111 protein-coding genes, 3 tRNA genes and 1 other RNA gene (1 of these 115 cut by a window edge) are annotated in these 115,343 nt (G+C 54.9%); 77 read left to right on the top strand and 38 right to left on the bottom strand.

Annotation, left to right across the window (positions count from 1 at the left end; all coding sequences use genetic code 11):
* A protein-coding gene (frdA, locus tag HHI26_RS14750) for a fumarate reductase (quinol) flavoprotein subunit (RefSeq protein ID WP_133842568.1) crosses the window boundary here: on the bottom strand, positions 1-66 show its start. 1,725 nt of this gene lie to the left of the window's left edge; only the first 66 of its 1,791 coding nucleotides appear in the window; its start codon is at positions 64-66; its stop codon lies off the left edge, out of view.
* A 314-nt stretch (positions 67-380) separates the two neighbouring features.
* On the opposite strand from frdA, the gene epmA reads away from it, so the two are divergent.
* Positions 381-1,358, top strand: a complete 978-nt coding sequence (gene epmA, locus HHI26_RS14745; RefSeq protein ID WP_133842567.1) for an elongation factor P--(R)-beta-lysine ligase — start codon at positions 381-383, stop codon at positions 1,356-1,358.
* 96 nt (positions 1,359-1,454) lie between these two features.
* On the opposite strand, the gene mscM is transcribed toward epmA, so the two are convergent.
* From mscM to rsgA, 3 genes are all read right to left on the bottom strand, one after another.
* Complete coding sequence (mscM, locus tag HHI26_RS14740) at positions 1,455-4,790, bottom strand: miniconductance mechanosensitive channel MscM (RefSeq protein ID WP_133842566.1); 3,336 nt, start codon at positions 4,788-4,790, stop codon at positions 1,455-1,457.
* Between the two features lie 9 nt (positions 4,791-4,799).
* On the bottom strand, positions 4,800-5,699 hold the full coding sequence (gene asd / locus HHI26_RS14735; RefSeq protein WP_133842565.1) for an archaetidylserine decarboxylase: 900 nt from the start codon (positions 5,697-5,699) through the stop codon (positions 4,800-4,802).
* A 139-nt stretch (positions 5,700-5,838) separates the two neighbouring features.
* Positions 5,839-6,897 (bottom strand): small ribosomal subunit biogenesis GTPase RsgA, encoded by a 1,059-nt coding sequence (gene rsgA, locus HHI26_RS14730; protein ID WP_133842564.1) that lies wholly within the window; start codon positions 6,895-6,897, stop codon positions 5,839-5,841.
* A 119-nt stretch (positions 6,898-7,016) separates the two neighbouring features.
* Here rsgA and orn point away from each other — a divergent pair, with 119 nt between their 5' ends.
* From orn to HHI26_RS14710, 4 genes are all read left to right on the top strand, one after another.
* A complete protein-coding gene (gene orn / locus HHI26_RS14725; protein ID WP_133842744.1) occupies positions 7,017-7,562 on the top strand; it encodes an oligoribonuclease in 546 nt (181 codons plus the stop codon).
* Positions 7,563-7,758: 196 nt separating this feature from the next.
* Positions 7,759-7,834, top strand: a tRNA-Gly gene (locus HHI26_RS14720).
* A 28-nt stretch (positions 7,835-7,862) separates the two neighbouring features.
* Positions 7,863-7,938, top strand: a tRNA-Gly gene (locus tag HHI26_RS14715).
* A 304-nt stretch (positions 7,939-8,242) separates the two neighbouring features.
* A tRNA-Gly gene (locus HHI26_RS14710) sits at positions 8,243-8,318 on the top strand.
* A gap of 314 nt (positions 8,319-8,632) precedes the next feature.
* Here HHI26_RS14710 and queG read toward each other — a convergent pair.
* The gene (queG, locus tag HHI26_RS14705) at positions 8,633-9,772 is read right to left on the bottom strand and encodes a tRNA epoxyqueuosine(34) reductase QueG (protein WP_133842563.1); all 1,140 of its coding nucleotides are present in this window, start codon (positions 9,770-9,772) and stop codon (positions 8,633-8,635) included.
* On the opposite strand from queG, the gene nnr reads away from it, so the two are divergent.
* The 14 genes from nnr to rlmB all read left to right on the top strand — a co-directional run bounded on the left by nnr (position 9,771) and on the right by rlmB (position 26,193).
* Positions 9,771-11,294: a bifunctional ADP-dependent NAD(P)H-hydrate dehydratase/NAD(P)H-hydrate epimerase gene (nnr, locus tag HHI26_RS14700; RefSeq protein ID WP_167864322.1), complete on the top strand. Its 1,524-nt coding sequence runs from the start codon at positions 9,771-9,773 to the stop codon at positions 11,292-11,294. The two genes, queG and nnr, sit on opposite strands and share 2 nt — an antisense overlap.
* A complete protein-coding gene (tsaE, locus tag HHI26_RS14695) occupies positions 11,291-11,767 on the top strand; it encodes a tRNA (adenosine(37)-N6)-threonylcarbamoyltransferase complex ATPase subunit type 1 TsaE (protein ID WP_133842561.1) in 477 nt (158 codons plus the stop codon). The genes nnr and tsaE overlap by 4 nt, the downstream gene beginning before the upstream one ends.
* Positions 11,764-13,440: an N-acetylmuramoyl-L-alanine amidase AmiB gene (amiB, locus tag HHI26_RS14690; RefSeq protein WP_133842560.1), complete on the top strand. Its 1,677-nt coding sequence runs from the start codon at positions 11,764-11,766 to the stop codon at positions 13,438-13,440. Before tsaE ends, amiB begins: the two co-directional genes overlap by 4 nt.
* Before the next feature lie 69 nt (positions 13,441-13,509).
* Complete coding sequence (mutL, locus tag HHI26_RS14685; RefSeq protein ID WP_171149286.1) at positions 13,510-15,357, top strand: DNA mismatch repair endonuclease MutL; 1,848 nt, start codon at positions 13,510-13,512, stop codon at positions 15,355-15,357.
* Complete coding sequence (gene miaA / locus HHI26_RS14680; RefSeq protein WP_133842558.1) at positions 15,350-16,300, top strand: tRNA (adenosine(37)-N6)-dimethylallyltransferase MiaA; 951 nt, start codon at positions 15,350-15,352, stop codon at positions 16,298-16,300. The genes mutL and miaA overlap by 8 nt, the downstream gene beginning before the upstream one ends.
* Before the next feature lie 102 nt (positions 16,301-16,402).
* On the top strand, positions 16,403-16,714 hold the full coding sequence (gene hfq / locus HHI26_RS14675) for an RNA chaperone Hfq (RefSeq protein WP_062745674.1): 312 nt from the start codon (positions 16,403-16,405) through the stop codon (positions 16,712-16,714).
* A 230-nt stretch (positions 16,715-16,944) separates the two neighbouring features.
* On the top strand, positions 16,945-18,225 hold the full coding sequence (hflX, locus tag HHI26_RS14670; protein WP_133842557.1) for a ribosome rescue GTPase HflX: 1,281 nt from the start codon (positions 16,945-16,947) through the stop codon (positions 18,223-18,225).
* 68 nt (positions 18,226-18,293) lie between these two features.
* Positions 18,294-19,544, top strand: coding sequence for an FtsH protease activity modulator HflK (gene hflK / locus HHI26_RS14665; protein WP_133842556.1), 1,251 nt, complete (start codon positions 18,294-18,296; stop codon positions 19,542-19,544).
* Positions 19,545-19,547: 3 nt separating this feature from the next.
* On the top strand, positions 19,548-20,552 hold the full coding sequence (gene hflC, locus HHI26_RS14660) for a protease modulator HflC (protein WP_133842555.1): 1,005 nt from the start codon (positions 19,548-19,550) through the stop codon (positions 20,550-20,552).
* Positions 20,553-20,636: 84 nt separating this feature from the next.
* Positions 20,637-20,837: a DUF2065 domain-containing protein gene (locus HHI26_RS14655; RefSeq protein WP_133842554.1), complete on the top strand. Its 201-nt coding sequence runs from the start codon at positions 20,637-20,639 to the stop codon at positions 20,835-20,837.
* Between the two features lie 133 nt (positions 20,838-20,970).
* Positions 20,971-22,269: an adenylosuccinate synthase gene (locus HHI26_RS14650; protein ID WP_133842553.1), complete on the top strand. Its 1,299-nt coding sequence runs from the start codon at positions 20,971-20,973 to the stop codon at positions 22,267-22,269.
* Between the two features lie 186 nt (positions 22,270-22,455).
* The gene (nsrR, locus tag HHI26_RS14645) at positions 22,456-22,899 is read left to right on the top strand and encodes a nitric oxide-sensing transcriptional repressor NsrR (protein ID WP_133842552.1); all 444 of its coding nucleotides are present in this window, start codon (positions 22,456-22,458) and stop codon (positions 22,897-22,899) included.
* 16 nt (positions 22,900-22,915) lie between these two features.
* Positions 22,916-25,360 carry a ribonuclease R gene (rnr, locus tag HHI26_RS14640; RefSeq protein WP_133842551.1) on the top strand — a complete coding sequence of 815 codons (2,445 nt, stop codon included), beginning with the start codon at positions 22,916-22,918 and terminating at the stop codon, positions 25,358-25,360.
* Between the two features lie 95 nt (positions 25,361-25,455).
* Entirely contained in the window at positions 25,456-26,193 is a 738-nt protein-coding gene (rlmB, locus tag HHI26_RS14635) for a 23S rRNA (guanosine(2251)-2'-O)-methyltransferase RlmB (RefSeq protein WP_062745656.1), read from the top strand.
* Between the two features lie 46 nt (positions 26,194-26,239).
* Here rlmB and bsmA read toward each other — a convergent pair whose 3' ends face one another.
* The gene (gene bsmA, locus HHI26_RS14630; protein WP_133842550.1) at positions 26,240-26,566 is read right to left on the bottom strand and encodes a biofilm peroxide resistance protein BsmA; all 327 of its coding nucleotides are present in this window, start codon (positions 26,564-26,566) and stop codon (positions 26,240-26,242) included.
* A gap of 43 nt (positions 26,567-26,609) precedes the next feature.
* Positions 26,610-28,547 (bottom strand): methyl-accepting chemotaxis protein, encoded by a 1,938-nt coding sequence (locus tag HHI26_RS14625; protein ID WP_133842549.1) that lies wholly within the window; start codon positions 28,545-28,547, stop codon positions 26,610-26,612.
* Between the two features lie 198 nt (positions 28,548-28,745).
* Between HHI26_RS14625 and yjfP the strand changes: the two genes are divergently transcribed.
* The 5 genes from yjfP (at position 28,746) to rplI (ending at position 31,199) form a co-directional block, all read left to right on the top strand.
* Complete coding sequence (gene yjfP / locus HHI26_RS14620) at positions 28,746-29,495, top strand: esterase (protein WP_171149285.1); 750 nt, start codon at positions 28,746-28,748, stop codon at positions 29,493-29,495.
* A gap of 262 nt (positions 29,496-29,757) precedes the next feature.
* On the top strand, positions 29,758-30,153 hold the full coding sequence (gene rpsF / locus HHI26_RS14615; protein WP_034891402.1) for a 30S ribosomal protein S6: 396 nt from the start codon (positions 29,758-29,760) through the stop codon (positions 30,151-30,153).
* Between the two features lie 5 nt (positions 30,154-30,158).
* Positions 30,159-30,476, top strand: coding sequence for a primosomal replication protein N (gene priB, locus HHI26_RS14610; RefSeq protein WP_159336799.1), 318 nt, complete (start codon positions 30,159-30,161; stop codon positions 30,474-30,476).
* Between the two features lie 4 nt (positions 30,477-30,480).
* Positions 30,481-30,708, top strand: a complete 228-nt coding sequence (rpsR, locus tag HHI26_RS14605; protein ID WP_062745644.1) for a 30S ribosomal protein S18 — start codon at positions 30,481-30,483, stop codon at positions 30,706-30,708.
* A 38-nt stretch (positions 30,709-30,746) separates the two neighbouring features.
* Positions 30,747-31,199, top strand: coding sequence for a 50S ribosomal protein L9 (gene rplI / locus HHI26_RS14600; RefSeq protein ID WP_133842546.1), 453 nt, complete (start codon positions 30,747-30,749; stop codon positions 31,197-31,199).
* A gap of 212 nt (positions 31,200-31,411) precedes the next feature.
* Here rplI and HHI26_RS14595 read toward each other — a convergent pair whose 3' ends face one another.
* Positions 31,412-31,954 carry a LysM-like peptidoglycan-binding domain-containing protein gene (locus tag HHI26_RS14595; protein WP_171149284.1) on the bottom strand — a complete coding sequence of 181 codons (543 nt, stop codon included), beginning with the start codon at positions 31,952-31,954 and terminating at the stop codon, positions 31,412-31,414.
* Between the two features lie 340 nt (positions 31,955-32,294).
* Here HHI26_RS14595 and fklB point away from each other — a divergent pair, with 340 nt between their 5' ends.
* Positions 32,295-32,915, top strand: coding sequence for an FKBP-type peptidyl-prolyl cis-trans isomerase (fklB, locus tag HHI26_RS14590; protein ID WP_133842544.1), 621 nt, complete (start codon positions 32,295-32,297; stop codon positions 32,913-32,915).
* Between the two features lie 47 nt (positions 32,916-32,962).
* Here fklB and HHI26_RS14585 read toward each other — a convergent pair whose 3' ends face one another.
* The gene (locus HHI26_RS14585) at positions 32,963-34,897 is read right to left on the bottom strand and encodes a bifunctional 2',3'-cyclic-nucleotide 2'-phosphodiesterase/3'-nucleotidase (RefSeq protein ID WP_171149283.1); all 1,935 of its coding nucleotides are present in this window, start codon (positions 34,895-34,897) and stop codon (positions 32,963-32,965) included.
* 340 nt (positions 34,898-35,237) lie between these two features.
* On the opposite strand from HHI26_RS14585, the gene cysQ reads away from it, so the two are divergent.
* Complete coding sequence (gene cysQ / locus HHI26_RS14580) at positions 35,238-35,984, top strand: 3'(2'),5'-bisphosphate nucleotidase CysQ (RefSeq protein ID WP_133842542.1); 747 nt, start codon at positions 35,238-35,240, stop codon at positions 35,982-35,984.
* A 72-nt stretch (positions 35,985-36,056) separates the two neighbouring features.
* On the opposite strand, the gene HHI26_RS14575 is transcribed toward cysQ, so the two are convergent.
* Positions 36,057-36,614, bottom strand: a complete 558-nt coding sequence (locus HHI26_RS14575; RefSeq protein ID WP_171149282.1) for a YtfJ family protein — start codon at positions 36,612-36,614, stop codon at positions 36,057-36,059.
* 316 nt (positions 36,615-36,930) lie between these two features.
* Between HHI26_RS14575 and HHI26_RS14570 the strand changes: the two genes are divergently transcribed.
* On the top strand, positions 36,931-37,137 hold the full coding sequence (locus tag HHI26_RS14570; protein ID WP_133842540.1) for a DUF1107 domain-containing protein: 207 nt from the start codon (positions 36,931-36,933) through the stop codon (positions 37,135-37,137).
* A gap of 43 nt (positions 37,138-37,180) precedes the next feature.
* Here the strand turns inward: HHI26_RS14570 and HHI26_RS14565 are convergent, their stop codons facing one another.
* Entirely contained in the window at positions 37,181-38,512 is a 1,332-nt protein-coding gene (locus tag HHI26_RS14565) for a hemolysin family protein (RefSeq protein WP_133842539.1), read from the bottom strand.
* A 569-nt stretch (positions 38,513-39,081) separates the two neighbouring features.
* Here HHI26_RS14565 and HHI26_RS14560 point away from each other — a divergent pair.
* The 9 genes from HHI26_RS14560 to HHI26_RS14520 all read left to right on the top strand — a co-directional run bounded on the left by HHI26_RS14560 (position 39,082) and on the right by HHI26_RS14520 (position 51,516).
* Positions 39,082-40,797, top strand: a complete 1,716-nt coding sequence (locus HHI26_RS14560; RefSeq protein ID WP_171149281.1) for an autotransporter assembly complex family protein — start codon at positions 39,082-39,084, stop codon at positions 40,795-40,797.
* Positions 40,794-44,567 (top strand): translocation/assembly module TamB domain-containing protein, encoded by a 3,774-nt coding sequence (locus HHI26_RS14555; RefSeq protein ID WP_133842537.1) that lies wholly within the window; start codon positions 40,794-40,796, stop codon positions 44,565-44,567. The genes HHI26_RS14560 and HHI26_RS14555 overlap by 4 nt, the downstream gene beginning before the upstream one ends.
* Before the next feature lie 2 nt (positions 44,568-44,569).
* On the top strand, positions 44,570-44,914 hold the full coding sequence (locus HHI26_RS14550) for a gamma-glutamylcyclotransferase (RefSeq protein WP_133842536.1): 345 nt from the start codon (positions 44,570-44,572) through the stop codon (positions 44,912-44,914).
* A gap of 595 nt (positions 44,915-45,509) precedes the next feature.
* Positions 45,510-46,196 carry a DUF1120 domain-containing protein gene (locus HHI26_RS14545; protein ID WP_133842535.1) on the top strand — a complete coding sequence of 229 codons (687 nt, stop codon included), beginning with the start codon at positions 45,510-45,512 and terminating at the stop codon, positions 46,194-46,196.
* Between the two features lie 79 nt (positions 46,197-46,275).
* Positions 46,276-46,986 (top strand): fimbria/pilus chaperone family protein, encoded by a 711-nt coding sequence (locus HHI26_RS14540; protein WP_133842534.1) that lies wholly within the window; start codon positions 46,276-46,278, stop codon positions 46,984-46,986.
* 3 nt (positions 46,987-46,989) lie between these two features.
* Positions 46,990-49,476 carry a fimbria/pilus outer membrane usher protein gene (locus HHI26_RS14535; RefSeq protein WP_159336808.1) on the top strand — a complete coding sequence of 829 codons (2,487 nt, stop codon included), beginning with the start codon at positions 46,990-46,992 and terminating at the stop codon, positions 49,474-49,476.
* Between the two features lie 33 nt (positions 49,477-49,509).
* Positions 49,510-50,178, top strand: coding sequence for a DUF1120 domain-containing protein (locus HHI26_RS14530; protein WP_133842532.1), 669 nt, complete (start codon positions 49,510-49,512; stop codon positions 50,176-50,178).
* The gene (locus tag HHI26_RS14525) at positions 50,178-50,909 is read left to right on the top strand and encodes a fimbria/pilus chaperone family protein (protein WP_133842531.1); all 732 of its coding nucleotides are present in this window, start codon (positions 50,178-50,180) and stop codon (positions 50,907-50,909) included. Before HHI26_RS14530 ends, HHI26_RS14525 begins: the two co-directional genes overlap by 1 nt.
* 52 nt (positions 50,910-50,961) lie before the next feature.
* Entirely contained in the window at positions 50,962-51,516 is a 555-nt protein-coding gene (locus HHI26_RS14520) for a hypothetical protein (protein WP_133842530.1), read from the top strand.
* A 91-nt stretch (positions 51,517-51,607) separates the two neighbouring features.
* Here the strand turns inward: HHI26_RS14520 and ppa are convergent, their stop codons facing one another.
* From ppa to HHI26_RS14505, 3 genes are all read right to left on the bottom strand, one after another.
* Positions 51,608-52,138 (bottom strand): inorganic diphosphatase, encoded by a 531-nt coding sequence (gene ppa / locus HHI26_RS14515; RefSeq protein ID WP_133842529.1) that lies wholly within the window; start codon positions 52,136-52,138, stop codon positions 51,608-51,610.
* A 155-nt stretch (positions 52,139-52,293) separates the two neighbouring features.
* Positions 52,294-52,728 (bottom strand): putative T6SS immunity periplasmic lipoprotein, encoded by a 435-nt coding sequence (locus tag HHI26_RS14510; protein ID WP_133842528.1) that lies wholly within the window; start codon positions 52,726-52,728, stop codon positions 52,294-52,296.
* Positions 52,728-53,261, bottom strand: coding sequence for a type IV secretion protein Rhs (locus tag HHI26_RS14505; RefSeq protein WP_133842527.1), 534 nt, complete (start codon positions 53,259-53,261; stop codon positions 52,728-52,730). The genes HHI26_RS14510 and HHI26_RS14505 overlap by 1 nt, the downstream gene beginning before the upstream one ends.
* Before the next feature lie 425 nt (positions 53,262-53,686).
* Between HHI26_RS14505 and HHI26_RS14500 the strand changes: the two genes are divergently transcribed.
* Positions 53,687-55,252, top strand: coding sequence for a methyl-accepting chemotaxis protein (locus HHI26_RS14500; protein WP_133842526.1), 1,566 nt, complete (start codon positions 53,687-53,689; stop codon positions 55,250-55,252).
* 110 nt (positions 55,253-55,362) lie between these two features.
* Here HHI26_RS14500 and fbp read toward each other — a convergent pair whose 3' ends face one another.
* On the bottom strand, positions 55,363-56,361 hold the full coding sequence (fbp, locus tag HHI26_RS14495) for a class 1 fructose-bisphosphatase (protein ID WP_133842525.1): 999 nt from the start codon (positions 56,359-56,361) through the stop codon (positions 55,363-55,365).
* A 167-nt stretch (positions 56,362-56,528) separates the two neighbouring features.
* Between fbp and mpl the strand changes: the two genes are divergently transcribed.
* Entirely contained in the window at positions 56,529-57,881 is a 1,353-nt protein-coding gene (gene mpl / locus HHI26_RS14490) for a UDP-N-acetylmuramate:L-alanyl-gamma-D-glutamyl-meso-diaminopimelate ligase (RefSeq protein ID WP_159336810.1), read from the top strand.
* A gap of 104 nt (positions 57,882-57,985) precedes the next feature.
* Here the strand turns inward: mpl and yjgA are convergent, their stop codons facing one another.
* Positions 57,986-58,531 carry a ribosome biogenesis factor YjgA gene (yjgA, locus tag HHI26_RS14485; protein ID WP_133842523.1) on the bottom strand — a complete coding sequence of 182 codons (546 nt, stop codon included), beginning with the start codon at positions 58,529-58,531 and terminating at the stop codon, positions 57,986-57,988.
* A 163-nt stretch (positions 58,532-58,694) separates the two neighbouring features.
* Here yjgA and pmbA point away from each other — a divergent pair, with 163 nt between their 5' ends.
* The 11 genes from pmbA (at position 58,695) to HHI26_RS14430 (ending at position 68,751) form a co-directional block, all read left to right on the top strand.
* Positions 58,695-60,035, top strand: a complete 1,341-nt coding sequence (pmbA, locus tag HHI26_RS14480; RefSeq protein WP_159336811.1) for a metalloprotease PmbA — start codon at positions 58,695-58,697, stop codon at positions 60,033-60,035.
* A 96-nt stretch (positions 60,036-60,131) separates the two neighbouring features.
* A complete protein-coding gene (gene cybC / locus HHI26_RS14475; RefSeq protein WP_133842521.1) occupies positions 60,132-60,515 on the top strand; it encodes a cytochrome b562 in 384 nt (127 codons plus the stop codon).
* 594 nt (positions 60,516-61,109) lie between these two features.
* Positions 61,110-61,451 (top strand): glycine dehydrogenase, encoded by a 342-nt coding sequence (locus HHI26_RS14470; protein ID WP_133842520.1) that lies wholly within the window; start codon positions 61,110-61,112, stop codon positions 61,449-61,451.
* A gap of 84 nt (positions 61,452-61,535) precedes the next feature.
* Complete coding sequence (locus tag HHI26_RS14465; protein WP_133842519.1) at positions 61,536-61,895, top strand: SFCGS family glycine-rich protein; 360 nt, start codon at positions 61,536-61,538, stop codon at positions 61,893-61,895.
* On the top strand, positions 61,895-62,194 hold the full coding sequence (locus HHI26_RS14460) for a DUF4312 family protein (RefSeq protein ID WP_133842518.1): 300 nt from the start codon (positions 61,895-61,897) through the stop codon (positions 62,192-62,194). Before HHI26_RS14465 ends, HHI26_RS14460 begins: the two co-directional genes overlap by 1 nt.
* Before the next feature lie 92 nt (positions 62,195-62,286).
* Positions 62,287-63,063, top strand: coding sequence for a DUF4311 domain-containing protein (locus HHI26_RS14455; protein WP_171149280.1), 777 nt, complete (start codon positions 62,287-62,289; stop codon positions 63,061-63,063).
* 7 nt (positions 63,064-63,070) lie between these two features.
* Positions 63,071-63,721, top strand: coding sequence for a DUF4310 family protein (locus tag HHI26_RS14450; RefSeq protein ID WP_133842516.1), 651 nt, complete (start codon positions 63,071-63,073; stop codon positions 63,719-63,721).
* Positions 63,722-63,765: 44 nt separating this feature from the next.
* Positions 63,766-64,899, top strand: coding sequence for an amidohydrolase/deacetylase family metallohydrolase (locus HHI26_RS14445; RefSeq protein WP_171149279.1), 1,134 nt, complete (start codon positions 63,766-63,768; stop codon positions 64,897-64,899).
* Positions 64,883-66,004, top strand: coding sequence for a DgaE family pyridoxal phosphate-dependent ammonia lyase (locus HHI26_RS14440; protein ID WP_171149278.1), 1,122 nt, complete (start codon positions 64,883-64,885; stop codon positions 66,002-66,004). The genes HHI26_RS14445 and HHI26_RS14440 overlap by 17 nt, the downstream gene beginning before the upstream one ends.
* Entirely contained in the window at positions 66,001-66,741 is a 741-nt protein-coding gene (locus HHI26_RS14435) for a KDGP aldolase family protein (RefSeq protein ID WP_133842514.1), read from the top strand. Before HHI26_RS14440 ends, HHI26_RS14435 begins: the two co-directional genes overlap by 4 nt.
* Before the next feature lie 99 nt (positions 66,742-66,840).
* Positions 66,841-68,751, top strand: a complete 1,911-nt coding sequence (locus HHI26_RS14430; RefSeq protein WP_171149277.1) for a BglG family transcription antiterminator — start codon at positions 66,841-66,843, stop codon at positions 68,749-68,751.
* 223 nt (positions 68,752-68,974) lie between these two features.
* Here the strand turns inward: HHI26_RS14430 and dolP are convergent, their stop codons facing one another.
* From dolP to HHI26_RS14410, 4 genes are read right to left on the bottom strand one after another with little or no spacing between them, the layout of a single operon-like run.
* A complete protein-coding gene (dolP, locus tag HHI26_RS14425; protein WP_133842512.1) occupies positions 68,975-69,547 on the bottom strand; it encodes a division/outer membrane stress-associated lipid-binding lipoprotein in 573 nt (190 codons plus the stop codon).
* A 10-nt stretch (positions 69,548-69,557) separates the two neighbouring features.
* Complete coding sequence (gene diaA, locus HHI26_RS14420; protein ID WP_133842511.1) at positions 69,558-70,148, bottom strand: DnaA initiator-associating protein DiaA; 591 nt, start codon at positions 70,146-70,148, stop codon at positions 69,558-69,560.
* 39 nt (positions 70,149-70,187) lie between these two features.
* Positions 70,188-70,580: a YraN family protein gene (locus tag HHI26_RS14415; RefSeq protein WP_133842510.1), complete on the bottom strand. Its 393-nt coding sequence runs from the start codon at positions 70,578-70,580 to the stop codon at positions 70,188-70,190.
* The gene (locus HHI26_RS14410; RefSeq protein WP_171149276.1) at positions 70,538-72,550 is read right to left on the bottom strand and encodes a penicillin-binding protein activator; all 2,013 of its coding nucleotides are present in this window, start codon (positions 72,548-72,550) and stop codon (positions 70,538-70,540) included. The genes HHI26_RS14415 and HHI26_RS14410 overlap by 43 nt, the downstream gene beginning before the upstream one ends.
* Positions 72,551-72,612: 62 nt before the next feature.
* Here HHI26_RS14410 and rsmI point away from each other — a divergent pair, with 62 nt between their 5' ends.
* The 3 genes from rsmI to HHI26_RS14395 all read left to right on the top strand — a co-directional run bounded on the left by rsmI (position 72,613) and on the right by HHI26_RS14395 (position 75,410).
* Complete coding sequence (gene rsmI / locus HHI26_RS14405; RefSeq protein ID WP_133842508.1) at positions 72,613-73,476, top strand: 16S rRNA (cytidine(1402)-2'-O)-methyltransferase; 864 nt, start codon at positions 72,613-72,615, stop codon at positions 73,474-73,476.
* Positions 73,477-73,508: 32 nt separating this feature from the next.
* An RNA gene (rnpB, locus tag HHI26_RS14400) (RNase P RNA component class A) lies at positions 73,509-73,888 on the top strand.
* A 400-nt stretch (positions 73,889-74,288) separates the two neighbouring features.
* Positions 74,289-75,410, top strand: coding sequence for a cupin domain-containing protein (locus HHI26_RS14395; protein WP_171149275.1), 1,122 nt, complete (start codon positions 74,289-74,291; stop codon positions 75,408-75,410).
* A gap of 59 nt (positions 75,411-75,469) precedes the next feature.
* Here the strand turns inward: HHI26_RS14395 and HHI26_RS14390 are convergent, their stop codons facing one another.
* Entirely contained in the window at positions 75,470-76,174 is a 705-nt protein-coding gene (locus HHI26_RS14390; protein ID WP_159336814.1) for a pirin family protein, read from the bottom strand.
* A gap of 126 nt (positions 76,175-76,300) precedes the next feature.
* Here HHI26_RS14390 and HHI26_RS14385 point away from each other — a divergent pair, with 126 nt between their 5' ends.
* On the top strand, positions 76,301-77,203 hold the full coding sequence (locus HHI26_RS14385) for a LysR family transcriptional regulator (protein ID WP_133842505.1): 903 nt from the start codon (positions 76,301-76,303) through the stop codon (positions 77,201-77,203).
* Between the two features lie 298 nt (positions 77,204-77,501).
* On the opposite strand, the gene HHI26_RS14380 is transcribed toward HHI26_RS14385, so the two are convergent.
* From HHI26_RS14380 to HHI26_RS14335, 10 genes are all read right to left on the bottom strand, one after another.
* Complete coding sequence (locus HHI26_RS14380) at positions 77,502-78,488, bottom strand: glutathione S-transferase family protein (protein ID WP_133842504.1); 987 nt, start codon at positions 78,486-78,488, stop codon at positions 77,502-77,504.
* 76 nt (positions 78,489-78,564) lie between these two features.
* Entirely contained in the window at positions 78,565-78,954 is a 390-nt protein-coding gene (locus tag HHI26_RS14375) for a DoxX family protein (RefSeq protein WP_133842503.1), read from the bottom strand.
* Between the two features lie 211 nt (positions 78,955-79,165).
* Positions 79,166-79,447, bottom strand: coding sequence for a YqjK-like family protein (locus HHI26_RS14370; protein WP_133842502.1), 282 nt, complete (start codon positions 79,445-79,447; stop codon positions 79,166-79,168).
* Entirely contained in the window at positions 79,448-79,840 is a 393-nt protein-coding gene (locus tag HHI26_RS14365; RefSeq protein ID WP_133842501.1) for a phage holin family protein, read from the bottom strand.
* Position 79,841: 1 nt separating this feature from the next.
* Positions 79,842-80,147, bottom strand: coding sequence for a YqjD family protein (locus tag HHI26_RS14360; RefSeq protein ID WP_133842500.1), 306 nt, complete (start codon positions 80,145-80,147; stop codon positions 79,842-79,844).
* A 47-nt stretch (positions 80,148-80,194) separates the two neighbouring features.
* Positions 80,195-80,566 (bottom strand): DUF1090 domain-containing protein, encoded by a 372-nt coding sequence (locus HHI26_RS14355; RefSeq protein WP_171149274.1) that lies wholly within the window; start codon positions 80,564-80,566, stop codon positions 80,195-80,197.
* 171 nt (positions 80,567-80,737) lie between these two features.
* Positions 80,738-81,127 carry an EnvZ/OmpR regulon moderator MzrA gene (mzrA, locus tag HHI26_RS14350; RefSeq protein ID WP_133842740.1) on the bottom strand — a complete coding sequence of 130 codons (390 nt, stop codon included), beginning with the start codon at positions 81,125-81,127 and terminating at the stop codon, positions 80,738-80,740.
* Positions 81,127-81,801, bottom strand: coding sequence for a DedA family protein (locus HHI26_RS14345; RefSeq protein WP_133842498.1), 675 nt, complete (start codon positions 81,799-81,801; stop codon positions 81,127-81,129). The genes mzrA and HHI26_RS14345 overlap by 1 nt, the downstream gene beginning before the upstream one ends.
* A gap of 317 nt (positions 81,802-82,118) precedes the next feature.
* Positions 82,119-82,895: a transcriptional regulator ExuR gene (gene exuR, locus HHI26_RS14340; protein ID WP_133842497.1), complete on the bottom strand. Its 777-nt coding sequence runs from the start codon at positions 82,893-82,895 to the stop codon at positions 82,119-82,121.
* A gap of 163 nt (positions 82,896-83,058) precedes the next feature.
* A complete protein-coding gene (locus tag HHI26_RS14335) occupies positions 83,059-84,366 on the bottom strand; it encodes an MFS transporter (RefSeq protein ID WP_133842496.1) in 1,308 nt (435 codons plus the stop codon).
* A gap of 369 nt (positions 84,367-84,735) precedes the next feature.
* Here HHI26_RS14335 and uxaC point away from each other — a divergent pair, with 369 nt between their 5' ends.
* The 3 genes from uxaC to HHI26_RS14320 are packed head-to-tail and all read left to right on the top strand — an operon-like array spanning position 84,736 to position 89,106.
* A complete protein-coding gene (gene uxaC / locus HHI26_RS14330) occupies positions 84,736-86,145 on the top strand; it encodes a glucuronate isomerase (RefSeq protein WP_171149273.1) in 1,410 nt (469 codons plus the stop codon).
* 11 nt (positions 86,146-86,156) lie between these two features.
* Positions 86,157-87,632 carry a tagaturonate reductase gene (locus HHI26_RS14325; protein ID WP_171149272.1) on the top strand — a complete coding sequence of 492 codons (1,476 nt, stop codon included), beginning with the start codon at positions 86,157-86,159 and terminating at the stop codon, positions 87,630-87,632.
* Positions 87,616-89,106, top strand: coding sequence for an altronate dehydratase family protein (locus tag HHI26_RS14320; RefSeq protein ID WP_133842493.1), 1,491 nt, complete (start codon positions 87,616-87,618; stop codon positions 89,104-89,106). The genes HHI26_RS14325 and HHI26_RS14320 overlap by 17 nt, the downstream gene beginning before the upstream one ends.
* 298 nt (positions 89,107-89,404) lie before the next feature.
* On the opposite strand, the gene sstT is transcribed toward HHI26_RS14320, so the two are convergent.
* The 3 genes from sstT to HHI26_RS14305 form a co-directional block, all read right to left on the bottom strand.
* Entirely contained in the window at positions 89,405-90,643 is a 1,239-nt protein-coding gene (gene sstT, locus HHI26_RS14315) for a serine/threonine transporter SstT (RefSeq protein ID WP_133842492.1), read from the bottom strand.
* Between the two features lie 164 nt (positions 90,644-90,807).
* Positions 90,808-91,770 (bottom strand): TerC family protein, encoded by a 963-nt coding sequence (locus tag HHI26_RS14310; protein ID WP_133842491.1) that lies wholly within the window; start codon positions 91,768-91,770, stop codon positions 90,808-90,810.
* Positions 91,771-92,142: 372 nt separating this feature from the next.
* A complete protein-coding gene (locus tag HHI26_RS14305) occupies positions 92,143-93,126 on the bottom strand; it encodes a Gfo/Idh/MocA family oxidoreductase (protein WP_133842490.1) in 984 nt (327 codons plus the stop codon).
* A 133-nt stretch (positions 93,127-93,259) separates the two neighbouring features.
* On the opposite strand from HHI26_RS14305, the gene HHI26_RS14300 reads away from it, so the two are divergent.
* The 3 genes from HHI26_RS14300 to HHI26_RS14290 all read left to right on the top strand — a co-directional run bounded on the left by HHI26_RS14300 (position 93,260) and on the right by HHI26_RS14290 (position 96,589).
* Entirely contained in the window at positions 93,260-94,960 is a 1,701-nt protein-coding gene (locus HHI26_RS14300; protein ID WP_133842489.1) for a chloride channel protein, read from the top strand.
* A gap of 72 nt (positions 94,961-95,032) precedes the next feature.
* A complete protein-coding gene (locus HHI26_RS14295; RefSeq protein ID WP_159336818.1) occupies positions 95,033-95,647 on the top strand; it encodes a LemA family protein in 615 nt (204 codons plus the stop codon).
* Positions 95,648-95,656: 9 nt separating this feature from the next.
* Entirely contained in the window at positions 95,657-96,589 is a 933-nt protein-coding gene (locus tag HHI26_RS14290; protein WP_159336819.1) for a YgcG family protein, read from the top strand.
* A 19-nt stretch (positions 96,590-96,608) separates the two neighbouring features.
* On the opposite strand, the gene HHI26_RS14285 is transcribed toward HHI26_RS14290, so the two are convergent.
* Positions 96,609-97,112, bottom strand: coding sequence for a M48 family metallopeptidase (locus tag HHI26_RS14285; protein WP_171149271.1), 504 nt, complete (start codon positions 97,110-97,112; stop codon positions 96,609-96,611).
* Positions 97,113-97,194: 82 nt separating this feature from the next.
* On the opposite strand from HHI26_RS14285, the gene rlmG reads away from it, so the two are divergent.
* Positions 97,195-98,322 carry a 23S rRNA (guanine(1835)-N(2))-methyltransferase RlmG gene (gene rlmG / locus HHI26_RS14280; protein ID WP_171149270.1) on the top strand — a complete coding sequence of 376 codons (1,128 nt, stop codon included), beginning with the start codon at positions 97,195-97,197 and terminating at the stop codon, positions 98,320-98,322.
* A 95-nt stretch (positions 98,323-98,417) separates the two neighbouring features.
* Here the strand turns inward: rlmG and HHI26_RS14275 are convergent, their stop codons facing one another.
* Complete coding sequence (locus HHI26_RS14275) at positions 98,418-99,131, bottom strand: polyphenol oxidase family protein (RefSeq protein WP_171149269.1); 714 nt, start codon at positions 99,129-99,131, stop codon at positions 98,418-98,420.
* Between the two features lie 115 nt (positions 99,132-99,246).
* Entirely contained in the window at positions 99,247-101,244 is a 1,998-nt protein-coding gene (locus HHI26_RS14270; protein ID WP_171149268.1) for an NADPH-dependent 2,4-dienoyl-CoA reductase, read from the bottom strand.
* 240 nt (positions 101,245-101,484) lie between these two features.
* On the opposite strand from HHI26_RS14270, the gene idnD reads away from it, so the two are divergent.
* From idnD to HHI26_RS14240, 6 genes are all read left to right on the top strand, one after another.
* Entirely contained in the window at positions 101,485-102,516 is a 1,032-nt protein-coding gene (gene idnD, locus HHI26_RS14265; RefSeq protein ID WP_133842482.1) for an L-idonate 5-dehydrogenase, read from the top strand.
* A 9-nt stretch (positions 102,517-102,525) separates the two neighbouring features.
* Positions 102,526-103,290, top strand: coding sequence for a gluconate 5-dehydrogenase (gene idnO / locus HHI26_RS14260; protein WP_171149267.1), 765 nt, complete (start codon positions 102,526-102,528; stop codon positions 103,288-103,290).
* Between the two features lie 60 nt (positions 103,291-103,350).
* Positions 103,351-104,670 carry a gluconate:H+ symporter gene (locus HHI26_RS14255; RefSeq protein ID WP_171149266.1) on the top strand — a complete coding sequence of 440 codons (1,320 nt, stop codon included), beginning with the start codon at positions 103,351-103,353 and terminating at the stop codon, positions 104,668-104,670.
* 87 nt (positions 104,671-104,757) lie between these two features.
* Positions 104,758-105,753 carry a LacI family DNA-binding transcriptional regulator gene (locus HHI26_RS14250; RefSeq protein ID WP_171149265.1) on the top strand — a complete coding sequence of 332 codons (996 nt, stop codon included), beginning with the start codon at positions 104,758-104,760 and terminating at the stop codon, positions 105,751-105,753.
* 441 nt (positions 105,754-106,194) lie between these two features.
* Positions 106,195-106,818 carry a carbonic anhydrase gene (locus HHI26_RS14245; protein WP_241008284.1) on the top strand — a complete coding sequence of 208 codons (624 nt, stop codon included), beginning with the start codon at positions 106,195-106,197 and terminating at the stop codon, positions 106,816-106,818.
* Positions 106,815-108,293, top strand: a complete 1,479-nt coding sequence (locus tag HHI26_RS14240) for a SulP family inorganic anion transporter (protein ID WP_159336826.1) — start codon at positions 106,815-106,817, stop codon at positions 108,291-108,293. Before HHI26_RS14245 ends, HHI26_RS14240 begins: the two co-directional genes overlap by 4 nt.
* A gap of 57 nt (positions 108,294-108,350) precedes the next feature.
* On the opposite strand, the gene HHI26_RS14235 is transcribed toward HHI26_RS14240, so the two are convergent.
* Positions 108,351-108,959 (bottom strand): phage repressor protein CI, encoded by a 609-nt coding sequence (locus HHI26_RS14235; RefSeq protein ID WP_159336827.1) that lies wholly within the window; start codon positions 108,957-108,959, stop codon positions 108,351-108,353.
* Between the two features lie 467 nt (positions 108,960-109,426).
* On the opposite strand from HHI26_RS14235, the gene HHI26_RS14230 reads away from it, so the two are divergent.
* The 11 genes from HHI26_RS14230 to HHI26_RS25515 all read left to right on the top strand — a co-directional run bounded on the left by HHI26_RS14230 (position 109,427) and on the right by HHI26_RS25515 (position 115,301).
* Positions 109,427-109,615: a hypothetical protein gene (locus HHI26_RS14230; RefSeq protein WP_133842475.1), complete on the top strand. Its 189-nt coding sequence runs from the start codon at positions 109,427-109,429 to the stop codon at positions 109,613-109,615.
* A gap of 334 nt (positions 109,616-109,949) precedes the next feature.
* A complete protein-coding gene (locus HHI26_RS14225) occupies positions 109,950-110,153 on the top strand; it encodes a tail protein X (protein WP_133842474.1) in 204 nt (67 codons plus the stop codon).
* Between the two features lie 3 nt (positions 110,154-110,156).
* The gene (locus HHI26_RS14220; RefSeq protein ID WP_167863316.1) at positions 110,157-110,384 is read left to right on the top strand and encodes a hypothetical protein; all 228 of its coding nucleotides are present in this window, start codon (positions 110,157-110,159) and stop codon (positions 110,382-110,384) included.
* The gene (locus tag HHI26_RS14215; protein ID WP_133842472.1) at positions 110,368-110,877 is read left to right on the top strand and encodes a lysozyme; all 510 of its coding nucleotides are present in this window, start codon (positions 110,368-110,370) and stop codon (positions 110,875-110,877) included. Before HHI26_RS14220 ends, HHI26_RS14215 begins: the two co-directional genes overlap by 17 nt.
* Before the next feature lie 273 nt (positions 110,878-111,150).
* Complete coding sequence (gene lysC / locus HHI26_RS25520; RefSeq protein WP_133842471.1) at positions 111,151-111,465, top strand: Rz1-like lysis system protein LysC; 315 nt, start codon at positions 111,151-111,153, stop codon at positions 111,463-111,465.
* The gene (locus HHI26_RS14205) at positions 111,398-111,856 is read left to right on the top strand and encodes a phage tail protein (protein WP_133842739.1); all 459 of its coding nucleotides are present in this window, start codon (positions 111,398-111,400) and stop codon (positions 111,854-111,856) included. The genes lysC and HHI26_RS14205 overlap by 68 nt, the downstream gene beginning before the upstream one ends.
* Positions 111,857-111,875: 19 nt before the next feature.
* Positions 111,876-112,466: a phage baseplate assembly protein V gene (locus tag HHI26_RS14200; protein WP_171149264.1), complete on the top strand. Its 591-nt coding sequence runs from the start codon at positions 111,876-111,878 to the stop codon at positions 112,464-112,466.
* On the top strand, positions 112,463-112,810 hold the full coding sequence (locus tag HHI26_RS14195) for a GPW/gp25 family protein (RefSeq protein ID WP_133842469.1): 348 nt from the start codon (positions 112,463-112,465) through the stop codon (positions 112,808-112,810). The genes HHI26_RS14200 and HHI26_RS14195 overlap by 4 nt, the downstream gene beginning before the upstream one ends.
* 2 nt (positions 112,811-112,812) lie before the next feature.
* Complete coding sequence (locus tag HHI26_RS14190; protein WP_133842468.1) at positions 112,813-113,721, top strand: baseplate J/gp47 family protein; 909 nt, start codon at positions 112,813-112,815, stop codon at positions 113,719-113,721.
* On the top strand, positions 113,714-114,241 hold the full coding sequence (locus tag HHI26_RS14185) for a phage tail protein I (RefSeq protein ID WP_171149263.1): 528 nt from the start codon (positions 113,714-113,716) through the stop codon (positions 114,239-114,241). The genes HHI26_RS14190 and HHI26_RS14185 overlap by 8 nt, the downstream gene beginning before the upstream one ends.
* Before the next feature lie 10 nt (positions 114,242-114,251).
* Entirely contained in the window at positions 114,252-115,301 is a 1,050-nt protein-coding gene (locus tag HHI26_RS25515; protein WP_241008283.1) for a phage tail protein, read from the top strand.
* Positions 115,302-115,343: the final 42 nt, after the last annotated feature.

Below are 115,343 nucleotides of genomic sequence, written 5' to 3'. Positions count from 1 at the left end.
AATCGCAGCACGCAGCCCGGCTCCACCAGCACCAACAATGACTAAATCGGCATTCAGGGTTTGCACAATTTTCTCCCTTATACCCTGCATACGTCGCGCAACATGTGTGTTGCCTGTTTTTCTGCCACGCGAACCATGGTGGGTATTTTGTGTTTGAGATTTTTCCAGAGGCAAAGCGGGTGGCTCTACCCGACAGTCGCGGCCCAGTATAAGGGGGTTAAAATGGCGCCAATTTGATGTGTTCGGGCATTTCGGCGGGTAAGTGATAAAAACCCTTCACTTTCTGTGGAAAGCGTGTTGCTGGTTTTTTCGACGTAGAATTGTGTGTTGCGGCCCGGACAGGTAGACTTCTTGCCCCTACTGACTTTGGAGTAAAAAAGATGAGCGATTCGGCTAGCTGGCAGCCAAGTGCATCTATCGCCAATTTATTAAAGCGTGCGGCGATCATGGCTGAAATCCGGCGTTTCTTTGCCGATCGTGGCGTACTGGAAGTGGAAACCCCGGCCATGAGCCAGGCGACGGTGACCGATGTGCATCTGTTCCCATTCCAGACCCGGTTTGTTGGCCCAGGTGCCGCTGCCGGTATCGATCTTTATCTGATGACCAGCCCTGAATACCATATGAAGCGTCTGCTGGCCGCAGGCAGCGGGCCGATTTTCCAGCTGTGTCGCAGTTTCCGTAATGAAGAGATGGGGCGCCACCATAATCCCGAATTTACTATGCTGGAATGGTATCGCCCGCACTACGATATGTACCGCCTGATGAACGAGGTGGACGATCTGCTGCAACAGGTGCTGGAGTGTGCTCCGGCCGAGACGCTTTCCTACCAGCAGGCGTTTATTCGTCATCTGGAGATTGACCCGCTGTCTGCTGACAAAGCGCAGTTGCGCGAAGCTGCTGAAAAACTGGGCGCTGGCGATCTCGCCCATCGTGAAGAAGATCGCGATACGCTGCTTCAACTGTTGTTTATGCTGGGTGTGGAACCTGAAATCGGTAAAGAGAAACCGGCGTTCGTCTATCACTTTCCGGCCAGTCAGGCGGCGCTGGCAGAGATCAGTACGGAAGATCATCGCGTGGCCGAGCGTTTCGAGGTCTATTTCAAAGGTATTGAGCTGGCGAATGGTTTCCGTGAACTGACCGACAGCCGTGAACAGCGTCTGCGTTTTGAGCAGGATAACCGTAAGCGTGCGGCTGCGGGTCTGCCCGTGCAGCCGATTGATACCCACCTGTTGGATGCGCTGGCGCACGGTATGCCGGAGTGTTCCGGTGTGGCATTAGGGGTTGATCGTATTGTGATGCTGGCACTGAAAGCAGAGCAGCTCAGTGATGTGATCGCGTTCACCGTCGACCGTTGTTAATTCCTCGGCGGGGTGAAACGGGCTGACCGAAAAACGAGGTCAGCCCTTGGGTGTCGGGGGCGATTATTTTTTCCGATCGCCCCGTGGTTCAGATTCTTATAACCCGCCCGATTTGTAGTTTCTTGCCGCTGGTGCGCCGTTGCTGGCCGGGGTTTTACGCCCAATAGTTTCCATACGAACCTGGAACGGTGGGAACGGCATTTCCAGCCCGTGTTCCTGATAGCCACGCAGGATCAACTGATGCAGCTCATGGCGCAGCGGCATACGGTGCCCCATTTCTGCCGCGTGAATGCGCAGCTCAAACAGCTGAATACCCTGCTGTAAATCCACCAGGAACGCTTCCGGCTGCGGTGTATCCAGCACGTAGCTGCAACGCTGTGCAGCCGTCAGCAGGACGTTGGTCACTTCTTCGCTGTTGGCTTCAGCCGGTGCCGGGATCGTCAGCACTACGCGGGTGACGGAGTCCGACAGCGACCAGTTGATAAACTGTTCAGTGATAAAGGCCTTATTCGGCACGATAATTTCTTTGCGATCCCAGTCCGTAATCGTCGTGGCACGGGTGTTAATCCGCGTGATGCTGCCGGTGAGTTCGCGGATCGTGACGGTATCCCCGATGCGGATCGGTTTCTCAAACAGGATGATCAGACCAGAGATAAAATTGGCGAAGATCTCCTGCAGCCCAAAGCCCAGCCCCACGGTTAAACCGGCGACCAGCCACTGTAATTTCGACCAGTCGATACCAATCAGCGAGAACCCCGCCAGGCCGCCAATCAGAATCAGCAGATATTTCGTCAGGGTGGTGATCGCATAACCGGTCCCTGGCGTCAGGCTAAGGTGTTGCAGCAGCGCCAGCTCCAGCAGGGCAGGCATATTGCGCACCAACTGGGTGGTAATGATCAGCACCAGGACTGCGATCATCACCGATCCGAGCGTGATCGGTTGCAGGCTTTCGACGCCCTGAACGGTGGTGCTGACATCCCACAAGCGGATATTTTCCAGGAAACCAAAGGCGGAGTGAATCTCTGACCAGAGCACAATCACGGAGACCAGCGCAATCAGCGTCAGGATTGAGCGTACCAGGCGTAATGACTGTGCGCTGATGGCATCAAGGTCAATGACCGGCTCTTCCACATCCACGCTATCGACGGCGGTCTGTTGTGCCGCCACTTCTTCTTCGCCGCGTGCACGCTGAGCAAGGATTTCAGCACGGCGCTGACGGGCGCGATCAAAAGCGATGCGTCGCCGCTGGATCAGCATCCAGCGGCGGATAATATGGTAAATCACCAGCAGCAGGAACCAGATGGCCACCGAGGTTTCCAGACGTGCCAGCAGAGCCTGCGCGGTGGCCAGATAGCCGATGCAGGAAGCCAGTGCCGCCACCATCGGAATGGCGATCATCGCATTCCACAGCACGTTATTAATAAAGTTCTCACCGTTGCCCTCCTTGTCGAGGTGCAGCGGGATACCGGCACGCTTCAGGCTGACGGTCACCATGCTGAGCGCACCACAAATCAGGATAAAACACAGACGCCCGAGGGTGGCTGAGAATTGACGATCTTCGAGATTATCGAAGGCGATCAGCATCATCATCAGCGGCACGACCAGGCCGATGCACAGCGTGTAGAAACGCATAGCGCGTGCCACGCGGGTTTGTGGCCAGCGGAAATGGACGATAAACAGACCCTGCGGGCGGGCAAACGTATTACTGACCATAAAGGCCCACAGCAGCGGTACGCTGGCGGTCACGCCGTCACCGATGGCGATGGCGATAGGATAGGGCCAGGCATGCTGTAAACCGTAACCCAGTGCCGCCCACAGCACCGGCAGCGGTAACGCCACCAGAATCGACCAGAACACGGTACGCAGTGTCAGGCTGAAATGATCCTGGGTGACTTTGCCGACCTTGCTGGAGGCGCGTTCAAGGAATTTACGGAAATGGCGGCGCGAGCTGATACTGAAGCCGACCAGCAGCATCGCGCCCAGCAGAGGCAGCACGGTTTCGCGGCTGGTGACCATCATCACCATTGCGCCACCCAGCTGGCCCAGGGTATCCAGCGACAGCAGACGGTGCAGGTCGCGCGCCAGATCAAGCGGGTAGCTGAAGTCCACCGGGCTGACATCGGCCGTCCAGAACAGATAGCGGTGCGTGGCTTCTTTCACTTCATTTAGCGCATCCACCAGCTGGCTGTTACCGACTTTTAGCTTGGTCACGCCAAGGATCAGGTTATCGCAGCCGGAGAGCAGGGAGGTGAGCAGTTCGCGTTGGGTTTTCAGCTGCGCATCCAGAATGCGTCGCTGTTCTGCGGTCAGATTGCTGTTGTCATCCTGGCGCAGCTGAAGCAGCGATTTCTGACGTTCCAGCAGGTCTTCATAATAGAGACGCTGGACGCGCAGCTGGGCCATTTCGTTATCCAGCTGCTGAGGTTTTGGCATATCTGGCAGACGAGCCACCTGCGCACGCAGCGCTTCGCCCAGCACATTGGATACGCCCAGCCATTGCGACTGTTCACGGATGGTGCTCAGTGCCTGACGAACCTGGATGGTCTGATTGGCGGCGGTGCGCTGCTGCGACGCCACCAGATCCATACGCTGCGCCTGCTGATTCAGTGCGCTGGACAGTTCACGGTTAACGCGGAACTGTTCGGTGATGCCTTTGGGCATATCACCGCTGTTTTCCGCCAACTGTTCTGTGCGGGCCAGCGCCATTTCAGCTTCACGCTGGCGCAGGCTGTTCAGCTGGTTACGTAAATCCTGTAGGTAGGCATCCAGGCTGGCGGCTTTACGCTGGTGTACTTCGGCACGCATACGCGCCAGTTCCTGGCGATTGTTAGCCGACAACTGTGCCAGTTCGAGTTCATCGACCCGGGCTTTTTGTGCCGCAGACTCAGCCTGACGCTGTGCCAGCTGTGCCTGACCCAGCGGTGTGGTCGGGGCGGGTTGCCCCTGTAAACGGCGTTCGATCTCATTCAGCGCCCGGCGGGCTTCTGTTTGTTGCTGCGGTAACTGGGAAAGTGAATCACTGATTTCGCGTGCGCGATCCTGCTCCTGCTGAACCTGGCGGCTCTCTTCCAGCAACTGGCTGCTGACCTGTAAGATCTCCTGATCAAGGTCAGCGGCACTCATGTTGCTGCGCAAAGGCTTGCTGCTGTCCGTCAGCGTGACGACCTGCTGACGTAACTCGCGGGAAAGTTTAGGAAAATCGTCAATGACCTGCTGGTAATCCTGAGTGAGGTTGAGCGAGTTTTGACGCTCGTCCAGCCAGGTTAGCGTGGATTGCAGGGCATCGACGATAGCCGTCTGATTCGCCGACGTCTTGTCTGACTTCGCCTCTTCCAGCTGCTGTTTGATCAGCGATGCATCCGGTGCGCTGGCGGCATAAACCGGCTGGAGTAAGCTCCAGCCTAATAAAAAAGTGAGAATCAGACGTGACATGGCAATTCGCTATGGATGGTGGAGGACGTCTTCCGCACTTTCTTTCTGCAGTGCGATGGCCAGCGTGGCGCCAAGACGGGTTTTACTTTCTGCCGCCAGGCTTTCAGCCAGCTTCACTTTGCCTGGTGCGAACAGGTTGATGACGGTAGATCCCAGTTTGAAACGGCCCATTTCCTGGCCTTTCAACAACACGACAGAACCTTCGGCATCGGCACCTGGCCAGCTCCAGCGTTTGATCACTCCTTCACGGGGTGGCGTAACGGTGCCGGACCATACGGTTTCAATACTGCCCACGATGGTTGCACCCACCAGAATCTGCGCCATTGGTCCAAATTCAGTATCAAACAGACAGATGACGCGTTCATTACGCGCAAACAGGTTGGGAATGTTCTGCGCGGTCAGTGGGTTCACGGAGTAGAGATCGCCCGGAACGTAGATCATTTCACGCAGGATACCATTACACGGCATATGGACACGGTGGTAGTCACGCGGTGCGAGGTACGTGGTGACAAACTCGCCATCACGGAACATATCGGTCATCGCGGCGTTGCCTGCCAGCAGTGCTTCCAGCGAATAGGTATGGCCTTTGGCCTGGAAAATCTGCTCACCTTCAATATGGCCGAGCTGGCTGATAGCACCATCTGCAGGCAGGATCAGCAGGTTCGGGTCCGTTTCAATCGGACGCGCATCGTCACGCAGCGGGCGGACGAAAAAGTCGTTAAAGGTGCGATAGCTGGCGGTATCAGGCTTCTGCGCCTCTTTCATATCCACTTTGTAGTACCAGACAAAAGCATCAATCACTGCTTTGGTCAGCCATCCACCGCGCTTGCTGGCACCCCAGCCGGCCAGTTCAGTCAGGGCTTTTTTAGGCAGTAAGTTATTCAGGCCGAGTTTAATACGATCTAACACGTTAGCCTCCTGGCTCAAATCAGACGGGTATAGCGCTTTAAAATAAAAGGGGGCGGATTGTAGCAGCGCCCGGAGGTTTAGGCTATTGCCTGACTCTCAGGGCGGCTGCAGGTGGTTCACGCCACGCGGGCAGGTGCAATCAGTTTTTGTCCGTGGTGAAGCGACGGGTTTTACCCTGCACTTCAGACATGGTTTCCAGAATCAGGTGATAGTTAACGAAACGCGATTCGTTGATCTCACCTTTATCCACCGCTTCGCGAATCGCGCAGCCGGGATCGTTGTCATGTTTACAGTCACGGAATTTGCATCCACCCAGATAGTCACGGAATTCGACAAATCCTTGCGTGATTTGTTCCGGCTCCAGATGCCACAAACCAAATTCACGTACGCCTGGGGAGTCAATCACATCACCGCCTTGCGGGAAGTGATAGAGACGGGAGGCGGTGGTGGTGTGCTGACCCAGGCCTGAGTTATCTGAGACGTCATTGGTGAGGATCTCAGCATGGCTCAGTTCCAGCCCCAGCAGAGCGTTCAGCAGGCTGGATTTCCCCACGCCAGACTGCCCGGCGAAGATGCTGATACGATCGGTCAGTGCCTGCTCCAGTTCAACCAGCCCCTCTTTACGATGGCTGGATACCATCAGCACGTTGTAGCCAATATGACGATAGATATCCATTTGCTCATCAACAAAGGCACGGCCTTCATCATCCAGCAAATCGGTTTTATTCAGTACCAGCAATGGCTCAACGCCCAGCGTCTCACAGGCCACCAGATAGCGGTCAATGATGTTCAGCGACAGTTCCGGCAAAATAGCCGAGACCACCACAATCTGATTGATGTTGGCCGCAATGGGCTTCACGCCGTCATAGAAATCAGGACGGGTCAGTACCGAGGTACGTTCATGAACGGCTTCAACAATACCTTTAACGGTGGCACCGCCTTCAACGCCTGGACGCCAGCGCACACGGTCACCGGTCACCAGCGAACGAATGGTGCGGCGGATGTTACAACGGTGAACGGAACCATCCGCATCTTCCACATCAGCATGCATACCAAAACGGCTGATCACCACGCCATCGCGAACTTCACCGAACAGATTGTCATCTGGCTCAGGTTTATCAGCACGCTGCTTCAGGCGACGATCGTGGTTGGCACTTACGCGACGTTGCTGACCCTTGGATAGTTTGTTTTTAGTCACTGTTCCTCACACCGGTTTTGCATATTTCGCCCTGACAGGGCAAAAGGACTATCATACACGCTACTTAACCCTGCAGCCCTATACTCTGCATCATTCGAGTATACATTGTGAGACGTACTATGACTGCCAATGCCAACAACCTGATTTGGATTGACCTTGAAATGACCGGGCTGGACCCGGAGCAGGACCGTATTATTGAGATCGCCACACTGGTGACCGATGCCGATCTGAATATCCTGGCGGAAGGGCCGGTACTTGCTGTCCACCAGTCCGATGCCCAACTGGCGTTAATGGACGAGTGGAATGTGCGCACGCACACCAACAGCGGCCTGGTCGAGCGTGTTAAAGCCAGTCAGTACGATGAAGAAGCCGCCGTGCAGGCCACGATTGCGTTCCTGAAAGAGTGGGTGCCCATCAACAGTTCTCCGATCTGTGGCAACAGCATTGGCCAGGATCGCCGCTTCCTGTTCAAATATATGCCGGAACTGGAAGCCTACTTCCACTATCGTTACCTGGATGTCAGCACGCTGAAAGAGCTGGCGCGTCGCTGGAAACCGGAGATCCTGCCAGGGTTCAAAAAGCAGGGCACCCACCAGGCAATGGACGATATCCGCGAGTCCGTGGCAGAACTGGCCTATTACCGCGAGCATTTCATTCAGCTGTGATGTTTTAACGATCTGGATGAAAAAGGGGGAAACCCCGATAAATGGCTCAAAAATGCCGATTAAATCAGCGCAATGACGTTTTAATCGGCAGTCGGAAGAAAAAAAACAAAAAATGTTAGTGGCAGGGTTGCGAGGAGAGAGAATTCTCGTATAATGCGCACCCCGTACCGGTGAAGAATTTTCATCGTTACCCAGAGCGGGAATAGCTCAGTTGGTAGAGCACGACCTTGCCAAGGTCGGGGTCGCGAGTTCGAGTCTCGTTTCCCGCTCCAATTTTTAAAGCAGTAAAGCACCACCCAAGCGGGAATAGCTCAGTTGGTAGAGCACGACCTTGCCAAGGTCGGGGTCGCGAGTTCGAGTCTCGTTTCCCGCTCCAAAATTTTGATTGCAGACAAGATGTATCGTCTACAACCTGTAGAAAAAGAGCCGAAAGGCTCTTTTTTTATGCCTGAAGATAAGCCATGCCTTTCCTGCAGTGGTCAGCGAATGCCGCCGTGCAGGGTACTTATGTGCGAAAATTGTACAGGCCACGATCGGCATTAAATTTTTTTCACGCAAGTCTTGCCAGCATCAGCAAACGGGTCCATAATAGCGACCTCTCCTCCGGAAGGAAGAGTTAAAAGCTAAAACAATCAAGTAGTTATAAGATGTTTAGCGCAGAAATTCAGCAGTACTCCTAAGCGGGAATAGCTCAGTTGGTAGAGCACGACCTTGCCAAGGTCGGGGTCGCGAGTTCGAGTCTCGTTTCCCGCTCCAAATAAAAATCTTTCTCAATTGCCTTCCAAATTATCCACAGCGCTAAGCGCAGTGCGGTAGCCCGTTTTTACATGGGCCAAAAATGTTTTAAACAGACTTATCCACAGCCTATGTTGTTGATCTTCGCGCGAGAAAAAACAGCCGCTAATTAGTTGTTATACGTAACTTGCTGTTTTATATATTATTGTGAATATTTCAAATTGTTATCTGGATCACTTGTGGTTTCTGTGACGGTTGAATGACAACGACTTTTTATTTTTATTCACAGCATGTGGAAAAGATTCCGCGTGGGTAATATTCCGTATGTTGTGCAATTAAGCATCACGCGGTAATCCCTTCTCAATGACGCGAACCAGACGTTTTTGCTGGTTGTTCTGAACGTCGACCCTGTTTTCTTCACGTCGTGCTAACTGGCAGCCAATAGCCCAGTCGATATGCTCATCCAGCATGTTGTTTTCGCCCCGTCGTGTTTCCAGCGCCGCCAGATGCTTTTCATCCCAGGGAGCGTTGCCCAGCGCTACCGCAATATTACGCAACCAGCGCAGATGACCAATACGTCGGATAGCCGATCCTTCCGTGATACGCAGAAATTTCGCTTCATCCCAGGCAAAAAGTTCGATCAACGGTGGAGCGTGTAACACCGCTCGCGGGCTAAAATCATCTTCATCGGTGAGCTGACCGTAGCGGTTCCACGGACAGATCAGCTGGCAGTCATCGCAACCATAAATACGATTTCCGATTAATGGACGAAACTCTTCCGGGATCGCGCCTTCTAACTCAATCGTGAGGTAGGAGATACAGCGGCGGGCATCAACGGTATAGGGTTCGACAATCGCACCCGTTGGGCAGGTGGTGATACAGGCCACGCAGCGCCCGCAGTTTTCTTCCACCGTTTGATCTACGGGTAATGGCAGGTCGATCAGTAATTCGCCAAGAAAAAACCACGACCCCGCTTCACGATTAAGGATCAGCGAGTGTTTGCCTGTCCAGCCCAGGCCCGCTTTGGCGGCCAGTGGGCGTTCCAGCAGCGGGGCAGAGTCGACAAAGGGTCGGAACTGGGCCTCGCTACAGTGTTCGCGGATCTTATCGCCGAGCTTTTTCAGTCGATTACGTAATACTTTGTGGTAATCGCGGCCAAGAGCATAACGGCTGACATAACCGAGGCGCGGATTTTTCAGCGTGCTGGCAAAGGCGGCTTTTGCCGGCAGATAATTCATCCGCACGCTGATCACCCGTAACGTGCCGGGAAGCAGTTCATGGGGACGGGCGCGCATCATGCCATGACGCGCCATCCAGTCCATTTCTCCGTGATATTGTTTATCCAGCCAGGCCTGAAGACGCGGCTCTTCCAGCGTTAAGTCGGTATCACAGATACCCACCTGCTGAAAGCCGAGGTCAAGACCCCACTGTTTAATATCCAGAGCGAGTTGATGGAAATCGAGAGGATGCGACATGAATGACCTGAACCAGCAAAAAGACCCGGTCAGTTTACCCTATTCTGTCTGGCCTGTGGAGGCGATAGCCAGGCTGGAGCGCGAGGGGGCGGACAATCTTGGCATCACCCTGTTCGAATTGATGCAGCGAGCGGGGGAGGCTGCCTTCAGTCTGCTGCGCCAGCAGTGGCCGCATGCGCAACACTGGGTGATTCTGTGCGGACCGGGTAACAACGGCGGTGACGGCTTTGTGGTGGCGCGCCTGGCGCAGGCGGCCGGTGTGGAAGTGGCCCTGATTGCGGTGGAGAGTGACAGCGCGCTGCCGGAGGAAGCTCGTCAGGCACGTGAAAACTGGCTGGCGGCCGGAGGCGTGATCCACGATGTCTCGTTTGCATGGCCAGAAAAGACAGATGTCATTGTTGATGCCCTGCTGGGTACCGGTCTCAATCGCCCTCCTGCTTTTCCCTATGACCGTCTTATTGAGCAGGCAAACCACCATACTGCGCCGGTTTTCTCTCTGGATATTCCTTCCGGGTTAGTGGCTGCTAACGGGACAGTGCCCGGAGTGGTAATAGATGCCCAACACACGCTGACATTTGTGGGGCTAAAACCAGGTTTGCTAACGGGTAAGGCGCGTGACCATGTCGGTCAGCTACATTGCCACAGTCTGAATCTTGATGCGTGGTTGCAGACCCGGTCTGCGCCCATCGCGCGTTACGATGCTCATCATCTGGCCGCCTGGCTGCCGCCTCGTCGTCCCACCTCGCACAAAGGGGATCACGGGCGACTGCTGGTTATCGGGGGCGATCATGGCACTGCCGGGGCCATTCGAATGACGGCTGAGGCCGCATTACGTTCGGGGTCAGGGCTGGTGCGAGTGCTTACTCACATTGAGAATGTTGGCCCGCTGTTGACTGCACGGCCCGAGCTGATGGTGCAGGAGATGACGGCAGAGACGCTGGATGCAGGCCTGGAATGGGCTGATGTCATTGTGATTGGCCCCGGTCTTGGCCAGGGTGAATGGGGTAAGAAAGCCTTGAAAAAGGTAGAAAATACTCAGAAAACGATGCTTTGGGACGCCGATGCGCTTAACCTGCTGGCAATCAGCCCCGATAAACGTCAAAATCGGGTTATTACGCCGCATCCCGGCGAAGCCGCAAGGCTCTTGAACACTAAAGTTAGCGATATTGAGAGTGACCGCTTACTGGCTGTACGGCGTCTGCAAAAGCGTTATGGTGGCGTTGTGGTACTGAAAGGTGCCGGGACGCTCATCGCCAGCGAGCAGGGCGAACTGGCGATTGCTGATGTCGGCAACGCCGGTATGGCCAGCGGGGGAATGGGAGATGTGTTATCTGGTATCATCGGCAGCCTGGCAGGGCAAAAGCTCTCACTGTACGATGCCGCCTGCGCAGGATGCGTAGTGCACGGAGCGGCGGCAGACGCAGTGGCGCAACGTCGCGGTACACGCGGAATGTTAGCCACCGATTTGTTCTCCGAGCTGTATCTGTTTGTCAATCCTGAGATCTCGAATACTAAAGAATGATGACCTGTGTAATTGCGTTGCCCGATGAGGCAGCAACCCTCGCATTGGGTGCCCGCCTGGCCCGCGCCTGTGATGGCGCGGCGACCCTCTATCTCTATGGCGATCTGGGGGCGGGTAAAACCACTTTCAGCCGCGGATTCTTGCAGGCACTCGGCCATCAGGGCAATGTGAAAAGCCCTACCTACACACTGGTTGAGCCCTATGTCCTGCCGGATCGCCGGGTTTATCATTTCGATCTGTACCGCTTGTCTGACCCGGAAGAACTGGAGTTTATGGGAATTCGTGATTACTTTGGCCCTGACAGCTTGTGTCTGGTCGAATGGCCGCAGCAGGGCGCGGGTGTTCTGCCCGAGCCGGATCTGGAACTGCACCTCAGTTATCAGGGGCATGCGCGCGAAGCCTTATTGCGTGCCTGCTCGCCTGCGGGTGAAGTGATGCTGGCGCGGATGACCGCTGAGCAGGGTGGCGCATGATGTTGCGATTGAAAGCCTGGTGTCTGCTGGCGCTGTTCTGCTGTTCATTTAGCTCACTGGCGGCAAATTTATCGGATATTAAAGTCTCGAACGGCAGTAACCAGGCGGAAGTGACCCTGAGCTTTGCCGGTCAGCCCGTCTATGCCTTTTTCCCGCTGCATAACCCGGACCGGGTGGTGCTGGATATTCGCCAGAGCGGGATTGTTCAAGGGCTGCCGCTGAATTTCAGCGGTGAAAATATTGTCAAACGCATTCGTTCCAGTACGGCGAAAGACAGCCAGAGTATCCGGCTTGTCTTTGAGCTCACCCAGCGTGGGAAAACGCGTGCGGTCACCCAGCGTAACGGCAATAATTACAACGTGGTGTTTACCATTACAGGTACGCAGCCTGCCGCACAAACCGCCAGTCCCAATGCGCCAGTCAGCAGTGTCTCCCGTTCACGTCCAGCCAGTCAGCCTGGGAAAAGCCCGTTTGATGCTAATCCGGTGACGTCGGTCAGCAGCGGCAATCAGGTCGCACGCCCGCGCAGCGCGGCCAGTAGCAACGATACGGTGATTGTGGCGATCGATGCCGGTCACGGTGGTCAGGACCCCGGTGCCATTGGCGGCGGTGGCTTGAAAGAGAAAAACGTCACCATTGCGATTGCGCGTAAGCTGAAAGAGCTGCTCAATGCCGACCCGATGTTTAAAGGGGTGATGACCCGCGACGGCGACTACTTTATCTCCGTGATGGGGCGTTCGGATGTGGCGCGTAAACAGAATGCGAATATGCTGGTTTCTATTCATGCTGACGCCGCACCTAACCGCTCAGCATCCGGGGCATCGGTCTGGGTGCTGTCGAACCGTCGTGCCAATAGTGAAATGGCTGGCTGGCTGGAGCAGCATGAGAAGCAATCAGAACTGTTGGGGGGGGCAGGTGACCTGTTAGCCAACAGCCAGGCCGATCCCTACCTGAGCCAGGCAGTGCTGGACTTACAGTTCGGCCATTCGCAGCGTGTCGGCTACGATGTGGCAGTGAAAGTGATTGCGCAGTTGCAACGCGTAGGCGCACTGCACAAACGCCGGCCGGAACATGCCAGCCTGGGCGTATTGCGCTCGCCGGATATTCCTTCTCTGCTGGTGGAAACCGGCTTTATCAGTAACCCTTCGGAGGAGCGACTGCTTGGCAGTAGCGCTTACCAGCAGAAGATTGCCGAGTCGATTTATAAAGGCCTGCGCAACTACTTCCTGGCGCACCCGCTACAATCGATCCCAAAGGAGGAAAACCGACCGTTGCAAGCCGCAACGGCGGTTGAAGTCGAGGCTAACCCGGCACCAACAGCGACCGAATACACTGGCGCAACGCAGCGCCATGTGGTGAAACGCGGTGAAACGTTATCCGGTATCGCCGCCAGCTACGGTGTCAGCATGTCGACACTGCGCTCCATGAACACCCTGAAAAAAGATGTGGTGTGGGTGGGACAGCGTCTGAAAGTGCCAGCAGGCAGTAAAACGGCCGCCATCGCCAGTGTGGCAAAAAGCAAAAAGCCGGCCCGGCATAAAGTGGTCCGTGGCGATTCGCTGACGGCGATTGCGGCGAAATATGGCGTTAGCCCGCAGGCTATCCAGCAGGCGAATAAGATGAAGTCTCAGAATGTGATGCTTGGCCAGACATTAAAAATTCCGGCGTCATAATCTCGTGCGGGGCATACCTCGCCCCTCCCCAGGGGGCAGGCATGCCTGGCCCTTTTCTAAGGATAAATCATGCCCATTCAGGTATTACCGCCACAACTTGCTAATCAGATTGCCGCTGGTGAAGTCGTTGAACGCCCGGCATCGGTGGTGAAAGAGCTGGTGGAAAATAGTCTGGATGCGGGCGCAACGCGCATTGATATCGATATCGAAAAAGGCGGCGCAAAGCTGATCCGCATTCGTGATAACGGTTGCGGCATTACTAAAGATGAGCTGGCGATGGCACTGGCGCGCCACGCCACCAGTAAGATCACGACGCTGGACGATCTGGAGGCGATTATCAGCCTCGGATTTCGTGGCGAGGCGCTGGCCAGTATCAGCTCGGTGTCGCGTCTGATCCTGACATCGCGAACGGAAGCGCAGAGCGAAGCCTGGCAAGCCTATGCCGAAGGGCGCGATCAGGCGGTGACCGTCAAACCGGCGGCGCACCCGGTAGGCACCACGCTGGAAGTGCTGGATTTGTTCTATAACACCCCGGCGCGCCGCAAATTCATGCGCACCGAAAAAACCGAATTTACCCACATTGATGAAGTGATCCGGCGTATCGCGCTGGCACGCTTTGATGTGGCGATCTCCCTCACCCACAACGGAAAGCTGGTGCGTCAGTATCGCGGCGTCAGTGATAGTACGCAGCGTGAGCGCCGTGTGGCGGCCATCTGCGGCACCGCTTTTATGACTCACGCCCTTGCCATTGAATGGCAGCACGGCGATCTGAGTTTACGCGGTTGGGTGGCTGACCCGGTGGGGTCAAAAGCGCTGACGGAATTACAATATTGCTATGTTAACGGCCGCATGATGCGTGACCGTTTGATCAATCACGCTATCCGTCAGGCCTATCAGGACAAACTGGGGGAGCAGCATCAGCCTGCTTATGTCCTGTATCTGGAAATTGACCCGCATCAGGTGGATGTCAACGTACATCCGGCGAAGCATGAGGTGCGTTTTCATCAGTCGCGCCTGGTGCATGACTTTATTTATCAAGGCGTGGTGAGTGTATTACAGGAAACCGGTGCTGAAACACTGCCTGAAATGTCCTCTGCCTCTGCCGAACGTTGGCAGCCGGAAAACCGCCAGGCGGCAGGGGGGAATCATTTTGCTGAACCTGCGCCGGCGACGCCACCGCGTGCTGCCCCGGCGGGAAATACCGGGAGCGGCGGCAATAGCTGGCAGCGGCAGGAGCCGCAGTATCAGAAACGTGAAGGTGCCGTCTATCAGCAACTATTGAACACCCCGGCACGCAGTGAAGAGCCGAGCCCCGTGGCGGTCGCCGCAAAAGAAGACAAACCGGCACCGTTGAGCGGGCATGTGCACAGCTTTGGGCGAGTGCTGACGGTAGTACGTGAACAGTATGCGCTGGTTGACGGAACATCGGGTGTGGCATTAATCGCGCTGGCAGTGGCAGAGCGCTGGCTGAAACAGACACAGCTGGAGCCCGGTAGCGAGGGGTTGAAACCTCAGCCGCTATTGATTCCGGTCCGATTGAAGCTGGAGAAGGCAGAGCGCGAGGCAGGTAACCGAAATGCTGCCTTATTGAGCGAGATGGGCATTGACCTGCTGTTTGACGCTCATCATGTGATGTTACGCGCCGTGCCTTTACCATTACGCCAACAAAATTTACAAAACTTGATTCCAGAAATGTTAGGGTATCTGGCCCGGCAGCAAGATGCTTCAGCGAGCCAGACAGCGCAGTGGTTAGCGCGCCAGTCGGTTTCTGAACATCAGCACTGGAATCACTCGCAGGCGATTACCTTGCTGGCTGAAGTCGAACGACTTTGCCCGCAGTTAGTGAAGTCGCCACCTTCTGGATTATTGCAATACATCGATATTGAATCGGCGATGAACGCCCTGAAGCATGAGTGAACAATCCATGGCTGGCCTGCCTAAGGCAATATTTTTGATGGGGCCTACGGCCTCCGGTAAAACCTCTCTGGCAATTGCATTGCGTCAGGCGTTACCGGTAGAGCTGATTAGTGTTGATTCAGCGCTGATCTACCGCGGGATGGATATTGGTACCGCCAAGCCATCCGCAGAAGAACTTGCGCTCGCGCCCCATCATTTGCTGGACATACGCGATCCGTCTGAGGCCTATTCGGCCGCAGAATTTCGGCGCGATGCACTGGCCGAAATGGCGGAAATTACCCGGCGGGGAAATATTCCGTTGCTTGTTGGAGGCACCATGCTCTATTACAAGGCGTTACTGGAAGGATTATCGCCGTTGCCCTCGGCCGATCCAGAGGTACGTCAGCGTATTGAGCAGATGGCGAACGAAGAAGGCTGGGAAGCCCTTCATCGCCAGTTATGTGATGTAGATCCCGTTGCTGGAAGTCGTATTCATCCGAATGATCCCCAGAGACTCTCGCGAGCACTGGAAGTTTTTTTTATTTCGGGTAAAACTTTAACGGAACTGACAAAAACGTCGGGCGATCCCCTGCCATATGATGTCTCACAGTTTGCTATCGCACCGGCGAGCCGTGAACTGATTCATCAGCGTATTGAGCAGCGGTATCATCAGATGCTGGCGTCAGGATTTGAAGCGGAAGCTCGGGCGCTTTTTGCCCGAGGTGATTTGCATACGGACATGCCTTCCATTCGTTGTGTTGGTTATCGCCAGATGTGGTCATTTTTATCCGGTGAAATTGATTACGATGACATGGTTTATCGGGGAATTTGCGCAACCCGGCAGTTGGCGAAACGACAGATGACCTGGTTACGCGGCTGGAAGGAAGTTCACTGGCTTGACAGCGAACAGCCTGATGCTGCTTACCACCGAGTGTTACAGGTTCTTAGTGCGAAGCCTGGGTGATTGTGTACAATTGGTGCATTATCTTGCGCAAATTTTTTACGTCGTATTTCGAACCTTATGGTTCTTAAGTTACAAACAACAAGCATATAAGGAAAAGATAGAATGGCTAAGGGGCAATCATTGCAAGATCCGTTCTTGAACGCACTGCGTCGCGAACGTGTTCCGGTTTCGATTTATTTGGTAAATGGCATCAAACTTCAGGGCCAGATCGAGTCGTTTGATCAATTTGTTATTCTTTTGAAAAACACGGTTAGTCAGATGGTGTACAAGCACGCGATCTCTACCGTTGTTCCGTCCCGTCCGGTCTCCCACCATAGCAACAATGCAGGTGGCGGAAGCAGCAACTATCATCATAGCGGAAGTAACCAGGGGGCAGCTTCTCAGCCTCAGCAAGACAGTGATGACGCTGAATAAGTAGCGTGGCTGTCCCTCCAAGACGGGGAGTCTTATAATCCCGGTTCCCCGTCCTGGCAATATTTTTATGGCAACGAATCTATCGCCTGGCTTCCTTATTGCGCTTAAGACATTAAGTGAATCCATGCAAAAAACGCCGTTTAGTGAGCTGAACGCGCATTTTGAATCTGGTTTTGACGCAGTATGGCCAACGCGCAGCAGGTTTAACAAAGTATCGAGAGGTTTTCAGTTTGTTTGACCGTTATGATGCCGGTGAGCAGGCCGTACTGGTGCACATCTATTTCTCGCAAGACAGAGATACAGAAGATTTACAGGAGTTTGAAACTCTGGTGTCTTCTGCTGGCGTAGAAGCGCTGCGTGTCGTTACAGGCAGCCGCAAGGCGCCACACCCCAAATATTTTGTCGGTGAAGGAAAGGCTGTAGAAATTGCCGATGCGGTAAAAGAGAGCGGTGCCTCCGTGGTGCTGTTCGATCACGCCTTGAGTCCGGCACAGGAGCGAAACCTGGAAGCCCTGTGTGAGTGCCGCGTCATTGACCGCACCGGACTGATCCTGGATATCTTCGCCCAACGCGCCCGAACCCATGAAGGTAAATTGCAGGTTGAGCTGGCGCAGCTGCGTCACCTTGCCACGCGACTGGTTCGCGGTTGGACGCACCTTGAACGCCAGAAAGGCGGTATTGGTCTACGCGGCCCGGGTGAAACCCAGTTAGAAACCGACCGTCGTTTACTGCGTAACCGTATTACGCTGATTCTTTCCCGTCTTGAACGCGTCTCTAAGCAGCGCGAGCAGGGCAGGCAGGCCCGTAACAAGGCCGATGTCCCAACCGTTTCGCTGGTGGGATACACCAACGCCGGTAAGTCCACATTATTCAATCGCCTGACCACCTCCGAGGTGTATGTGGCTGACCAACTGTTTGCCACCCTCGACCCGACGTTACGTCGTGTTGATGTGGTTGATGTGGGCGAAGTGGTACTGGCCGATACCGTGGGTTTTATTCGCCATCTGCCCCATGATCTGGTGGCGGCGTTTAAAGCCACGTTGCAGGAAACTCGTGAGGCGACGCTGTTGCTGCACGTGATTGATGCAGCGGATGCCCGGCTTGATGACAACATCGAAGCGGTCAACGTGGTGTTGGAAGAAATTGAATCCGATGAAATCCCCAGCCTGCTGGTGATGAATAAAATCGATATGCTGGATGATTTTGTTCCGCGTATCGACCGTGATGAAGAAAACCTGCCCATCCGTGTCTGGCTTTCAGCCCAGACGGGGGAAGGAATTCCACTGTTATTCCAGGCGCTGACTGAGCGCCTGGCCGGTGAAATCGCGCAGTATGATTTACGCCTGCCGCCAGCAGCTGGGCGGTTACGTAGCCGCTTTTACCAGTTGCAGGCGATAGAGAAAGAGTGGAATGAAGACGATGGTAGCGTAGGGTTACATGTGCGCATGCCAATCGTTGACTGGCGTCGCCTGTGTAAACAGGAACCCTCGTTGGTCGATTATATTGTTTAACTGATGTTGCCTGACACGTGTATCCCGGCCTGGGATACCACCGCACACACAATTAATGGAGTATAAACATGGCGTGGAATCAGCCCGGGAATAACGGACAGGACCGCGACCCGTGGGGAAGCAGCAATAACCAAGGCGGCAACTCTGGGGGAAATAAAGGAGGGCGCGATAAGGGGCCTCCTGATTTAGATGATATCTTCCGTAAGCTGAGCAATAAGCTCGGTGGCCTGGGCGGTGGTAAAAAAGGCGGTGACGGCAACGGCAGTGGCCAGCGCAAACCCGGCAATGCCGGACGTCTGGTCGGTATCGTGGCGGTAGCAGCAGTGGTTATCTGGGCTGCCAGCGGCTTCTATACCATCAAAGAGGCCGAGCGCGGCGTGGTAACACGCTTCGGGAAGTTCAGTCATCTGGTCGAGCCGGGTCTGAACTGGAAACCGACCTTCGTTGATCAGGTGCGTGCGGTGAACGTGGAGGCGGTGCGTGAGCTGTCGGCTTCCGGCACCATGCTGACCTCTGATGAAAACGTTGTGCGCGTTGAGATGAACGTGCAGTACCGCGTGACCAACCCGGAACGTTATCTGTTTGCTGTGACCAGCGCTGATGACAGCCTGCGTCAGGCAACCGACAGCGCCCTGCGTGGCGTTATCGGTCGTTCAACCATGGACCGTATTCTGACCGAAGGCCGTACCGTGGTGCGTAGCGAAACCCAGCGTGAGCTGGAAGAAACTGTGCGTCCGTACGATATGGGTATTACCCTTCTGGACGTCAACTTCCAGACAGCGCGTCCGCCGGAAGATGTGAAAGCCTCCTTCGATGATGCGATTGCTGCACGTGAAAACCGTGAGCAGGCTGTTCGTGAAGCGGAAGCTTACGCTAATGACAAACTGCCACGTGCACGTGGTGATGCACAGGGGATTCTGGAACAGGCTCGTGCCTACAAATCTCGTGTCACACTGGAAGCGCAGGGTGAAGTCGACAGCTTCGCGCGTATTCTGCCGGAGTACAAAGCGGCACCGCAGATTACCCGTGAACGTCTGTATATCGAAACCATGGAGCGCGTGCTGGGCCATACCCGCAAGGTGCTGGTTAACGATAAAGGCAGCAATCTGATGGTATTGCCACTGGATCAGCTGATGCGTGGCCAGGGCGGTGCATCTGCCAGTGGTCAGGATGGAAGCGGCGGTCTGCTGCGTCTGCCACCGGCATCAGGCAGTAACGAGCGCGCCAGCGGCAGTTCGTCGTTCAGTCCGGACGACATTATGGATCAGCGCCGGGTGAATGCTCAGCGTAACGATACCCAGCGCGAAGGGAGAGAGTAAGCGATGCGTAAGCCATTAATCGTACTATTGATTGTTGTGCTGGTGGTGCTGTACGCGTCACTGTTTGTTGTGCAGGAAGGCCAGCGTGGCATTGTGATGCGCTTCGGTAAAGTACTGCGCGATTCTGAAAATAAACCTCTGGTCTACGCGCCAGGCCTGCACTTCAAGATCCCGTTCCTGGAATCTGTGAAGTCACTTGATGCGCGTATTCAGACGATGGACAACCAGGCCGATCGCTTCGTCACTAAAGAGAAGAAAGACCTGATCGTTGATTCCTACATCAAATGGCGTGTCAGCGACTTTAGCCGTTACTACCTCGCCACCGGCGGTGGTGATGTCTCTCAGGCCGAAGTGCTGCTGAAACGTAAGTTCAGTGACCGTCTGCGTTCTGAGATTGGTCGTCTGGATGTCAAAGACATCGTGACTGACTCTCGTGGCCGTCTGACGACTGATGTACGTGATGCGCTGAACACCGGTAGTGCAGGCCAGGATGATGAAGTGGCAACGCCAGCCGCCGATGATGCGATTGCATCTGTAGCGAAACGCGTTGAAAGCGAGACGAACAGCAACGAACCGGCTATCAACCCGAACAGTATGGCGGCGTTGGGTATCCAGGTGGTTGATGTGCGCATCAAGCAGATTAACCTGCCAACGGAAGTGTCTGACGCTATCTATGCACGTATGCGTGCCGAGCGTGAATCTGTTGCCCGTAGCCAGCGTGCTCAGGGTGCAGAAGAAGCCGCGAAGGTCAGAGCTCAGGCAGATTATGAAGTGGAACGTACACTGGCTGAAGCGCGTCGTCAGGCTCTGATTACTCAGGGTGAAGGTGATGCGGAAGTGGCGAAACTGTTTGCTGATTCGTTCAGCCAGGATCCTGATTTCTATGCCTTTATCCGTAGCCTGCGTGCTTACGAAAACAGCTTCAAGAGCAATCAGGATGTCATGGTGCTCAGTCCGGATAGCGACTTCTTCCGCTTTATGAAGAGCCCGTCTACCACGACGCGCTAATCCGCTGATAGTGCACTCTAAGGGCCGGAAATTCCGGCCCTTTTTTTATGTTTCTTTTAATGGCAAAGACAGTGAGTGAATAACATGAACGCAACAGTGTGGATGGCGCTGGGGTTAGTGCTGGTATTTGAGGGATTAGGCCCGATGCTGTATCCGCGCCTCTGGCGGCGGATGATCATCACCATGGCGCGGATGCCGGATGGCCTGCTGCGGCGAGTCGGGGGTGGTCTGGTGGTTGCCGGTGCGGTGATCTACTACATGGTGAGCCGGGGTAATGGTGGTTAAGTGTGTCGCGTACTGTAATCCCGCCGCACAAAGTGCTAACTGGTAAAAAAGTACGCAATCGTATGCTAAAACTGCTGAAAGAGGGAAATGACGATGGTAGAATCCTTTTTTAAGCAATCGGTGATTTTGAAAAATGGGTAAGAACGTCGTCGTACTGGGCACCCAATGGGGTGACGAAGGTAAAGGTAAGATAGTTGACCTCCTGACAGAACGTGCAAAATACGTTGTGCGCTACCAGGGAGGCCATAACGCTGGCCATACGCTAGTCATCAACGGTGAGAAAACCGTCCTCCACTTAATTCCATCTGGCATCCTGCGTGAGAACGTCACCAGCATCATCGGCAACGGTGTTGTGCTGTCTCCTGCTGCGCTGATGAAAGAGATGAAAGGTCTGGAAGATCGCGGCTTCCCGGTACGCGAGCGTCTGTTCATTTCTGAAGCCTGCCCACTGATCCTTGAGTATCATGTGGCGCTGGACGTTGCTCGCGAAAAAGCGCGCGGCGCGAAAGCCATCGGCACCACCGGTCGTGGTATCGGCCCGGCCTATGAAGATAAAGTGGCTCGCCGTGGTCTGCGTGTTGGCGACCTCTTCAACAAAGAAACCTTCGCTGCAAAGCTGAAAGAAGTCATGGAATTCCATAACTTCCAGCTGGTGAACTACTACAAAGTTGAAGCGGTAGACTACGACAAAGTGCTGGCGGATACCCTGGCGATTGCCGATATCCTGACTGGCATGGTGGTTGACGTTTCCGAACTGCTGGACGGTGCGCGTAAGCGTGGCGATCTGATCATGTTCGAAGGCGCGCAGGGCACACTGCTGGATATCGACCACGGTACTTATCCGTATGTGACCTCGTCTAACACCACCGCAGGTGGCGTAGCAACGGGTTCAGGCATTGGTCCACGTTACGTTGACTATGTGCTGGGTATCGTGAAAGCGTACTCCACTCGCGTGGGTGCAGGTCCGTTCCCGACCGAGTTGTTTGACGAAACGGGCGAGTTCCTGTGCAAGCAGGGGAACGAGTTCGGTGCCACAACGGGCCGTCGTCGTCGTACTGGCTGGCTGGATGCGGTTGCCGTGCGCCGTGCGGTTCAGATTAACTCCCTTTCTGGCTTCTGCATGACCAAACTGGACGTGCTGGATGGCCTGAAAGAAGTGAAAATCTGTGTTGCTTACCGTATGCCAGATGGCCGCGAAGTCACTACCACCCCGCTGGCAGCAGAGGGTTGGGAAGGCATTGAGCCCATCTATGAAACCATGCCAGGCTGGTCGGAGACGACGTTTGGTGTGAAAACGCTGGAAGGTCTGCCGCAGGCAGCGCTTGACTACATCAAGCGCGTTGAAGACGTAACCGGAGTGCCGATTGATATTATTTCTACCGGCCCGGATCGTAGCGAAACCATGATTCTGCGCGACCCGTTTGACGCATAATTTCGTTTCAGGCCGGGCATTGCCCGGCCAGCTTTTATTTAGTACCGGTTTCCTGCCGTTCCCTTCTGCCGTTCTCACCTTAAATAAAATGGCCCGGCTAGCCGTGGCTGGTTTATTATCATTGTTAACCATACAAATTCTTGAGCGGATCACAACTTCATATGCGGTTGTATCTCTGAGGTTACCGTGCAGCTAACCAGTTTCACCGATTACGGTTTACGTGCGCTGATCTATCTCGCTTCGCTACCCGCAGGCCAGATGACCAGTATCAGTGAGGTGACTGACACCTACGGTGTGTCACGTAATCATATGGTCAAAATTATCAATCACCTTAGTCGTGCCGGGTACATTGCAGCAGTGCGTGGCAAAAATGGCGGTATCCGTTTGGGTAAACCCGCCGAAGATATTGTGATTGGTCAGGTGGTACGCGCGCTGGAACCCCTGCAGTTGGTGAACTGTCACAGTGACTTTTGTCACATCACCTCAGCCTGCCGCCTGAAAAAAGCGCTGCATGATGCCGTACAGAGTTTTCTGCACGAGCTTGATCAATACACCCTGGCCGACCTGGTTGAAAACAACAATCCGCTCTACCAAATTTTGCTGAGTGAAAGACCTTCACTGAGCAGCTGACAACGGAGGAACCTCGATGTCACACGATCCCTTTCAGGAACGAGAAGCTGAAAAGTACGAAAACCCTATTCCAAGCCGCGAGTTCATTCTTGCCCACCTGGACAAACGTGAAAAACCGGCCAGCCGTGAAGAGCTGGCAGAAGAATTAGCGATAAGCGGAGAAGAGCAGACTGAAGCGCTGCGTCGCCGCCTGCGCGCCATGGAGCGTGACGGGCAGTTAGTGTTTACCCGCCGCCAGTGCTACGCGCTGCCGGAACGCCTGGACCTGTTAAAAGGTAAAGTCATCGGTCACCGCGATGGCTTCGGCTTCTTACGCATTGAAGGCAGCAAAGATGACCTTTATCTCTCTGCCGAACAGATGAAAATGTGCATGCACGGGGACATGATCCTCGCGCAGGCCATGGGCGCTGACCGTAAAGGTCGCCGCGAAGCACGCGTGGTTCGCGTGGTTGAACCGCGTAACGCCCAAATTGTTGGCCGCTACTTCACTGACTCCGGTGTAGGTTTTGTGGTGCCGGATGACAGCCGTCTGAGCTTCGACATCCTGATCCCGGCTGAAGAGCTGATGGGTGCTCGCATGGGCTTTGTGGTGGTGGTGGAGCTGACTCAGCGTCCCACCCGTCGTAGCAAAGCCGTGGGTAAAGTGGTTGAAGTGCTCGGCGACAATATGGGCACCAGCATGGCCGTCGATATGGCGCTGCGCACCCATGATATTCCGCATGAATGGCCTGAAGCGCTGGAAAAACAGATTGCTCATCTGAGCGAAGAAGTGCCGGAAGATGCCAAACAGGGCCGCGTTGATCTGCGCGATCTGCCGCTGGTGACCATCGATGGCGAAGACGCACGTGACTTTGATGACGCCGTTTTCTGTGAACGTAAACGCGGCGGCGGCTGGCGTCTGTGGGTAGCGATCGCCGACGTGAGCTACTACGTGCGTCCTGGCACCCCGCTGGACGATGAAGCGGTTAACCGTGGTACTTCGGTGTACTTCCCGTCTCAGGTGGTGCCAATGCTGCCGGAAGTGCTGTCCAACGGCCTGTGTTCCCTGAACCCGGAAGTGGACCGTCTGTGTATGGTGTGCGAGATGACCATCTCCTCCACCGGTAAGCTGACCGGCTATAAGCACTACGAAGCGGTGATGAACTCCTTCGCGCGTCTGACGTACAACAAAGTGTGGAACATCCTCCAGGGGCATCAGGAACTGCGCCAGCAGTATGAGCCGCTGGTAAAAGACCTTGAAGAGCTGCACCGCATGTACCTGGCGCTGGAAAAATCGCGTGAACAGCGTGGCGGTATCTCGTTTGAAACCGATGAAGCGAAATTTATCTTCAATGCCGATCGTCGTATTGAACGCGTGGAGCAGGTTTCTCGTAACGATGCGCACAAGCTGATTGAAGAGTGCATGATCTTAGCGAACATTGCCTCGGCGCGTTACGTTGAGAAAAACAACGAGCCAGCGCTGTTCCGCGATCACGACCGTCCAGGCGATGAAAGCATCAAGAGCTTCCGCTCCGTGCTGAATGAACTGGGCCTGACGCTGCCGGGTGGCGATAAGCCGCAGCCGGTCGATTACTCAGCGCTGCTGAGTCAGATCGCAGGTCGTCAGGATCACGAGATGCTGCAAACCATGCTGCTGCGTTCGATGAAGCAGGCGGTTTATGACCCGGAAAACCGTGGCCACTTTGGCCTGGCGCTGGCGTCCTATGCGCACTTTACGTCGCCTATTCGTCGTTACCCTGATCTGCTGTTACACCGTGCCATCAAGTATCTGCTGGCGAAAGAAGCAGGCACCTTGCAGGGCAATACCACCCCAACGGGCGGATTCCACTACGAGATGCCGCAGATGCTGCAACTGGGCCAGCACTGTTCGCTGACAGAGCGCCGCGCGGATGAAGCGACCCGTGATGTTGCGGACTGGCTGAAGTGTGACTTTATGCAGGATCAGGTCGGGGAAACCTTTACTGGCGTGATCTCCAGCGTGACCGGTTTTGGCTTCTTTGTACGTCTGACTGACCTGTTTATCGACGGTCTGGTTCATGTGTCTACCCTGGATAATGACTACTATCGCTTTGATGCGATAGGTCAGCGTCTGATCGGTGAATCCGGCGGCCGTACCTATCGCCTCGGCGACACGGTAGAAGTGCGTGTTGATGCGGTGCATATGGACGAACGTAAGATCGACTTCGCCCTGATCTCAAGCAGCCGTAAACCGCGTGGCGAAGGGAAAACCGAACGCGAACGCGAAAAACGTGCGGCACCGAAGAACAGCGGCAACCGCCGTCGTGCACCGCGCAAAGGGGCCAACTTTGAGCCGGACAGCGCTTTCCGTCCGGCCAAAGCCGCTGACGGTGCTGCTCCCGCCGCCGCGAAAGAGAAAAAACCGCGTAAGCCATCGGATAAAACCCGTAAAATCGGTGCTGCCACTCGTGCGAAGCGGGCGAAGAAAACCGACGGCGCATAACCGCATCCGGGCGACGCGTGCGTCGCCCCTACAGCGTAGGGGTCAGGCATGCCTGACCCGCACACGCGCAAATAACGAACTACTGAGTCAATGAAATGAGTGAAATTGTTTTTGGTATCCACGCCGTACAGGCGCTGCTCGACAGCGATCCACAGCGTTTCCAGGAAGTGTTTATCCTGAAAGGGCGTGACGATCGCCGGTTGCAGACGCTGGTTAAAGCGCTGGAAGCGCAGGGCATCGTTATTCAGGTCGCGAGCAAGCAGGTACTGGATAGCAAATCAGAAGGCGCTGTTCACCAAGGGATCATTGCCCGTGTGAAACCAGGGCGTCAATATCAGGAAGGCGATCTGCCGGATCTGCTGGCCAGTCTGGACAGTCCGTTCCTGCTGATCCTTGATGGCGTGACCGACCCGCATAACCTCGGCGCCTGCATGCGCAGCGCGGATGCAGCAGGTGTGCATGCGATCATTCTGCCAAAAGACCGTTCAGCCCAGCTGAATGCCACGGCGAAAAAAGTCGCCAGCGGCGCGGCAGAACATATCCCGCTGATCCGAGTCACCAACCTGGCGCGCACCATGCGTGTGTTGCAGGAAGCAAATGTGTGGATTGTGGGCACCGCAGGTGAAGCTGACCATACGCTGTACCAGAGCAAAATGACCGGCCCAATGGCGCTGGTGATGGGTGCAGAAGGGGAAGGCATGCGTCGTCTGACGCGTGAGCACTGTGATGAGTTGATTAGCATTCCGATGGCGGGCAGCGTCTCTTCGCTCAACGTCTCGGTTGCCACGGGTGTTTGCCTGTTTGAAGCGGTGCGTCAGCGCAGCGCGAAATAACTGTCCGGGGCGTGTTCGCGCCCCGATATTCTCTGATATTCCCCGATTACTTCACGCCACTGTCAGTTATACCTGCCCCATAGAAAATCGCACTGGCGTACCACAGACCCGGTGCCACCGTCTCATTGACCAGCAGCACTTGATAGTAACGTGCGCCGGCGGCATTGGCTTTCGCTGCCAGTGCCCGCACGGCATCATCCGGCGATCCCCGCACGGTCACGCTGGCACTACCGAGGCGTGGCAAAGCGGCACTTTGCGCACGGTTGATCTCTACCGCCTGTGCGCCAGGCGGCGGGGGAGGCTGCGGCGTACTTTTCAGCACGCTACAGCCGCTTAACAACAGGGCAAACAGCAAAGCGGTTATCAGACGCATCGTCATCATCTCAACAAGATACCGACAATCAGTGTACGCCAGTTTATGACTTGACGTTAAACACCTGTACCAGTTCGTTAAGGTGATGTCCCTTACGGCTAAGCTCCTGCGCGGTCTGCTCAGAATGTATCACCAGTTCGCTGTTCTGATGCGTGGCCTGACCAATCTGTGCCATCGCAATATTAACATGACCGATGCCAGTCGATTGCTCGTGTGAGGCCACGTTAATCTCACTCATTAATGCCTTCACCTGATCAATGCGCCCGGTAATGTTATCCATCGCCTGGCGGGTTTGTTCAGACAGGTCGTGCCCCTGCACCACTTTACGCAATGAGTCGGCAATCAGATGGTCAATCTCTTTGGCCGCATGTGCACTGCGTTGTGCCAATGCCCGTACTTCGGCAGCGACCACCGCGAAGCCTTTCCCGTTTTCTCCGGCACGCGCCGCTTCTACCGCTGCATTCAGGGCGAGAATATTGGTCTGGAAAGCAATCGACTCGATCACCTGGGTGATATCTGCAATGCCCTGTGATGCCGTCTTGATATCGGACATGGTGACTACCGACTGGCCAACGGTGGCTGAACCTTTGCTAACTGCCTCGGCTGCTTCACCAACCAGGCGCAGTGCCTGAGTGACATTCCCGGCGTTCTGTTCCACCGTGGCGCCAAGCTGCTCCATACTCGCGGACGTTTCCTCAACGCTGCTGGCCTGGCGGGTAATCTGCTCGCTGATGTTACTGCTGCTGGTCACAATAGCTTCGGTTCCGCTGGCGATCTCATCGGCAGCGTGACGTACCTGAGCGACAACGCGCTCCAGCCCGTCGCCGATGCCGTTAATCGCCACGATCAACTGTCCCACTTCGTCCTGGCGGCGGGTGCTCAATGTCGCCAGTAAATTACCGGCCGCATACTCTCGCGCCAGTGTGATCACCTGTTGGAGTGGCTGGCTCAGCCAGCGGCGAGTGATCCAGACGAACAGCACGGCAAACAGCCCCACCAATGCGGCACCGATCAGCAGAAACAGATTCCGTGTCTGTTGAACAGGTGCCAGCAGGCTGGCCTTGTCAACGTCACCTACCACGACCCAATTCCACTCCGGTAAATATTGCCAGGCGAGGATTCGCTCCTTCCCGTTATCGTCAGTGGTTTCCAGTGTTCCTCGAGGCTGGCTTAACAGCTGCTGCCGGGCCTCCTGCGGCAGATCCGGCATTTTACCTTCAAGGGAAGAGTGGAACAGATAGTGGCCATTCAGTTTCCCCGGTGCACGGTTTAGCACGTAAAAAAATCCACTGTCGCCGAGATGCTTCGCCAGCACTTTTTGGCGGATGACTGCATACTGTTTCGTGATATCCACACCGACAAACAGGATGGCAATCACCCGGCCAGCGTCATCACGTACCGGCTGGTACTGGGTGATGTAGCGCTTGCCAAACAGCAGGGCGACACCGCGAAAAATCTCGCCTTTCTGTATCGGTTGCCAGGCGGGGCTGCTATGGTCAAGCCGGGTGCCGATAGCACGTTCACCATCCTCTTTACGCAAGGAGGTGGAGATGCGGATAAATTCGTCGTCCTGGGTACGGACGAAAATGGTGGCGATGGCACCAGTACGTTCCTGGAAATCATCCACCAGTACCTGATCAAGGTTCAGGGTGCGCAGCCCGGCACGCAGAGTGGGTGTCTGCTGTTCACCGACTGCGATGTGCTGTGATTCATCCAGCGAAAAGCGCTTCGGCAGGAAGCTCTGGAATAATCCGGTGTAGTTGCTGACTTCTTCAGCCAGGGTTGTGTTAAACATGCTGGCCATATCGCCGATGCCATCCACCTGGTTATCCATATCGGCCAGTGTCAGGGTATGGACTTGTTTTGCTGCATTGTGGCTCAGGGTCAGGGTTAAAATAATAAACAGCACTGCCACGGTCAGCGAGGTCAGTACCGAAAGTTTTACGCCCAGACTCCATGTCTTGAGAGAGAGACGTTTCATCGTTATGCCTTAAATCGTTAGGGTCTTACACGAGTTAACGGCAGGGGATGGGTAAAATTTACCCTATAAACTCAGTGGGAATTCGGCGTAGTTTATTGTGAGATATATCACATTAGTGCTCTTTTACTGTTAATCCCTAAAGCGGCGCTATGTTCCTGAAAAAAGAGCGTGCCGTGATGAATTTGACAAGGAGATGTAATGATTGAAGTCAACACAGAAATTTTCGCCAATATCGAATGTTTACATGCCTGTCCGGCAGGAAAAATGCACGAACCGCTCCCCACGGTGCTGTTCTATCATGGCTACACCTCGTCAAAAGAGGTCTATTCCTACTTTGCTGTAGCGCTGGCGCAGGCGGGTTTCCGTGCCATTCTGCCCGATGCGGATATGCACGGGGCGCGTTACAACGGTGACGATGAGCGACGAGTGACTCACTTCTGGGAGATCCTGCGCAGCAATATTGACGAATTACCGGATATTGAACGAGCGCTGCGTGAACAGAAACTCGTGGATGGCGCACGGCTGGCGGTCGCCGGAGCGTCGATGGGCGGGATGACCGTGCTGGGCGCACTGGCTCGCTACCCACAGCTGCGCAGCGCGGCCTGTATGATGGGATCAGGCTATTTCAGCCAACTGGCACAGACACTGTTTCCGCCGTTTGTTGCGCGTAGCCCGGATGAGCGCAAAACACTGGCTGAACGACTGGCGCCGCTGGCGGAATATGAGGTCAGCCATCAGCTCGATAAACTGGCTAACCGGCCTCTGCTGGTGTGGCACGGCGAGGCGGATGATGTGGTTCCCGCCGCTGAAAGCGTCAGGCTGGAGAAAGCGCTGCGTGAAAGCGGGCAAAATGCGAACCTGACCTTCCTGACGGAAAAAGGTATTGGGCACCGTATCACACCGCCTGCGCTGAGCGCCATGACGGCATTTTTTAAACATCATTTGTAATTTTTGGGGATGCGCGAAGAAAAAGACCGCCCCCAACCGTAGGGCGGGGCCTTCTTTTCTGGTTCCCCCGAAATACCCTGCTGAACACCAATCTTTACCTTGTGTTATCCCCTCCCCGCAAGTATGATTACGCGTCAATTTTTCAGCCGCATTCTCAGGTTGTGACCCGGCACTATTTGGTCACGGCTTATAACGTTCCTTGCTTCCATGGGCCGCGGTTGACCCCGACAGGAGGCTGAATAATCCGTAAGGAGCAAATTCGATGCGTCATTACGAAATCGTATTTATGGTTCACCCTGACCAAAGCGAACAGGTTCCTGGCATGATCGAGCGTTACTCTGCAACCATCACTGGTGCAGAAGGTACGATCCACCGCCTGGAAGACTGGGGCCGTCGTCAGCTGGCTTACCCGATCAACAAACTGCACAAAGCCCACTACGTTCTGCTGAACGTTGAAGCTCCGCAGGAAGCGATCGATGAGCTGGAAACTAACTTCCGCTTCAACGACGCCGTTATCCGCAGCATGGTTATGCGCGTTAAGCACGCGGTAACTGAAGCATCTCCGATGGTTAAAGCGAAAGATGAGCGTCGTGATCGTCGCGAAGATTTTGCTAATGAAACCTCTGATGATGCAGATGCTGGGGATTCTGAAGAGTAATTTCCGTGACGGCTAACCGACTGACGCTGTCTGGCACTGTGTGCAAGACGCCAATGCGAAAAGTCAGCCCGTCAGGAATTCCACACTGCCAGTTCGTGCTTGAGCATCGTTCAGAGCAGGTGGAAGCCGGTTTTAACCGGCAAGCCTGGTGCCGTATGCCGGTGATTATCAGCGGCAAAGCCCATCAGGCGATTACTCAAAGTATAACGGTCGGCACGCAGCTAACTGTTCAGGGTTTTATTTGCAGCCATCAAGGGCGCAACGGCCTGAACAAACTCGTACTGCATGCCGAGCAGATTGAATTGATAGATTCTGGAGACTAGCCAAATGGCACGTTATTTCCGTCGTCGCAAGTTCTGCCGTTTCACAGCGGAAGGCGTTCAAGAGATCGATTATAAAGATATCGCAACGCTGAAAAATTATGTCACTGAAAGCGGTAAGATCGTACCGAGCCGTATCACCGGTACTCGCGCAAAATACCAGCGTCAGCTGGCTCGTGCTATCAAGCGCGCGCGTTACCTGTCCCTGCTGCCGTACACTGATCGTCATCAGTAACGGCAACTGTCCATTAACGACTTTAAGAGGATAAGGTAATGCAAGTTATTCTGCTTGATAAAGTAGCAAACCTGGGCAGCCTGGGTGATCAGGTTAACGTTAAAGCGGGCTACGCTCGTAACTTCCTGGTACCACAGGGCAAAGCTGTTCCTGCTACTAAGAAAAACGTTGAATTCTTCGAAGTACGCCGTGCAGAACTGGAAGCCAAACTGGCTGACGTTCTGTCTGCAGCTAATGCACGTGCTGAGAAAATCAATGCACTGGGCACCGTTACCATCGCGTCTAAAGCAGGCGACGAAGGTAAACTGTTCGGTTCCATCGGTACCCGTGACATCGCTGACGCAGTAACTGCGGCTGGCGTTGAAGTGGCTAAGAGCGAAGTTCGTCTGCCGAACGGCGTTCTGCGTACTACCGGTGAGCACGAAGTGGACTTCCAGGTTCACAGCGAAGTCTTCGCTAAACTGACTGTAAACATCGTTGCTGAAGCTTAATCGGCCTTAGTATCGCATGAAAGAACGCCGCCCCTCGGGGCGGCGTTTTTGTTTTTGTGGCCTGAAAATTGGCTATCTTATTTGCCATTTTTGGCCTGGGCAGTGCTGACAGTCCTCACGTACGGCGTGTACGCTCCGGTTGTTACGCGCTGTCCGTGCCAAAACGGGCTGCAACAATAACGCCAAATTCACAGGCAATCTTCATCATTAAATCAGTTTGCTTTTAAGAACGTCCCGTCGGGTTGTCGGGTAAACAGTATCTCGCCATTCGCCCCTTCCAGCGTTAATCCCGTCACTATCGCCTGTGCATTCTGGCGGATTTTCACCGTCTGCCCGGCATGTAAGGTACTGAGGGGTTTGTCATTACCTTCTACCTGCGCCATCGCAAACACATCATTGACGGGCAGATTATTGTCGCGGAACAACTGCGCCAGCGTCTGACCAGGAGCAATGGTGTATTCACCCCATGTTCCCTGATCATCCTGCTGCGGCGTAGCAACTGGGGGCGGTGGCGCATCCGTGATTTCAGCCTGTAAAGGCACGTCGGTGGCGGACGAGCCACTCTGCATCGGCGTCACGGCGCGGTGTGGCGTCGGGGCGGGCCACAGGAAGGCCAGCAGGATCACCAGTACAGCGGCAATAATCCCGCGCCGATGATGCGGTGGCAGCGGGTCCATCCAGCGAATCTGGTCTGGCAGGTGCCAGAGACGGTTGAACCATAATGGTAAGCGTGATGTGAGCGATGCATTAGGCATGGCCTCTTCCTCCTGACGCGAACCTCGCGCTATCGGTAAGCTTTTCATCAGCCATTGCTTAACTCTGGCAACAAAAAGCGGCTTTTTCCTTCGCCTGCGGGCAATCTGGCCCATTTAAACCTCTGAATACATGTGCTGAACCGAAACCCTTCATGCTCAGGATATCAATCCTGGGTAAGCGTAAAGTATAGGCTTAAGAGCCACAGTGGTGCTGAATTGTGATAGGCGGTATTGTTTCTGTTTCCCGGGGAAAAGTCACCAGTGGAAGATGGGATTTTACGCCTGTTGTCTGCGCTGTTATGCTTCGTCTTCGGTTTTATCAATGATGAAAGGAAAATCCATGACAACCCCTTCTTTTGACAGCGTTGAAGCGCAAGCAAGTTACGGTATCGGTTTACAGGTCGGTCAACAGTTGCAGGAATCTGGTTTGCAGGGTCTGCTGCCGGAAGCACTGCTGGCAGGTCTGCGCGATGCGCTGGAAGGGAATGCCCCGTCCGTTCCTGTTGATGTGGTTCACCGTGCCCTGCGTGAAGTTCACGAGCGCGCTGAAGCGGTCCGTCAGGAGCGTCAGAAGGCCATGGCAGTTGAAGGTCAGAAGTTCCTGGAAGATAACGCGCAGCGTGAAGGCGTCAGCAGCACCGAGACCGGTTTACAGTTCAGCGTTCTGACTCAGGGTGAGGGCGCAATCCCATCCCGTCAGGACCGTGTACGCGTACACTACACCGGTAAACTGATCGACGGCAGCGTGTTCGACAGCTCCGTACAGCGTGGCGAACCGGCTGAGTTCCCGGTAAGTGGCGTGATCCCTGGCTGGATCGAAGCACTGACTCTGATGCCAGTGGGTTCCAAATGGGAACTGGTGATCCCTCACAACCTCGCTTACGGCGAGCGCGGAGCGGGTGCATCCATCCCACCATTCAGCACCCTGGTGTTTGAAGTGGAACTGCTGGAAATTCTGTAAGTCCTGCGGCACGCCCGTCACTGACATGCGTCGGGCGTGCCTCGTTGTTACGGTTTTAACTGATACACCGCAAAACCAATCTCATCCGTTCCCACCTGCTTCATCGGATATTGCCCATGGCTGCGAATAAACGCAGCGGCTTTTTCTCCCGGTGCCGTTTCAAACCGAATATCCAGCGGTGTGCTGCTGTGAATCGGTGCCAGTCGCCAGTTATTATCAGCCTGGGGTTTCACTTCTCCCTGTTCCTTTGTTTGCGCACCAATATAGGCCGCCAGCACCGCCCGGTTCTCATCCGGCGAAGCGAAAGCAATCTGTTTATCCCCGGTTCCGGCAAATTTCCCGCCATAAGCACGATAGTTATTGGTGGCGATCAGGAAGGTTGCCTTCGGGTCGATCGGTTTACCGTTAAACGTCAGATGGCGAATGCGTGAGGCCTGGTTATTGATCAAGCCGCACTCAGCGTCATAGCGTGCAGGCTGCGTAACGTCAATCTGGTAGTCCACCCCATCAATCACATCAAAGTTATAGGTGCGGAAATCCCAGTTGATCAGTGACTGCGGTTTGCTGCTATGAACATCAATCTGATTGAACTGCCCGGCAGAGCACTCCAGCCACTGTTTCACCTGTTCCCCGGTCGCTTTCACCACCACCAGCGTATTCGGATAGAGGTAGAGATCGGCGGCATTACGGAACGTAAGCTGCCCCTTATCCACCTCGACATAGCTGGCCGGATCGTTTTTACGGCCTCCGGCTTTAAACGGCGCAGCGGCGGCCAGTACCGGCAGATGCGCAAGGTCAGGGTCACCCTGAATAAAGTGTTCGGTATAGGCGCGCTGGGCGTTATTGACGATCTGGACGGTCGGATCGTCTTGTACCAGCGACAAATAGCTGGCCATTACATCCGCTGATTTGCCGATGGGCTGGCTGACAAATTCCCGTGTGGCAGCATGATCGGCCGCCAGCACGCTGACCAGCGCTGGATCTTCGGGGGCCAGAGACTGCTTCGCGACTTTGTCATAAACCGGACGCGCTTCAGCACGTGCGCTGCTCACCTGCCAGCGGCCAGCGTCATTGTTCAGTACCAGATCGACCACGCCCAGGTGATCGCCCCACATGCCAGGCATCACGGCTGGAATACCGTTCAGCGTTCCCCGGGAGATGTCTGCACCTTTGATATTGGCAAAGTCAGCACTGGGGAACACGGCGTGCGCGTGACCAAACATAATGGCATCAATGCCCGGCACCTGGCTTAAGTAGTAAACCGAGTTTTCAGCCAGTGCGTGATAAGGTTCGCTGGAGAGCCCGGAGTGAGGGATCGCAACAACAATATCCGCTCCCTCCTTGCGCATTTGCGGCACCCATTTCTTCGCCGTTGCTGTGATATCGTCAACGGTCACTTTGCCCGTCAGATTGGTTTTATCCCAGGTCATAATCTGCGGTGGCACAAAGCCGATATAGCCGACCTTCAGGGTATGCGTTTTGCCGTCACGGTCGCGGACATCAACGGATTTAATCAGATAAGGGGTAAACAGCGGCTTCCCGCTTTTGACGTCGATGACATTGGCATTGATATAAGGGAAGCGTGCGCCGTGAATGGCCTTTTTCAGGTAATCGAGGCCGTAGTTAAACTCATGATTCCCCAGATTTCCGACGCTGTAATCGAGGGTATTCATCGCTTTATACACCGGATGGACATCGCCGTCCTTCAGACCTTTGGCTGCGATATAGTCCCCCAGCGGACTGCCCTGAATCACATCGCCGTTATCGACCAGTACGCTATTGGTCACCTGCTGGCGTGCGCTGGCAATCAGTGAGGCGGTACGGACCAGACCGTATTTTTCAGTAGGCTGATCTTTGTAATAATCGAAATCCATCATATTACTGTGCAGGTCGGTTGTTTCCAGGAGGCGAAAATCAACTGTGGCGGCCGTCAGCGAATGGCTGACAAGCAAGGCGGTCAGCGTGAGGCAAGTCTTGAACATGTCTTTTCCCTTTATGTTCCGGATTAAACTTTCGTAACCCTCTCAGAATAGTGTGAAATTGTGTCGTGTCACGACAGGAAATTGTGATGACGATCGCGGATTTAGCCCTCCGGAGGGCGTGTGGCACAGTACAGCCCCTGACGCGGGGCAATCTGGTCGAAAATGGCAGGAAAGCGTGTTCCCTCACAGCAGGTACGTTATGCTGTTGAAAACAAATGGCTAACCCAGTGCGTTACCCACGGTATAACGGCTCACAGAGTGAACTGCTATCCTCAATAGAGGGGCGTTAAGGTTTACACAGCGGTGGCCGTGATAACGCCAGGCAATCAGGAGGTGGACAGTGTTAGAACAAATTTGCCAGATGGCGCGTGAAGCAGGCGATGCCATTATGCGGGTCTATGATGGCGAGGCCCCGCTGGATGTGGCGCATAAATCGGATGACTCTCCGGTGACGGCGGCCGATATTGCCGCACACAAAGTGATTGTCGCCGGACTGGCGGCGCTGACGCCGGATATCCCCGTACTGTCAGAAGAAGATCCGGCAGGTTGGGATGTGCGTCAGCACTGGCAGCAATACTGGCTGGTTGACCCTCTTGATGGCACCAAAGAATTTATCAAACGTAACGGCGAGTTCACCGTTAACATCGCCCTGATCCAGCAGGGTAAACCGGTGCTGGGCGTGGTGTACGCGCCGGTGCTGAAGGTGATGTATTCTGCTGAGGGCGGCAAAGCCTGGAAAGAAGAGGGGGCTAAAAGGGTGCAGATTCATGTGCAGGATGCGCGTCCGCCGCTGGTGGTCATCAGCCGCTCTCATGCTAAATCTGATGACGAGTTGAAAGAGTATCTGGCACAAATGGGTGAGCACCAGACCACGGCAATTGGGTCATCGTTAAAATTCTGCCTGGTGGCGGAAGGGCAGGCGCAACTCTATCCACGCTTTGGACCGACCAATATCTGGGACACCGGCGCAGGACACGCCGTCGCGCTGGCAGCCGGTGCTCATGTGACGGACTGGCAGGGGAAAACGCTGGATTACACCCCGCGTGAATCCTTCCTCAATCCGGGCTTCCGCGTATCAATTTATTGATTCACAGGATACCGAAATAAGGGCCGATCGGAAAAAGGTCGGCCCCGACAGACGCTCTTCGTTGTCACGGCGTCAGTGCAACAACTCTCTTAACAGCCCTATCACCGTTTTTACTTCATCCTGAGTCAGCGCCCCTTCTTTAACGAAGCGTACCCGCGCGTCTTTATCCAGCACGACAATGGCTGACCCGCCGCCCGCCAGTTGCCAGGCCTGATGCACTGCGCCATTGCTGTCGACGATAAACTGTGACCAGGGGAACTGCTGTTTATTGCTTTCAATGCTGCTGCGCACAAACATCCCGGTGCCGGGGATCGCATCGTCAGTATTCACAATGGTGGTGGTCTGGTAGTGGTCATGCGGGAATTTGGCGGCCTTAATCGCTTCTATCAGCGCGGCATTTTGTTCTTTTGCTGAAGATCGCCCGGCAATATGTTGGATCACCCGCACTTTTCCGGCCAGTTGTGCGCTGTTCCAGTTTTTGTAGCTAAACTTCTCCTCTTTGAACAGCAACTCGCCTTTATCTGCAACGCCCACTGCAGCTACGCGCTCGCCGACATGAAGGTTGTGCGCCGCCGTGGTGAAAGGCATTAGCAGGCAAAGCAGCGCAGTGAAAATACGGATTCCTGTCATAGTCGCTCCTGTGAATGTAGTGGTCTGATCAGTAAGTCATCCTACTGAAATAATATGCGTGGATGATGCTGCTGTCGCATCGGGATAACATCTTTGCAACACACCGCACAAATCCCTGCGAATTGAAGGTTTATACTGTGTGTGTACGGTCAGGTAACAGAGAGTTCTGTCATGATGTGTAAACACAGTAAAAAAATTCAATTTTAGGAACATTGGAAGCAAACGATGTTCTATAGTACAGGCACTTTGCGTTTCACAGGTTCGTGCCGAGATTGGTAACGACGAGGCGTAGTTACTCTTCAGGAGTTGAACAAGAATGAAGATCTTCCAGCGATATAACCCACTACAGGTCGCTAAATACGTAAAAACGCTGTTCCGTGGGCGGCTGTATATCAAAGATGTCGGCGCGTTTGAGTTTGATAAAGGCAAGATCCTTATCCCGCGCGTCAAAGATAAGCAGCATTACAGCGTGATGTCGGAAGTTAACCGACAGGTCCTCAGATTACAGACCGAATTTAACTGACAAAAAAGGCGCTGAAAGCGCCTTTTTTGTGTCTTGCCACCGCTTACGAAACGAGTTCTTCCGGATCTTTCGGCAGTACGGGTGCTGTCGGTCGCGCATCAATACGCGTCACCAGCAGCTGGTCAATGCGGTAACTGTCGATATCCACCACTTCAAACTTAAAGCCATGGAACTTCACGAAGTCGGTGCGTTTTGGGATCTTACGCAGCATAAACATCATAAAGCCACCGATAGTCTCGTAATTACCTGACTGCGGGAATTCGTCGATATGCAACACGCGCATAACGTCATCAATAGGCGTACCGCCCTCAACCAGCCATGAGTTCTCATCACGCGCGACAATCTGCTCTTCCATTCCCTGACCGACCAGATCGCCCATCAACGTCGTCATCACGTCGTTAAGGGTGATAATGCCCACCACCAGCGCATACTCGTTCATGATCACTGCGAAGTCTTCCCCGGCGGCTTTAAAGCTCTCCAGCGCTTCTGACAGCGTCAGCGTATCCGGCACGATCAGTGCCGAACGGATTTGCAGGCCGCTGTTCAACGTCATGCTCTGATTACCCAGTACGCGCAGCAACAGCTCTTTCGAGTCAACATAGCCGACGATATGGTCAATATCTTCATTACAGACCAGGAACTTCGAGTGCGGATGGCGGGCAATCTTTTCTTTCAGGCTGCTTTCATCTTCGTGCAGGTCGAACCACACCACGTTCTCACGTGATGTCATTGAAGAGGGCACGGTACGCGATTCCAGCTCAAAGACGTTTTCAATCAACTCATGCTCTTGCTTACGCAGCACCCCGGCCAGCGCACCGGCTTCGACTACCGCATAGATATCGTCAGAGGTGATGTCGTCTTTACGCACCAGCGGGATTTTGAACAGGCGGAAAAGGATGTTAGCCCCACCGTTAAAGAACCACACCAGCGGGCGGAACAGGAACAGACAGAAGCGCATCGGGTTGATGATTTTGAGCGCCATGGTTTCCGGCGCGATCATGCCCAGACGCTTGGGGAACAGATCGGCAAACAGGATAAACAGGCTGGTGACCAGCGTGAAAGAACAGACAAAGCTGATGCTCTCAGCCATTTCCGGCGTTGTCACACGTTCGAACAGCGTTCGGAAGGCCGGGGAAAACGCGGAATCACCGACAATACCCCCGAGGATCGCCACGGCATTCAGGCCAATCTGCACCACAGTAAAGAACATGCCAGGCGTTTCCTGCATCTTCAGTACGCGTTGTGCGTTGATATTGCCTTCGTCGGCCAGTAGCTTCAGTTTAATTTTGCGGGCAGCCGCCAGCGAGATTTCTGAAAGAGAGAAAAACGAGCTGATCGCAATCAGCAGCATGATGACAAGAAAGCTGTCTAACATAAAACATCCATTAGTTGGCTCGTCTCTGTGGGCAATCTGGAACACAATCGCGCAGACAAAGAAGGCCGGGTTAATCACTTGTCATTTTTGGCCTGGGCAGCGCGCAGTCAGTTTATCCTGCGATCATCACATCAGGGAGTGCAGCGATTCAGGGCTATCCGTGCCAAAAATGTCTGCGGTTCGGCTGGTGCCGGAGCAGAAGGGTAATCAGGCCGCGGAGCAGTCTGTGGGGAGATTATAGCTGTGGCATCGAGCGCTTACAATTGCGGCAACGATGTTCTGAGTGAGCAGGTATCCCGGAGCAGGAAATGGGTTGAGACTTGTCTGATACTGATACCACGTTACACTCCTTTTACGGCTAATCGCGATCTGTGTTGTAACGTAGCGTGACGTTGCACAAAATTTGCCTTAGGTTCGGGTTGATCGCGCGTAAATAATAAGTAAGGTGATGCGCATGCATTACCTTTGAACTGAACCATTCGCGAACTATTTTTACCAGAGTAAGCCCAGTGGATTGCGGGCTGGCAATAAAAACGGGAGTAAGCGTGCCACGAATTCATGTGTATTGCATGTCTTGTCTGCTGATCGTCGCGCCTGTTACTCAGGCTGCGAATGTTCGTTTGCAGGTCACAGGGTTATCCGGGGAATTACAGAAGAACGTCAGGGCGCGTTTGTCCACCATTACCAATGACGAAGTCACCTCTGACGGTCGCTTTCGTGCACGCGTCAGCGATGCGGTGAAAGAGGGGCTGAAGGCGCTGGGCTACTACGAACCGCAGATCGATTTCGAACTGCAGCCACCGCCTGCTGGCGGAAAACGGCAGGTGTTACTGGCGAAAGTTACGCCAGGTGAACCGGTGAAGATTGCCGGAGAAACGGTGATCCTGCGTGGCGGTGCCCGAACGGATGAAGACTACCAAAAGCTGGTGCGGGACGGTAAACCCAAACTGGGCACCGTGCTTAATCACAGTGACTACGATAAGTTTAAAAGCTCCCTGAGCAACATGGCGCTGCGTAAAGGCTACTTTGACGGTGATTACCGCAAAAGCCAGCTGGGCGTCTCCGTTGAACGGCGTGAGGCATTCTGGGATCTCGATTATGACAGTGGCCAGCGTTACCGCTTTGGCGAGGTCAGCTTCGAAGGTTCGCAGATCCGCGACGACTACCTGCAAAACCTCGTGCCATTTAAAAAGGGCGATTACTACAATTCGCGTGATTTAGCCGAACTTAACCGACGTTTGTCCGCAACCGGATGGTTTAACTCGGTTGTCGTTGCTCCTGAATTTGACAAAGGACGCGAGAGCAAGATGCTGCCGCTGCATGGCGTCGTTTCGCCGCGCACCGAGAACACCATTGAAACCGGCGTTGGTTACTCGACGGACGTCGGCCCGCGCGTCAAAGCAACATGGAAAAAGCCCTGGGTAAATGATCGGGGGCACAGTTTCAGCACCAGCGCGAACATCTCTGCGCCGGAGCAGCAGTTAGATTTCAGCTATAAAATGCCATTGCGTAAAAGCCCGCTGGAGCAGTATTACCTGTTGCAGGGCGGTCTGAAACGCACCGATCTTAACGATACCAAAGCAGACTCCACTACGCTCGCAGCCTCACGCTACTGGGACAGTTCCAGCGGCTGGCAGCGTGCCGTCAACCTGCGCTGGAGTCTCGACCACTTTACCCAGGGCAGCGTGACCAACACCACGATGCTGATTTACCCGGGCGTCAGCGTTAACCGTACCCGATCACGGGGTGGTCTGATGCCGACCTGGGGTGATTCACAGCGTTACTCGCTGGATGTCTCTGATACCACCTGGGGATCGGATATCGACTTCGCCGTGATTCAGGCTCAGAACGTCTGGATCCGCACATTGCAGGATAAACACCGCTTTGTCGTGCGTGGCAATCTTGGCTGGATTGAAACCAATGATTTCGAAAAAGTCCCGCCGGACCTGCGCTTCTTCGCCGGGGGTGACCGCAGTATTCGTGGCTACAAATACAAAGGCATCTCCCCACGTGATGATGAAGGCAAGCTGACCGGGGCATCAAAACTTGCCACCGGTTCGCTGGAGTACCAGTACAACGTCACGGGTAAATGGTGGGGGGCGGTGTTTGTTGATTCGGGTGAAGCGGTTAACGACATCAAGCAGAGTAATTTCAAAACCGGTGCGGGTTTTGGCGTGCGCTGGCAGTCGCCGGTCGGGCCGATCAAAGTGGACATTGCCCGCCCGATTGGTGATCAAAACGATCGGGATATTCAGTTTTACATTGGGTTGGGGCCTGAACTATGAAGTGGTGGAAAAAGGGCCTGATTGGCATTCTGATTTTTATTGTGCTGCTGTTTGGCGGCGTTGCCTTCTTACTCGGCACCACCACTGGCCTGCATCTGGTGCTGAACGGTGCCGCGCGCTGGGTGCCGGGGCTGGATATCCAGCAGGTGAAAGGCGGCTGGCGTGATTTGACCCTGAGCGGCGTGAAGTATGAGATGCCGGGCGTAACGGTCAATGCCGGTGAGTTTCATCTGGCTCTGCGCCTGGGCTGCCTGAAACAGAGCGCGCTCTGCGTTAACGATCTCTCTCTGAAGGACGTTAGCGTGGTGGTGGACAGCAAAAAGATGCCCCCTCCGGCGAATCCGCCAGTAGAAGAAGAGAGCAGCGCGGGGGATATCAGCACGCCGTACCCGCTCACACTCAGCAGGCTGGCCCTGCATAACATCAACCTTAAAATCGACGACACCGCCATTTCGCTGGCAGATTTCACCAGCGGGCTGCACTGGCAGGGCCGTGCAATGACGCTGACTCCGACCCATATTCAGGGACTGTTGATTGCGCTGCCGAAAGCTGTGAACGTCGCCAATGAACAGGTTGTACAACCGAAAGTTCAGCAACCTGCCGTCAATGAAGCGCCGCTGGGTGAAACGCTGAAAGCGATGTTTGATAAACCTTTGCTGCCTGACCTGCCCGCGTTTACGTTGCCGCTGGATGTGGACGTGCAGGAAGTGCTCGGTGAGCAGCTGCGCATCACGGGCGATACCGATATTGCGGTAGAGCGACTGCTACTGAAAGCGAAAACCGAAAATAACCAGCTACAGCTGCTGGCGCTGGATGTCGACTCGCCGCAGGGCCAGCTGAATGCCCAGGGCCAGGCGACATTGAGCGGTAACTGGCCGGTCAACTTCACCCTCTACAGCCAGCTTAACGTCGATCCGATCAAAGGTGAGAAGATCAAAATGACGCTGGGTGGGGGCCTGCGCGATACGCTGACTCTGGGGCTGAATCTCTCCGGGCCGGTTCGCGCGCAACTGGATGCCGATACACAACTTGCCGAAGCGGGTTTACCGCTCAATATGACGCTGCACAGTCCGCAACTGCGCTGGCCGCTGGATGGACAGGCGCAGTATCAGGCCGATAATTTCAACTTCAGCTTTAAAGGCAAAGCCACTGACTACGTGATGTCCCTGAAAGCGGCACTCCAGGGGCAGGGCATTCCACCTGCCACACTGACGCTGAATGGCAAAGGGAACGTCGAGCAGTTCTCGCTGGACAAGCTGCGACTGGCTGCCTTGCAGGGGAATACCGACCTGACAGCACTGGTGGACTGGAGTAAAGCCATCAGCTGGCGCAGTGAGCTGACGCTATCCGGGATTAATACGGCAAAACAGTATCCGGACTGGCCCGCGAAGCTGGACGGTAAAATCACCACGCGGGGCAGCCTGTACGGCGGTAGCTGGCAGATGCGTGTGCCGGAGCTGAAGCTCAAGGGTAACGTACGTAATAACGCGGTCAGTGCTGACGGAACACTGTACGGCAACAGTTACAGCCAGTGGGATATTCCCGGTATTAAGCTGGTGCTGGGACGTAACAACGTCAATCTGAAAGGGTCGCTGGGCGATAAACTGAACCTGGATGCCGACATTGATGCGCAGCATCTGGATAATGCCCTGCCGGGCCTTGGCGGGGTTGCCAAAGGGACAATCCGTGCCCGTGGAGACCTGACAACGCCACAGCTGCTGGCCGACCTGACCGCCACCGGGCTGCGCTGGCAGGCGATGCGCATTGGCCGTATCAAACTGGAAGGGGACGTCAGTTCAGGTGAACAGATTCAGGGCAAACTGAAACTGCGTGTTGAACAACTGAAGCAGGACGCGCTGGCGGTGAATCTGCTGACGCTGGATGCCAGCGGCACGGAAAAACAGCATCAGCTTAAGCTGAACGTGCAGGGCGAACCGGTTTCCGGCCAGTTAGCGCTCAGCGGTAGCTTCGACCGAGCTGAACAACGCTGGAAGGGGAACCTGAATAACACCCGCTTTGACACCCCGGTGGGGGAATGGCGCTTAACGCGCGCCATCGCGCTGGATTACCTCAATGCGAAACAGACCGTCAGTATCGGCGCACACTGCTGGCAGAATCCTAATGCCGAGTTGTGCGTACCCACGACGATTGAAGCCGGGCCATCAGGCCATGCGCGCGTAGTGCTCAATCGTTTTAATCTGGCGATGATCAAGCCCTTTATGCCTGAAGCTACGCAGCTTACCGGGCTGTTCAGCGGCGATGCCGATGTCGCCTGGACTGCAGATGGCGCGCTGCCAACGGGACGCGTATCCCTGAAAGGGAATGGCGTGAAAGTGGAGCAGGATGTACAGGGCAATACGCTACCCGTCGCCTTCAGTACGCTGAACCTGAATGCGGCACTGAAAAATGGTCGTGCTCAGCTCGACTGGCTGATCCGCATTGCGAATAATGGTCAACTGGATGGCAATGTACAAATTGCCGATCCCGAGGGGCGGCGCACCCTGTCCGGTAACGTCAATATCACCAGCCTGTCGCTGGCGATGCTGAACCCGGCACTGATGAAGGGGGAGAAAATTACCGGGGTGCTGAACAGTAACCTGCGCCTGGGCGGTAATCTGCAAAAACCGCAGGTCTTTGGCCAGCTGGGACTGCGAGGCGTTGACGTGGAAGGCAGCTTTATGCCGGTTGACCTCACCACCGCTAACCTGACAATGGCCTTCAATGGCATGAGTTCGACGCTCCAGGGCGTGATTCAGACTTCCCAGGGGCAAATCGCTCTTAACGGTGATGCCGACTGGAATCAACTTGATGCCTGGCGTGCACGCATTGCGGCGAAGGGCGATAAAGTACGTGTGACGGTGCCGCCGATGGTGCGGATGGACGTGTCACCGGACCTGGTGTTTGAAGCCACGCCGGACCTGTTCAATCTGGATGGTCGCGTGGATATTCCCTGGGCACGCATCACCGTGCAGGAAGTGCCAGAAAGTGCCGTGGGCGTCTCCTCCGATGAAGTGCTGTTGGATAAAGATCTGAAACCTGTTGCGCCGAAAACCAGCGGCATTCCGATCAACAGTAATCTTATCATCCACGTTGGCAACGATGTGCGCCTGAGCGCCTTTGGTTTGAAAGCGAAACTGAACGGCGATCTGAAACTGGCGCAGGATAAACGGGGTCTGGGACTGAATGGTCAGATCAATATTCCATCGGGCCGCTTCCATGCCTACGGTCAGGACCTGATCGTCCGTAAAGGTGAGCTGCAATTCTCCGGCCCACCGGACCAGCCGTATGTGAATATTGAAGCGATTCGTAACCCGGAAGCCACCGAAGATGATGTGACGGCCGGGGTGCGTGTGACCGGGCTGGCAGACGAGCCTAAGGTGGAAATCTTCTCAGACCCGGCGAAATCACAGCAGGAAGCACTCTCTTATCTGCTGCGTGGCCAGGGATTAGGGGCGACCGGCAGCGACAGTGATGCATTAACTTCAGCCCTGGTAGGATTGGGGGTTGCACAAAGTGGTCAGGTTGTGGGTAAAATTGGCGAGACTTTTGGTGTCAGTAACCTGGCGCTGGATACTGCAGGGGTTGGCGACAGCCAGCAAGTGCAGGTCAGCGGCTATGTGCTGCCGGGTCTACAGGTAAAATACGGTGTTGGCATATTTGATTCACTGGCGACGTTAACGCTGCGTTACCGCCTGATGCCCAAACTCTATTTGGAAGCCGTGTCTGGTATTGATCAGGCACTGGATGTGCTCTATCAGTTTGAGTTCTAGCAATGCGAATAATTGTCTATGGTAGCCTGCGGCGTAAGCAAGGTAACAGTCACTGGATGACGAACGGGCAGTGGCTGGGCGATCATCAGATCGACGGCTACGCACTTTACAATCTTGGTCATTACCCGGGAGTCGTGGCGGGTGAAGGGCAGGTCTATTGTGAGGTTTACCGGATTGATGCATCAACACTGGGCGAACTGGATGCGCTCAGAACCAAAGGCGGTGAATACAAGCGCGAGCTGTTAAAAACCCCTTACGGTAGTGCCTGGCTGTACGTTTATCAGCGTGCCGTCACGGGCAAAAAGCGTATCACCAGCGGTGACTGGCTGCTGCGAGATGCAGAGTAGTTGCCGATTTTTCGATGATTCACACTATACAAGCCGCCTTCTTTGAAGGCGGCTTTGTTTTTTTGAACCATAATGTTGTTAAATCCTCACTGTTAACCTTTATCTTATGTCATGCTTACATTATTCTATTATGCGTTCACTTATTAGAGATAATAAGCGTGTATTTTCTAAGTAATATCTTATTTAATCCTCATTGAAATTATTCTCTTTTACAGGGATTAGGTGTCTTTGTGGTTTTAATTCCTGAATTTAGGTGCTCATATGGAGTAATATTTTGTTTGGTCGTTTTTCGTAGTTATATTATTGTCATTTCTGATTTTTTGTTTATTATCCACCCCCTGATTGTTGTTTTATTTCTTCCTTTAATCGTTATCATATTGCGTTATTATGAGAACTAATTGACGTATTTAAGTGATGGTAATGATTTAATGTGCCATTTTTAATGTCTTTCCATTGTCATTTATCGGAAAAGGAACATCCAACGAATGAGCGTGGCGAAAAGAGAGTTTTTGCCATTGTTTGTAAAGAAGGTTATGTCTGCCCATATCGGGCTGAGTAATGACCGAAACCCATAGTATATAAAGGATTATCTAATATGAAAAAGATGACCACTCTTGCTGTATTGATTGTTGGTGCCATTGCTTCAGGGCAGGCGCTGGCGGGCGGAAGTGCAACGCTTGACGTTAAAGCGACCATCGTGCCTGGTGCTTGTAATGTCGTACTTCCTTCCGCTTCACTGGACTGGGATAATATTGACCCGGCCTCGCTGCACCATGAGCTGTTCACTGAGTTACCGGCGAAGCAGCTGACGCTGAATGTAAATTGCCCGGCAAAAATGATGTTCGCCGTCAAAGCCATTGATAATGCAACGAAGGGTGTTGCACCTTTAGGTCCCGATCCATCACTGAGCGACAGCTATTTTGACTTTACGTCGACCGCTGAGAAAAATGCTCCTGTCGGTGGCTATAGCATTAAAGCATTGACCGCGGGCAGTACCTCTGATCAAACCAAAGCAACGGCATTAGTCACCTTCAAAAATGGCAAGTGGAATGAAAAGCCTGCCAATGCAGATTACGCATACTTCCCTTCTTCCGCTCTCGGTAATGATGCTGCGCTGGATATTAGCACCAGTGATAGCAAGACTAAATATCTTCGTGATAGCGCAATGAATAAATCATTCTCATTAGAAATTCGTCCATGGATTGCCCCGGTCTCTGAACCTGCGTGGGGAAATGACGTTGACCTGAAAGGCAGCGCCACGTTTGAAGTTGTTTATATTTAACTGAAGTTGCCACCGGCAGGACTGTTCACTGTTACAAGCCAGAGTCAGTCATGCCGGTGGCTTTTTATAGAATTCATGGATGAATGCTATGTTGATCAAACTTTTTCGGCTATGCCTGTCAATATTTTCATTAGTAGTTATCTTTCCTTCCTGCGCGGTGATGCAGCCTAAAACGTCATTGGTGTTAATTCAGGAGGGGGCGGGTGGCGGCAGTATTAACGTCACCAATACCGATGATAAGGACGCATTGTTGTACGTTAAGGTCATTGATCTGCCTGATGATAAATTTCCCCAGTTGATTGTGACGCAACCTGTAATGCGCGTGGCGGCAGGCCAGACTCAGCGAGTCCGTTTTGTCTTAACCAGCGATCGTCCGCTCACCACCGAACATATAAAGCGTGTGACATTTGAAGGTATTCCTCTCACCACCGGGGAGAGTAATAGTGTCAACATCAGCGTACGGCAGAATCTGCCCGTGATTATTCATCCTGACGGGTTGGCGAAAAATAACGCGCCCTGGAAAAATTTACAGTGGCGGGTCAAACAGGAAAAGCTAACGATACATAATCCAGGTGCCTGGGTGGTCAGATTAGCGCCCAGCTTCCTCCTGATGCCTGTCAATACAAAAGTGGCGCTGGACAAGAGCTACATCCTACCGGGGGAAACCCTCTCCGTGGCGTTTTCTGATAAACAAGCGCTGGCAAAAGCCACCAACGTCCGCATTGATACCGTTTCACAGTATGGGTATGAGGTTGGCAATGTCGAGCTTCCCATCAGCCACGGGGATTAACCTGTGTCGTGTTCTTACCGCTTTACCTCAAACAAATTATGCCACTGCGCGCTGCTCACGGCGGGTGCCCTGACACCGACTTACCTTTGCGCGCAGGAAAAAAATGAACATCCTCAGCAGCAGCAAAAAGTTCAGCGCTCCTCCGACTCTCCCGCCGTTCCGGTTCTCCATGAATCTGTTACTGAAAGGATCCTCAAAGCCAGGGGCATTGACCCGGCTTTACTGACCCTTCTCGACAACTCATCACGATTTCCCGCCGGGCCCGCGCTGGTGGATATCAGCGTTAACGGTGAGTTTCGTGGCGCCTTCGATGTCGTGTTTAACCCGAAGGGGGGATTGTGCTTTACCCCTGAGTTGCTTAATCAGCTGGGGTTAAAGCTGCCCAACAGTGACCCTTTGCCTGATACGGACTGTTTTGACTGGGTACAGCAGGATCCTGCTATCAACATTCGTTTTGATACCCAAAATCTTTCCGCCAGCATTGTGGTGCCGGAAGCTGTGTTGCAGCCGCAGTACAAAGAGATTACGGGTGAGTCCGGGGGAATGGGAGCACTGCTGAACTATAACTATTTCAGCTCGGTGAACCGGAATGCCGGCACACTGAATCGCTATAGCTTTCTGACGCTGGAAGATGGTTTCAATATCTCTAACTGGATGGTACGCAGCTGGCAGCAGTTTAGTCAGCAGGATGGAAAGCTCAGTTCTGATATGAACTCACTGTATGCAGAACGGACCTTTGAACGCTGGCAGAAGCGCTTCCAGATCGGGCAAATTGGTGTCAGTAATACGCTGTTCGAGCTGGGTGATATTAATGGCATCCAGATCATCCCGGATGAGGGATTCCAGCAGGAGGGTGAAACTCAGGGAGTTGTTGAAGGTATTGCTAACACACCTCAGGCGCGGGTAGAAGTGCGCCAGTACGGTATGCTGATCTACAACACACTGGTGCCTGCCGGGCCATTTCGCTTAGATCGTATTCCGCTAAAAAACCTTAATAGCGACCTGGACATTACCGTGCTGGAAACCAACGGTCAGCGACAGCAGTTTACCGTCCCTGCTAACCGAATGAGGGGGGTAAACCCTCGTGGTATGCAGGGCTTTTCTCTCGCCACGGGCACGCTTCGCTCTATTGGCGGGGGCGGGTCGGGGGCGCCACGCTTACTCACTATGAATCAGAACTGGCGACCGCTGGGGCGCTTACTGGCACAGACTGGCCTGCTGATGTCGGACAAATATCAATCCGTCGCGTTGTCGGTGGGGCAACAGGTGGCACAGGGGTTGCAGCTTGCTGCGCAAATGACGGCGGCCAATGACCGCTATCACGGAGCACGGAGTGCGCGGCTGTCGCTGTCGGCAGATTACCTGATTACTGAAGCCTTTTCGATCGGTGGTAGCGTCAGTAAAAGCACGCCCTCGTACGCCTCACTCAATCAGGCCAGTATGCCGACCCAGGATTATTACGATAAAGATAATACGCAGTACACGCTTTCAGCCAGCTGGGCGACGCCGAGGTTCGGCACTTTTTCCGTTAGTCACGCGGAAAGCACCAGCTTTGGCAAAGCCATGTCGACGACGCGTTACAATATGATGAGCTGGGGCACCAACATTAAAAAGATGCTACTGACGGTGAGTTTTTCCCACAGCACGGGCATATATCAAAGCAATAAACAGTTGTCGGTTAACGCCAGCCTTCCTTTAGGCAAGCAATACGTCAACAGCTATTACCGTAGCTCAAGAAAGCGTAGCCAGTTAGGCAGCGAGATCAGCGGTCCTGTTAACCGTGACGTGGGTTACAACCTGTCAACAGAGCGGGATTTGAAACAGCATAACCAGTCAGTGCAAGGGGGGCTCAGTGCCAACCTGCATTACACCAATCTTTCTGCATCGGCAGGGCACAGCGGCAATCATTCCAGCAACTACTCCGTAAGCGGTAGCGGTGGCATCGCCATGGTGGGTAAAAATATCCTGTTCTCCCCCCTCCCTGTCGGACAGACCTTTGGCATGATCGCTATGAATGAAAGGCTGGCAAACGTGGCGATCAGCACGCCCGGGGGCACCACCTGGACGGACTGGCGGGGTCTGGCGCTGGTGCCTCAGCTTCCGGCGTGGCGGCCCGGAAACCTTGATCTGAATACGGAAACATTGCCGAAAAAATCGGATGTTAATAACGGGCACCACACCGTCACACTTGCGCGGGGAAGCGTGAAGCGCATTAACTACACAGTGTTGACCAGTCGGCGTGTACTGCTGGATCTTACCCTGAGCGATGGTACCCCGTTGCCGCGTGGCAGTAAGGTGATGGACCACCAGGGTGAGATGTTGACCATAGCCATCGACAATGGGCTGATCTACCTGAATAACTCACCCGAGAAAGCCACACTGCTGATTGATGTGGCAGGGCGCAATAAGCGCTGCAGCTTCACCTATCAGCTGGACGATCAGCCAGAGGATGGCGGTCCCTATCAGAAAATGAGCGGTGTCTGCATTTAGCTTGTGACCTGTGTCTTAAAAAGGAATTGTGCAATGGAACTGAAAAGAATGCTTTCCGGTATCACCCTGCTAACGGGGATGGTGCTCAGTACTGCGGTTCCCGCCAGCACCCAGGCCACGTTGCAGATACGAGGTACTATTCAGCCCGCCTCCTGTGATATTCATTTTGATGGCGGGGGCATACTCGACTGGCAGCAGATTAGCGCTGCCAGCCTCTCATCCTCCAAATCCACCCCACTGGCGACGAAGAATATTAAGCTGAATATCAGCTGCGAAACGCCCACGCTGTTTGCCGTGAGGGCCAGAGATATCGCTGAAAAAGCCGGGGAAGCGAAGATTGACGGAAAAGCGGCTGAGACCAGTTTCAGCCTCGGAGCTACCGAAGCGGGAAAAAATATCGGTGCATACCGCATCCATACCCCGGCGGACAGGTCCATGGTGGACGGGCATCCTATGCAGAAACTCACCCTCTCGGCCGATGAAGGAAAAAGCTGGGCAGAGGCGAAGGGAAGCGTGCTGTGGAAGTATCAGGGAGAGGAGCTTGTGTCTTTCACCTCCGATATGTTGCGGGTGCCGATCCCGGCAAAAAATGTGGTCTTTGATATCAATGTCACCCCCTGGGTCGTCGCCCTTGATACCCTTGGAACATCGGATGAAGTGACGATTGCCGGCAGTGCAACCTTCGATATTGTATATCTCTGATGGCTTTCATCATCCGTAGTTGCAAATCCTGGTCTGTGGGTCAATACATACTGTGTAGCCTGCTGGCGCTGTCCATCGCACATCCGGCGGGGGCGGTGATGAAGCCTGAAACCTCTATGATCATGATTAATGAAGAGGCAGAAGGCGGAAGCCTGAACGTTACCAATACCGCAGACTACGAGGCACTGCTGTATGTGAAGGTCTACAGCCTGCCGGACGATCCCCAGCCTCAGCTGCTGGTGACCCAGCCGGTGACCAGGCTGGCAGCGGGGCAGACCCAGCGGCTACGCTTCTTACTGCACAGCCGGGGGCCGCTCAAGACCGAGCATATGAAGCGGGTGATTCTGGAAGGGATCCCACTACAAGCACTGAGCGGCAAGAATACGGTGGGCTTGAGCCTCAGGCAGGACCTCCCGATCATTATTCATCCTGCCGGTCTGCCAATGAAGTCAGATCCCTGGGAAGCATTGAAATTTTCGGAAACGAGTGGTGTGTTAACCATCGCTAACCCCAGTCGTTATGTGGTGCGGCTGTCGCAGACCGTCGTGCTGTTGCCCTCGATGAACAATATCATGCTGAGTAAAAGCTATATTCTTCCCGGCGAAACGCTGACCGTTAAGGGCCAGGATGCTGCTGCTCTGAAAAACAGCAAGCAGATCCAAATCCAGAGCCTGTCAAAATATGGCTATGTCGCGGGTTTGTTTATACAACCGCTGGAGCATCAAGGTTAATTTCTCTGCTGCATCGCCAGCTTTCAACGGGAAACACATGAAGGAACGGAAAATGGACTGTAGGAAACGTTCGCGCCCGCACCGCCGTCAAGGGATGCGTCTGATGGCGGTCAGTCTACTGCTATGTTCAGGGTGGGTTCAGGCTGAATGTCGCATCAGCACGGGCACGGGGATGCTGGATTATGGCCGGATAAATACCCAGGTCACACGAGGCCCTGATGGGAAACATCACCTGACATCGCGTGCAGCCGTATTCAGGGTGGAGTGCGATGAACCCCGGAAAATTCGACTGGCTTTCACTGACATTAGCGGCAGTCAGCGGCAGTTCGCCTTTGGTCGCGACGGTGAACTTGAGGCAGATATTTCTGCGCTGATGCTGGACGATCGTGCGACGGCTTACCGCGATCTCTCTTCACTCGCAGGGCAAAAGAGTGACGTTAGCCGACAAACAGGCACGCTGCTGCCAGGAAGTGAGATCGAGATTGTCGACGCGGGGCGCCATTTAAACTTTATTGTGACGTTGCATCCTGTGTTCACGGACCAGCTCTTTGCTCTCCAGGATGATTATCGGCCGGGGAACGACATTACGGTATCGATTATCGAATAGCGGAGAAGCGGGATAAAAAAACACCGCCGTGGCGGTGTTTTTTCGGCGTCAGTGGAAGAGAATCTTCACTGGCGCGAGCTGTGCCGGAAGATTATTTCTTCGCAGCGCGCTCGAAGGAGGAAACGATTTCCGCTTTAGCGGCTTCTACGCCTTCCCAGCCGTCAACCTTAACCCATTTGCCTTTTTCCAGCGCTTTATACTGCTCGAAGAAGTGGGTGATCTGGCCGCGCAGCAGTTCTGGCAGGTCGTTCACATCCTGGATGTGCTCGTACTCTTTGCTCAGTTTGCTGTGTGGAACCGCAACAACTTTGGCATCTTCGCCAGATTCGTCGGTCATTTTCAGCACGCCAACCGGACGGCAGCGGATCACAGAGCCAGGCTGTAACGGGTAGGGTGTTGGCACCAGGACGTCAACCGGGTCACCATCCAGAGACAGGGTGTGGTTGATGTAACCGTAGTTGCACGGATAGAACATCGCTGTCGCCATGAAACGGTCAACGAACAGTGCGCCAGTCTCTTTGTCGACTTCGTATTTGATTGGAGAGGCATTTGCCGGGATCTCGATTACGACATAGATATCATCTGGCAGGTCTTTACCCGCTGGTACCAGGTTCAAGCTCATTATGAATTCCTTCAATCATCTTAGGTTGAGTGCCGGGTATTATAGCCAGGTCATCTTCAAAGTACCTTCCTTTTTCCGCCTTTCAGATTGCTCCGTGCCGGGGCATCAATGACAGTGAAATGCTGCGCTATGCGATGCCCGGCTCACGATGATGGCTAATCCTCCACGTCGGGCTGGGGTATGGAATATTCACTCGGTGCAAAGGGGTGTGGCTCACCGTTGACCATGTTGAATTCAGAGACAATATAACGGCGTCTCATCTTCTTAGTGGGTGAGCGTAAAGCGATATCAACCCGCCTGGCGCCTGAGTTCGGGAACTTGTAATACGTTTCAGGAATGCAGAGCTGATCATTAGCAATTTTTAAAGCGGGGAATTCTCTGTTGAAGCCAGACATCTCCGGTGCACGACTCTCTCTGATAACCAGATAATGAGCATAATAGTCGCTGGCATTTTTAATCTGGAAACACACTCCGGCATTTGTCAGGGACACCTGTCCGAGCTCATTGGGGGGGCTGTAATGGCCCATCCACCCGCAGCCGGTAAGAAGCGAGGCAATCAGGGCGGGAAACAGCACTTTTTTTATTGTCATCACAGGCTCCACGGAAAGGCTCGCAGCGTATATTTATACTGTTTTAGTAACTCATCATCGGATAAATCATCACTGTTAGTACAACCCCTGTTTGTTTTCCAGTAAGCACGGCCATTGAACTGCGTAAGTAGATAATAATCTCCAATAATCTGTGCCTGCTGCTCCATACCGTAAGTGCTAAGTGGCCAGCTGTCTAAAGCATATTCATACTTTGCCATCCAACTGACCAGGCCCCGTAATTTGACCTTCATGCCGTGCTGGTACTGCCATACGTGTGACAGTTCATGGATAAAAGTATGCTGCCTTCTTATATCGGCTTTAGAAAAATCAGGGCTGTATTCATCTCGAAAGTACATTTCTCCATTGGGTGACATAGAGACCCGCTTGAGTTGCAGACCAAAAGGCAAGTAACTGCCTTTATGGATCCACACTTTCGGGTAGATGATCGTGTCGCGAAAAATTTCCTTCGCCATATTAATCTCGCCCAATGTCATCAGGCGCAGACTGCCGCCCTTAGTATCATTATCAAACATACAAATCCCTTGGTGTGTTTGTGGTTATTTCCCGTGCAGCATAGCAAATGTCTGTTTTGCTAAAAATTCTACAATCTGTGATTTTCTTAGTGCGATGACATGACACTTGCCTGGAGTCTCTTTTCGCCACTGAACAAGATGAGGGCTGTCAGGGGATTAATTTGGTTTATTCATCATTGTTAAATCATTTCTCTGGTTTTACATGGATCTAATCCATCATCGTCTGTATTTTCCTTCAGGGTCATTTCCCTTCTGACGTTTGTCCACAATAAAAGCGTTGAAGCGCCCTTAATTCACGCTTACGGGTTCCCTGTGCTGGATCAATTTAATCTTTATTATGGTTAAAGCTGGGTAATGTTATTGCCGATAACATGGTCGATTTAGGGACCAGGAATGACCAGGCTTAACACTATCGGGAAATGATCATGCTTAAGAGAATCTCAATACGTACGGGTTTATTGGCGCTGCTTGCCATGATGACGCTGCTGCTTTTAGTGGTGAGTGTCATGGGCATTATCGCGATTCAAAAGGGCAATCGCTCACTGGATGTGATCAACCGCATTCAGGGCATTGAGTTGAACGCACTGTATATGAGTAACGGCAACCTATTGCGCACCCGCGCCACCGCAGCGCTGGCCATACGTAAAATGGAAATCGGCCTGCCGGACGAAGCGGAAAAAATAGCCACACGTTCCGCCAGTTACGTGGTTTTATCGCAGCAGGAGCTGAAACGATTCATTGATGCCGGAACCGTCACTGAACACGGCAGAATTCTGGCGGAAGCCGTAGTGGCAACCCATGAAGATTACCTGGTTAATGGCATCACGCCAATGATGGCGGCGCTGCAAAAACAGAGCGTGGATGATTACTACAGCGTTCTGGAAGGAAACCTCTCCGACCTTGCAGGCAAATTCTCTGGCGCAGTATCGGCTTTTGGTGCTTATGCCGACGACGTCAGCGCAACACAGATGGCGCAGGCCGCGCGTAACCAAACCATGATGACCGTTCTGATTCTGGTGAGCGGCGCGCTGACACTGCTGCTGGTGGCGCTGGCATGGATGATTTTGCGCATACTGCTCCTGAAGCCGCTGGATCAGGCTATCAGGCATCTTGAGCATGTGGCGGGTGGCGATCTGACGCAGCCCGTGCCGGAAAGCGGTGACAACGAGTTGGGCCGATTAAATGCCGCACTGGGAACGATGCAGCAGTCGCTACAGCATTCGGTTGGTCTGGTGCGCGATGCCAGTCTGCAAATCGATATCGGCAGCCGCGAACTCGCCTCGGGCAACCTCAATCTCTCCCAGCGAACTGAAGAGTCTGCGGCATCGCTGGAACAGACGGCGGCGAGCATGGAGCAGTTAACCGCCACGGTGAAGCAGAATGCAGATAACGCCCAACAGGCACATCTGCTGGCGCGTGCTGTTTCTGATACCGCCGATCGCGGGGCAGAAGTAGTGTGTTACGTGATGGAGAAAATGGGGGAAATCTCTAACAGCTCGCAGCGTATTGGCGACATTCTCGGTGTGATTGATGGCATCGCCTTCCAGACGAATATCCTGGCGCTGAACGCTTCTGTTGAAGCGGCACGCGCGGGTGAGCAGGGACGCGGTTTTGCCGTTGTCGCCACCGAGGTACGTAACCTGGCCCAGCGCAGTGCAACGGCGGCGAAGGAAATCCGTACGCTGATTAGTGAGTCGCAGATTCGCGTCAACGAAGGTTCTGATATGGCGACCAAAGCGGGTGAAACCATGGATGAAATCTCGACGGAAGTGATGCGAGTCACCACGTTGATGAAAGAGATCTCCAGCGCTTCGCAGGAACAGAGTCGCGGTATTGAACAGGTGAACCAGGCGGTGACGCAGATGGATGAAGTCGCGCAGCAGAATGCCGCGCTGGTGGAAGAAGCGGCCGCCGCAACGCAGTCGCTGGAAGAGCAGTCCCAGCAGCTGGTGCAAACCATGGCGGTATTTAAGGTCACTCAGGCGGCATAAATCGTTGGGGGCGGCCGCTTTTCTGGTCGTTTCCCCAAAAGAAAGGGCGGACCCGAAAAAAAAGGTCCGCCCCTACGCTTTGGTCAGTCGAAATCGTTAAATTTTACCGATTAGTTATCCGGGAACTCGCGCAGGAAACGTTCGGTATCATCGACCATATGGTCATTGCCGACGAAGAACGGCGAACGTTCATGCAGGCTTTCTGGCACCAGGTCCAGAATACGGTTTTTGCCGTCAGAGGCTTTACCGCCAGCCTGTTCCGCCAGAAACGCCATTGGATTGCACTCATACAGCAGGCGCAGCTTGCCTTTCGGGTGGCTGGCGGTGCTTGGGTAGAGGTAGATACCGCCTTTCAGCAGGTTACGGTGGAAATCTGCCACCAGCGAGCCGATGTAGCGTGAGGTATAAGGACGTTGGGTCGCGACATCCTCTTCCTGACAGAATTTCAAGTATTTCTTCACACCCTGCGGGAAGCGGATGTAGTTACCTTCGTTGATGGAATAGGTGTAGCCCTTTTCCGGGAAGGTCATACGTTCCGCGCTCAGGCAGAACACGCCCAGTGACGGGTCGTAGGTAAAGGCATGTACGCCACAGCCGGTGGTATAAACCAGCATGGTAGAGGAGCCATAAACGACGTAACCCGCGGCAACCTGCTGGCTGCCAGGCTGCAGGAAGTCTTCTTCGGTCACCGGCGTACCCGGAGGGGTGAGACGGCGGTAAATTGAGAAAATGGTGCCGACAGAAACGTTGACATCAATATTTGAGGAGCCGTCGAGAGGATCCATCAGTACCACGTACTTGCCGTTTTCCGCGCCTTCGAAGATCACGAACTCATCTTCTTCTTCTGACGCGATACCTGCAACAATGCCACGGGCCTTCAGTGCGGCTTTGAGTTTTTCATTGGCAAACAGATCGAGCTTCATCTGTTCTTCGCCCTGAATATTTTCAGCGCCGCTGGCACCCAGAATATCGACCAGGCCTGCTTTGTTAATATCGCGGTGGATAATCTTAGCGCCCAGTTTGATCGCGGAGATCAAAGCGGTCAGTTCACCTGTTGCGTGCGGAAAGTCGTGTTGCTTCTCGACGATAAATTCGCCTAACGTTTTCATAACACAATCCCTGAATCTGCGGTTGAGTAGCAGCTTGATTCACAAACTGCCAACGTATGCGTACGCAGTTTAGCCGATTGAACGCTAAAGAACATAGGGCAAATCCGTTTCTTCCGCACGATGGGGGCGTTACACTAAGGCCGAACATTTTACGAAACGGACCTTTTATGCGTATTCATATCCTCGGTATCTGCGGCACCTTTATGGGTGGACTGGCGATGCTGGCCCGCGCGCTCGGCCATGAAGTGACCGGCTCTGATGCTAACGTTTACCCGCCAATGAGCACGTTGTTGGAGAAGCAGGGTATTGATTTAATTCAGGGTTATGATGCTTCTCAGCTCGATCCTGCACCGGACCTGGTGATCATCGGTAACGCGATGACCCGCGGTAATCCCTGTGTGGAAGCGGTGCTGGAGCGCAATATTCCTTATCTCTCTGGCCCACAGTGGCTGCATGACTTCGTCCTGCGCGACCGCTGGGTGATTGCGGTCGCCGGAACCCACGGAAAAACCACCACAGCGGGCATGGCAGCGTGGATTTTACAGGCCTGCGGCTATGAACCCGGTTTTGTCATCGGTGGGGTGCCTGGAAATTTTGATGTTTCCGCGAATTTAGGAAAAAGCCCATTCTTTGTGATTGAGGCGGATGAGTACGACTGCGCGTTCTTCGATAAGCGCTCGAAGTTTGTTCATTACTGCCCGCGTACCCTGATTCTGAACAACCTCGAGTTCGATCATGCCGATATTTTTGACGATCTGCGTGCTATTCAGAAACAGTTTCATCATCTGGTCCGCATCGTGCCAGGCCAGGGAAAAATTATCCTGCCAGAGCATGATGCTAACCTGAAACAGGTGATCGCGATGGGCTGCTGGAGTGAACAGGAAACCGTGGGCGACACCGGCCACTGGCAGGCGAAGAAACTCTCTACGGATGCCTCACACTGGGAAGTGCTGCTGGACGGCGAGCGCGTGGCAGAAGTGAACTGGTCGCTGGTGGGGGAGCACAACATGCATAACGGCATGATGGCCATTGCCGCTGCACGTCATGTTGGCGTGAAGCCCGAAGATGCGGGGCGTGCGCTGAATGACTTTATCAATGCCCGCCGTCGTCTGGAGCTGCGTGGAGAGAGTAACGGCATTAAGGTCTACGATGACTTTGCCCATCACCCAACGGCTATCCTCGCTACGCTGGCGGCGCTGCGCGGCAAAGTCGGCGGCACTGCGCGCATTCTGGCGGTGCTGGAACCCCGTTCGAATACCATGAAAATGGGCATCAGCAAGGACGATTTAGCCCCGGCGCTGGGGCGTGCTGATGAAGTGTTCCTTTATCAGCCGCACCACATTCCGTGGCAGGTTGCCGAAGTGGCCGAGGCCTGCATTCAGCCGGCGCAGTGGAGTGCGGATCTCGATACACTGATAGAAATGATCGCCAAAAAGGCCCAGCCGGGCGATACCATCCTGGTCATGAGTAATGGCGGTTTTGGTGGGATTCATCAGAAATTGTTAGATCGATTGGCGTAATATGCATTGGGCGAGGCATGCCTCGCCCTACGCGCCTGTGGTGGGCATGCCTATGCCTTTGCGTAGGGGTCGGGCACGCCCGACCTGATACTCACAGCAATACGTTACGACGCTTCGGCCAGCTCACGCAGATACTGGAAGATCTGGCGATAAGCTTTCGGCGGTTTGTTGGTCGCTTTCTCTTTCTGCGCGTTACGGATCATCGCACGCAGCTGCTGGCGGTCGGCATGAGGATAGAGGTTCAGCACCTCTGGCACCGCATCATCACCTTGCTCCACCAGACGGTCACGCAGCACTTCCAGTTTATGGAACAGTGCGACCTGCTGGTTGTGGCGGTTCTTCAGCTTATCCAGTGCCGTACGGATCGGCTCTTCATCACGTGAACGCAGCATTTTACCGATCAGCTGCATCTGGCGGCGGCGGCCTTCTTTCTTAATCTTCTGTGCCAGTTCAATGGCGGCACGCAGATCTTCATCCAGTGGGATTTTGTCCAGGGAGTTTTTCCCCAGTTCCACCAGTTCAGCGCCAAGGCGTTTTAGCTCCTCGGCATCACGTTTAATCTCACTTTTACTGACCCAGATAATCTCATCATCTTCTTCTTCTTCGTTATCTGGTACATCATCGAGCCAGTCGTCGGGCTGCTTGGTCATTGGTACGGCTCCTGAAAAAGAGGCTAATGCTATCAGGTTACGAGGCTACTGCGAAATTGTTCTCTGAGTCTGTTAGACTCAAATGAAGCCTTATCACCCTGGTGTGGTTATACCAGCGCGGTAAGCCACCGAAAAATCGCACTATTAATTATATGGCAGGTCGATGAAATTACTCTCCCAAGTTGCAGAACAGCGTAAAACCCTGGAACAGGCGATAGCGACAGCACTCGAACTGGCAAAGGCCAGCAGCGACGGAGCAGAAGTCGCGGTAACCAAAACCACCGGCATCAGCGTGAGTACGCGCTATGGCGAAGTGGAAAATGTTGAATTCAACAGCGATGGTGCCCTGGGCATCACTGTTTATCATCAGAATCGTAAAGGCAGCGCCTCTTCAACTGACCTCAGCCCGGACGCGATAAAGCGCACCGTGCAGGCCGCGCTGGACATTGCCCGCTACACCTCTCCCGATCCTTACGCGGGTGTGGCCGACCGTGAGCTACTGGCCTTTGATGCGCCGGATCTCGATCTGTTTCACCCTGCTGAGATCGATGCCGATCGCGCTATCGAACTGGCGGCTCGCGCCGAGCAGGCCTCACTGAAAGCGGATAAGCGTATTACCAACACCGAAGGCGGCAGCTTTAACAGCCACGTCGGGATTAAAGTGTTCGGTAACAGCCACGGGATGCTGCAAGGCTATTGCTCCAGCCGCCATTCGCTTTCCAGCTGTGTGATCGCGGAAGAAAACGGGGATATGGAGCGCGATTACGCTTACACCATTGGTCGTGCCATTGAAGACCTGAAGTCACCGGAAGCCGTGGGCGAAGAGTGTGCCCGTCGCACCCTGTCACGTCTTTCTCCACGCAAGCTGTCGACAATGAAAGCGCCGGTGATGTTTGCTGCCGAAGTCGCAACAGGCTTATTCGGTCATCTGGTAGGCGCGATCAGCGGTGGCAGTGTTTATCGTAAATCGACGTTCCTGCTTGATTCCCTGGGTGAGCAAATCCTGCCGGAGTGGCTGACCATTGAAGAACATCCGCATCTGCTGAAAGGCCTGGCCTCTACGCCGTTTGATAGCGAAGGTATCCGTACCCAGCGCCGCGACATTATCAAAGAGGGTGTGTTGCAGAACTGGCTGCTGACCAGCTACTCCGCCCGCAAACTGGGGCTGCAAAGCACCGGACATGCTGGTGGTATTCATAACTGGCGCATCGCCGGACAGGGCCACAGCTTCGACGCAATGCTAAAACAGCTCGGCACCGGGCTGTTGGTGACCGAGCTGATGGGGCAGGGCGTGAGTGGTATCACGGGGGATTACTCTCGCGGAGCATCGGGTTTCTGGGTGGAAAATGGCGTGATCCAGTATCCGGTCAGTGAAATTACCATTGCCGGTAACCTGAAAGACATGTGGCGCAATATGGTCAGCATCGGTAGCGACATTGAAACGCGTAGCAATATCCAGTGTGGATCCGTTCTGTTACCAGAAATGAAGATCGCAGGGCAGTAATTTACAGATTTACGCGTATGCTGAAAAGGCGGCTGTGAAAACAGCCGCCTTTTTTAATGCCTGAATGATACCCATTTATAAAAAATAGGATCTGAGATGCGTAAGTTATTGATTGCAATGTTGAGTACGACCCTGATGTTAAGTGCCTCGGTGATGGCACAGGACCTGGAAGGCGATATGGATATCCTGAAAGGCGCTTATCGCACGGTACAAAAGACCGATGATAAGGCGGAAATGGTCAGAGCATTAACCGATATGCGTGCTGCCGCTGAGAATGCGAAAACTCAGACGCCGGATAAGTTAAAAGGCCAGGCGGCCGACAGTGCTGGAATGAAAGATTATCGTGCAGAACTGGACACACTGATTGGCCAGATTGATACCAGTCTGAAACTGGCAAACGGCGGTGATCTGGCAGGCGCAAAGGAAGAAGCGAAGACATTCTCCGCTACCCGAGATGCCGGTCATAAGAAGTTTCGTTGATCACACAACCCTGATCAAAAACGTTTAGCTTGAACCTGAGAGGCGATGAATAAACCCATCGCCTTTTTTCGTAAAATAGCTGAGTGAAAACACTGTAGATAATGAGAATATCTCGCGATTTTTTCTTGTTCAGAATCTTTCTCTGACTTCCCTTGTCAGGCAGATAAACGCGAGAGTTTTCACCATGAAAAGTGATCTATAATATTTTCGATTATTAATAACCTGATAATTGAGTTGTGAAAAACTGGTAAACCCGCAAATCCCGGGAACATAAAAATTTATGTGGCAGGGAGGCGCGGGTGTTATCTTTTTTATTCTCCGCCTGGTATTTCTTCATAAGTTTTACTTCTATTTCTGTGATTATTGATATGTTTTCCCCCGTATATATCCCTTTGCCTGCGTTTATTAAGCAGGTAACGCTGTTTTTTTGTGATTCACATCTCAATTTAACGGTGTTCGTGCACGTTTCAACGTTTTTGCGACATCAATCCGGCGTCATCTGTTTATTTCCGTTTCAATGTGGAAAAAGTCGTTCTACACAGAAAGGTAACGTAGAGGTAATTTATTCCCATCGTTAATTAAGAGGGGACGAACGTGAGTAATGGAATAGCGCCAGTGAACGCGGTAACAGAACAGGATAATGAAATTCAGTCGCTGGCTGCGCGGGTGATGACACAAATTACCGAACTTTTTGCCGCCCGAAATATTCAACCTAATCCTGTTCAGCAGCAGATGCTCACCTCCCATGTGCGTGCGATGGCACTGCGTTCTCTCACCGGAGAAGCGCTGCCAGAAGTGGAAGAAGAACTGTTTGAGGATATCTCGCCAGAGTCAATGACGCTGGCACAGCAGGTTGTTGATTTGTTCGGTAACCTGCCGAAAGAAGAGGCCTGGCTACTCTCCGTTCATTTCGAAGTAGCCAAAGAAAACGAATAAACCTGGGGTCGGACATGCCGACCCCTACGACAATCCGTAGGGGCGGGGCATGCCCCGCCCGTTGCAACCAATAAGGAATACAACATGTCTCAAATTATCGTCGTGATTGGCGACCGTTTAGGTAAAGGCCAGAAAGTCGCTGCCGGAATCGAAAAAGCCGGCGGCAAAGCGATTGTAGTACCGGGTGTTGCGGCAGACATGAAGTTGGGTGATGTCATGAAGGCGGAAAACGCCACTTTCGGCATCTCCTTCTGTGGCAGCGGCGGCGCGGGTGCCATCACTGCTCAGAATAAATATGGCTACAAAGCTAAGCATGGAATGCGCTCCATTGATGAAGGTGTGACCGCCATCAACGAAGGTGCCACGGTACTCGGCTTCGGCTTTATGGATAAAGAAGAGTTGGGTGAGCGTCTGGTGCTGGCGTGGCAGAAGAAGCACGGCTGATGAAAGAGCAATTCACCACCACGGTGAGCGTTAGCGGTAAGGGCGACAGCAAAGGAAAAGCCTTTGCCGATGCCCTTAGCCGGGTACAAAACACGGTACTGAAATCCACCAGCAAAATTCTTCTGCGTATTGAGCCGGTGGATGTGAAGGTGCTGCAGGCCAGTGTTCGCACCAAAACGGAAAAGTTTCTGTTCTTCTTTCTGGCGCGTGAACGGCGGCTCTACAGCGTCGATCTGGAGATCACCGTCAACGTGGTGGTGGTGGATACAGACAACGTGGATTTCATCGTTTCCCACTAAAAAAACATCAGGGCGCATACACCTCCACGCATTCAGATGCGGTAGTCCGTCTACCGCCTGAGGCGAAGGGGTTATAACAAAAGGAAAGACCGATGTTCCTCATTATCTTATTTAAGTCATTGATTATCGGCGGACTTGTCGGTGTTGGTGTGGGCGCAGGCGCAGCACGCATGTTTCATGCCCCGACCACACAGGGCATGGGCGCTTTTCGTACATTGGGCGAACTGAACTCCTGTGAGGGCGATCCTGCCTCCCACTTCTCTTTCGGCCTCGGCTTCTTCTTTAATGCCTGGGCATCGTCTGTGGCGGCGGGTTCTTTTACTCAGGACGTTGACCACCGCATTATCCCTAACTGGGGGGCCGCGGCACTGATGGTCAAGAACCGCAACGTGGCAGAAACCCTGCACAACCCGAAGAAAATGGCGATCGCCTGCGGCATCATCGGCATGATCGTGGTGGCGTTCCTGAACTCAACGGCGTCAGCAGTACCGGCAGCCTTGCAGGTGACGGCAGTGAAGGTGCTGGTACCTGCGGCTAACCTGCTGGTCAATACGGTCATGCCCGTGATCTTCTGGCTGGCGGCCATTGATGCCGGTAAAAAGTCCGGTTTCTGGGCCACCATTTTTGGTGGACTGGCGCAGCTAATCATGGGGAATGCGGTACCGGGCCTGGTACTGGGCATCCTGATTGGCAAAGGGGTTGAAGAAGCGGGCTGGAACCGTGTGACCAAGGTGATGATGATGGCCATCGTCCTGCTGTTCGTGCTAAGCGGGTTCTTCCGCGGCTTTGATATGAAGCTGCTGGAGTCCTTCCATCTGGGTGTGCCTGGCTGGCTGGATATGATCCACAACTCCCTGAGCGGTAAATAAGAGGACGATGGTAATGGAAAATACAAAAAGTGGTTTCTGGTATGCCGACTGGTCGTTTCCGATCTTTGTCGGGCTGCTCTCTTCTGGTGTGTTCGCCGGTACGCATATGTATTACGTCTACGGGCTGGGTGCTTTCAACGAAGTGGCCTTCGTCTCCATGCTGCGTGCGGGAATGGAAACTGGCGTTTACGGTGCGGTAGCGGCCTTCGGTGCCAGCTTCCTGTTTGCACGCATTATTGAAGGATCGCTGGTGGGGATCCTCGATATTGGTGGCGCGATCCAGACCGGGATCGGCCTGGGCGTGCCTGCGCTGCTGCTGGGGGCCGGGTTTATCTTCCCGGTAGCAAACTTTGCCGCCTCGCTGGTAACCGGCCTGGCGCTGGGCCTGGCAGTGGGATACCTGATTATTCTCGCGCGTAAATTTACCATCAACAACAGCGACTCGACCTACGGCGCTGACGTGATGATGGGCGCGGGCAACACCTCTGGCCGCTTCCTCGGTCCGTTAATTATCTTGTCTGCGATGGCGGCATCGATTCCCATTGGGCTGGGTGCGCTGGTGGGATCGTTGCTGTTCTACCTGTGGAACAAGCCGATTACCGGTGGCGCAATCCTGGGGGCGATGGCGCTGGGAGCGATCTTCCCGGTCGCGCTGTAACTAACCCGCGTGGCGGCGGGATGTCGCCACGCTGAGGAGTCTGCATGTTTGATCTGATTATTCGGCGGGGCCGTCTCAGCGATGGCACCCTCAGTGATGTCGCCATTCACGACGGCAAAATTGCAGCCGTTGGCCTGGTCGCAGGTCCGGCGAAACATGAGTGGGATCTTGCCGGGCGTTACTGGCTGAGTGCGGGCTGGATTGACTCGCACGTTCACTGCTACCCAAAATCGCCGATTTACCATGATGAAGCCGATCGCATTGGTGTGGACACGGGCGTCACGACGGTGGTGGATGCGGGCAGTACCGGCGCAGATGATATCGATGATTTCTATCAACTCACCCGCAGCGCCAGCACCCGTGTTTATGCGCTGCTCAACATCGCCCGTAGTGGCATTCTGACGCAGAATGAACTGGCGGATATGGCGCGTATTGACGGGCCTGCGGTACGCGCAGCGGTACAGCGTCTGCCGGGTTTTATCCTGGGTTTGAAAGCCCGTATCAGCAGCAGTGTGGTGGAACAAAATGGTATCAAGCCGCTGGAACGTGCCAAAGCGATGCAGCAGGAGAACGGCCAACTGCCGCTCATGGTTCATATCGGTAACAACCCGCCGAATCTTGATGATATCGCCGATTTACTGACCTCCGGCGACATGATTACCCACTGCTACAACGGCAAACCGAATCGTATTCTCACGGCGGAAGGGCAGCTTCGCGCGTCGATTACCCGCGCGTTGCAGCGCGGTGTTCGGCTGGATGTTGGACATGGCTCTGCCAGCTTCAGTTTTGAGGTGGCACAGGTCGCCATCGGTCTGGGGATTTTACCGCACACCATCAGTTCGGATATCTACTGCCGCAACCGCCTCAATGGTCCGGTGTATACCCTGGCACATGTGATGTCCAAATTCTTAAACATCGGGATGACACTGCCACAGGTGATTGATTGCGTCACCTGCCATGCCGCCGATGGGCTGCGGCTTGAGGGTAAAGGACGGCTGGTGCCGGGACAGGATGCCGATCTGACCATTTTTGACGTGAAACAGGAAACCTGCCTGTTCAGTGATTCTGACGGACAAACGCTGTCTGGCGAAACACACCTGGTGCCGCTGGCTGCTGTGGTGGGCGGGCAGGCATTCGTGACTAACGAAGGGAAAAAACGTGATGACTTCAGTGTATGAAAAATATGGCTTAAAGCAGGTGATTAATGCCTCCGGCCGCATGACCATTCTCGGTGTGTCGACCCCGAGCGCGGATGTGGTGGAGACGGTAAATTATGGTCTGAATCACTACTTCGAAATGAAAGATCTGGTCAACAAAACCGGTGCTTACATTGCCGGCCTGTTGGGTTGTGAAGCGGCAGTTGTGGTCTCCTGCGCGTCAGCGGGTATTGCGCAATCTGTGGCGGCGGTGATCGTGAAAGATAACGACTGGCTGTTGGAAAACCTCCATGCCGCGCCGCTGACCGTGCCGCATGACATCGTGCTGCCAAAGGGCCATAACGTGAACTTCGGCGCGCCCGTGGGCACGATGGTCACACTGGGAGGTGGCCGCCTTGTGGAAGCAGGCTACGCCAACGAATGTTCGCCTGAACAGCTCTCGGCGGCCATCACGCCGCAAACAGCCGCCATTCTCTACATCAAATCGCACCACAGCGTGCAGAAAAGCCATCTCAGCGTCGAACAGGCGGCGGTAGTGGCCCGGAAACACGGCGTTCCACTGATCGTGGATGCTGCTGCCGAAGAAGACTTGCAGGCATATTACGCACTGGGGGCAGACCTGGTGATCTACAGCGGCGCCAAAGCGATTGAAGGGCCTACCAGCGGGCTGGTAACAGGAAAAACGCAGTACGTCGAATGGGTAAAACGTCAGTCGCAGGGCATTGGTCGCGCGATGAAAGTCGGCAAAGAGGGCATCCTTGGACTGACTCAGGCGATTGAAAATTTCCAGCGTCTGGAGAAAGTAACAGGGGCGCAGATGGTAGAAAAAATGACGCCATTTATCGACAACCTGAATCAGCTGTCCGGAATTCAGGCTCGCGTGGTGTGGGATGCGGCCGGGCGTGATATTGCCCGTGCTGAGATTCATTTTGACGAAGCGACTATCGGGCGTACTACGGGCGAAGTGGTCCAGGCACTTAAAACCGGCGATATCGCCATCTATTTCCGTGGCTACAAAGCTAACGAAGGGATTGTCGAAGTAGACGTGCGCAGCGTGTCTGCGGATCAGCTGCACACCATTTTTGTCTGTATTCAGACGCTGTTAATCAGGGAGAAACGCGCATGACGCTGACACCAAAATTTTACCGTGATCGGGTATGCCTGAATGTACTGGCCGGATCAAAACAGAACGCCCGTGATATCTGGGTGGCGGCCGAAGGCCACGTGCTGGTAGGCGTGCTGTCGAAAAACTATCTTGATGTCGCGACTGCCGTGGCGGACATGCGTGAGTATGCCGCGCTGATCGATAACGCGCTGTCCGTCGGTCTGGGTGCGGGCGACCCGAATCAGTCGCTGATGGTGAGTGCCATCTCCGCTGAAGTGCAGCCGCAGCATGTTAATCAAGTCTTTACCGGCGTCGGTACCAGCCGCGCGCTGCTGGGACAGGCACAGACCGTGGTGAATGGCCTGGTGTCGCCAACCGGCCAACCGGGAAAGGTGAAGATCTCTACCGGACCACTGAGTTCACAGAGGGCAGACGGGATTGTTCCGGTCGCCTCCGCGATTGCTATGCTGAAGGATATGGGCGGAAGCTCAGTGAAGTATTTCCCGATGGGCGGGCTGAAAGCTATCGACGAGTTTAAAGCGGTGGCAGAAGCCTGTGCAGAGCAGGATTTCTGGCTGGAACCCACGGGCGGTATTGATCTGGACAACTATGAGACGATTTTGCGTGTCGCGCTGGATGCCGGTGTCAGCAAAATTATTCCGCATATCTACAGCTCCATTATTGATAGCCCCACCGGGCTGACCCGTCCGGAAGATGTGGCAACACTGCTGGCATTAACCAAAAAGTTAGTGGATTAATCTCGTCCTTACACCCCGGCCTGTGCCGGGGTGTACTATTTTTTCTTCGAAAAATAAGTTAGTTTTCCTTTTGTTGAACAGCTTAAAAGTGGTGCCCCCGTGAGATTCCCTAACCAACGACTGGCTCAGTTGTTTGATTTGCTGCAAAACGAAACGCTGCCGCAGGATGAGCTGGCGCGACGTTTCGCTGTCTCGACACGCACGGTGCGTACCGATATCAATGTTCTCAATGAACTGCTGGCCGAGCATGGCGCCAGCCTGGTGCTGAATCGCGGTGCGGGTTATCAGCTAAAAATTGAGGATCTGCCGCGTTATACCGCATTGCTGCAGCAGTCACCTTCCCATCTGCGCGTTCCACGCACCTCACCGGAACGTGTGCACTACCTGCTCACGCGCTTTCTGACGTCGGCGTTTTCCCTGAAACTGGAAGATCTGGCCGATGAGTGGTTTGTCAGCCGTACCACACTGCAAAGTGATATGGCCGAAGTCAGAGAATGGCTGGCGCGCTATCAACTGGCGATTGAAACCAAACCACGCTACGGCATGAAGCTATTCGGGACGGAGGTAGCGATGCGCACCTGCCTGACGGACCTGCTGTATCAGATTGCACAGGAGGACATCGACAGCCCGCTGTTAAGGCTGGAGGCGTTGAACAGCGGTATGCTCGATACACTGCAACCGCTGCTGCAACAGTGTCTCTCCCGGTTTACGATTCGTCTGACCGATGAGGGTGAGTTTTATCTGCGCCTTTACTGTGCCGTGGCGGTGCGTCGAATTGGCGAAGGCTACCCGCTGACTGAATTCTCTGCAGAAGATGTTGATGGCGACGTGCGTGACGCGGCGCGCCATATCGTGAATCTGATGAGACCGATGACGGGTAAAGCGATCTCTCCGGCAGAAGAGGCCTTTTTGCGAGTGAATATCGCTGCCCGTCGGGTTGAGGACAGTGTGGCCAGCGTGATCAGCCCGGATGACGGTGACTCGCTGGTGGACTACATCCTGAGTTACATCAACACTCATTACAACTTCAACCTGCAAAACGATCCGCAACTCCATGCCGATCTTCTGACGCATATAAAAACGATGATCACCCGTGTGCGTTACCAGATCCAGATCCCTAACCCATTGTTGTCGAATATTAAACAGCACTATCCAATGGCCTGGGATGTAACGCTGGCGGCAGTCTCCAGCTGGGGGAAATATTCACCGTATATCATCAGTGAAAATGAGATCGGCTTCCTGGTGCTGCATATTGGCGTTGGGCTGGAACGCCACTACAACGTGGGCTATCAGCGCCATCCGCAGATCCTGCTGGTGTGCGATACCGGCAACTCCACCGTGCGTATGATCGAAGCCATGCTGCTGCGGAAATATCCACAAATCGTTGTGAGTAACACCCTCTCGCTGCGTGAATATGAATTGAAAGAGAACGTGGAGGAAGACTTTGTGATCTCCACGGTACGCCTCAGCGATAAAGATAAGCCGATTGTGGTGATGTCACCGTTTCCTACTGACTACCAGCTTGAACAGATTGGCAAGCTGGTGCTGCTCGATCGCACCCGGCCTTATATGCTGGAGCGATTCTTTGATGCCAGCCACTTTCTTATTCTTGACCGCCCGATGGATCGTTCTGAGCTGTTCCGCCAGTTATGCGATCGGCTGGAAGAAGAAGGGAGAGTGGATGAGACGTTTTACCCATCAGTGGAGGAGCGTGAAGCGATTGTCAGTACCATGCTGGGTGAGGGGATTGCGTTGCCGCACTCGCTTGGATTGCTGGCGAAGAAAACCTGCGTTTACACGGTGCTTGCTCCCGAGGGCATTGCCTGGGGCGATGAAACCGCCTACGTGATTTTCCTGCTGGCGATCAGCAAAACAGAGTATGAAGAGGCGATGGCCATTTACGACCTGTTTGTGACTTTTATGCGCGAGCGGGCGATGACACGACTTCGGGATAGCAAAGACTTTGCCAGTTTCAAAGCGGTAGCGATGGACTGCTTAAGCAGGTTGTAATGCGGTGGGAGCGGGTCGGGCATGCCCGCCCCCTACGAATATCAACGCGGATGGCGCAGGCCTTGTGGCGACCTCTACGAATACCAACGCGGATGGTGCTGGTTTTGTGGCGCCCCCTACGAATATCAACGCGGATGGTGCTGGTTTTGTGGCGACCATTACGAATACCAACGCGGATTACTGTTTAGTACGGGTCAGGCATGCCTGACCCTTTCCAGCATGCTTATTTCAGAATTGTAAACGCGGTGGTGACGTGGGTCACGCCGCTCACCCGGCTGGCGATATCTGCCGCCGCTTTTGCTTCCGAATCGGTCACCAGACCCAGCAGGAACACTTCGCCGTTCTCGGTAGTCACTTTCACGTTTGAGGATTTCACCTGATCGCTACCCAGCAACTGGGAGCGCACTTTGGTGGTGATCCAGGTATCTGAAGATGCCGTGCCAAAGCTCACCTTGCTACCGGTGCGGATCTCGTTATACACCTCGGTTGCACCATCAACACCGACGGCGATCTGTTTCGCGCGTGATGCCAGGTCGCTGCTCGGTGCCTGACCCGTCAGCAGCACTTTGCCCTGATAGGCGGTGGCAACAATGTGAGTGTTTTGTTTAATCTGTTCGTCTTTGGATAACGCGTTGGTCACACGAAGTTCTAAGGTGCCATCATCCACCTGAGTTCCTACGGAACGGGGATCGGTTGCACCTTTCGTGGCGACCGCCGCAGTGCCGACAACCGCAGCCACACAGCCCTGTAACATCAACGCGGTAAGGATAACTGCACATGCAGATAATGCCTTCATTTAAGCTCCTTTAAACATCCTGGTGGGGAAACAAAGTGTTATCTATTAAATCGCACAGACAATTCACGGTTAACATATGCATTTCCTGAATTCTCGCGCTGCGATGCGAGGGGATACGAATCTCCACATCCTGTGGTCCCAGCAGACCGGCGAGTTCACCGCCGTCGTAGCCGGTCAGCGCAATAATCGTCATATCACGCGTGACCGCTGCCTCTACGGCTTTGACAATATCACGGCTGTTGCCGCGGGTTGATATGGCCAACAAAATATCACCAGCGTGGCCCAACGCGCGCACCTGCTTCGCATAAATCTCTTCGTGCAGGCGATCATTACCAATCGCTGTCAGCAGCACATTATCAGCGCTAAGGGCGATGGCAGGCAGGCTCGGACGCTCAGTTTCAAAACGGTTGATCATGCTGGCAGCAAAATGCTGGGCATTGGCGCTGGAGGTTCCGTTGCCACAGCTCAGGATTTTGTTGCCATTCAGCAGCGACTGCACCATGGTCATCGCCGCGCGTGCTATGGCATCCGGCAGCGCTTCTGCCGCTGCGATTTGCGTTTGAATACTTTCGGTAAAACAGACTTTAATTCTTTCCAGCACGTCATTCACCTGGTTAGTTTAGCCTTTTAAAACAGGCTCTTATTCTGCTGTAAATGCATCAGGTAACCATTCTACCTGTTCGCCGGTGATCGCGACCACATCAAAACGACAGTCCGTCGTGTCGAAGCTCTGTCCACGACTGTTGAGCCACAGCGCGGCGGCGCGCAACAGCTTTTGCTGTTTACTGCGCGTAATACTGGCTGCTGCGCCGCCAAAACGGTCGTTGCGACGATAGCGCACTTCAACAAAAACCCACACCTGCTTATCGCGCATAATCAGGTCGATTTCGCCTGCACGGTAACGCACATTCGCAGCGACAAAACGCAAACCTGATGTTTGCAGCAGGTGGCGGGCCTGACGTTCACTGGCCGCCCCCTGCTGTTGTCGACTCAGTTGGCCGGGACGATTTGACCCTGACGATACTGGCTCCACACTAACTTCCTGTTAATGACGCAGTCCTGATTTGCACTCAGATTGCCAGTATCACCTTTGATCTGGAAACCTGGCAGTGAGCGCATCTCGTTGAAATGATTCGCCAACGTCCAGGCATCAATGCCCATCGCATACAGACGAACCAGTGAATAATCATTGTTAAACGACTTCGCCGCCTGCTGCATCAGTGCTGGATTCGCACCAGACAGAAGCGGGATATCGCTAAACTGTAAGCCGTCCAGCTCCAGACGATAGTCCGGGCCTGCACCTGCCTGATAGCTGCGCGAACTGGCATACAGACCCACATTATCACGGCTGCTCACACGCATGGAGATCATCGGCTTAATCAGCGTCAGCTCATCCTGAGTGGCGACAATATACACTGAATCCACACTGCCGTTGCTGCTGCTGACCTGGGCATCGGTCATCGGTGCCGGGATGTTCAGGCCACCAATGGTTATACCCGTTGCTGCCGCAGGCTGTACGGTGATCGGCGTGCCGCTCAAGCGGATACCTGCGCCACTGTTAATACCCTGTTTCAGTTCTGTTTTTGAACCAAACTGCTGCTGCAATACCGTGCCACCGCCCAGTTTCTGCCACTCGGCAGCAAAGGATTTGTTCACGCGGTCCCCTAACGAGCTGCGTGGTACCAGCAGCAGCGGGGTACGTTTGCCCTGGTCCCACATATGATGCGCGGCATCACGGGCTTCGTCTTCAGGAGAAAGCGCAAAATAGCAAAGATTCGGACGGTTCTGGACGGACTCTGGCTCATTCAGGGCCAAAACGTTCAGTGATGTCTGGCTGTTAGCCAACTGTTCAACGTGATTTTTCAGCAGCGGACCGACTACCAGCGTTGCGCCATCATTCTTCGCCTGGGTGAGGATCTGTTCGATGGGCTGGGTGCTGGTGTCATACACCTGAATCTGAGTGCTGCTTGACGGTGCGGCTGTTTCTACGCTGTTGGCCGGGGCCGATTGCGGTTGAACGTCAGCAGGCTGGGCCGCGGTTGCGTCGGCAGACGGGCTGACCACCGTATCCGGTGTGGCCTGCACTGCTTCAGGAGCCTGCACCGGAGCGGCAACCGCTGGGGCACTGCCCTGAGCCAGCACGCCATTTTTCGCGTCGTTAAACCCTTTCTGAATGGCGTTAGCAAACACTTGTGCCTGGCCACTGAGTGGCAGAAGCAGGGCGATTTTACCGGTGGACGCTGGCTGGAAGTTCTGTACCTGCGTCAGCGCCGTTGGCAGCATTTTGGCCGCAGGATTATAAGGATAACGCGTTTGCCAGTCACTGATACCTGCTTTCAGCATATCCGGGTCGCTGGCGTTCGCACGGTACACGCCGAGCAGATCTAACCAGCCTTGCAACACATTTTCATTGGCGTTGATGGCCAGATTGTTCATCTGATCTGGCGTCATTTGCGTCAGTGTTTGCCAGGTGGCATCGATATTCTTCTGTTTGTCGGCCGGATTTGTCAGTAGCGGTTCCTGAGCAATCCAGGCGCGCAGCACATCCAGCGAAGGGCGACCCTGGCTGGCGGCAATCTGCAACTGGAAGTAACGCACCTGCTGATCCTGCGACAGGGCGCTGGTATCAATCTGCTTCAGTTTCTCAGTCGCATCAGGCAGGTTTTGCTGTGCCACACTCAGCTGTGCCTGAAGCAGCAGCAGCTCCTGACGCCGGGTCGCGTTAAGATCCTGAGGGATTTGCGTCAGCTGATCGTTGGCCTGAGGAACCTTCCCTTCGTTCAACAACGCTCTGATTGCAAGTAATTGCCAGTCAACCTTGTTATCATCTGAGCTTTGCTGCACCTGCTGCAGATAATAGTCAGAGGTGCCCGTGGCGGCCCCCTGTACATTCGCCTGAGGCGTTTGCGGAGCCTGGCCGGTACAACCGGCAAAAATCAGGGCGGCCAGCAGCAGCGGCATGGTGCGTACTGCTTTGCAGTGAACTACTTTCGAAGGAAGCATACTGTATCCAGTGATGTTTTTTTCAAGATGCTCAATATTAAATCGGCAATTCGGATCAAACAATGAAACAACACGATCGGGCAGATATTTCTGCCAGCACGCTCTATATCGTTCCAACCCCCATCGGTAACCTGGGCGATATCACCCAGCGGGCACTGAAGGTGCTTGCGAGCGTCGATCTGATCGCTGCGGAAGATACACGTCATACCGGGCTGTTGCTACAACATTTCGCCATCAATGCGCGGCTCTTCGCACTGCATGATCATAATGAACAGCAGAAAGCCGAGGTGTTGCTGGAGAAGCTGCGCGAAGGTCAAAGCATAGCGTTAGTTTCCGATGCTGGCACGCCGTTAATTAATGATCCCGGCTATCACCTGGTGCGCTTGTGCCGCGAGTCGGGCATCCGTGTGGTGCCATTACCCGGTGCCTGCGCGGCGATCGCCGCATTAAGCGCTGCCGGATTACCGTCCGATCGTTTCTGCTACGAAGGGTTTCTGCCCGCGAAAAGTAAAGGGCGCTGCGACACGTTACGTGCGCTCGAGCAGGAACCGCGGACCATTATTTTCTACGAGTCCACGCATCGCCTGTTGGACAGCCTGCAAGATATGGTCACCGTGCTGGGCCCGGATCGCTATGTCGTGCTGGCCCGTGAAATTACCAAAACCTGGGAGTCGATCTTTGGCGCGCCAGTGGGTGAACTGCTGGCGTGGGTGCTGGAAGACGAAAACCGCCGTAAAGGGGAGATGGTGCTGATTGTTGAAGGTTATCATGCGGTTGAAGAGGCATTGCCAGTGGAAGCTCTGCGTACCCTGGCGCTGCTCCAGGCCGAATTACCGCTGAAGAAAGCCGCTGCACTTACCGCCGAAATCCACGGTGTGAAGAAAAATGCACTTTATAAGCATGCGCTGGAGCAGCAGGGTGAGTGACAAGCCGTAGAAAACCCTATACACTGCGCGCCGAAGCTGACCAGACAGTCGCCGCTTTGTTGCCGTCCTCCTTCGGGGGAGACAGACAGAGGGGAGGAAAGTCCGGGCTCCATAGGGCAGGGTGCCAGGTAACGCCTGGGGGGCGCAAGCCCACGACCAGTGCAACAGAGAGCAAACCGCCGATGGCCCACGTAAGTGGGATCAGGTAAGGGTGAAAGGGTGCGGTAAGAGCGCACCGCGCGGCTGGCAACAGTTCGTGGCACGGTAAACTCCACCCGGAGCAAGGCCAAATAGGGGTTCACCAGGTACGGCCCGTACTGAACCCGGGTAGGCTGCTTGAGCCAGTGAGCGATTGCTGGCCTAGATGAATGACTGTCCACGACAGAACCCGGCTTACCGGTCAGCTTCGAACTCATTCAGGAAAAACCCCGCTTCGGCGGGGTTTTTGCTTTTAGAGCGCTCAACGGCGAGATGAATGACTGTCCACGACACTCTCTATGACAGGAAGGCGGCTTACCGGTCAGCTTCGAACTCATTCAGGAAAAACCCCGCTTCGGCGGGGTTTTTGCTTTTATAGCGCTTAACGGCGAGATGCATGACTGTCCACGACACTCTTCATAAGAGAATGCGGCTTGTCGTTCAGCATCGAACCATTCAGGAAAACCCCGCTTCGGCGGGGTTTTTGCTTTTACGCCCCCCTACGATGTCTTGCCCGGTGCCCATTACTCTGCCCGCCCTTGACGCATGACAAGGCAGCCTCGCTGCCTGCCTCTTTATAATCAGTGCCGTTTTGTCTCTCACTGGTGCGACCTATGGCTTATCAGCTCAATCTAAACTGGCCCGAGTTTTTAGAGAAATACTGGCAAAAACAGCCTGTTGTTTTAAAAAATGCGTTCCCACACTTTGTCGATCCGATTACGCCAGATGAACTGGCCGGCCTGGCGATGGAGCCGGAAGTCGACAGCCGCCTTGTCAGTTATACCGATGGTCAGTGGCAGGCCAGCAATGGGCCTTTTGAACACTTTGATGGCCTGGGTGAAAGCGGCTGGTCGCTGCTGGCGCAGGCGGTAAACCACTGGCACGCGCACGCAGCCGAGCTGGTGCGTCCGTTCCGCGTATTGCCGGACTGGCGTTTAGACGATCTGATGATCTCTTATTCCGTACCGGGGGGCGGTGTCGGGCCACATATCGATCAATACGATGTCTTTATCATCCAGGGAATGGGCCGCCGTCGCTGGCGTGTTGGGGATAAACTGCCGCTGAAGCAGTTCTGCCCACACCCTGCGCTGTTACATGTGGAGCCTTTCACACCCATCATCGATCACGAGCTGGCACCAGGTGACATTCTGTATATCCCACCGGGCTTCCCACATGACGGTTTCACCTTCGAAACCGCACTGAACTATTCTGTCGGTTTCCGCGGGCCTAATGGCCGCGATCTCATCAGTAGCTTTGCGGACTATGCGCTGGAAAACGATCTCGGTGGTGAGCATTACAGCGATGCTGATTTAACCTGCCGCGAACATCCTGGGCGGGTCGAAGAGTATGAGCTGGATCGTTTGCGCGCGATGATGATCGAGGTGATCAATCAGCCCGCAGACTTTAAGCAGTGGTTTGGCCGTTTCGCCACCACGCCGCGTCACGAGCTGGATATCGCGCCCGCCGAGCCCGCTTATGAACCGGATGAAATTGCTGAGGCTCTGCTAAGTGGTGACATGCTGACCCGCCTGAGTGGGTTAAGGGTGCTGCAAGTGGGTGAGCATTTCTTTATTAACAGCGAACGGCTGGAGACGGTCGATACACAAGCCGCTGATGTGCTGTGCCGCTACACCGTGCTCGGTAAAAACGAGCTGGGTGACGCGCTGCACAATCCGGTTTTTGTGGCTGAGCTCACCGCGCTGGTGAATCAGGGCTACTGGTACTTTGACTGCTGACACACTGTCAGAGCACCAGGAGGGCGCTGAACCGGCAGAGTGCAGCAATCGGGGCGAGATTACACCGGGAGATCGATAACCAGCGCCCGCAATGGCGTTTTTGCCGTCAGCGTCACGCTCTGTTCTTCGTGCAGGAACGCACCGTCACCACAGGTCAGAGCCTCCTGCTGCTGCGAATGCGCCATGGCCTTCAGCGATCCGTGAATCGATTGCAGATAGGCGCGCGTGCCGTTCAGCGGCAGGCTGTAGCTCTCGCCCGGTTCCAGCACCACCTGATGGATCCACACCTGCTGGCGCAGTTGCAGGCTGCCTGCGCTGCCGTCCGGTGAGGCCAGCAGCGTATAACGCTGATGTTCAGACACCGGCATCCGTTGCACTGATGCATTTTCCCGCTGCGGGCAGGCATCCAGCCACAGCTGCATACGCGTCAGGCTATGTTCTTTACTGATATTATGTTCTGAATAGCTCACTCCCGGCTGCGTGGCCAGCAACAAGGCTTCCCCGGCCTGTGCCTGCACGTGATTTCCCTCGCTGTCGCGATATTCTGCTGCACCCTGCAAAATCAGGTTCAGCACATCGACCTTCGGATACGTTCTGGGTTGGAAGGAAGCCCCTGGTGCCAGCACTTCCTGATTGAGTACGCGCAACGATGCGTAGCCAAGCAGTTTGGGATCAAAATAGTGACCAAAGGAGAAGGTATAGCGCGCCTGCAGCCAGCCGTAATCGGCTTTGCCACACTGTTGAGCGGTTCGACTGGTTATCATAGCGTTCTCCTTATCGGCCAGAGAGATCCCGACCGTTTATTATCCTGTTATGGTAAGTTTCTGGACGCCGGATTGTTAGCCAGTTAATCTGCTGGCAATATTCAAATTTCCTGACAGAGAATCACTATGGCCAAAGATCGCGCTCTGACGCTGGAAGCGCTGCGGGTAATGGATGCTATCGATCGTCGTGGTAGCTTTGCTGCCGCTGCGGATGAGCTGGGCCGTGTGCCTTCCGCTCTGAGCTATACCATGCAGAAGCTGGAAGAAGAACTGGATGTCGTGCTGTTTGACCGCTCAGGCCATCGCACCAAATTTACCAATGTCGGACGTATGCTGCTGGAGCGCGGTCGTGTGCTGCTGGAAGCGGCCGACAAGCTGACCACGGATGCGGAAGCGCTGGCACGCGGTTGGGAAACCCACCTGACGATTGCCACCGAAGCGCTGGTCTCCACTGAACTGTTGTTTCCACTGGTCGGGAAGCTGGCCGATAAAGCCAACACCCAGGTGTCGCTGATGACCGAAGTCCTGGCCGGGGCATGGGAGCGTCTGGAGCAGGGGCGAGCCGATATTGTGATTGCCCCGGATATGCATTTCCGCGCCTCGTCAGAGATCAACACTCGCAAACTCTACACGCTGATGAGCGTCTATGTGGCCAGCCCGGAACACCCGATCCATCTGGAACCCGAACCGCTTTCGGAAACCACGCGCGTAAAATATCGCGGCATTGCGGTGGCGGATACCGCGCGTGAGCGCCCGGTATTGACGGTGACCCTGCTCGACAAACAGCAGCGTCTGACGGTCAGCACCATTGAAGATAAGCACCGTGCGTTGTTGGCGGGCTTAGGTGTCGGCACCATGCCGTATCCTATGGTGGAAAAAGACATCGCGGAAGGAAGGCTACGCGTGGTCAGCCCGGAATATACTCGTGAAGTGGATATTATTATGGCCTGGCGGCGCGACAGCATGGGCGAAGCAAAGTCCTGGTGCCTGCGGGAGATCCCGAAACTTCTGGCGAAACGCCAGGGGTAGCCACCCGCAGTATCAACGGCAGGCTATTGAGCGGTATTTGTTTCCTGTGAATGCTCAATGTTGTTGAAGGTTGAAAAGGTCTGATAATAATAATGGCCCACAAAAGCCACATAACAGAGCATTACCACTGCCAGGCAGATTGCGATAGGTTTGATCATAGCTCCATCCCCATATTGATTTCGTTTTAGGTGTTTACGTCAGTAAAGATACGTAAGCCCTCAACGCGGGAATTTGTGCCAGATCAATAAAGGGTGCGGAACTTCCAGGGCGAGTGAAAATTCGCCCTGGATGCTAAAGATCAGCCGAAATGTCGGTCACGGCCATGAGGCTGATCCCAGTCGAATGCAGGACCCAGCGAGATCACGCCGCTGGGATTGATGGTCTTGTGGCTGCAGTAGTAATGATGGCGAATATGCTCGAGGTTAACTGTCTCCGCCAGACCGGGTGTCTGCCAGAGGTCGCGCAGAAAACCGTTCAGGTTCAGGTAGTCACTAATACGATGGCGATCGCACTTGAAGTGAGTGACATACACCGGATCAAAACGCACCAGCGTGGTCCACAGGCGGATATCAGCTTCGGTGAGTCGTTCACCGCTCAGGTAGCGATGCTTGCCCAGCAGTGACTCAAGACGGTCAAGTGAGGAGAACAGCGCGGTGACCGCTTCATCATAGGCTGCCTGACTGGTGGCAAACCCTGACTTATAGACGCCGTTGTTCACCGTGTCATAGATCCAGCCGTTCAACGCATTAATCTCTTCATGCAGATCCTGCGGATAATAATCCCCGGCGCGCGCGCCCACACCGTCAAACGCACTGTTCAGCATACGGATAATATCGGCAGATTCGTTACTGACAATCGTGTGCTGATGCTTATCCCACAGCACCGGAACGGTCACACGGCCGCTGTACTGCGGATCGGCATGCAGGTAGAGTTGATAAAGATATTCGTTCTGATACAGGCTGTCGCCGGTAGCAGCAGGGAAATCTTCATCAAAGGTCCAGCCGTTTTCCAGCATCAGGGGATGCACAACAGAGACGGTAATCATCTCCTCAAGCCCTTTCAGCTGGCGCATAATGAGCGTGCGGTGTGCCCAGGGACAGGCAAGAGAAACATACAGATGATAGCGGCCCGCCTCAGCACGAAAACCCGCTTTGCCACTCGGACCGGCTTCACCGTCGGCGGTGACCCAGTTGCGAAAAGCCGATTCGGAGCGTTTAAAACGGCCTCCTGTGGCTTTAGTGTCATACCACTGATCGTGCCAGACTCCCTCAATCAGTTGTCCCATGTTCTGTTCTCCTGTCCTTAAAATGAAAAGGGGCGAGGATATGATCCTCACCCCCCGATAAATCAGTATAGCTAACTTACCACTTCTTACCCAGCAGACGGTCAATGCTCAGAGCACCCGGGCCGGTGATAGCCAGCAGCAGGAAACCACCTGCAATGCTGATATTTTTCAAGAACATGGTTGAACCATCTACAGCAAAGTTACTGTGCGCCAGGATAGCGGTCAGCACGGTAAAGATGGCGGTAATCAGCGCGGTGGTACGGGTGAAGAAACCGAACATAATTGCCAGACCGCCGCCGAATTCGAGCAGTACGGTCAGTGGCACGAAGAGGGCCGGAATACCCATTGACGCCATAAACTGCTGCGTACCTTCGTAGTTGGTCAGTTTACCCCAGCCTGCGACAACGAACAGCGCGGCCATCAGGATGCGAGCAATAACAACACCGGTATCTTCTAATTTTTTCATGATTAACCCCAAACAAGAATTTGTGGTCGTGCAAGCTGGCCCGACCGTATTTTACTCAGGCCTGACGCGTCTTAAGCGCTCAGTGCCGTTCGTTGCTGGAGATAATAGTCGGGTAAGGAAAACATTGTAAGCGAGATAATCTGTCGAAGATGTTCAAGAAATCTGGGGGTTGTTTAAGCCGCAAGTCAATGCGGCTTTATCATGCAGAAGATTAACGGCGAGGCAGATAATTACGCACCATGCGCCAGGTGCTCCAGGCGCCCAATCCGCGTCTGGCCCAGCGGCCCATAAAGCGCGGATTACGCACGGACCAGATAGCCATCACACCGCTGCCAACGGTCAGCCAGCGTTTGGCGCTGAGAAGCGCCAGAAAACCGTGATCGTAGCGTGCAGTTGTGTCCAGCCAGGCTTTACGCCCGGCACTGAGATCCAGCCGTTGTTGCTGGATTTCGCGTAACAGTTCCGCTTTGCGTAAATCGAGCTTACGGCTCATTTACTCATCCTCCAGCAGCTTGCGGTCTTCCGACAGCTCCTTGCGGGTGGCGCTCAGTAGCGTAGAACGGCGCGATTTCGCCAGTGTCCACAGGCCAAAAATCAGCGCCAGCGCGAACAATACACCGGTGGTAATCGCAATCGCCATCAAACGATACTGAGCATCGACTGCCCAGATAATCAGCACCATCAGGCTCATCAGTCCGAAGGCAGTGAACAGCATCGTCAGGCCAACCATCAACAGCATTTGAATCAGGTTGGCTTTTTCAGCTTCCAGCTCCACCACTGCCAGCCGGACACGCGTTTCCACCATCCCGACCAGGGTAGTGACAATGCGTTGCCCGATATTAATGACCCCTTTGCCGGGGCCGTGGCTTTGCTGATGCTCTGCCATATTAACGACGGGTCAGCAGAACGCCCAGTACCACGCCAACGGCGGCGCCAATACCGACGCTGGTCCACGGATTGTCGCGTACATAGACGTCGGCACGATCGGCCGCTTCACGGGTGGTCTGGGCAATGCGGTCACCGGAGTCACCCAGGCGCGCGCGGGTATCTTTCAGCGCGCTTTGCGCTTTGCTGCGCAGTTTATCCAGCTCGGTTTTCGATTTCTCACCGGAAGTGGTTAACACTTCTTCCAGGGTATCAGCCAGGTTTTTCAGCTCGGCGCGCAGATGTTCTGATGTGGTGTCTTTAGACATTGAAAACTCCTTAAATTTAGTTTTAATGACGTTGGCAGCTTTTAGCCTTAATACGGCGCAGCCTGCACTTCCTTCAGCTCTTGTTGGGCTTCAGCCAGTTTCTTTTCGCGTTTGGCAATTTTGTCGCGGTCGTTACCTTCCGCTTTTTCCTGCTTGAGTTCTTGTTCCCGCTCGGTCACTTTTTTCTCGTGCTCTTTAATCTTTTCCTGATGCGCTTCTTTCAGTCCTGCATCGCTGCAGTTAGCACGTGTTTCGGTTAACGCCCGCTCCAGGCCGTTCACCCGACGTTGATTGTCGTGCTTCTGTGCAATATCGATTTCGTGCTGAATAGCGCGTTCTTTCTGCTGACAGAGCGTGTCTGCCTGAGCGAAAGTAGCCAGGGTAAGCAGACTGATGCCGAAAAAAATCTGATGTTTCATGGTGATCGTGACCTTCCTTTGCGTGGATATCAGGTTAGAGATATCGTAATCCTGGAACGGGTGTGAAGCTTTTTACTGCTTATGAAGCATAGACAGAAAACAGAGAAAGCTCAAAAAGAGAGAATATTCTTAGAGATAGCCCCGCCTTAAGGAAGGGCTGGCAAATCACTGTTAGCCAACAGACTGAGGGCTAAGGCTGATGCGGTTTATCCAGTTTGATGCGCCATGGTTTTCCTGGCGCGCAATATCAAAGCCATGAGGCAGCAGCTTGCGCAGCACTTTTTCGGCCGCATCACTTTGCTCTAATGAGTCAAATTTTATCACCAGAGAATTTTGCTCCGGCGTAATACTTTTAATATGTATGCCCTGAGCGCTCAGCGTCTGGTAGACGTAAAACCCATCGGGCAGGCTGATCCCCTGGCGAGAAGCGCGGATTTGTAAGGCACTTTCACTGCGGAACAAAGCGGGCATAAATGCCAGCGCCAGCAGCGCAAGGGTGGCCAGTGCGACCAGAGGAATAAGCCGCAACGTGCGCGTGGATAACTTCATAAATCCAGGCATCATGAGTTTCCTTTCTCATTCGTCGACTGTTTTTTTCGCCACAGAACATACAGCGAGCCAAACAGGCCGAATACCAGTAATACCAGGGGTAGTAGCATCAGACAAAACATCATCTGATCTTCGTATTTGAGGAAAATAGGGGTTTTACCCAGTGCGTAACCGATGACGGTCAGAATCAGCACCCAAAGCAGTGCGCTCATCCAGTTAAAAAACTGGAAACGGGCATTGCTCAGGCCGGAAAGCCCCGCAATAGTGGGCAGTAGCGTGCGGACAAAGGCAATAAAGCGACCAACCAACAGCGCGGAAAGTCCGTGGCGGTGAAACATCTGGTGGGCGCGCTGGTGATACTGCGCGGGCAAATGCGACAGCCATTTCTGCACGGTGACCGTATTACCCAGCCATCGTCCCTGGATGTAGCTGACCCAGCAGCCAAGGCTGGCGGCGGTGGTCAGTACACAAACGGTCAGCGCGAAATTCATTGTCCCTTTAGCAATCAGCACGCCGACCAGAATCAGCAGGCTGTCGCCGGGCAGAAAGGCGGCGGGAAGCAGGCCGTTTTCCAGGAACAAAATCATAAACAAGATAAAATAGATGGCCCATACCAGCGTGGGATCCGCCAGGGTGGCGTAATCTTGCTGCCAGAGGGCGTGCACCAGGGATTTGAAAATATCCATTAGTCGTCCTGAACGTCATAGTTGGCTCGTTTCACGGTTTTTTGCACACTTAATTGATTGTTTTATCGGTGCGTTTTAGCCAGTTAACGAGCGGCTGAACAGCTTCGCGGGTGAATATCACAGCTTGTTCTTACCCACGCAGGAAGGATAAAAATAAGCAAACAATTGTAACAAAATTACGTTAGCCTGGACAGGAAGAAACACAAGTCCAACGATGTTTTACCGTTGGAACAGGCTGTCTGAAAGGAGTTTTACACAGGCTGACACTATTGACCGTATTTTGACTCAATGAGTTCCTTCAGCCTGAATGAAGAGTGCTATTTTTCGTCGTTCGAGACGGTATCTGGCATCACGACAGGATTTTCCGCAAACATATAGCGGTCAACGTTGAATTCAAAGTCATCGGTTGTGGCGTGGAACAACATCTGTTTGGTGTTTTCAAGATGCTGCCACATGGCCAGTTTGCTGGCGGCCGGATCTTTACGCATCAGGGCTTTAAGAATGGTGTCATGGTCTTCACACCAGCTCTCAATCGATTTATCGTCGATATGTTCATGCAGTTTGAGCCAGTAAGGGTTATGCAGTCGGTGCAACCACATTTTTTCCACTATCGCCGCCAGTGCGCTGTTCTGCGTCGACAGTGCGATCTGTACGTGGAATTTCATGTCCCACTCGGAATCGCGGAAGCGGTCTTCTTTGCGCGCCTGCGTCTGGATTTCCATTAATTGCAGGATATCCTGGCGTGTCACCTGGGTGGCGGCGAACTCGGCAACATTGCTTTCAATTAACTGGCGGGCCTGCAACAGTTCAAACGGACCAAAATTGGCGAATTCTAACTGGCTGCTGGTGGTAACGCGGTTCTGCTGGCGCTGAGAGATAACGTGAATGCCGGAACCTTTACGCACTTCGACGTAACCTTCCACCTCCAGCATGATGATGGCTTCACGCACCACGGTGCGGCTGACGCCCATCTCTTCGGCGATAAAGCGTTCCGCGGGCAGCTTATCACCCACCTGATAAATATCCTGCTCAAGGCGGCGCTTCAGCTCGGCAGCAAGTTGTTGATAAAGGCGGCGCGATTCTGTTAATTCCATGCTCCAGACTCCCGTTGAGCACACTCTGAGAATGGAATTTGTTATACCACTTTTACCTGTAACGGGTCGACTGAAAAGAAAGTCGAGTCCGTGCGCTATTCGGTGCCTGGCCGGGCGGCCCCTCTTTTACGGTCCGCCCGTCCTGTCACAGGTAGCATTACCCCTAATGCTGCGTCACTACCCCCATCATTTTTTCCTTTTTCTCCTGCTCAAGCTCAGAAATCGGTTTGTTTTTCAGCAGGGTCCAGATAGCCACCGCGCCTAACAAATCAAACACCGCCAGTGCGGCAAACAGTGGGCTGAAGCCCATGGTATCGGCCAGCGCCCCAACCACCAGTGCAAACATAGTACTGGCTGTCCAGGCCGCCATCCCGGTCAGGCCGTTGGCGGTCGCCACTTCATTACGGCCGAAAACGTCAGAAGAGAGGGTGATCAGAGAGCCGGACAGTGCCTGATGGGCAAACCCGCCCACGCACAGCAGAGCGATGGCCGCATACGGGCTGGTAAACAGGCCGATGGTGCCGGGGCCAATCATCAGTACGGCACCCATGGTCACCACCAGCTTGCGGGAGACAATCAGGTTAACGCCAAACACACGCTGGAAGAACGGAGGCAGATAACCGCCGACAATACAGCCGAGATCGGCAAACAGCATCGGCATCCAGGCGAACATCGCAATCTCTTTCAGATTGAAGCCGTAAGCCTTAAACATAAACAGCGGGATCCAGGCGTTAAAAGTGCCCCAGGCGGGCTCCGCCAGAAAGCGTGGCAGGGCGATACCCCAGAACTGGCGGTTACGGACGATCTGCCAGGCGGACATTTTCTTGCCGTTATTCGTCTGGTGTTGAGCTTCCTGCCCGGAAAGAATGTATTCGCGTTCTTCAGGATCGAGTTTTTTCTGATCCTTAGGATGTTTGTAGAACACCAGCCAGCACAGCGCCCAGATCATGCTCAGGATGCCGGTGATAATAAAAGCCATCTGCCAACTGTGTGCGACAATCGCCCACACCACCAACGGTGGCGCCAGCATGGCCCCGATCGACGACCCCACATTGAAATACCCTACGGCTATCGAGCGTTCTTTGGCCGGGAACCACTCGCTACTGGCCTTGAGTCCTGCCGGGATCATTGCTGCTTCAGCGGCACCCACTGCACCACGAGCAATCGCCAGCCCGCCCCAGCTTCCCGCCAGCGCGGTCGCGGCACAGAATATCGCCCAGAGAATGGCAAACATGGCATAGCCGATTTTGGTGCCCAGCACATCCAGAATGTAGCCTGCTACGGGCTGCATAATGGTGTAACAGGCCGAATAGGCCGCCACGATGTAGGAATACTGCTGCGTGGTGATATGCAGCTCTGTTTCCAGCGTGGGGGCGGCAACTGCAATAGCATTACGCGTCAGGTAACCCAGTATGGTACCAACGGTCACCAGACCGATCATGTACCAGCGTAACCCTTTAATTTTACGCATTTAAAACCTCTTCCCGTCATTATTATTGATGCCTCGTCACGGACGGGCACCTTGTCTCGGCGGAACGGCTTGATAGTGACTCACCCGCCCTGTCTTCAAACGATAACCTTGCCTGCTTAATCTCAACCGCCGCCACGATAACTTGTCATACAGATTTAAAAGTTGAGAGCCATCACAAAAACCATTTTTGCAATGGGGGATAATAAAAGGGCTTTAAAGACAGATGGATAGCGCTTAATGACGTGAGTGAGAGGATAATTCACCCATAAATAGTGGTGTTTTTGTGATCGGGTTCTCACTATTATTCCAGCGCTAATCACAATTGGTATGATAACTTTGTTGGCATTGAGACGATGCAGGAGAGACCGTATGTCACGCTTTATGAGTGAAGACTTTTTACTGGACAGTGAGTTTGCCCGCAGGCTTTACCATGATTACGCTGCCGACCAGCCCATCTTCGATTATCACTGCCATCTGCCTCCGCAGCAGATAGCCGAAAACTACCGTTTTAACAATCTGTATGACATCTGGCTGAAAGGCGATCACTACAAGTGGCGGGCGATGCGTGCCAACGGCGTGCCGGAAGCGCTTTGTACCGGCGATGCCAGCGATCGTGCAAAATTTGATGCCTGGGCGCGGACGGTGCCGGATACCATCGGTAACCCTCTGTACCACTGGACGCACCTTGAACTGCGCCGTCCGTTTGGCATCACCGATACGCTGCTGTCACCCGCCACGGCCGACACGATATGGCACCAGTGTAACGAGATGCTGGCGCAGGATGCGTTTAGCGCCCGCGGCATCATGCAGCAGATGAACGTCAAAATGGTTGGCACCACGGACGATCCGGTGGACGACCTGCGTCATCATCGTGCACTGGCGGTGGAGGGCAGCTTCACTACGAAAGTGCTGCCAAGCTGGCGGCCGGATAAAGCCTTCAATATTGAAGCGGAAGGATTCGTCGACTATCTGCAAACGCTTTCTGCGGTGGCGAATGTCGATATCACCCGTTTTGATGACCTGCGGCGTGCGCTGAACGTGCGGCTTGACCACTTTGCGGCCCACGGCTGCAAGGTGTCGGACCATGCGCTGGACGTGGTGCTGTACGGCGAAGCGGATGACGCCACGCTGGATACTATCCTGGCGCGTCGCCTGACGGGAATCCTGCCTCAGGAGAGCGAGGTGGCGCAGTTTAAAACCGCGGTGCTGGTGTGGCTGGGCGGGGAATATGCCAAACGTGGCTGGGTGCAGCAGTATCACATAGGCGCGCTGCGCAATAACAACCGCCGTCAGTTACTCCTGCTGGGGCCGGACGTAGGGTTTGATTCGATCAACGACCGTCCGCTGGCTGAACCGCTGTCGCGCTTGCTGGATGCGCAGAACCGGGACAACGCGCTGCCAAAAACCATCCTCTACTGCCTGAACCCGCGCGATAACGAAGTGCTGGCGACGATGGCCGGAAATTTCCAGGGCGAAGGGCAGCCCGGGAAGATGCAGTTCGGTTCGGCGTGGTGGTTTAACGACCAGAAGGATGGCATGGAGCGCCAGATGACCCAACTGGCACAAATGGGGCTGTTAAGCCGCTTTGTCGGCATGCTGACCGACAGCCGCAGTTTCCTCTCCTATACCCGCCATGAATACTTCCGTCGTCTGCTGTGCCAGATGATCGGGCGCTGGGTGGAAAAAGGCGAAGCGCCGGGCGATATCGCGCTGCTGGGCGACATGGTGCAGAACATTTGCTTTAACAATGCCCGCGACTACTTCGCGATTGAGCTGTAAGAGGATCTACGATGCGCAAGCTGAACCGAAACGACTTTCCCGGGCCACAGTATCCTGAGCGGATCATTCAGTTTGGTGAAGGTAATTTTCTGCGTGCCTTTATCGACTGGCAAATCGATCAGTTGAACCAACACACCCGTCTGGACGCTGGCGTCGTGGTGGTGCGGCCGCTCAGCAGCGGCAGTCCACGCAGCCTTAACAGCCAGGATGGGCTGTATACCACGGTGATCCGCGGGCTCAATACGCAGGGGGAGGTGGTGAGCGAGCCGCGACTGATCCGCTCCGTCAATCGCGAAATCCAGCCCGTGCAGGATTTTGCCGCGTTTATGGCGCTGGCGACGGACCCGCAGCTGCGGTTTGTGTTCTCCAACACCACGGAAGCGGGGATCTATTTTGATCCGGCAGATACGCTGGAATCCGCGCCTCCGGCCAGCTTCCCTGCCAAACTGACCCGACTGTTACTGGCCCGCTGGCAGCATTTTGACGGCGCGCCTGATAAAGGCTGGCTGATGCTGCCCTGTGAGTTGATCGATAACAACGGTGACGCCCTGCGCGCCCTTGTACTGCAAACGGCGCAGGCCTGGCAGTTGCCTGCCGCGTTTGTGAGGTGGGTGGAGCAGCACAATACCTTTTGTTCGACGCTGGTGGACCGCATTGTTACGGGCTACCCCGACGATGCCAGCGAGCTGGAAGAGCAGCTCGGTTATCGTGACGAGTATTTGGTGGCGGGGGAGGTTTACTATCAGCTGGTGATCCAGGGGCCGTCCTCTGTGGCGCAAGCGCTGTGTCTTGACCAGCTGGCGCTGAATATCCTGCTGGTTGATGACATCAAACCTTATAAAGAGCGCAAGGTGGCGATCCTCAATGGCGCACACACCGCAATGGTGCCGGTGGCGTTTCTGGCCGGGCTGGAGTCGGTGGGTGACGCGATGGTTGATGCAGAGGTGGCTGCGTTTGTTGATGATACGCTGCGTAAGGAAATTATCCCGACGCTGACGCAGCCGCAGGCAGCGCTGAATGCGTTTGCAGACGAGGTCCTTAATCGTTTTCGTAACCCGTTTATCCGCCATCAACTGAGCGCGATTGCCCTCAATGGCATGACGAAGTTCCGCACCCGTCTGCTGCCCGCGCTGCTGTGGCAGCATGCAGAGAACGGGGCACCATCGCCGCGCCTGAGCTTTGCACTGGCAGCGCTGCTGGCGTACTACCGGGGTGAACGCAACGGCCAGCGTTATCCGTTGCAGGACGATGCGCACTGGTTAGCGCGTTTTGCCACGCTGTGGCCGCAGGTTGACTGCCATGATATTTCTCTCCGCCAGCTGGTGGATGACGTGCTGAGTGATGCCGCGCACTGGGGGCAGGACCTCACACAGCTGGCCGGGCTGAGTGCGGGCGTCACGGCACAGCTGCAACAGATCCTCCAGCTTGGCATGCGTGCGGCACTGGCGCAGGTAAACGAAGGGGCGAATCATGCAAAGCATCATTAAAATTCACAGCCTGGATAACGTGGCGGTGGCGTTGCGTGATCTGGAGGAGGGGGAGCGCGTCAGCGTTGCCGGACACGCTCTGGTGCTGAAACAACCGGTGGGGCGTGGGCATAAATTTGCTCTGCACCCGCTGGCAACGAATGCGTTGGTGATGAAATACGGCCTGCCGATCGGCCATGCCACGCAACCGGTGAGTGCCGGTGAAATCATTCATTCGAACAATGCACGCACTAATCTCAGCGATCTGGATGAGTACCAGTATCAGCCGGAGTTTGCCACGCTCCCTGAGCAGGCTGCTGACCGTGAAGTACAGATTTATCGCCGCCGCAGTGGTGAAGTCGGCATCCGCAATGAACTGTGGATCCTGCCGACCGTGGGCTGCGTCAATGGCATTGCCCGTCAGATCCTGCAACGTTTTCTGAAAGAGACGGCAGAGGCGGCTGATATCGACGGCGTGCACCTGTTCAGCCACCCGTTCGGCTGTTCGCAGCTTGGGCAGGATCACGTAAACACCCGCACCATGCTGCAAAATATGGTGCGTCACCCCAACGCCGGGGCAGTGCTGGTGATCGGTCTTGGTTGTGAAAACAATCAGGTCGATGTTTTCCGTGAGACGCTGGGTGAAACAGACGAGCAGCGGGTGAAGTTTATGATTTGCCAGCAGCAGGATGATGAGGTGGAAGCCGGGCTGGCGCTTCTGCATGAACTTTACGAGGCGATGCGCTATGACCAGCGTCAGCCAGGGCGCCTTAGCGAGCTGAAGTTCGGGCTGGAGTGCGGCGGATCGGACGGTTTGTCTGGCATTACCGCCAATCCGTTGCTCGGGCGTTTCTCCGACCAGATGATCGCCAACGGTGGTACCACGGTGCTGACGGAGGTGCCGGAGATGTTCGGGGCAGAACGTATTCTGATGAGCCGCTGCCGCGATGAAGCCACCTTCAGCAAAACCGTGAAGATGGTGAACGATTTCAAAGCCTATTTTATTGCCCACAACCAGCCGATTTATGAAAATCCGTCACCGGGCAACAAAGCGGGGGGGATCACCACACTGGAAGAGAAGTCGCTGGGCTGCACGCAGAAGGCCGGGCAAAGCCAGGTGGTCGATGTTCTCAACTACGGGCAGCGGCTGACACAGCCAGGGCTTAATCTGCTCAGCGCCCCGGGAAACGATGCGGTGGCGACCAGCGCACTGGCCGGAGCGGGTTGCCATATGGTGTTGTTCAGCACCGGACGCGGCACGCCTTACGGGGGTTTTGTCCCCACGGTGAAGTTAGCCACCAACAGCGAACTGGCGGCGAAGAAGCCACACTGGATTGATTTCGATGCCGGGCAGCTGATCCACGGCGTGGAGATGCCCGCCTTGCTGGCGCAGTTTGTCGATACCATCGTGGCGATTGCCAACGGGCGACAGACGCGTAACGAAGTGAATGATTTCCGGGAACTGGCGATTTTTAAAAGCGGGGTAACGTTGTAATCCCGGGAGAGGAGTACGGCGAATGGCGTAGGGGCGGATATGCCTTGCGCTGGGTCGGGCATGCCCGACCCCTACATCTGAACGGCGCAGGGGCGAGGCACGCCTTGCGCAGGGTCGGGTATGCCCGCCCCCTACACCTGAACGACGCAGGGGCGAAGCACGCCTTGCGCTGAGTCGGGCATGCCAGCCCCTACACCTGAGCGACGTAGGGGCGAGGCACGCCTTGCGCAGGGTCGGGCATGCCCGACCCCTACACCTGAACAGCGTAGGGGCGAGGCACGCCTCGCCCTGGGTTAATTTACGCGTTCTGCTCAACCCGGCGATCTTCCGCCATACAGGCCGCAGCCGTAAACAGAATATCCGCCGATGAGTTCAGCGCGGTTTCAGCTGAATCCTGCAAGACCCCGATAATAAAGCCCACAGCCACCACCTGCATCGCCACTTCATTCGGAATACCGAACATGTTACAGGCGACCGGGATCAGCAGCAGCGAACCGCCCGCCACACCTGAAGCCCCGCAGGCACAAATCGACGCGACCAGGCTTAACAGAATAGCGGTACCCACATCGACATGGATCCCGAGCGTATTCACCGCTGCCAGCGTCAGTACGGTAATGGTGATCGATGCGCCCGCCATACTGATGTTGGCGCCAATCGGAATGGACACCGAGTAAGTGTCTTCATCCAGACCCAGCTTTTTCGCCAGCGCCATGTTCACCGGAATATTGGCGGCCGAGCTGCGGGTGAAGAAGGCGGTTACGCCGCTTTCACGCAGGCAGGTAAACACCAGCGGATACGGATTACGGCGGATCTGCCACCACACCAGCAGCGGGTTAAACACCAGCGCCATCAGCAGCATACAACCCAGCAGCAGGATCAGCAGGCTGGCATATTCCCACAGCGCATCAAAGCCGGTCGAGGCGAGAATCGATCCCACCAGGCCGAAAATCCCGATGGGCGCAAAGCGGATCACAATACGCACCAGACGCGTCACGGCATCGGAGGCATCATTGAGAAATGCACGGGTGGTATCGCTGCTGTGGCGGAATGCAAAGCCCAGACCGATAGCCCACACCAGGATGCCGATATAGTTGGCTTTCATCAGCGCTTCAATCGGGTTGGTGACCATGCTCATCAGCAGGCCCCGCAGCACTTCAAGAATCCCGGACGGCGGCACAATCTCGGTGCTGGCGGCTTGCAATGTTAGCGTCTGCGGCAGCAGATGGCTGGCGACCACCGCCACAATGGCGGCACAGAAGGTACTGAGCAGATAGAGCATCACAATCGGGCGAATATTGGTTTTTTGTCCCTGCTGATGGTTAGCAATTGAGGCGATCACCAGCACCAGGACCAGCAAGGGGGCCACGGCTTTCAGTGCGCTGACAAACAGCTCACCCAGCAGGCCGACGGCCAGCGCATTGCTTTTTGAGAACCAGGCCAGGGCAATGCCGGCCACCAGCCCAATCATAATTTGTGTTACCAGGCTGCCCTGGAGCAGGCGCTGAACCAGCCCACGGTCACTGTTTTCTGTACGCATATTTTAAAATCGCTATCGTTATCGATGTTTCTGGGGTGTTTGCGCAGGGGAGTATAAGGAAATCATCTGACAGGGAAAGGGAAAAGTGCGTGTTTTTATGCCATCCATAACAAAAAGGGCCGATCGAAAAAGACGATCGGCCCCTGGATGTTTGCCGCTATCGATCAGGATGTCTTCTGATCGTTCCGATAGTTGACCACGGCATTAATGATCAGCGTCAGCGCCAGAATACCGCCCACAATGCCGAGTGAAATGGCGATGGGGATATGGAAGAAGTCGACAATCAACATCTTCACCCCGATAAACACCAGGATCACCGACAGGCCGTATTTCAGCATTGTGAAACGCTCTGCCACGTTTGCCAGCAGGAAGTACATGGCACGCAGGCCGAGGATCGCAAACAGGTTAGACGTCAGCACGATAAACGGATCGGTGGTCACCGCGAAAATAGCCGGAATACTGTCGACGGCGAAGATGACGTCGCTCAGCTCAACCATAATCAGCACCAGCAGCAGCGGAGTGGCAAACAGAACGCCATTCTTACGCACAAAGAAGCGTTCACCTTCGATTTTGTCCGTCATGCGCATACGACTACGCAGCCAGCGCACCAGCGGCTTATCGCCAATCGCGCTGTCATCTTCCTTCGCCAGCGCCATTTTGATCCCGGTAAACAGCAGGAATGCGCCGAAGATATAGAGCAGCCAGCTAAACTGGGTCACCAGCCAGCTTCCGGCAAAGATCATAATGGTACGCAGCACAATCGCGCCCAGCACGCCGTAGATCAGCACCCGGCGCTGCAATGCGGCCGGAACGGCAAAATAGCTAAACAGCATCAGCCAGACAAACACGTTGTCGACGGCCAGCGCTTTTTCAATCAGATAACCGGTGAGGAAGGCCAGCGCTTGCGCATCCGCGACTTCGCGCCCGGCGGTGCCGGTGAGATACCACCAGAAGGCAGCGTTAAATAACAGTGAGAGGGTGACCCAGACCAGCGACCAGGCGGCCGCTTGTTTCATGGTCATGGTGTGTGCGCCACGACGGCCCTGCAACAGCAGGTCAATCGCCAGCATAATCACGACAACGACAGCGAAGCTGCCCCAGAGTAACGGCGTACCGACAGTATTCATTTTTTTGCCCCAATAACAAAAATGGCCAACTACCCGTCATCTTTCATGCCGCAGATGCGTTGGCTGCCTTCACGAACTCCAGTCACTTACTGATGTAAGCTCATGGAGATTCACTCAGTTGCCGCCTTTCTGCGACCTGAAATCTATAGGGTATATCGGAAGGGATTAGCCACAATATTATTGATGCTGTAAGCAAACCTCGCCTTCCGGCAAGGTCTCACTTACAACCAGGATTTGGTTGCTCAGTAACCGGACATCATGTGGATGTCGTATTGACGATTAACTGACGAAGAAGTTACTCCCCTTTGCTGTTGCAAAAGATAGGCGGGCAGCCGCCGAAGGTCAATCTTCTTCAGTAATATTTAGAAATATTTACACAGTGGCATCGGCCGGGAAGATCACCCCGGTCTGGCGGCGGATCTCCGTCAACAGCTTCGCGGTGATGCGTGACGTTTCCAGTCCGGGGTGATCCCACTGATTATTCTCCACCAGGCGGGCAAAAACCTCCGCTTCATACAGCATGGTATTGATATGCTGCGGCTGCGTCAGATCCTGCGCTTTACCACCGCGCGGGATAAAGCTGACGCGCTGGCACTCAGACACCTGCTCAATCACCAGCGATCCCTCTTCACCCTGAATTTCGCTTGGCAGCGTAGACTGGCTGATTTTTGAGTGCTGTAAGGTCACGTCGAAATCGCCGTAGTTGAGAATTACCGTACCGTGCCCATCAACACCGCTTTCCAGCAGGCTGGCGCTGGCCATCACGTTGGCAGGTTCCCCCCACAGATTCACCGCCGTAGCGAGGCAGTAATAGCCGATATCCATGATCGAGCCGTTAGACCATGCCGGATTAAAGGTGTTGGGATTCTCGCCATCCAGATAACGCTGATAGCGGGAGGAGTACTGGCAGTAATTGATCAAGGCTTTGCGCAGCGTGCCCACTTTCGGCAGCGCCTGTTGCAGCGTGAGGAAGTTCGGCACGCTGGCGGTTTTAAAGGCTTCAAACAGCACCACCTGATGTTCAGCGGCGCAGGCGATCATGGCTTCAACCTCGCGCAGATTCGAGGCCAGCGGCTTTTCGCAGATTACGTGCTTACGGTGGCGTAGGAACAGCAGTGACTGTGGACAGTGCAGAGCGTTGGGGCTGGCGATGTAGACGGCATCAATGGCATCGGATGCTGCCATCTCCTCCAGGGAATCAAACAGCTTTTCCACCGGATAATCACTGGCAAAGGTCTTTGCCTGCTCCAGCGATCGTGAGTAAACGGCAGTCAGCTTCATTTTTCCGGTTTCATGAGCAGCATCGACAAACTGACGGGTGATCCAGTTGGTTCCAACGACGGCAAAGCGAATCATAGTGTTCCTGTTCGGCTGATTAGCGGAAAAAGCAGATTATCATGTCAGGCTGGCAGGGCAATGCCTGATGCGGGATATTTGATTTTTCAGCCCGCCTCTCGCACGATAGGGAAAATCATCACGAGGGAACCCGATGAGCGTTCGCAGCCCGCAAAGTAAACATGCACTTAACTGGACCAGCATTCTGGTCGCGATCCCGGTTGGGCTGGTGGCATCGCTGGTGACGCTGGGTTTTCGTGAGGCCATTAACCTGATTGATGGGCTGGTGTTTAACGGACAAACCGATATTACCCAGGCGATGCGTGTTTACCCCTGGTACTGTTGGCCGCTGATCGTCGGGGCGGGTGGCCTGATTGCCGGTTTCCTGCTGCGTTATGCCACCGCCATTGAGCAAAAGCAGACGGTGCGTACCGATTATCTGGAAGTGATTAACGCCCAGCTGGATGCGGTCCCCACGCGCACCTCGCTGTTTCGCGGGCTGTCATCGCTGGCGAGTATCAGCAGCGGCGCGTCTATCGGGCGTGAAGGGCCGATGGTGCAGCTGTCTGCGCTGGCAGGCAGCCTGATGGGGCGCTGGTGGTTCAAATCGCTGCCGCTGAAAAACAGTGACGTGGTGGCGATGGCAGCTGCCGCCGGGCTGGCCTCGGTGTACCATGCGCCGCTGGCGTCGGCGATTTTTGTCGCGGAAATCGCTTTCGGTATCTCTGCCATGCAGCGTCTGATCCCCCTGATTATTGCGTCCGGCGTGGCGGTGCTGACCATGTGGTCCCTCGGGCACCGTTCGGCAATGTACCCGTTTTCCCACAGCCAGTTTGATCTGACGCCCGGCAGTATTGCGCTGACCGTGGCCATCGGGTTGCTGGCGGGTTTGCTGGGCTGGGGCATGCTGTGGTTGATTGGTCAGAGTAAGCGCTGCTTCGCGCCCATTCGCAGCCTGCCGCTGCGCCTCGGCCTTGGCGGACTGCTGGTGGGCGCGCTGGCGATTGGCAGCACCCAGATCCTCGGTAACGGCTATGAAGTGATTGTGCGCATTATGGCGGGGGATTTCCTGCTGCCGATGCTGCTGGCGCTGCTGCTGCTAAAGATGCTGGCCACGGCGATCTCCGTCGGTTCCAATGCTGTGGGCGGCCTGTTTACTCCGGCGCTGTTGATTGGTGCACTGATGGGGGAAATGGTGGCGTTGCTGGCCGCCGCCGCCGGATTACCGGTTGGCAATGCCGAAGTGTTTGCCGCCGTGGGGATGGGCGCGGTGCTGGCGTCCGTCAGTCAGGCGCCGCTCATGGCGATGCTGATGGTGCTGGAGATGACGCTCAACAGCAGCCTGCTGTTCCCGGCAATGATCGCCAGCGTACTGGCTTCCATGACCGTCTACCGTCTGCACTCCAGCAGCACCTACTCGGTGATGACCCGCCACTTCAGCCGCTCTGACGCCAAGTTTGATTTTGATAACGGCATTATTTCGCAGTTTATCGTCTCCGGCGCGGCGCTGACGCCACAGGATTCTGTCGGTAAAGCGCTGGCGGTCAGCTCACTCAAGCGCGAACGTTTTGTGTATGTGATTGGCGAGCAAGGGGAGTTTATCGGCGCGGTATCGATCCACGATATCTCGCATAAGGTACTGGATAAAGAGATCACCCTGACCTCCCCAGTCAGCTGTGTGGTCGACACCCAATTCCCCACGGTTTACGAGAACCAGACCATCAAAGAAGGCTGGGAAGCGTTCGCGCGCGTCACGCTGGAACGCCTGCCAGTGCTGAATAATCCGCTGGAACGGAAATATCTGGGTGCGCTGACCAAAACCAGTTTGATCCAGCAGGCGAAAGATTTTATATAAGTAAAACAGCGCTATCGGGCGGTGCCTGTATAATGCTCACCTTGCCCCTTTCTTTATTTTAAGGACGAAATCATGTCATTCCCTGCACGTTTTCGCTGGCTGCTGTTGCTGCCTGTGATGTTCTGGCTTTCCGGCTGCGACTATAACCAAATCCAGCAGCGCGACGAAGCCGTCTCCACTGAATGGTCAGAAGTGTTGAACCAGTATCAACGCCGTGCCGACCTGATCCCGAATCTGGTGGCAACGGCAAAAGCCAGCGCCAGCCATGAAGCCGAGGTGTTTAAAAGCATCGCCGACGCCCGCGCGAAAATCGGCAGCCTGACCCAGGTACAAAATGCCCCGGAAGATGCGCAGACCATGCAGGCTTTCCAGCAGTCGCAGTCAGAGCTGAGTAGCGCAATGTCGCGCCTGCTGGTGATCAGCGAACGCTATCCTGATTTGAAAGCGGATCAGATGTTTAACAACCTGATGGTGCAGCTGGAAGGTACGGAAAACCGTATTGCCGTGGCGCGCCAGCGCTATGTCCGTGCGGTGCAGGACTACAACCTGATGATCCGCCAGTTCCCGGGTTCACTGACCGCCAAAGTGATGGGCTACCAGCGTAAAGAAAATTTCCAGCCGGAAAATGTGGCGCAGATATCCACCGCCCCTCAAGTGGATTTCTCACAGCCTGCCAGCGCGAAATAAGGGATCACCATGCGATTTTTCACCCTGATCCTGCTAGCGGTGCTGCCCCTGACCAGTCTGGCCGCGACAGTGGCCGTACCGACATTACAGCAGCGCGTGACGGATGACGCGGGCGTACTGAGCGCCACGGATGTCCAGCAGATTACGACTCAGATAGTGGCGCTGGAGAAAAAAACCGGCCACCAGCTTGCGGTGCTGACCGTCGATACTACCGGGGATGACAGCATTGAGCAGTTTGCCACGCGGGTATTCGATGCCTGGAAACTCGGTGACAAACAGCGCGATGACGGCCTGCTGCTGGTGATGGCGAAAACCGACCGCACGGTGCGCATTGAGGTCGGCTACGGGCTGGAAGGGGATTTCACCGATGTGCAGGCCGCACAGGTGATCAATGGCAGCATCATTCCTCACTTTAAACAGGGGGAAATGGGCCCCGGATTAGTTGCCGGTGTGCAGAGTATTTCACGCCAGTTGGGCGTCCCGGTAGAGGGCGATGCCCCGGCAACGCCACCGCGTCCGCTGGCTGAACCTGCTCCGACAGTATCTAATGACGCCATTACCCTGTCCGGCGGCAGCGTCGGTCTCTGGCTACTGGGCATGATAGTACTGCCGTTCTTCTTCCTGCGCCGCAACCCGCTGCTGAGGGCGCTTTTTGTCAGCGGGATTGTCACCGGTATTTCGTTGATCAGCACGCTGCTGTCCTCAGGTATCGAGGCTGTAAACGGTGATAATGTCGGCCTGCTGTTTGGCGGCAGCCTGATGGTACAGATGCTGATCTCATCGCTGATTGGCACCCTGCTGGGCGGTGGCGGCAGCCGCGACCGTTCTGACGACAGTTCTGACTCCCGCTCCAGTCACAGTCGGGATTCCGACAGCAGTGATGGCGGCTTCAGCGGTGGCGGCGGTCGCAGCGGCGGCGGAGGCGCATCGGGGAAATGGTAACGCTCTAGCGCGTGAGGGTTTACCCCTCACGTCCTTCCAGCGCCTGTGCGGTCAGCCACAGGCGCGTATCGAACTCCAACTGGTGATACTGCGGCTCCATATGGCAGCAGAGCTGGTAAAACGCCTTGTTGTGGTCTTTCTCTTTGATATGCGCCAGCTCATGGACCACGATCATGCGCAGAAATGCTTCCGGGGCCTGTTTAAAAATCGTCGCCACGCGGATCTCCGCTTTGGCTTTCAGCTTGCCGCCCTGCACGCGCGATATCGCCGTATGTAACCCCAGCGCATGTTTCATGACCTTAATCTTACTGTCATAAATCACCTTGTTGAACGGCGGCGCATTGCGCAGCGACTGGTTCTTTAAATCCAGTGCGTAGTCATAGAGCGCTTTGTCGCTGGTGATGCTGTGCATAGAGGGATAACGCTGGTTCAGCACCTCTGACAGGCGCTGTTGCTCAATCAGCGTGCGGACCTGTGACAGCAGCGATTCAGGGTAACCTTGTAGATAAATAAGCGACGACATGCGGACTCCGGTGAAGAAAAACGTTTACTGTGCGCCCGTTTTAGGGGATAAAACGCGGGAATTTTACCACTAAGGTGATCCCATGAGCCAACTCGAACTAAGCAACCGCATGCTGACGCTGCATCGTTTTCCCCAAATGCGCGAAGAAAGCCCGTTGCAGGCCTGGGATGCGGCCGACGAATATGTGTTGCAGCATCTGGGCGATGCCCCGGTCAGCGGCCCAACGCTGATCTTCAATGACACCTTTGGCGCGCTGGCCTGTGCGCTGGCGGGTGAGGGTGTTTACAGCATCAGCGACTCCTGGCTGAACCAGCAGGCGACACGCCAGAATCTGGCGCTGAATCACCTCGATGAAGCCGATGTACAGCTGCTCGACAGTTTGAGTCCGCTTCCTGCGGCCCCGGCGCGTGTTCTGATTAAAGTCCCGAAAACCCTCGCCCTGCTGGAATACCAGCTGCGTGCGTTGCGTGAGGTCGTGACCCCGGAAACCCAGATTATTGCCGCCGGTAAAGCGAAAGATATCCATACCTCGACGTTGCAGCTGTTTGAAAAGGTGCTGGGCCCCACCACCACCTCGCTGGCACGTAAAAAAGCACGCCTGATCTTCGGTACTTTTAGCGCGCCGGAGCTGAAAGAAAGCGATGTGATTACCACCTGGTCGCTGGACGGTACGCCCTACGAGATCCACAACCATGCCAACGTCTTTTCCCGTGGCGGGCTGGATGTGGGGGCGCGCTTCTTCTTACAGCATCTGCCCTCCGATCTGGAAGGTGAGATTGCCGACCTGGGCTGTGGCAATGGTGTGATTGGCCTGATGGCGTTACAACAGAACCCGCTGGCGCAGGTCCATTTCATTGATGAATCCTATATGGCGGTCGCTTCCAGCCGGATGAACATTGAAGTGAACTCTCCGCAGGATCGGGATCGCACGACGTTCCACGTTAACAATTCGCTGGCGGGCTACCCGTCAGACCGCCTGCATGCGGTGCTGTGCAACCCGCCGTTCCACCAGCAGAGTGCGGTCACCGACCATATTGCCTGGCAGATGCTGCGTGATGCACGCCGTTGCCTGCAAGATGGCGGCGAACTGCGTATTGTCGGTAACCGTCATCTCGACAATTACCACAAAATGAAAAAGCTATTTGGTAACTGCACCACCGTGGCAAGCAACCAGAAATTTGTGGTGTTACGTTCGGTGAAAATGCCTTAACCCGTCGGCCTGCGGGTCGGGCATGCCCGCCCCCTACGCACACCGCATTCCGTAAACTGTACTCCGTAGGGGTGAGGCATGCCTCGCCCGCGCCTTCATCGTCTGGCAATCCACGAAAATCGCTGCTGATAACCGTGCTGAACATGGCTGTTGCGGCGATAGCTGGCCTGCTCCTCCGCCATGCAGTAGGTGCATATCTGCGACAGCTCAATCTGTTCTTCCGGCACACCCGCACGCAACGCAATACGTTTTGCCAGCAACGGTAGGTCAAACCACATGCCTGCGGTGGTTCCCTGCGCCTGTGGACGTACCGATGCCGGATTAGGCCAGGGGTGGGCAGACCAGGACATCAGTGCGGCCAGCTGATGCGGATCATCTTGTTCTGCCCGGTCTATCACATCCTGTCCCAGCTCATAACAGCAGGGACCAATCGCCGGGCCGATGGCAATAAACAGACTGTCCGGCGTTGCTCCGCGTTCACACAGATGCGTTATTGCGTTAATCAGTACCCCGCCCAGAATCCCTTTTAAACCACCGTGTACCGCTGCAACCTGCTGCTGACGGCTATCGGCTAACAGGATCGGCAGGCAGTCAGCGGTGTAAATCGCCACGGCATCCTGACCCGTCCCAATCAGTCCATCCGCGTCCTGGCTTTTTACCGGCAGGGCATCCACATCGAGGATGACCCGGGCGCTGTGGCGCTGCTGATTGTAACGCGTGCCTGCCGCAGGGCGTTCGCCTGCAGCCATAAAGGCGTGATCAAGCCAGTCAAAGCGCGAGAGTAGCGGAGAGAAATAGGGGGATGACATCAAGAGCTCCTGGTCAGTCAGTGTGGCGTCATTGATGCTAGCGCGAAAACGGTATTTAGACCATGGATGTCATCCTGGGGGCGGACCGCTTTTCTGGTCCGCCCGGTAGCATCATTTAAATCGCCAGCCCCAGCGCCGTCCCCTGAGCAATCGCCCGGCGTGCATCCAACTCGCGGGCGACATCCGCACCGCCAATAATATGCGGCACTTTCCCCCGCGCTGACAGCGCATCAGCCAGTGAACGGTCCGGCTCTTGCCCGGCGCAAATCACCACGTTATCCACGGCCAGCAGGTGCGCTTCACCATTGACCCGCAGGTGCAGGCCTTCATCATCAATCCGCTGATACTCAACGCCTCCCCACATCTGCACGCCGTGCATTTGCAGGCTGGCGCGATGGATCCATCCGGTGGTTTTTGCCAGCCCGGCGCCCGGCTTGCCTGGTGTGCGCTGCAGCAGCCAGACCTGGCGCTCACTCACCGGACGCTCTGGCGGCACCAGCCCTCCCGGTTGGGTGAGGGTGCGATCAATGCCCCATTCCCGACAGAATGCAGTGAGATCCTGCCCGTGAGCGACCAGATATTCGGCGGTATCAAACCCGATGCCGCCTGCACCAATAATAGCCACGCGTTTGCCGACGGGTTTTTTATCGCGGATGACCTCCAGATAGCTCAGTACCGACGGATGGTCGATGCCCGGAATCGGCGGAGTGCGCGGTAAAATACCCGTTGCCAGCACCACCTCATCAAACGCGGTGAGATCGTCTGCGCTGGCGCGATGATCCAGCCGCAGCGTGACGTGATGCAGCTCAAGCTGGCGTCTGAAGTAGCGCAGCGTTTCACTGAACTCCTCTTTACCGGGGATCTGGCGGGCAATATTGAACTGTCCGCCTACCTCAGGCCGCGCATCAAACAGCGTCACGCGGTGACCGCGTTGGGCGGCATTGACTGCAAAGGCCAGCCCGGCAGGGCCGGCACCGACCACCGCCAGCGTCTTCACCTGTGCGGCGGGCGTCAGCATCATTTCGGTTTCATGGCAGGCGCGCGGGTTGACGAGGCAGGAAGTGAGCTTGCCCGCGAAAATCTGATCGAGGCAGGCCTGATTGCAGCCGATGCAGGTATTGATTTCATCGCAGCGATCCTGCTGCGCTTTCAGCACAAACTCGGCATCGGCAAGGAACGGGCGGGCCATTGACACCATATCGGCACAGCCTTCATCCAGTACGCGCTGGGCCACATCCGGATGGTTAATCCGGTTGGTGGCAATCAGCGGAATGCTGACGTGTTTTTTGAGTGCCTGGGTGACCCAGGCAAAAGCAGCGCGTGGCACCGCCGTCGCGATGGTTGGGATGCGGGCTTCATGCCAGCCGATGCCGGTATTGATCAGCGTGGCCCCGGCCTGTTCGACCGCCTGCGCCAGACGAATGGTCTGCTCAAGCGTGCTGCCCTGTTCCACCAGGTCGAGCATCGACAGGCGAAAAATAATAATAAACTCGCGGCCCACCGCCTCACGCACGGCACGCAGAATGGCAAGGGCAAAGCGCTGGCGATGCGCCTCACTGCCACCCCATTCATCGCTACGCTGGTTGGTGTGCGCCACCAGGAACTGGTTAATCAGATAGCCTTCAGAGGCCATAATCTCGACGCCATCGTAACCCGCCTGCTGCGCCAGACGGGCGCAGTGCGCGTAGTCGGCAATCAGTTGCAGGATCTCGTCATGCGACAGTTCGCGGGGGCAGAAGGGATTGATCGGCGCCTGAATGGCCGAGGGCGCGACCAGTGCGGGCTGGTAGCTGTAGCGGCCCGCGTGCAGGATCTGCATGGCAATTTTTCCACCCGCCTGGTGGACGGCATCCGTCACCTGACGATGATGCGCCAGCTGTGATGCATCATTCAGCACCGAGGCCCCCTGGCTCACCACGCCTTCCGGTGAAGGGGCAATGCCGCCGGTGACAATCAGCGCCACCCCGGCGCGTGCCCGCTCGGCATAAAACGCCGCCAGCCGGGCCGCGCCATCCGGATGCTCTTCCAGCCCGGTATGCATGGAACCCATCAGAAAACGATTTTTAAGTTGGGTAAAACCCAGGTCCAGCGGGGTGAACAGTGACAGGCTCATCGCAAGCGATCTCTGAAGTGGTCGGATGAGTTAACTGTAGCGATCAAATGACCGTGATGAAAGTGCAGTTAATCGGTTTGTGATGAATGCCACTGAATACATCGGGGAGAAAGGGCAACGTGGTTCACGTTATGCGTAACATTGATTTAGTAACATGAATTTTAGTGATCTGATTCACAGTTTTGCATGTTAAACATCGATTTGATAGGCGCCATGAACTGACACGTACTGGAGAACACCATGAGCACCACCACACAGTCCTGCATGATTAACGGCAAAGAGCAGGTTGAAGTCATCAGCCAGCAGGTCAATTACCAGGGTGAAGGCACGCTGGTGCGCATTACGCGCGGCGGTATCTGCGGTTCGGATCTGCACTACTATCAGCACGGTAAAGTGGGCAGCTTTGCGGTAAAAATGCCGATGATCCTCGGTCATGAAGTGATCGGTCATGTGGTGAAAAGCGACAACCCAGCGCTTAAAGAGAACCAGAAGGTGGCGGTTAACCCGTCAAAACCCTGTGGCCACTGCAAATACTGCCTGGCGGATGAAGAGAACCAGTGCACCACCATGCGTTTCTTCGGCAGCGCGATGTATTACCCGCATGTGGACGGCGGTTTCACCCAGTACAAAGTGGTGGATAGCAGCCAGTGCATTCCTTTCGACAATGCCGCTGACGATAAAGTGATGGTCTTTGCTGAACCTCTGGCGGTCTGCATTCATGCGGCTAACCAGGGCGGCGATTTGCAGGGTAAAAAAGTCTTTATCTCTGGCGTGGGCCCAATCGGTTGCCTGATTGCGGCGGCAGCCATAGCGAAAGGCGCAGCAGAAGTGGTCTGTGCGGATGTCAGTGAGCGTTCGCTGGCGATGGCAACGGCGATGGGCGCCACCCACACGATCCACGCGGCCAACGGTGATTTCACCCCGTATCTGGCCGACAAAGGTTACTTCGACGTGGCGTTTGAAGCCTCCGGTCATCCGTCTTCACTGACGCGCTGCCTGGAAGTGACCCGTGCAAAAGGCACGTTAGTGCAGGTGGGCATGGGCGGCGATGTCCCGGGTTTCCCGATCATGATGCTGATTGCTAAAGAGATCAAACTGGTCGGATCGTTCCGCTTTACCTTCGAGTTCAACACCGCCGTGGAGTGGCTGGGCAACGGCACCGTCAACCCGCTGCCGCTGTTCAGCGGGGAATACGACTATCAGAACATTGACGCTGCGCTGCAATTTGCCGGTGACAAAACCCAGGCCGCCAAAGTGCAACTGACTTTTTAAGGGATGACCATGACGACGCTTTTCTCGCTCAATAACAAACGTGTACTGATCACCGGCTCTGGCCGCGGCATTGGTTTCCTGATGGCGAAAGGGCTGGCACAGGCCGGAGCCGAAGTGATCATCAACGCCACCACCCAGGAAGGGGCTGAAAAAGCCGCAAAAGACCTGCAACAGCAGGGGTTTAAGGCCCATGCCGTGGCCTTTAACGTCACGCAGTCAGCGGAGGTGAATGCCGCCGTTGAGAAGATTGAACGTGAAATCGGTCCTATCGATGTGCTGGTCAATAACGCCGGTATTCAGCGTCGCCGCCCGTTCCTGGAGTTCCCGGAGCAGGACTGGAACGATGTGATCGCCGTCAATCAGACAGCGGTGTTCCTCGTCTCTCAGGCGGTGGCCCGCCAGATGGTGACGCGCCAGAAAGGCAAAATCATCAATATCGGTTCGATGCAGAGCGAGCTGGGGCGCGACACCATTACCCCGTACGCGGCCTCAAAAGGGGCGGTGACGATGCTGACGCGCGGCATGTGCGTGGAACTGGCTCGCCATAATATTCAGGTCAACGGCATTGCACCGGGCTATTTCAAAACCGAAATGACCCAGGCACTGGCCGATGATGAAGCCTTCACCTCCTGGTTATGCAAGCGCACCCCTGCGGCACGCTGGGGTAACCCGGAGGAGTTGATCGGGGCGGCGGTGTTCCTGGCCTCTAAAGCCTCTGATTTTGTGAACGGGCACTTACTTTTTGTAGATGGTGGGATGCGCGTCGCGGTCTAAACAGCTATACCCTTAGTCATTAACAACACCTGTACCTCTACTTTTTAAAGGAAGTGCTTTATGCCCATTACAATAATAGCTATTGGCGTAATCCTGCTGCTGGTGCTGATGATCGTCTTCAAGGTCAACGGCTTCATCGCATTAGTCTTTGTTTCTGCCGTGGTCGGGGTTGCCGAAGGGATGACGCCGCTGGCGGTTATCGCATCGATTCAGAAAGGCGTGGGCGGCACGCTCGGCAGCCTGGCGCTGATCCTGGGCTTCGGGGCGATGCTCGGGAAGCTGGTTTCTGACACCGGGGCGGCACAGCGCGTGGCAACCACGTTGATTGCCTCCTTTGGTAAACAGCGCGTGCAGTGGGCGCTGATGGTGACCGGGCTGATCGTTGGTCTGGCGATGTTCTACGAGATTGGCTTCGTACTGCTGCTGCCGCTGGTGTTTACCGTGGTAGCTGCTTCAGGGATGCCGATGCTGTATGTGGGTCTGCCAATGGTGGCCGCACTGTCGGTCACCCACTGCTTCCTGCCACCGCATCCGGGCCCGACAGCCATTGCCACCATCTTTGGTGCGAACCTGGGGACCACGCTGCTGTACGGCATGATTATCACCATTCCAACGGTGATTATCGCCGGACCGGTGTTTTCGAAATTCCTGAAAGGTTTCGAAAAATCACCACCGGAGGGGCTGTATAACCCGAAAATCTTTGAAGATCATGAAATGCCAGGCTTCTGGACCAGTATCTTCGCGGCGGTTATCCCGGTGATCCTGATGGCGGTGGCAGCCGTGTTTGAGCTGACCACGCCAAAAGAGAATGTGCTGCGCCAGTTCTTTGAATTTATCGGTAACCCGGCGGTTGCGCTGTTTATTTCCGTGGTGATTGCGGTGTTCACGCTGGGTCTGCGTAACGGGCGTAAAATGGAAGAAGTGATGGAGATGTGCAGCTCTTCCATTGCGGCTATCGCCATGATCGTCTTTATCATCGCCGGGGGCGGTGCCTTTAAACAGGTGCTGGTGGACAGCGGCGTGGGCAACTACATCGCTGACATGATGAAAGGCTCATCGCTTTCTCCGTTGCTGATGTGCTGGACGGTAGCGGCCATGCTGCGTATCGCGCTCGGCTCTGCGACCGTCGCGGCGATTACCACTGCCGGGATCGTGACGCCAATTATCGCCATTACCCACGCCGATCCGGCGCTGATGGTGTTGGCGGTGGGCTCCGGGAGCGTGATCGCTTCCCACGTGAATGACCCGGGTTTCTGGCTGTTTAAAGGCTACTTCAACCTGAGCGTGATTGAGACGCTGAAAACCTGGACGGTGATGGAAACGCTGATCTCCTTCCTCGGCCTGGCTGGTGTGTTGATCCTGAACGCCATAATTCATTAATATCAGGCCGGGTATATCCGGCCACTCCGTTACCCTTATCAGGGGCCAGGCTTGCCTGGCCCTTTTCACGTTTAAATGGAACCCCCAATGCGCGCGCACCGTATCTCGCTCCAGGACATCGCCACGCTGGCTGGCGTCACGAAAATGACGGTCAGCCGCTACCTGCGTACACCCGATCGCGTGTCGCCGGAAACCGGGGCGAAAATCGCGCAAATTATCGAAGAGATTAACTACATTCCCAATCGTGCGCCGGAGATGCTCCTCAGTTCGAAGAGTTACACCCTGGGCGTACTGATCCCCTCGTTTAAAAACCAGATCTTTGCCGATCTCCTCAGCGGGATAGAGGCGGCCACCAAAGAAGGGCGCTACCAGACACTGATCGCCAACTACAACTACGACAAACAGGCCGAAGAGGAGCAGATCATCAATCTGCTCTCGTACAACATTGATGGCATTATCCTCAGTGAAAAGGACCATACCCTGCGTGCGGTGAAGTACCTGCGGGCGGCACAGATTCCGATTGTCGAAGTGATGGATACCCAGGGCAGTTGCCTGGATATGCAGGTGGGGTTTAATAACTTCAGTGCAGGCTACGACATGACACGCACGCTGCTCGATCAGGGGCGTAAACGGGTGATCTACTTCGGTTCCCAGGACGATCGGCGTGATGAGTTTCGCTATCGCGGCTACTGTCAGGCGATGGAGGAGCGTGGTGGCTGCGGGAATCGGGTCAACCCGAAGGCTATCTCATCGCAGAAACTGGGCGCGGCGATGCTGGCCAGCGCGCTGGAGCAGTTCCCTGACCTCGATGCGATTTTCTGTACTAACGACGACCTTTCACTCGGTGCATTACTGCACTGCCAGCGCCACGGCATCGCCGTTCCGGGCCGCATTGCGATTGCCGGATTCCATGGGCTGGATATCAGCCGCGAAATGTACCCGACAATGGCCAGTGTGATTACCCCGCGTTACGCCATTGGGTATACCGCGGCCGAGCTGCTGTTGAAAAAGATTGGCGACAGCCGCTTTTCGGCCGACTCGGTGGACCTGAGTTACCAGATATTTATGGGTGAAACGATCTGAAGTGTAAATCTGATTAAATAAAATCAACTTTGCTGACAGTAATTGATAAATCACGTCACTAATTAATAAATCGAGCAGAAGCAGAGAGATAATTATTCCTTCTTATCCTCTTCTGAGTTAGTGTCACTTTTATTAGTTACATAAAGAGATTTACGTTTTTATATTAGATGCGTGTTTCCTGATTTATTTTATTTCGCTCCTTTATTTTTCGTATCATCTATATGATAAATGGCTATATTTTTTGTTTATTATCAATGATTTCATTCATCAATAAGTTTATCTTATTTTATTTCCATGCCTGTTTAACTCAATTTAATAAAGCACATTTAATTAACATTACATTTCGGTTATTTATTATCACTTAAGATTAATCTTAATCACTTCCGGTTAACTAAGATGTTAGAACTTATTTCACATTTTCCCCGGAAGAGAGATTCTATTTTGACGACCCTCAAACCCCTGTTAGCTAAAAACCGCAGTTGGGCTTTACAGCGACGCCAACGTGATCCGCACTATTTCCGGCAAAATGTGGACGGGCAGCAGCCTCACTCTTTGTGGATCGGCTGTTCTGACAGCCGTGTACCGGCGGAGGTGCTGACCGGCGCCCACCCGGGCGAGCTTTTCGTCCATCGCAACATTGCCAATATGGTGGTCAGCAATGACGACAACTTTATGAGCGTATTGCAGTATGCGATTGAATATCTTAAGGTTTCACACATTGTTCTCTGTGGTCACTACGGCTGCGGCGGCGTACAGGCGGCGCTGACGCTGCCGGATATTCCGTTGGGAGATGAAAACTCAGCGCTGGCGCGGCGCATTACTCAACTGCGCCACGGCATCGCCTCCGAACTTGCGCCGCTGAGTGCAGAAGAACTGCCGGGGGATCATCTGAACCGGCTGGTGGAAGCCAATGTCCTGGCACAATTCAGCCAGTTAGTAAAAACCGCCCCGGTGCTGAAAGCCTGGCGTGACGGCGTGGCGCTGGATGTGTTCGGCTGTGTTTATGATCTGCACAGCGGGCATTTGAAGGAACTAATCCAGCAGGCAGAAGAGGGCAGCGTATGAATCTGAATACCTTACGTCAGGATATTCCAGCGGGGCTGGTGGTCTTCCTCGTGGCGCTACCGCTGTGCCTCGGGATTGCTCAGGCCAGCGGATTGCCACCCTTCGTCGGGCTGCTGACGGGCGTCATCGGTGGCCTGGTGGTCACCACCTTCAGCCCGTCGAAATTTGCGGTCAGTGGCCCTGCGGCGGGCTTGGTGACCATTGTGACGGGGGCTATCGAGACCCTGGGATCGTTCTCCGCACTGCTGCTGGCATTGATGATCGCTGGCGTATTGCAGTTTTTGCTGGGCGCATTGCGTGCCGGGCGTTTTATCTCGCTGGTGCCGGGAAGCGTGATCAAAGGGATGCTGGCCGCGATTGGTATCCTGCTGATTATTCAGCAAATACCGGTGGCGCTGGGTGCTGCGGGTGAAGAGGGCTGGTCATCACTGCTGCATGAGGGGGCAATCAATGTGTCACTTCCTGCGGTAGCGGTAGCATTTGCCGGGCTACTGGTGCTCGGGCTGTGGACCACGCCTGCTATCAAGCGGAATCGTTGGCTGGGATGGATGCCCGGCCCGCTGGTGGCGGTGCTGCTCGGCTGTCTGGCGACGGTGCTTGGAGGGCGTTTTTTCCCGGATATCGCCAGCCATCTGCCGCGCATCTCGCTGCCCGCTTTTGACAGTATTGCCACGTTAACCGGGGAGCTGGAGCGGCCGGACTGGCTGGCGTGGCAGAACCCGGCGGTCTATATCGTTGCCGCCACGTTGGCGATTGTCGCCAGCCTGGAAACCCTGCTTAGTCAGGAAGCGCTGAAGAAACTGCGTACGCAAACCCCGGCCCCCTCTCCTGATAAGGAGATGCGCGCTCAGGGTATCGGTAACCTGCTGTCCGGCTTTATGGGGGGGCTGCCGATCACTGCCGTTATCGTGCGCAGTTCGGTCAACGTCAGCGCGGGCGCTCGCAGTAAACTTTCTATATTGATCCACGGTGTGCTGCTGCTGGTGTGCGGCTTGTGGTTCAGCGGATTGCTGAATGCGATCCCGCTGGCGAGCCTTGCGGCGGTGCTGCTGTATACAGGCTATAAGCTGGCTACGCCGGGGCTGTTTGTGTCACAAATCCGCCAGGGAGCGCCGCAGTGGGTGCCGTTTATGGCGACCATCGGCGGTATTCTGATTTTCGGAATGCTGGCGGGGATTGGCATTGGTCTGGCGACGCAGATCCTGTTCAGCATCTATAAAAGCCATCGTAATGCGATGTTGCTGACGCGCTATGACGATCATTATGTGCTGCGTTTTCAGCAGAACCTGACCTTTATGCATAATCCGCGCCTCAAAGGCCTGCTGGCGCAGATCCCGGAGAACAGCGTGGTGATTGTGGACCACGATAATGCCGAATACATCGATCCTGATGTGGAAGCGATATTACAGGACTTCGGCGAGGGGGCGAAAAAACGGGGGATCCAGCTGAATCAGTGGCCGGTGAAACTGGCGTAATCCGCGTCACTTAGCTGACAAGGCCACAGGAGGTGGCCTTTTTTGCGGCTGGCCTGCTTACAACGGGGTGCAGGCAATCACGATACGGGCCAGCGGGACCAGCTCATTCAGGGCGCATTCAAACTGCTGCTGACCGTTAGCAACGCGCACGCGTCCGGGAGGAATACGCGTCAGGCTGCGAATACTCACCTGGCCTTCCAGCGACACCAGCCAGTCACCATCCAGGACCTCACTGAATGCCTGCTCAGCAATAAACTGCTGGTTGCCTTCAACAATCACCAGCGGCTGTTCAATGGCGCTGGGCCAGGCCTCAAAGAACGCCGCGTCGACGGCAATGCTGGTGAGCGTTGTCAGCTTTCCGGCGTCCAGGCGTTGACGGGCAAGCGTCTGGGTATTTCCGTTTTGCGAGGGCGGCGTGCGGTTTTCTGCCGGGCCTGGCTGCTCACCCTCTCCGGTTGCCAGCCACTGCAATGAGGCCTGCGTATCGGCCATGCAGCGGATGACGATATCTGAGGGGAAATAACCGCGCGAATAGCGATTCGCCAGGCTGCTGCTGGCAATCCCTAAATGCTCAGCCAGCGCCAGTTTCGTGGTAAAGCCGTAGGCCTGGAGCACGCGATCCAGCACCTCTTTTGCACCGCTTTGAAAATCGATTTTTAGGCTCACGCTCAAACTCCTGGTTTATTTCATTTTTTGGGGAGTGTGCAATTTGAATTGTAGCTTTATGGGCACATCAGGACGGCGAGCACATCAATTATCAAAGATTTTGCCCGATGATGGGTGTTTTTACAACCTGTAAACCCGCTGTCTTTGTCAGTACGGCTCTCACATTCATCTTTAGTGAATAGGCGAGTTCATCCGGGAGTGAACAGCCCGTTCGCCCCCGTATAACGTGAGCAACGCTAATTTATTTCACCCGTATGAATCTCATTTTCATACGCTGAAACCCCCATGGCGGGCGTTCAGGCCTGAAATAAACACGGCAGGCGATGGTATGTTTCTTCTTTAGAGCAATAGTAATAATTTGATAATTATCATGGTGATAAAGATTGTCTGCGGTACAAGCAAAAAACTTTTCTTATTGTTAAGCGCTATGATACTGTATGTATGTACAGTGATATGGAGGGGGAGTTGTGGACAAAGAATTAGCTGAACGCGTCATTCTGGAACGCGTAGAACTGATAGCAAGATTAACCTCTGAAGGCACCTGCCGGGAGCGTGACCGCGAGATAGCACTGCATTTGATTGCCGATATTGCCCGTGGCGTCGAGCTCAAAAACACGCAGTTTTCGGTCGTCTTTTCTCCACCGCCTGAGTGCTAACGCCTTCCTGACAGCCTGGCGGGTACACATTGTTCCCCGCGGGTGCAGGCCCTCGCGTACCCGGAACGGATCCCACCCCCTCTGCGCGATGTTCTGCTGATGCCCCCGTTTGGGGGTTTTTTTTGCCTTTTTTTCGCCGTTCAGAGGCGACTCATCTCATCTGTCTGATGCCCTTGCGTTGTCACACCCTCCCTACAACAGCCCCGGATTGAGCCGCGATCGTCGAAAACGCACACTGATTGTGCTTACCCGGCAGAGTGAGATTGCGGTGAGGTGACCGTTCCCACGCTTTGCCGTTTCTATTATCGCAATACCCGTTACGGGGGAGTGAAACATGAAAATTTATGCCCTGCAGGACGACAGCGTCGATGAGATCTGTTTTCGCCACTATGGCCGTACGCGGCAGGTCGTGGAACAGGTTTACGCTGCCAACCCCGGGCTGGCTGAACGGGGGGCACTGCTGCCTCATGGCTATCCGGTAGAACTTCCAACGCTTTCACTGTCAGCCACGCATGAAACGCTGAATCTGTGGAGCTGACTGATGGAAAAAAACAGCTCCCTGATTGGGTACCTGGTCAGCGCGATCATGATGTGGTCAGGGCGCCACACGGTGCAGGACATCGCTTTTATGGTGGGCGCGCTGGTGGCGGTCATCACGCTGGGCATCAACATCGCGAATTTCTTTATCAACTGGCATTACCGCCGTAAGACCTGGCGGCTGATGCAACAGCGGCAAACGGGCAGGAATGTGGATGAATTCAACAGCTAAGAAGTGTGCGGTGCTGGTGGTGATGGCACTGGCGATCTCACTGCCTTCCTTTTCCACGCTAACCATCTCCAGCGAAGGATTGCTGCTGCTGGCCAACGCCGAAGGTTGCCGTACCTCGCCGTATCAGTGCAGCGCCGGCGTCTGGACTAACGGGATTGGACATACCCGGGGCGTTATACCGACCACGGAGGTGAATGAACGGCAGATCGCGGTAAATCTGATTGATGACGTACAGCGAGTGGAAAGCGGTATTGCACGCTGTATGCCCGTTGCCATGCCGCAGGGGGTGTATGACGCCACGGTTTCTTTCGCGTTTAACGTCGGAGTGGGTGCCGTTTGCCGCTCGACTTACGCCCGGCTGATCAATCAACAACAGTGGGCGGCGGCCTGCGATCAACTGATGCGCTGGGTCTATGTGAAGGGGGTGCGCAATAAGGGGATTGAGACGCGGCGAACGGCAGAGCGCGCCCTGTGCCTGAAGGGGGCGCAATGAATCGCCTGTGGATTGTTTTGCTCCTGCTACTGATGGGGATGCTGGGCGGCGCAGCCCTTTATATGGCGCACCTGCACAGCGAGCAGATTGCGCTGCAACGGACGAATGCGCAGCTCACCACCGGAATGATCCAACGCGATGAGGTGATCACACAGCTACAGGGCGAGATCGCCCGCCAGGCCGAGGCAGAACGCACGCTGCGTCAGTCACTCCTGAGCGCACGCGATCTCACAATGAAACAACAACTTAACGATCAAAGGATCATACGCAGCAATGAAGCACTTCAACGCTGGAGCGATGCTGCTTTGCCTGACGGCATTATCCGGTTGCAGCAGCACCCCGCTTTCGCCACCCCCAACGATTATCTGGCGTGGTTGTCCGATCGTCAGCAGCTGTTCGATCCCGGCCAGTCAGCCGGAAACACAGGGGGATCTGCTGAACACGATCCGCCAGCTGGAGCAGGCACTGCTGACGTGCGGCCTGCAAGTCGAAACCCTTAAACAGTGTCAGGAGCAACATGATGTTAAAGCCCAACCAGCTACGCGAGGCGTTACTGGCCCGCGTACCGCAACTCAAGGATCACCCTGAACGGCTGACAATCGCGCTGGAACAGGGCGTGGTGGCCTGCGCGCCCGCCGCCTCACTGAGTTTTGAATATCAGTACCGGTTACGCATCACCCTCAGCGAGTCCGGTGGTGACATCGACCCTCTGGTGGTAGCCCTGCTGCTGTGGCTGCGGGAGAACCAGCCTGACCTGATGACCACCCCTGCGAGGCGCGAGAACGGCATGGTGTTCAGCAGCACTACCAACGGCGATTTCACCGTGGTGATCCTGCTGACCGAGCGGGTGCTGGTCAGCGAAGACGACGGGGCGCTGCACGTCACGCACGTCCCGGAACCGCTGCCGCCGGAAGCCGTTTCCCGCCCCTGGAAACTTTATATCAACCAACAACTGGTCAGTGAATGGCCCGCTATCTGAGATGACGGAGGAGAGCGTTATGAATGAATTTGTCAGTGAAACCCGGCGCCAGCTGCACAACCTGCTGCGCATTGGCACCGTCAGCGAGGTGGATACCGTCCGGGCACGATGTCGGGTGCAAAGTGAAGGCAACCTCACCACCTGGCTGCCCTGGTTAAGCGGGAGTGCAGGGCAGGTCCGCAGTTGGCATGCCCCCTCTCCAGGGGAGCAGGTACTTCTGCTCGCTCTGGGGGGAGAGCTGAACACCGCCTTTGTGCTGGCGGGCATTTTTTCGGATGCCTTTCCGGCCCCTTCGGCCTCACAGAATGCGGTGCACTGGACGTTTCCCGATGGCGCGCAACTGGCCTATGAACCGGAAAGCGGGGCACTGACGGCCAGTGGCATTCAGTCTGCGCGTATCACGGCGGCGGTCAGCATCACCCTTGATGCGCCGCTGGTGCAGTGCACGCAGCAGCTGAAAGCCGCGACGTTTGAACTGACCGGGGGAGGCACCCTGAAGGGCAATATCAGCCACAGCGGGGGCAGCCTGTCGTCTAACGGCATTGTCGTTCACAGTCACGTCCACGCGGGTGTGGAAAGTGGCGGCAGCAAAACAGCGGGGCCGCAATGAGTACAGAAAACTATCTCGGTATGCAACGTGACAGCGGTCTGGCCCTGACGGATCGGGATCATATCCGTCAGTCGGTACGCGACATTTTGCTCACGCCTCAGGGCAGCAGGGTGATGCGCCGCAACTATGGATCGTTGTTGTCGATGTTGATCGACCAGCCACAAAACGAGGCACTGCGCCTGCAAATTATGTCGGCCTGCTATGTGGCGTTATTGCAGTGGGAGCCGCGCATTGCGCTGGACAGCATCAGCTACCAGCCCGGATTCGACGGCAGCATGGTGGTGGCGCTGCAGGGCAGCCTCAGCCAGTCCCCTTTTTCTCTTTCCATTCCAGTGAGTGAATGATTATGGCCACGATTGATTTAAGTCAGCTACCTGCGCCGAACGTTGTTGAGGCGCTCGATTTTGAAACGTTGTTGCAGGCGCGCAAGGTCGCGCTGGTGGCGCTATATCCGGCCGACCAGCAGGCGGCGATAACCCGGACCCTTGAGCTTGAGTCAGAGCCCATCGTCAAGCTGTTGCAGGAGAACACCTACCGCGAGCTGATCCTGCGACAGCGCATCAATGAAGCCGCCAAAGCCACGATGGTGGCCTGGGCTACCGGAGGCGATCTCGATCAGCTGGGAATGAACAACGGCGTGACCCGCCTGGTGCTGAGCCCGGCTGACAGCAGCACGCTGCCGCCGACCGCTGCGGTGATGGAAAAGGATGAGGACTTCCGTCTGCGCATTGCTCAGGCCTTTGAAGGGCTGAGCGTGGCGGGACCGGCGGGGGCTTATGAATACCATGCCCGCAGTGCTGATGGCCGTATTGCTGACGTGAGCGCCACCAGCCCGGCTCCGGCGGAAGTGCTGATCACCGTGCTGTCGCGTGAAGGGCGTGGGGAGGCCAGTGCCGCGCTGCTGTCCGCGGTCAATATTGCTCTTAACGATGAAAATGTGCGCCCGGTGGCCGATCGCGTCAGCGTGCAGTCCGCCAACATCGTTGAGTACAGCGTTGATGCCACGCTGTTCCTCTACCCCGGCCCGGAGGCCGAGCCGATCCGCGCCGCAGCGGAAGCACGGCTTGCCGCCTTTGTCACCGCACAAAGCCGGCTGGGACGTGATATCCGCCGCTCAGCCCTGTTCGCCGCCCTGCATGTGGAAGGGGTGCAGCGCGTGGAACTGGCCCAGCCCGCGCAGGATGTGGTGCTGGATAAAACCCAGGCGGGCTGGTGCACCGGGCGTGCGATCAGCGTGGGAGGTTCCGATGAGTGATCGTCTGCTGCCTGTCGGGTCGTCTGCGCTGGAAGTCGCGGCCGCAGAAGCCTGCGCCAGCCTCCAGCAGCTGCAGGTGCCGCTGCGCACGTTGTGGAATCCGCAAACCTGCCCGGTCGCGCTGTTGCCCTACCTGGCCTGGGCCTGGTCAGTTGATCGCTGGGATCAAACCTGGCCGGAGGAGACGAAGCGCGCGGTGGTTGCCTCCTCGCAGTTCGTTCACCGCCGTAAAGGCACTATTGCTGCGATCCGACGCGTGGTGGAGCCGCTGGGGTATGTGATCAACGTGCATGAATGGTGGCAAACCAGTGAGCCACCTGGCACGTTTCGCCTGGATATCGGCGTGCTGGATTCCGGCATTGATGAAGCCATGTTTAACGAGATGGAACGACTGATCGCAGATGCAAAAGCAGTCAGCCGTCACTTAACCGCCCTGACGATCACCCAGGATATTCAGGGCATCGTCTGGACAGGCGCCGTTCAGTATGACGCTGAAACGGTGACTATTTTTCCCGCTTGAGAGGTTTTAAATGGCTGTAAAATATAAGTCTGTCGTAACAACGGCAGGGCAGGCACGCATCGCCGCTGCGATGCAGGGCGGTACTCAGGTTGATATCAAAACCATGGTCGTGGGGGACGGCAACGGCCAGCCCACCACACCGAGCTCCAGCCAGACGACGCTGGTCCATGAGGTATATCGCAAGGCGGTTAACTCGGTCAAAGTCGATAAGACGCACAAAAACTGGCTGGTGACGGAGGTGATCATCCCTGCCAGCGCAGGTGGTTTCTGGATGCGTGAGCTGGGGCTGCTGGCGGGAGACGGTACGCTGCTGGCGGTGTGTAATATGGCGGAAACCTATAAGCCTGCGCTGGAAGAGGGGTCTGGCCGTACGCAAACTCTGCGCATGGTGATCGCCGTTAGCGGGAGCGAGGCGATAGCGCTGACGCTGGATGACAGCCTGGTGTTCGCGACAGAAGAGTATGTGAATCAGCAGGTTGCTGCACGAAATGTTGTTGATGAGATTTATCCTGTCGGCATCGTCACCTGGTTTGCGCAGAATAAAAACCCGAACACCCTGTTCCCCAATACGACCTGGAACTATATCGGTGAGAATAAAACTATCCGGTTAGCGAAAGCGGACGGCAGCGATATTTTCACCAGTGGTGGGGCGGATGCGGTCAGCCTTTCTGTGGCAAATTTACCTGCGCATGGTCATACGTTTTCGGGAAATACCAGTACGTTTGATTATGGGGCTAAGTCGGCCAGTGCGTTTGACTATGGTAGTAAAAGCACCAACAGCACAGGGGAACATACTCATACGATTAGTGGTCGGAATAAGGAAGGTAACAAAACTCAGCTTTCATTCATTGGAACAACGGATGCGAATTATATTACTCAAACAACAACTGCTGCAGGTGCTCACACTCACACCGTCGCTATAGGCGCCCACTCTCATACGGTTGCCATTGGCGAACACACTCACTCTGTTTCCGGCACCACCGCAAATACCGGATCTGGTACTGCGATAAACGTTACCAATACCTTTGTTAAATTAATGGGTTGGTACAGGACGGCGTAAATATTAGTAGGAATAATCCAGCAAGCTTTCTGCTTCATTTTC

The sequence above is a fragment of the Erwinia sp. JH02 genome, assembly GCF_013074405.1.
GTDB classification, from domain to species: domain Bacteria; phylum Pseudomonadota; class Gammaproteobacteria; order Enterobacterales; family Enterobacteriaceae; genus Erwinia; species Erwinia rhapontici.
Note: the sequence above shows the minus strand (reverse complement) of the source record. Positions and strands in the feature narration are given on the sequence as shown.

Bases quoted from the DNA above. Each gene is read 5' to 3' on its own strand.
- HHI26_RS14285 (WP_171149271.1), bottom strand. From the start codon at position 97,112: ATGTCGTCGCTTATTTATCTACAAGGTTACCCTGAATCGCTGCTGTCA.
- HHI26_RS14450 (WP_133842516.1), top strand. From the start codon at position 63,071: ATGGTAATGGAAAATACAAAAAGTGGTTTCTGGTATGCCGACTGGTCG.
- HHI26_RS14240 (WP_159336826.1), top strand. From the start codon at position 106,815: ATGAATCTGAATACCTTACGTCAGGATATTCCAGCGGGGCTGGTGGTC.
- mutL (WP_171149286.1), top strand. From the start codon at position 13,510: ATGCCCATTCAGGTATTACCGCCACAACTTGCTAATCAGATTGCCGCT.
- HHI26_RS14570 (WP_133842540.1), top strand. From the start codon at position 36,931: ATGAAGATCTTCCAGCGATATAACCCACTACAGGTCGCTAAATACGTA.
- hflC (WP_133842555.1), top strand. From the start codon at position 19,548: ATGCGTAAGCCATTAATCGTACTATTGATTGTTGTGCTGGTGGTGCTG.
- HHI26_RS14530 (WP_133842532.1), top strand. From the start codon at position 49,510: ATGGAACTGAAAAGAATGCTTTCCGGTATCACCCTGCTAACGGGGATG.
- cybC (WP_133842521.1), top strand. From the start codon at position 60,132: ATGCGTAAGTTATTGATTGCAATGTTGAGTACGACCCTGATGTTAAGT.
- HHI26_RS14395 (WP_171149275.1), top strand. From the start codon at position 74,289: ATGGCTTATCAGCTCAATCTAAACTGGCCCGAGTTTTTAGAGAAATAC.
- hflK (WP_133842556.1), top strand. From the start codon at position 18,294: ATGGCGTGGAATCAGCCCGGGAATAACGGACAGGACCGCGACCCGTGG.
- HHI26_RS14440 (WP_171149278.1), top strand. From the start codon at position 64,883: ATGACTTCAGTGTATGAAAAATATGGCTTAAAGCAGGTGATTAATGCC.
- sstT (WP_133842492.1), bottom strand. From the start codon at position 90,643: ATGCGTACAGAAAACAGTGACCGTGGGCTGGTTCAGCGCCTGCTCCAG.
- idnO (WP_171149267.1), top strand. From the start codon at position 102,526: ATGACGACGCTTTTCTCGCTCAATAACAAACGTGTACTGATCACCGGC.
- HHI26_RS14200 (WP_171149264.1), top strand. From the start codon at position 111,876: ATGAATGAATTTGTCAGTGAAACCCGGCGCCAGCTGCACAACCTGCTG.
- HHI26_RS14585 (WP_171149283.1), bottom strand. From the start codon at position 34,897: ATGTTCAAGACTTGCCTCACGCTGACCGCCTTGCTTGTCAGCCATTCG.
- HHI26_RS14275 (WP_171149269.1), bottom strand. From the start codon at position 99,131: ATGTCATCCCCCTATTTCTCTCCGCTACTCTCGCGCTTTGACTGGCTT.
- HHI26_RS14370 (WP_133842502.1), bottom strand. From the start codon at position 79,447: ATGAGCCGTAAGCTCGATTTACGCAAAGCGGAACTGTTACGCGAAATC.
- HHI26_RS14510 (WP_133842528.1), bottom strand. From the start codon at position 52,728: ATGACAATAAAAAAAGTGCTGTTTCCCGCCCTGATTGCCTCGCTTCTT.
- HHI26_RS14445 (WP_171149279.1), top strand. From the start codon at position 63,766: ATGTTTGATCTGATTATTCGGCGGGGCCGTCTCAGCGATGGCACCCTC.
- yjfP (WP_171149285.1), top strand. From the start codon at position 28,746: ATGATTGAAGTCAACACAGAAATTTTCGCCAATATCGAATGTTTACAT.
- rpsR (WP_062745644.1), top strand. From the start codon at position 30,481: ATGGCACGTTATTTCCGTCGTCGCAAGTTCTGCCGTTTCACAGCGGAA.
- HHI26_RS14375 (WP_133842503.1), bottom strand. From the start codon at position 78,954: ATGAAAAAATTAGAAGATACCGGTGTTGTTATTGCTCGCATCCTGATG.
- HHI26_RS14345 (WP_133842498.1), bottom strand. From the start codon at position 81,801: ATGGATATTTTCAAATCCCTGGTGCACGCCCTCTGGCAGCAAGATTAC.
- orn (WP_133842744.1), top strand. From the start codon at position 7,017: ATGACTGCCAATGCCAACAACCTGATTTGGATTGACCTTGAAATGACC.
- HHI26_RS14525 (WP_133842531.1), top strand. From the start codon at position 50,178: ATGGCTTTCATCATCCGTAGTTGCAAATCCTGGTCTGTGGGTCAATAC.
- HHI26_RS14460 (WP_133842518.1), top strand. From the start codon at position 61,895: ATGAAAGAGCAATTCACCACCACGGTGAGCGTTAGCGGTAAGGGCGAC.
- amiB (WP_133842560.1), top strand. From the start codon at position 11,764: ATGATGTTGCGATTGAAAGCCTGGTGTCTGCTGGCGCTGTTCTGCTGT.
- HHI26_RS14550 (WP_133842536.1), top strand. From the start codon at position 44,570: ATGCGAATAATTGTCTATGGTAGCCTGCGGCGTAAGCAAGGTAACAGT.
- HHI26_RS14220 (WP_167863316.1), top strand. From the start codon at position 110,157: ATGGAAAAAAACAGCTCCCTGATTGGGTACCTGGTCAGCGCGATCATG.
- rlmG (WP_171149270.1), top strand. From the start codon at position 97,195: ATGAGCCAACTCGAACTAAGCAACCGCATGCTGACGCTGCATCGTTTT.
- rlmB (WP_062745656.1), top strand. From the start codon at position 25,456: ATGAGTGAAATTGTTTTTGGTATCCACGCCGTACAGGCGCTGCTCGAC.
- HHI26_RS14565 (WP_133842539.1), bottom strand. From the start codon at position 38,512: ATGTTAGACAGCTTTCTTGTCATCATGCTGCTGATTGCGATCAGCTCG.
- pmbA (WP_159336811.1), top strand. From the start codon at position 58,695: ATGAAATTACTCTCCCAAGTTGCAGAACAGCGTAAAACCCTGGAACAG.
- HHI26_RS14225 (WP_133842474.1), top strand. From the start codon at position 109,950: ATGAAAATTTATGCCCTGCAGGACGACAGCGTCGATGAGATCTGTTTT.
- ppa (WP_133842529.1), bottom strand. From the start codon at position 52,138: ATGAGCTTGAACCTGGTACCAGCGGGTAAAGACCTGCCAGATGATATC.
- HHI26_RS14365 (WP_133842501.1), bottom strand. From the start codon at position 79,840: ATGGCAGAGCATCAGCAAAGCCACGGCCCCGGCAAAGGGGTCATTAAT.
- rpsF (WP_034891402.1), top strand. From the start codon at position 29,758: ATGCGTCATTACGAAATCGTATTTATGGTTCACCCTGACCAAAGCGAA.
- lysC (WP_133842471.1), top strand. From the start codon at position 111,151: ATGAAGCACTTCAACGCTGGAGCGATGCTGCTTTGCCTGACGGCATTA.
- HHI26_RS14250 (WP_171149265.1), top strand. From the start codon at position 104,758: ATGCGCGCGCACCGTATCTCGCTCCAGGACATCGCCACGCTGGCTGGC.
- HHI26_RS14455 (WP_171149280.1), top strand. From the start codon at position 62,287: ATGTTCCTCATTATCTTATTTAAGTCATTGATTATCGGCGGACTTGTC.
- HHI26_RS14190 (WP_133842468.1), top strand. From the start codon at position 112,813: ATGGCCACGATTGATTTAAGTCAGCTACCTGCGCCGAACGTTGTTGAG.
- HHI26_RS25515 (WP_241008283.1), top strand. From the start codon at position 114,252: ATGGCTGTAAAATATAAGTCTGTCGTAACAACGGCAGGGCAGGCACGC.
- HHI26_RS14520 (WP_133842530.1), top strand. From the start codon at position 50,962: ATGGACTGTAGGAAACGTTCGCGCCCGCACCGCCGTCAAGGGATGCGT.
- mpl (WP_159336810.1), top strand. From the start codon at position 56,529: ATGCGTATTCATATCCTCGGTATCTGCGGCACCTTTATGGGTGGACTG.
- HHI26_RS14500 (WP_133842526.1), top strand. From the start codon at position 53,687: ATGCTTAAGAGAATCTCAATACGTACGGGTTTATTGGCGCTGCTTGCC.
- HHI26_RS14255 (WP_171149266.1), top strand. From the start codon at position 103,351: ATGCCCATTACAATAATAGCTATTGGCGTAATCCTGCTGCTGGTGCTG.
- HHI26_RS14545 (WP_133842535.1), top strand. From the start codon at position 45,510: ATGAAAAAGATGACCACTCTTGCTGTATTGATTGTTGGTGCCATTGCT.
- exuR (WP_133842497.1), bottom strand. From the start codon at position 82,895: ATGGAATTAACAGAATCGCGCCGCCTTTATCAACAACTTGCTGCCGAG.
- HHI26_RS14325 (WP_171149272.1), top strand. From the start codon at position 86,157: ATGCGCAAGCTGAACCGAAACGACTTTCCCGGGCCACAGTATCCTGAG.
- HHI26_RS14410 (WP_171149276.1), bottom strand. From the start codon at position 72,550: ATGCTTCCTTCGAAAGTAGTTCACTGCAAAGCAGTACGCACCATGCCG.
- tsaE (WP_133842561.1), top strand. From the start codon at position 11,291: ATGATGACCTGTGTAATTGCGTTGCCCGATGAGGCAGCAACCCTCGCA.
- bsmA (WP_133842550.1), bottom strand. From the start codon at position 26,566: ATGCGTCTGATAACCGCTTTGCTGTTTGCCCTGTTGTTAAGCGGCTGT.
- uxaC (WP_171149273.1), top strand. From the start codon at position 84,736: ATGTCACGCTTTATGAGTGAAGACTTTTTACTGGACAGTGAGTTTGCC.
- yjgA (WP_133842523.1), bottom strand. From the start codon at position 58,531: ATGACCAAGCAGCCCGACGACTGGCTCGATGATGTACCAGATAACGAA.
- HHI26_RS14215 (WP_133842472.1), top strand. From the start codon at position 110,368: ATGAATTCAACAGCTAAGAAGTGTGCGGTGCTGGTGGTGATGGCACTG.
- dolP (WP_133842512.1), bottom strand. From the start codon at position 69,547: ATGAAGGCATTATCTGCATGTGCAGTTATCCTTACCGCGTTGATGTTA.
- HHI26_RS14295 (WP_159336818.1), top strand. From the start codon at position 95,033: ATGTCATTCCCTGCACGTTTTCGCTGGCTGCTGTTGCTGCCTGTGATG.
- HHI26_RS14205 (WP_133842739.1), top strand. From the start codon at position 111,398: ATGTTAAAGCCCAACCAGCTACGCGAGGCGTTACTGGCCCGCGTACCG.
- HHI26_RS14335 (WP_133842496.1), bottom strand. From the start codon at position 84,366: ATGCGTAAAATTAAAGGGTTACGCTGGTACATGATCGGTCTGGTGACC.
- hfq (WP_062745674.1), top strand. From the start codon at position 16,403: ATGGCTAAGGGGCAATCATTGCAAGATCCGTTCTTGAACGCACTGCGT.
- fklB (WP_133842544.1), top strand. From the start codon at position 32,295: ATGACAACCCCTTCTTTTGACAGCGTTGAAGCGCAAGCAAGTTACGGT.
- rnr (WP_133842551.1), top strand. From the start codon at position 22,916: ATGTCACACGATCCCTTTCAGGAACGAGAAGCTGAAAAGTACGAAAAC.
- HHI26_RS14385 (WP_133842505.1), top strand. From the start codon at position 76,301: ATGGCCAAAGATCGCGCTCTGACGCTGGAAGCGCTGCGGGTAATGGAT.
- HHI26_RS14655 (WP_133842554.1), top strand. From the start codon at position 20,637: ATGAACGCAACAGTGTGGATGGCGCTGGGGTTAGTGCTGGTATTTGAG.
- miaA (WP_133842558.1), top strand. From the start codon at position 15,350: ATGAGTGAACAATCCATGGCTGGCCTGCCTAAGGCAATATTTTTGATG.
- HHI26_RS14595 (WP_171149284.1), bottom strand. From the start codon at position 31,954: ATGCCTAATGCATCGCTCACATCACGCTTACCATTATGGTTCAACCGT.
- fbp (WP_133842525.1), bottom strand. From the start codon at position 56,361: ATGAAAACGTTAGGCGAATTTATCGTCGAGAAGCAACACGACTTTCCG.
- queG (WP_133842563.1), bottom strand. From the start codon at position 9,772: ATGTCGCATCCTCTCGATTTCCATCAACTCGCTCTGGATATTAAACAG.
- HHI26_RS14390 (WP_159336814.1), bottom strand. From the start codon at position 76,174: ATGATAACCAGTCGAACCGCTCAACAGTGTGGCAAAGCCGATTACGGC.
- HHI26_RS14300 (WP_133842489.1), top strand. From the start codon at position 93,260: ATGAGCGTTCGCAGCCCGCAAAGTAAACATGCACTTAACTGGACCAGC.
- HHI26_RS14305 (WP_133842490.1), bottom strand. From the start codon at position 93,126: ATGATTCGCTTTGCCGTCGTTGGAACCAACTGGATCACCCGTCAGTTT.
- HHI26_RS14195 (WP_133842469.1), top strand. From the start codon at position 112,463: ATGAGTACAGAAAACTATCTCGGTATGCAACGTGACAGCGGTCTGGCC.
- nnr (WP_167864322.1), top strand. From the start codon at position 9,771: ATGAATGACCTGAACCAGCAAAAAGACCCGGTCAGTTTACCCTATTCT.
- HHI26_RS14465 (WP_133842519.1), top strand. From the start codon at position 61,536: ATGTCTCAAATTATCGTCGTGATTGGCGACCGTTTAGGTAAAGGCCAG.
- HHI26_RS14575 (WP_171149282.1), bottom strand. From the start codon at position 36,614: ATGACAGGAATCCGTATTTTCACTGCGCTGCTTTGCCTGCTAATGCCT.
- epmA (WP_133842567.1), top strand. From the start codon at position 381: ATGAGCGATTCGGCTAGCTGGCAGCCAAGTGCATCTATCGCCAATTTA.
- HHI26_RS14185 (WP_171149263.1), top strand. From the start codon at position 113,714: ATGAGTGATCGTCTGCTGCCTGTCGGGTCGTCTGCGCTGGAAGTCGCG.
- HHI26_RS14560 (WP_171149281.1), top strand. From the start codon at position 39,082: ATGTCTTGTCTGCTGATCGTCGCGCCTGTTACTCAGGCTGCGAATGTT.
- HHI26_RS14435 (WP_133842514.1), top strand. From the start codon at position 66,001: ATGACGCTGACACCAAAATTTTACCGTGATCGGGTATGCCTGAATGTA.
- idnD (WP_133842482.1), top strand. From the start codon at position 101,485: ATGAGCACCACCACACAGTCCTGCATGATTAACGGCAAAGAGCAGGTT.
- HHI26_RS14380 (WP_133842504.1), bottom strand. From the start codon at position 78,488: ATGGGACAACTGATTGAGGGAGTCTGGCACGATCAGTGGTATGACACT.
- HHI26_RS14310 (WP_133842491.1), bottom strand. From the start codon at position 91,770: ATGAATACTGTCGGTACGCCGTTACTCTGGGGCAGCTTCGCTGTCGTT.
- rplI (WP_133842546.1), top strand. From the start codon at position 30,747: ATGCAAGTTATTCTGCTTGATAAAGTAGCAAACCTGGGCAGCCTGGGT.
- mzrA (WP_133842740.1), bottom strand. From the start codon at position 81,127: ATGCCTGGATTTATGAAGTTATCCACGCGCACGTTGCGGCTTATTCCT.
- HHI26_RS14540 (WP_133842534.1), top strand. From the start codon at position 46,276: ATGAATGCTATGTTGATCAAACTTTTTCGGCTATGCCTGTCAATATTT.
- HHI26_RS14270 (WP_171149268.1), bottom strand. From the start codon at position 101,244: ATGAGCCTGTCACTGTTCACCCCGCTGGACCTGGGTTTTACCCAACTT.
- HHI26_RS14625 (WP_133842549.1), bottom strand. From the start codon at position 28,547: ATGAAACGTCTCTCTCTCAAGACATGGAGTCTGGGCGTAAAACTTTCG.
- rsmI (WP_133842508.1), top strand. From the start codon at position 72,613: ATGAAACAACACGATCGGGCAGATATTTCTGCCAGCACGCTCTATATC.
- HHI26_RS14555 (WP_133842537.1), top strand. From the start codon at position 40,794: ATGAAGTGGTGGAAAAAGGGCCTGATTGGCATTCTGATTTTTATTGTG.
- HHI26_RS14320 (WP_133842493.1), top strand. From the start codon at position 87,616: ATGCAAAGCATCATTAAAATTCACAGCCTGGATAACGTGGCGGTGGCG.
- mscM (WP_133842566.1), bottom strand. From the start codon at position 4,790: ATGTCACGTCTGATTCTCACTTTTTTATTAGGCTGGAGCTTACTCCAG.
- HHI26_RS14650 (WP_133842553.1), top strand. From the start codon at position 20,971: ATGGGTAAGAACGTCGTCGTACTGGGCACCCAATGGGGTGACGAAGGT.
- HHI26_RS14290 (WP_159336819.1), top strand. From the start codon at position 95,657: ATGCGATTTTTCACCCTGATCCTGCTAGCGGTGCTGCCCCTGACCAGT.
- HHI26_RS14355 (WP_171149274.1), bottom strand. From the start codon at position 80,566: ATGAAACATCAGATTTTTTTCGGCATCAGTCTGCTTACCCTGGCTACT.
- HHI26_RS14505 (WP_133842527.1), bottom strand. From the start codon at position 53,261: ATGTTTGATAATGATACTAAGGGCGGCAGTCTGCGCCTGATGACATTG.
- HHI26_RS14360 (WP_133842500.1), bottom strand. From the start codon at position 80,147: ATGTCTAAAGACACCACATCAGAACATCTGCGCGCCGAGCTGAAAAAC.